Source organism: Flavobacterium chryseum, assembly GCF_004362015.1.
Taxonomy (GTDB): Bacteria; Bacteroidota; Bacteroidia; order Flavobacteriales; family Flavobacteriaceae; genus Flavobacterium.
Genome location: NZ_SNWW01000002.1, coordinates 461,372 through 576,714, shown reverse-complemented (window position 1 = coordinate 576,714; position 115,343 = coordinate 461,372). Strand labels below are relative to the sequence as shown.

General features: G+C 33.2%; 105 protein-coding genes (2 of these 105 running past the window's edge). 66 read left to right on the top strand and 39 right to left on the bottom strand.

Features of this window, described 5'->3' with window-relative positions; genetic code table 11:
* Both EV143_RS06250 and prmA read right to left on the bottom strand, forming a co-directional pair.
* On the bottom strand, window positions 1-264 hold the 5' portion of the coding sequence (locus EV143_RS06250) for an ATP-dependent Clp protease adaptor ClpS (RefSeq protein ID WP_095381901.1). Its footprint begins 12 nt before the window's first position; the window shows 264 of its 276 coding nt (coding positions 1-264); it begins with the start codon at window positions 262-264; its stop codon lies beyond the left edge, outside the window.
* A gap of 36 nt (window positions 265-300) precedes the next feature.
* A complete protein-coding gene (prmA, locus tag EV143_RS06245; RefSeq protein WP_133507108.1) occupies window positions 301-1,134 on the bottom strand; it encodes a 50S ribosomal protein L11 methyltransferase in 834 nt (277 codons plus the stop codon).
* A gap of 111 nt (window positions 1,135-1,245) precedes the next feature.
* Here prmA and EV143_RS06240 point away from each other — a divergent pair, with 111 nt between their 5' ends.
* Both EV143_RS06240 and EV143_RS06235 read left to right on the top strand, forming a co-directional pair.
* Window positions 1,246-2,382 (top strand): hypothetical protein, encoded by a 1,137-nt coding sequence (locus tag EV143_RS06240; protein WP_133507107.1) that lies wholly within the window; start codon window positions 1,246-1,248, stop codon window positions 2,380-2,382.
* Entirely contained in the window at window positions 2,342-4,678 is a 2,337-nt protein-coding gene (locus tag EV143_RS06235) for a hypothetical protein (protein WP_133507106.1), read from the top strand. The genes EV143_RS06240 and EV143_RS06235 overlap by 41 nt, the downstream gene beginning before the upstream one ends.
* Before the next feature lie 108 nt (window positions 4,679-4,786).
* Here the strand turns inward: EV143_RS06235 and tpiA are convergent, their stop codons facing one another.
* The 6 genes from tpiA to EV143_RS06205 all read right to left on the bottom strand — a co-directional run bounded on the left by tpiA (window position 4,787) and on the right by EV143_RS06205 (window position 9,577).
* The gene (gene tpiA / locus EV143_RS06230) at window positions 4,787-5,539 is read right to left on the bottom strand and encodes a triose-phosphate isomerase (protein ID WP_133507105.1); all 753 of its coding nucleotides are present in this window, start codon (window positions 5,537-5,539) and stop codon (window positions 4,787-4,789) included.
* Between the two features lie 125 nt (window positions 5,540-5,664).
* Entirely contained in the window at window positions 5,665-6,159 is a 495-nt protein-coding gene (locus EV143_RS06225) for a TlpA family protein disulfide reductase (protein ID WP_133507104.1), read from the bottom strand.
* A gap of 382 nt (window positions 6,160-6,541) precedes the next feature.
* On the bottom strand, window positions 6,542-7,201 hold the full coding sequence (locus EV143_RS06220; RefSeq protein WP_133507103.1) for an alpha/beta hydrolase: 660 nt from the start codon (window positions 7,199-7,201) through the stop codon (window positions 6,542-6,544).
* Window positions 7,202-7,294: 93 nt separating this feature from the next.
* The gene (locus EV143_RS06215) at window positions 7,295-7,750 is read right to left on the bottom strand and encodes a DUF2750 domain-containing protein (protein ID WP_133507102.1); all 456 of its coding nucleotides are present in this window, start codon (window positions 7,748-7,750) and stop codon (window positions 7,295-7,297) included.
* Window positions 7,751-7,834: 84 nt separating this feature from the next.
* The gene (locus EV143_RS06210) at window positions 7,835-8,956 is read right to left on the bottom strand and encodes a BT_3928 family protein (RefSeq protein WP_133507101.1); all 1,122 of its coding nucleotides are present in this window, start codon (window positions 8,954-8,956) and stop codon (window positions 7,835-7,837) included.
* An 81-nt stretch (window positions 8,957-9,037) separates the two neighbouring features.
* Window positions 9,038-9,577, bottom strand: coding sequence for a DUF1599 domain-containing protein (locus EV143_RS06205; protein ID WP_133507100.1), 540 nt, complete (start codon window positions 9,575-9,577; stop codon window positions 9,038-9,040).
* Between the two features lie 154 nt (window positions 9,578-9,731).
* On the opposite strand from EV143_RS06205, the gene folP reads away from it, so the two are divergent.
* Window positions 9,732-10,556 (top strand): dihydropteroate synthase, encoded by an 825-nt coding sequence (gene folP / locus EV143_RS06200; RefSeq protein WP_133507099.1) that lies wholly within the window; start codon window positions 9,732-9,734, stop codon window positions 10,554-10,556.
* 143 nt (window positions 10,557-10,699) lie between these two features.
* Window positions 10,700-11,329, top strand: a complete 630-nt coding sequence (locus EV143_RS06195; RefSeq protein ID WP_133507098.1) for a hypothetical protein — start codon at window positions 10,700-10,702, stop codon at window positions 11,327-11,329.
* A 66-nt stretch (window positions 11,330-11,395) separates the two neighbouring features.
* On the opposite strand, the gene rlmH is transcribed toward EV143_RS06195, so the two are convergent.
* From rlmH to EV143_RS06160, 7 genes are all read right to left on the bottom strand, one after another.
* Complete coding sequence (gene rlmH, locus EV143_RS06190; protein ID WP_029269532.1) at window positions 11,396-11,869, bottom strand: 23S rRNA (pseudouridine(1915)-N(3))-methyltransferase RlmH; 474 nt, start codon at window positions 11,867-11,869, stop codon at window positions 11,396-11,398.
* 99 nt (window positions 11,870-11,968) lie between these two features.
* Window positions 11,969-12,271 carry an antibiotic biosynthesis monooxygenase family protein gene (locus EV143_RS06185; protein ID WP_133507097.1) on the bottom strand — a complete coding sequence of 101 codons (303 nt, stop codon included), beginning with the start codon at window positions 12,269-12,271 and terminating at the stop codon, window positions 11,969-11,971.
* A gap of 177 nt (window positions 12,272-12,448) precedes the next feature.
* Window positions 12,449-13,864 (bottom strand): amidohydrolase family protein, encoded by a 1,416-nt coding sequence (locus EV143_RS06180; RefSeq protein ID WP_133507096.1) that lies wholly within the window; start codon window positions 13,862-13,864, stop codon window positions 12,449-12,451.
* A gap of 233 nt (window positions 13,865-14,097) precedes the next feature.
* Window positions 14,098-14,382 (bottom strand): GNAT family N-acetyltransferase, encoded by a 285-nt coding sequence (locus EV143_RS06175; protein ID WP_133507095.1) that lies wholly within the window; start codon window positions 14,380-14,382, stop codon window positions 14,098-14,100.
* A 6-nt stretch (window positions 14,383-14,388) separates the two neighbouring features.
* Window positions 14,389-14,784 (bottom strand): OsmC family protein, encoded by a 396-nt coding sequence (locus tag EV143_RS06170; RefSeq protein WP_133507094.1) that lies wholly within the window; start codon window positions 14,782-14,784, stop codon window positions 14,389-14,391.
* A gap of 3 nt (window positions 14,785-14,787) precedes the next feature.
* The gene (locus EV143_RS06165) at window positions 14,788-15,669 is read right to left on the bottom strand and encodes a pirin family protein (protein ID WP_133507093.1); all 882 of its coding nucleotides are present in this window, start codon (window positions 15,667-15,669) and stop codon (window positions 14,788-14,790) included.
* Window positions 15,670-15,835: 166 nt separating this feature from the next.
* A complete protein-coding gene (locus EV143_RS06160; protein ID WP_133507092.1) occupies window positions 15,836-16,936 on the bottom strand; it encodes a DNA alkylation repair protein in 1,101 nt (366 codons plus the stop codon).
* A 192-nt stretch (window positions 16,937-17,128) separates the two neighbouring features.
* Here EV143_RS06160 and nadC point away from each other — a divergent pair, with 192 nt between their 5' ends.
* The 5 genes from nadC to priA all read left to right on the top strand — a co-directional run bounded on the left by nadC (window position 17,129) and on the right by priA (window position 22,668).
* On the top strand, window positions 17,129-17,986 hold the full coding sequence (gene nadC, locus EV143_RS06155; RefSeq protein ID WP_133507091.1) for a carboxylating nicotinate-nucleotide diphosphorylase: 858 nt from the start codon (window positions 17,129-17,131) through the stop codon (window positions 17,984-17,986).
* 92 nt (window positions 17,987-18,078) lie between these two features.
* Entirely contained in the window at window positions 18,079-18,999 is a 921-nt protein-coding gene (locus tag EV143_RS06150) for a YihY/virulence factor BrkB family protein (RefSeq protein WP_133507090.1), read from the top strand.
* Window positions 19,000-19,003: 4 nt separating this feature from the next.
* On the top strand, window positions 19,004-19,435 hold the full coding sequence (locus EV143_RS06145) for a DUF2147 domain-containing protein (RefSeq protein ID WP_133507089.1): 432 nt from the start codon (window positions 19,004-19,006) through the stop codon (window positions 19,433-19,435).
* Between the two features lie 18 nt (window positions 19,436-19,453).
* Window positions 19,454-20,194 carry a subclass B1 metallo-beta-lactamase gene (gene bla-B1-FLAV, locus EV143_RS06140; protein WP_133507088.1) on the top strand — a complete coding sequence of 247 codons (741 nt, stop codon included), beginning with the start codon at window positions 19,454-19,456 and terminating at the stop codon, window positions 20,192-20,194.
* 26 nt (window positions 20,195-20,220) lie between these two features.
* Window positions 20,221-22,668, top strand: coding sequence for a replication restart helicase PriA (gene priA, locus EV143_RS06135; RefSeq protein ID WP_133507087.1), 2,448 nt, complete (start codon window positions 20,221-20,223; stop codon window positions 22,666-22,668).
* Here priA and EV143_RS06130 read toward each other — a convergent pair whose 3' ends face one another.
* Window positions 22,669-23,367 (bottom strand): LytR/AlgR family response regulator transcription factor, encoded by a 699-nt coding sequence (locus tag EV143_RS06130; RefSeq protein ID WP_026729423.1) that lies wholly within the window; start codon window positions 23,365-23,367, stop codon window positions 22,669-22,671. It abuts the gene before it with no gap.
* 177 nt (window positions 23,368-23,544) lie between these two features.
* On the opposite strand from EV143_RS06130, the gene rpsF reads away from it, so the two are divergent.
* The 10 genes from rpsF (at window position 23,545) to EV143_RS06080 (ending at window position 44,828) form a co-directional block, all read left to right on the top strand.
* Window positions 23,545-23,886: a 30S ribosomal protein S6 gene (rpsF, locus tag EV143_RS06125; protein WP_133507086.1), complete on the top strand. Its 342-nt coding sequence runs from the start codon at window positions 23,545-23,547 to the stop codon at window positions 23,884-23,886.
* A 5-nt stretch (window positions 23,887-23,891) separates the two neighbouring features.
* Window positions 23,892-24,188 carry a 30S ribosomal protein S18 gene (rpsR, locus tag EV143_RS06120; protein ID WP_002987043.1) on the top strand — a complete coding sequence of 99 codons (297 nt, stop codon included), beginning with the start codon at window positions 23,892-23,894 and terminating at the stop codon, window positions 24,186-24,188.
* Between the two features lie 66 nt (window positions 24,189-24,254).
* Window positions 24,255-24,695, top strand: a complete 441-nt coding sequence (rplI, locus tag EV143_RS06115) for a 50S ribosomal protein L9 (RefSeq protein ID WP_133507085.1) — start codon at window positions 24,255-24,257, stop codon at window positions 24,693-24,695.
* A 99-nt stretch (window positions 24,696-24,794) separates the two neighbouring features.
* Window positions 24,795-27,977, top strand: coding sequence for a TonB-dependent receptor (locus tag EV143_RS06110; protein ID WP_133507084.1), 3,183 nt, complete (start codon window positions 24,795-24,797; stop codon window positions 27,975-27,977).
* A gap of 117 nt (window positions 27,978-28,094) precedes the next feature.
* Window positions 28,095-28,568, top strand: a complete 474-nt coding sequence (locus EV143_RS06105; RefSeq protein WP_133507083.1) for a DUF6495 family protein — start codon at window positions 28,095-28,097, stop codon at window positions 28,566-28,568.
* 1,198 nt (window positions 28,569-29,766) lie between these two features.
* Entirely contained in the window at window positions 29,767-38,970 is a 9,204-nt protein-coding gene (locus EV143_RS06100; protein WP_133507082.1) for an Ig-like domain-containing protein, read from the top strand.
* Between the two features lie 46 nt (window positions 38,971-39,016).
* Complete coding sequence (locus EV143_RS06095; RefSeq protein ID WP_133507081.1) at window positions 39,017-39,949, top strand: PorP/SprF family type IX secretion system membrane protein; 933 nt, start codon at window positions 39,017-39,019, stop codon at window positions 39,947-39,949.
* An 11-nt stretch (window positions 39,950-39,960) separates the two neighbouring features.
* Window positions 39,961-41,898 carry an OmpA family protein gene (locus tag EV143_RS06090; RefSeq protein WP_133507080.1) on the top strand — a complete coding sequence of 646 codons (1,938 nt, stop codon included), beginning with the start codon at window positions 39,961-39,963 and terminating at the stop codon, window positions 41,896-41,898.
* A 241-nt stretch (window positions 41,899-42,139) separates the two neighbouring features.
* On the top strand, window positions 42,140-44,146 hold the full coding sequence (gene ligA, locus EV143_RS06085) for an NAD-dependent DNA ligase LigA (RefSeq protein ID WP_133507079.1): 2,007 nt from the start codon (window positions 42,140-42,142) through the stop codon (window positions 44,144-44,146).
* Window positions 44,133-44,828, top strand: a complete 696-nt coding sequence (locus tag EV143_RS06080) for a hypothetical protein (protein WP_133507078.1) — start codon at window positions 44,133-44,135, stop codon at window positions 44,826-44,828. The genes ligA and EV143_RS06080 overlap by 14 nt, the downstream gene beginning before the upstream one ends.
* On the opposite strand, the gene EV143_RS06075 is transcribed toward EV143_RS06080, so the two are convergent.
* Together EV143_RS06075 and EV143_RS06070 are read right to left on the bottom strand one after the other, a co-directional pair.
* Entirely contained in the window at window positions 44,814-45,725 is a 912-nt protein-coding gene (locus tag EV143_RS06075) for a bifunctional metallophosphatase/5'-nucleotidase (RefSeq protein ID WP_133507077.1), read from the bottom strand. The two genes, EV143_RS06080 and EV143_RS06075, sit on opposite strands and share 15 nt — an antisense overlap.
* A 141-nt stretch (window positions 45,726-45,866) precedes the next feature.
* Complete coding sequence (locus tag EV143_RS06070; RefSeq protein ID WP_133507076.1) at window positions 45,867-46,646, bottom strand: 5'-nucleotidase C-terminal domain-containing protein; 780 nt, start codon at window positions 46,644-46,646, stop codon at window positions 45,867-45,869.
* A 46-nt stretch (window positions 46,647-46,692) separates the two neighbouring features.
* On the opposite strand from EV143_RS06070, the gene EV143_RS06065 reads away from it, so the two are divergent.
* The 16 genes from EV143_RS06065 to EV143_RS05990 all read left to right on the top strand — a co-directional run bounded on the left by EV143_RS06065 (window position 46,693) and on the right by EV143_RS05990 (window position 62,231).
* Entirely contained in the window at window positions 46,693-47,205 is a 513-nt protein-coding gene (locus EV143_RS06065; protein WP_133507075.1) for a DUF6913 domain-containing protein, read from the top strand.
* Window positions 47,206-47,219: 14 nt separating this feature from the next.
* Window positions 47,220-48,113 carry a 4-hydroxy-tetrahydrodipicolinate synthase gene (gene dapA / locus EV143_RS06060; RefSeq protein ID WP_133507074.1) on the top strand — a complete coding sequence of 298 codons (894 nt, stop codon included), beginning with the start codon at window positions 47,220-47,222 and terminating at the stop codon, window positions 48,111-48,113.
* 123 nt (window positions 48,114-48,236) lie between these two features.
* Window positions 48,237-49,031 (top strand): outer membrane protein assembly factor BamD, encoded by a 795-nt coding sequence (locus EV143_RS06055; RefSeq protein ID WP_133507073.1) that lies wholly within the window; start codon window positions 48,237-48,239, stop codon window positions 49,029-49,031.
* Between the two features lie 8 nt (window positions 49,032-49,039).
* Complete coding sequence (locus tag EV143_RS06050) at window positions 49,040-49,357, top strand: DNA-directed RNA polymerase subunit omega (protein ID WP_007807938.1); 318 nt, start codon at window positions 49,040-49,042, stop codon at window positions 49,355-49,357.
* Between the two features lie 17 nt (window positions 49,358-49,374).
* Window positions 49,375-50,583 (top strand): bifunctional phosphopantothenoylcysteine decarboxylase/phosphopantothenate--cysteine ligase CoaBC, encoded by a 1,209-nt coding sequence (gene coaBC, locus EV143_RS06045; RefSeq protein ID WP_133507072.1) that lies wholly within the window; start codon window positions 49,375-49,377, stop codon window positions 50,581-50,583.
* A 73-nt stretch (window positions 50,584-50,656) separates the two neighbouring features.
* A complete protein-coding gene (gene porD, locus EV143_RS06040) occupies window positions 50,657-51,544 on the top strand; it encodes a type IX secretion system protein PorD (protein ID WP_133507071.1) in 888 nt (295 codons plus the stop codon).
* Between the two features lie 56 nt (window positions 51,545-51,600).
* Window positions 51,601-53,253, top strand: a complete 1,653-nt coding sequence (recN, locus tag EV143_RS06035; RefSeq protein ID WP_133507070.1) for a DNA repair protein RecN — start codon at window positions 51,601-51,603, stop codon at window positions 53,251-53,253.
* 9 nt (window positions 53,254-53,262) lie between these two features.
* A complete protein-coding gene (locus EV143_RS06030) occupies window positions 53,263-53,784 on the top strand; it encodes a hypothetical protein (protein ID WP_133507069.1) in 522 nt (173 codons plus the stop codon).
* Window positions 53,785-53,804: 20 nt separating this feature from the next.
* Window positions 53,805-54,995: an enoyl-ACP reductase FabV gene (fabV, locus tag EV143_RS06025; RefSeq protein WP_133507068.1), complete on the top strand. Its 1,191-nt coding sequence runs from the start codon at window positions 53,805-53,807 to the stop codon at window positions 54,993-54,995.
* A gap of 126 nt (window positions 54,996-55,121) precedes the next feature.
* On the top strand, window positions 55,122-56,120 hold the full coding sequence (locus EV143_RS06020; protein WP_133507067.1) for a glycosyltransferase family 2 protein: 999 nt from the start codon (window positions 55,122-55,124) through the stop codon (window positions 56,118-56,120).
* Window position 56,121: 1 nt separating this feature from the next.
* Window positions 56,122-56,718 (top strand): dephospho-CoA kinase, encoded by a 597-nt coding sequence (gene coaE, locus EV143_RS06015; protein ID WP_133507066.1) that lies wholly within the window; start codon window positions 56,122-56,124, stop codon window positions 56,716-56,718.
* A gap of 59 nt (window positions 56,719-56,777) precedes the next feature.
* Window positions 56,778-58,364, top strand: coding sequence for a sensor histidine kinase (locus EV143_RS06010; protein WP_133507065.1), 1,587 nt, complete (start codon window positions 56,778-56,780; stop codon window positions 58,362-58,364).
* Window positions 58,365-58,367: 3 nt separating this feature from the next.
* Window positions 58,368-59,084, top strand: a complete 717-nt coding sequence (locus EV143_RS06005) for a response regulator transcription factor (RefSeq protein WP_133507064.1) — start codon at window positions 58,368-58,370, stop codon at window positions 59,082-59,084.
* A 537-nt stretch (window positions 59,085-59,621) separates the two neighbouring features.
* Window positions 59,622-61,013 carry an RtcB family protein gene (locus EV143_RS06000; RefSeq protein WP_133507063.1) on the top strand — a complete coding sequence of 464 codons (1,392 nt, stop codon included), beginning with the start codon at window positions 59,622-59,624 and terminating at the stop codon, window positions 61,011-61,013.
* An 11-nt stretch (window positions 61,014-61,024) separates the two neighbouring features.
* Window positions 61,025-61,714 (top strand): peptide chain release factor H, encoded by a 690-nt coding sequence (gene prfH / locus EV143_RS05995; RefSeq protein ID WP_133507062.1) that lies wholly within the window; start codon window positions 61,025-61,027, stop codon window positions 61,712-61,714.
* Window positions 61,701-62,231 carry a hypothetical protein gene (locus tag EV143_RS05990; protein ID WP_133507061.1) on the top strand — a complete coding sequence of 177 codons (531 nt, stop codon included), beginning with the start codon at window positions 61,701-61,703 and terminating at the stop codon, window positions 62,229-62,231. Before prfH ends, EV143_RS05990 begins: the two co-directional genes overlap by 14 nt.
* Before the next feature lie 44 nt (window positions 62,232-62,275).
* On the opposite strand, the gene EV143_RS05985 is transcribed toward EV143_RS05990, so the two are convergent.
* The 8 genes from EV143_RS05985 to EV143_RS05950 all read right to left on the bottom strand — a co-directional run bounded on the left by EV143_RS05985 (window position 62,276) and on the right by EV143_RS05950 (window position 69,436).
* Entirely contained in the window at window positions 62,276-63,022 is a 747-nt protein-coding gene (locus tag EV143_RS05985) for an acyl-[acyl-carrier-protein] thioesterase (protein WP_133507060.1), read from the bottom strand.
* Between the two features lie 69 nt (window positions 63,023-63,091).
* The gene (gene miaA / locus EV143_RS05980; protein ID WP_133507059.1) at window positions 63,092-64,012 is read right to left on the bottom strand and encodes a tRNA (adenosine(37)-N6)-dimethylallyltransferase MiaA; all 921 of its coding nucleotides are present in this window, start codon (window positions 64,010-64,012) and stop codon (window positions 63,092-63,094) included.
* 52 nt (window positions 64,013-64,064) lie between these two features.
* The gene (locus tag EV143_RS05975; protein WP_133507058.1) at window positions 64,065-64,904 is read right to left on the bottom strand and encodes an ion transporter; all 840 of its coding nucleotides are present in this window, start codon (window positions 64,902-64,904) and stop codon (window positions 64,065-64,067) included.
* Window positions 64,905-64,936: 32 nt separating this feature from the next.
* Window positions 64,937-66,298 carry an exonuclease domain-containing protein gene (locus EV143_RS05970; RefSeq protein WP_133507057.1) on the bottom strand — a complete coding sequence of 454 codons (1,362 nt, stop codon included), beginning with the start codon at window positions 66,296-66,298 and terminating at the stop codon, window positions 64,937-64,939.
* Window positions 66,299-66,399: 101 nt separating this feature from the next.
* The gene (locus EV143_RS05965) at window positions 66,400-66,747 is read right to left on the bottom strand and encodes a four helix bundle protein (protein ID WP_133507056.1); all 348 of its coding nucleotides are present in this window, start codon (window positions 66,745-66,747) and stop codon (window positions 66,400-66,402) included.
* A gap of 69 nt (window positions 66,748-66,816) precedes the next feature.
* Entirely contained in the window at window positions 66,817-67,473 is a 657-nt protein-coding gene (locus EV143_RS05960; RefSeq protein WP_133507055.1) for a YggS family pyridoxal phosphate-dependent enzyme, read from the bottom strand.
* A 12-nt stretch (window positions 67,474-67,485) separates the two neighbouring features.
* Window positions 67,486-68,379, bottom strand: coding sequence for a 3-hydroxyacyl-CoA dehydrogenase family protein (locus tag EV143_RS05955; protein WP_133507054.1), 894 nt, complete (start codon window positions 68,377-68,379; stop codon window positions 67,486-67,488).
* A 91-nt stretch (window positions 68,380-68,470) separates the two neighbouring features.
* Window positions 68,471-69,436, bottom strand: a complete 966-nt coding sequence (locus tag EV143_RS05950) for a Gfo/Idh/MocA family protein (protein ID WP_133507053.1) — start codon at window positions 69,434-69,436, stop codon at window positions 68,471-68,473.
* A gap of 143 nt (window positions 69,437-69,579) precedes the next feature.
* Between EV143_RS05950 and EV143_RS05945 the strand changes: the two genes are divergently transcribed.
* Complete coding sequence (locus tag EV143_RS05945; RefSeq protein WP_133507052.1) at window positions 69,580-70,221, top strand: protein-L-isoaspartate(D-aspartate) O-methyltransferase; 642 nt, start codon at window positions 69,580-69,582, stop codon at window positions 70,219-70,221.
* Window positions 70,222-70,248: 27 nt separating this feature from the next.
* Here EV143_RS05945 and EV143_RS05940 read toward each other — a convergent pair whose 3' ends face one another.
* From EV143_RS05940 to smpB, 3 genes are all read right to left on the bottom strand, one after another.
* Entirely contained in the window at window positions 70,249-71,298 is a 1,050-nt protein-coding gene (locus tag EV143_RS05940; protein ID WP_133507051.1) for a Fic family protein, read from the bottom strand.
* 82 nt (window positions 71,299-71,380) lie between these two features.
* The gene (locus tag EV143_RS05935) at window positions 71,381-72,019 is read right to left on the bottom strand and encodes a DUF4136 domain-containing protein (RefSeq protein WP_133507050.1); all 639 of its coding nucleotides are present in this window, start codon (window positions 72,017-72,019) and stop codon (window positions 71,381-71,383) included.
* 68 nt (window positions 72,020-72,087) lie between these two features.
* Window positions 72,088-72,543 (bottom strand): SsrA-binding protein SmpB, encoded by a 456-nt coding sequence (gene smpB, locus EV143_RS05930; protein WP_133507049.1) that lies wholly within the window; start codon window positions 72,541-72,543, stop codon window positions 72,088-72,090.
* 170 nt (window positions 72,544-72,713) lie between these two features.
* On the opposite strand from smpB, the gene EV143_RS05925 reads away from it, so the two are divergent.
* Window positions 72,714-72,941 carry a VF530 family protein gene (locus EV143_RS05925; protein ID WP_133507048.1) on the top strand — a complete coding sequence of 76 codons (228 nt, stop codon included), beginning with the start codon at window positions 72,714-72,716 and terminating at the stop codon, window positions 72,939-72,941.
* Here EV143_RS05925 and EV143_RS05920 read toward each other — a convergent pair whose 3' ends face one another.
* The 3 genes from EV143_RS05920 to EV143_RS05910 all read right to left on the bottom strand — a co-directional run bounded on the left by EV143_RS05920 (window position 72,942) and on the right by EV143_RS05910 (window position 75,044).
* Window positions 72,942-73,496 (bottom strand): DUF3575 domain-containing protein, encoded by a 555-nt coding sequence (locus EV143_RS05920; RefSeq protein ID WP_133507047.1) that lies wholly within the window; start codon window positions 73,494-73,496, stop codon window positions 72,942-72,944. It lies immediately after the preceding gene.
* A 137-nt stretch (window positions 73,497-73,633) separates the two neighbouring features.
* On the bottom strand, window positions 73,634-74,182 hold the full coding sequence (locus EV143_RS05915; RefSeq protein WP_133507046.1) for a GNAT family N-acetyltransferase: 549 nt from the start codon (window positions 74,180-74,182) through the stop codon (window positions 73,634-73,636).
* A gap of 10 nt (window positions 74,183-74,192) precedes the next feature.
* A complete protein-coding gene (locus tag EV143_RS05910; protein ID WP_133507045.1) occupies window positions 74,193-75,044 on the bottom strand; it encodes an aldose 1-epimerase family protein in 852 nt (283 codons plus the stop codon).
* 187 nt (window positions 75,045-75,231) lie between these two features.
* Between EV143_RS05910 and EV143_RS05905 the strand changes: the two genes are divergently transcribed.
* The 12 genes from EV143_RS05905 (at window position 75,232) to argH (ending at window position 89,558) form a co-directional block, all read left to right on the top strand.
* Entirely contained in the window at window positions 75,232-77,502 is a 2,271-nt protein-coding gene (locus EV143_RS05905; RefSeq protein ID WP_133507044.1) for a M1 family metallopeptidase, read from the top strand.
* 585 nt (window positions 77,503-78,087) lie between these two features.
* Window positions 78,088-78,726 carry a GNAT family N-acetyltransferase gene (locus tag EV143_RS05900; RefSeq protein ID WP_133507043.1) on the top strand — a complete coding sequence of 213 codons (639 nt, stop codon included), beginning with the start codon at window positions 78,088-78,090 and terminating at the stop codon, window positions 78,724-78,726.
* Between the two features lie 64 nt (window positions 78,727-78,790).
* Complete coding sequence (locus tag EV143_RS05895; protein WP_133507042.1) at window positions 78,791-79,984, top strand: argininosuccinate synthase; 1,194 nt, start codon at window positions 78,791-78,793, stop codon at window positions 79,982-79,984.
* Window positions 79,977-80,954: an N-acetyl-gamma-glutamyl-phosphate reductase gene (gene argC, locus EV143_RS05890; protein ID WP_133507041.1), complete on the top strand. Its 978-nt coding sequence runs from the start codon at window positions 79,977-79,979 to the stop codon at window positions 80,952-80,954. The genes EV143_RS05895 and argC overlap by 8 nt, the downstream gene beginning before the upstream one ends.
* A gap of 85 nt (window positions 80,955-81,039) precedes the next feature.
* Window positions 81,040-82,179 carry an aspartate aminotransferase family protein gene (locus EV143_RS05885; protein ID WP_133507040.1) on the top strand — a complete coding sequence of 380 codons (1,140 nt, stop codon included), beginning with the start codon at window positions 81,040-81,042 and terminating at the stop codon, window positions 82,177-82,179.
* 85 nt (window positions 82,180-82,264) lie between these two features.
* Window positions 82,265-83,458: a glutamate-5-semialdehyde dehydrogenase gene (locus EV143_RS05880; protein WP_133507039.1), complete on the top strand. Its 1,194-nt coding sequence runs from the start codon at window positions 82,265-82,267 to the stop codon at window positions 83,456-83,458.
* 152 nt (window positions 83,459-83,610) lie between these two features.
* A complete protein-coding gene (proB, locus tag EV143_RS05875) occupies window positions 83,611-84,372 on the top strand; it encodes a glutamate 5-kinase (RefSeq protein ID WP_133507038.1) in 762 nt (253 codons plus the stop codon).
* Window positions 84,373-84,481: 109 nt separating this feature from the next.
* Window positions 84,482-84,871, top strand: a complete 390-nt coding sequence (locus tag EV143_RS05870) for a GxxExxY protein (RefSeq protein ID WP_133507037.1) — start codon at window positions 84,482-84,484, stop codon at window positions 84,869-84,871.
* 84 nt (window positions 84,872-84,955) lie between these two features.
* Window positions 84,956-85,903, top strand: a complete 948-nt coding sequence (locus EV143_RS05865) for an N-acetylornithine carbamoyltransferase (RefSeq protein WP_133507036.1) — start codon at window positions 84,956-84,958, stop codon at window positions 85,901-85,903.
* A gap of 100 nt (window positions 85,904-86,003) precedes the next feature.
* Window positions 86,004-86,777 carry an acetylglutamate kinase gene (gene argB / locus EV143_RS05860; RefSeq protein WP_133507035.1) on the top strand — a complete coding sequence of 258 codons (774 nt, stop codon included), beginning with the start codon at window positions 86,004-86,006 and terminating at the stop codon, window positions 86,775-86,777.
* Between the two features lie 209 nt (window positions 86,778-86,986).
* Window positions 86,987-88,057 (top strand): M20 family metallo-hydrolase, encoded by a 1,071-nt coding sequence (locus EV143_RS05855; RefSeq protein ID WP_133507034.1) that lies wholly within the window; start codon window positions 86,987-86,989, stop codon window positions 88,055-88,057.
* Between the two features lie 220 nt (window positions 88,058-88,277).
* Complete coding sequence (gene argH, locus EV143_RS05850; protein ID WP_133507033.1) at window positions 88,278-89,558, top strand: argininosuccinate lyase; 1,281 nt, start codon at window positions 88,278-88,280, stop codon at window positions 89,556-89,558.
* Window positions 89,559-89,635: 77 nt separating this feature from the next.
* Here the strand turns inward: argH and EV143_RS05845 are convergent, their stop codons facing one another.
* Window positions 89,636-90,697: a pectate lyase family protein gene (locus EV143_RS05845; RefSeq protein WP_133507032.1), complete on the bottom strand. Its 1,062-nt coding sequence runs from the start codon at window positions 90,695-90,697 to the stop codon at window positions 89,636-89,638.
* A gap of 217 nt (window positions 90,698-90,914) precedes the next feature.
* On the opposite strand from EV143_RS05845, the gene EV143_RS05840 reads away from it, so the two are divergent.
* Window positions 90,915-91,916, top strand: coding sequence for a DUF2157 domain-containing protein (locus EV143_RS05840; RefSeq protein WP_133507031.1), 1,002 nt, complete (start codon window positions 90,915-90,917; stop codon window positions 91,914-91,916).
* A complete protein-coding gene (locus EV143_RS05835) occupies window positions 91,913-93,079 on the top strand; it encodes a hypothetical protein (RefSeq protein ID WP_133507030.1) in 1,167 nt (388 codons plus the stop codon). The genes EV143_RS05840 and EV143_RS05835 overlap by 4 nt, the downstream gene beginning before the upstream one ends.
* 65 nt (window positions 93,080-93,144) lie before the next feature.
* Here EV143_RS05835 and EV143_RS05830 read toward each other — a convergent pair whose 3' ends face one another.
* A complete protein-coding gene (locus EV143_RS05830) occupies window positions 93,145-93,687 on the bottom strand; it encodes an HD domain-containing protein (protein WP_133507029.1) in 543 nt (180 codons plus the stop codon).
* Window positions 93,688-93,704: 17 nt separating this feature from the next.
* The gene (ytxJ, locus tag EV143_RS05825; RefSeq protein WP_133507028.1) at window positions 93,705-94,097 is read right to left on the bottom strand and encodes a bacillithiol system redox-active protein YtxJ; all 393 of its coding nucleotides are present in this window, start codon (window positions 94,095-94,097) and stop codon (window positions 93,705-93,707) included.
* Window positions 94,098-94,304: 207 nt separating this feature from the next.
* Between ytxJ and clpB the strand changes: the two genes are divergently transcribed.
* The 4 genes from clpB to EV143_RS05810 all read left to right on the top strand — a co-directional run bounded on the left by clpB (window position 94,305) and on the right by EV143_RS05810 (window position 99,288).
* Entirely contained in the window at window positions 94,305-96,911 is a 2,607-nt protein-coding gene (clpB, locus tag EV143_RS05820; RefSeq protein WP_133507027.1) for an ATP-dependent chaperone ClpB, read from the top strand.
* A 173-nt stretch (window positions 96,912-97,084) separates the two neighbouring features.
* Window positions 97,085-97,207, top strand: coding sequence for a hypothetical protein (locus EV143_RS21885; protein ID WP_042564396.1), 123 nt, complete (start codon window positions 97,085-97,087; stop codon window positions 97,205-97,207).
* Between the two features lie 53 nt (window positions 97,208-97,260).
* Window positions 97,261-98,154, top strand: a complete 894-nt coding sequence (locus EV143_RS05815) for a DUF808 domain-containing protein (RefSeq protein WP_133507026.1) — start codon at window positions 97,261-97,263, stop codon at window positions 98,152-98,154.
* 246 nt (window positions 98,155-98,400) lie between these two features.
* Window positions 98,401-99,288: a carbon-nitrogen hydrolase gene (locus EV143_RS05810; protein ID WP_133507025.1), complete on the top strand. Its 888-nt coding sequence runs from the start codon at window positions 98,401-98,403 to the stop codon at window positions 99,286-99,288.
* A gap of 118 nt (window positions 99,289-99,406) precedes the next feature.
* On the opposite strand, the gene EV143_RS05805 is transcribed toward EV143_RS05810, so the two are convergent.
* Together EV143_RS05805 and EV143_RS05800 are read right to left on the bottom strand one after the other, a co-directional pair.
* Window positions 99,407-100,672 (bottom strand): OmpA family protein, encoded by a 1,266-nt coding sequence (locus EV143_RS05805; RefSeq protein WP_133507024.1) that lies wholly within the window; start codon window positions 100,670-100,672, stop codon window positions 99,407-99,409.
* Between the two features lie 220 nt (window positions 100,673-100,892).
* Window positions 100,893-102,416, bottom strand: a complete 1,524-nt coding sequence (locus EV143_RS05800) for a choice-of-anchor I family protein (RefSeq protein ID WP_133507023.1) — start codon at window positions 102,414-102,416, stop codon at window positions 100,893-100,895.
* A 174-nt stretch (window positions 102,417-102,590) separates the two neighbouring features.
* Here EV143_RS05800 and EV143_RS05795 point away from each other — a divergent pair, with 174 nt between their 5' ends.
* Entirely contained in the window at window positions 102,591-103,631 is a 1,041-nt protein-coding gene (locus EV143_RS05795; protein WP_133507022.1) for an agmatine deiminase family protein, read from the top strand.
* Between the two features lie 198 nt (window positions 103,632-103,829).
* Here EV143_RS05795 and fahA read toward each other — a convergent pair whose 3' ends face one another.
* The gene (gene fahA / locus EV143_RS05790; protein ID WP_133507021.1) at window positions 103,830-105,113 is read right to left on the bottom strand and encodes a fumarylacetoacetase; all 1,284 of its coding nucleotides are present in this window, start codon (window positions 105,111-105,113) and stop codon (window positions 103,830-103,832) included.
* 108 nt (window positions 105,114-105,221) lie between these two features.
* Here fahA and glyA point away from each other — a divergent pair, with 108 nt between their 5' ends.
* The 5 genes from glyA to EV143_RS05765 all read left to right on the top strand — a co-directional run bounded on the left by glyA (window position 105,222) and on the right by EV143_RS05765 (window position 109,792).
* On the top strand, window positions 105,222-106,496 hold the full coding sequence (gene glyA, locus EV143_RS05785; protein ID WP_133507020.1) for a serine hydroxymethyltransferase: 1,275 nt from the start codon (window positions 105,222-105,224) through the stop codon (window positions 106,494-106,496).
* A gap of 140 nt (window positions 106,497-106,636) precedes the next feature.
* Window positions 106,637-107,230: a tRNA-(ms[2]io[6]A)-hydroxylase gene (gene miaE, locus EV143_RS05780; protein ID WP_089481597.1), complete on the top strand. Its 594-nt coding sequence runs from the start codon at window positions 106,637-106,639 to the stop codon at window positions 107,228-107,230.
* Between the two features lie 319 nt (window positions 107,231-107,549).
* Complete coding sequence (locus EV143_RS05775) at window positions 107,550-108,590, top strand: GMP reductase (RefSeq protein ID WP_133507019.1); 1,041 nt, start codon at window positions 107,550-107,552, stop codon at window positions 108,588-108,590.
* A 16-nt stretch (window positions 108,591-108,606) separates the two neighbouring features.
* Window positions 108,607-109,104, top strand: coding sequence for a GNAT family N-acetyltransferase (locus tag EV143_RS05770; protein WP_133507018.1), 498 nt, complete (start codon window positions 108,607-108,609; stop codon window positions 109,102-109,104).
* A gap of 28 nt (window positions 109,105-109,132) precedes the next feature.
* The gene (locus tag EV143_RS05765; RefSeq protein ID WP_133507017.1) at window positions 109,133-109,792 is read left to right on the top strand and encodes a hypothetical protein; all 660 of its coding nucleotides are present in this window, start codon (window positions 109,133-109,135) and stop codon (window positions 109,790-109,792) included.
* A 190-nt stretch (window positions 109,793-109,982) separates the two neighbouring features.
* On the opposite strand, the gene EV143_RS05760 is transcribed toward EV143_RS05765, so the two are convergent.
* Window positions 109,983-110,561: a pentapeptide repeat-containing protein gene (locus EV143_RS05760; RefSeq protein ID WP_133507016.1), complete on the bottom strand. Its 579-nt coding sequence runs from the start codon at window positions 110,559-110,561 to the stop codon at window positions 109,983-109,985.
* Window positions 110,562-110,754: 193 nt separating this feature from the next.
* Between EV143_RS05760 and EV143_RS05755 the strand changes: the two genes are divergently transcribed.
* The 5 genes from EV143_RS05755 to EV143_RS05735 all read left to right on the top strand — a co-directional run.
* Window positions 110,755-112,023 (top strand): BamA/TamA family outer membrane protein, encoded by a 1,269-nt coding sequence (locus EV143_RS05755; RefSeq protein WP_133507015.1) that lies wholly within the window; start codon window positions 110,755-110,757, stop codon window positions 112,021-112,023.
* Window positions 112,024-112,176: 153 nt separating this feature from the next.
* Window positions 112,177-112,851, top strand: a complete 675-nt coding sequence (locus EV143_RS05750; RefSeq protein ID WP_133507014.1) for a response regulator transcription factor — start codon at window positions 112,177-112,179, stop codon at window positions 112,849-112,851.
* Window position 112,852: 1 nt separating this feature from the next.
* A complete protein-coding gene (locus EV143_RS05745; RefSeq protein WP_133507013.1) occupies window positions 112,853-114,256 on the top strand; it encodes a sensor histidine kinase in 1,404 nt (467 codons plus the stop codon).
* Window positions 114,257-114,333: 77 nt separating this feature from the next.
* Window positions 114,334-115,053, top strand: coding sequence for a universal stress protein (locus EV143_RS05740; protein ID WP_133507012.1), 720 nt, complete (start codon window positions 114,334-114,336; stop codon window positions 115,051-115,053).
* 39 nt (window positions 115,054-115,092) lie between these two features.
* Window positions 115,093-115,343, top strand: partial view of a bestrophin family protein gene (locus tag EV143_RS05735; protein WP_133507011.1) — the 5' end (the start) only. Its footprint extends 697 nt past the window's final position; only the first 251 of its 948 coding nucleotides appear in the window; it begins with the start codon at window positions 115,093-115,095; its stop codon lies off the right edge, out of view.

Sequence of the window (115,343 nt, the reverse complement as noted above, 5' to 3'; positions counted from 1 at the left end):
GGCGCTTAGTCCAGCTTCCAAAAGTTGTGTACATTGAGGTTTTAGTTTGTCCATCGGACCCGTTTTTACGGTGCATTTTCCGTTGTAATGTACAATTAAGGAACATTGTTCTGCTTGTTCAGGTGTGTGACTACAAACACGCATTAAAGTATCAATTACGTGATCAAAAGTGTTTACATCGTCGTTATAAACAATGATTTCGTTATTGAAACCTGTCGCTTCCTTTTCGCGAACTCTTTCTCTTACTTTTTCTTTAGTACTCATTTTTTCAAGTTTTTGTACTGTTGTAATTACTAGTATCTAATTTACGTATTTTAATGAAACCCAGTTGTTTCTTTGAAACTTTTTTACATAAGTCAACCCTTTTTCTGTGCATGAAGCATCAATAAAAGGAATATCTTCTTCATAAAAACCGCTAAAAAGTATAATTCCTTTTGGGTTTAAACAATCTACATAACTTTGCATATCATTCAGCAAAATATTACGGTTGATGTTTGCAATAATCAAATCATATTTTTTACCGGCCAATAGTGCTGCATCGCCTTCATAAACGGTAATATGTTTGCAATTATTGCGTTCAGCGTTTTCGATTGAATTTAAATAACACCAGTTATCAATATCAATGGCATCAATTGGCTGAGCGCCTTTCATTTCAGCTAAAATGGCTAAAATTGCTGTTCCGCAACCCATGTCAAGTGTTTTTAAACCTTCAACATCCATTTCTAATAAATGCTGAATCATCATGTGCGTTGTTTCGTGATGACCGGTTCCAAAACTCATTTTTGGTTCAATTATAATATCAAATTCGGCATCAGTTTTTTCATGAAAAGGAGCGCGAACGTGGCATTTTCCGTCAACATCAATCGCTTCAAAGTTCTTTTCCCATTCTTCGTTCCAGTTTACCTGATCGATTTCTTCAACCGTGTATTCAATTTTAAACTCTTCAGATTGTAAAATATAAATGTCATCCAGAATGTTTTCATCCCATAAATCTTTCTTCACAAAAGCCGAAATTCCGTTTTCTGTTTCTGTAAAAGTTTCAAACGCTTTTTCGCCCAATTCTGCAATTAAAATTTCTGAACCCGGTTCTTTGGGCTCAATGGTAAAATGATATCCTAAATATATATTCGACATAAATAATTTTTTTGCAAAGGTAACAATCGAAAGTAGAAGTTGTTTAAAAATAAATCATATTCTCACCAAGATTAGTGTTAATTTTGATTGAAATTTGAACGGTTTTAAAATATGAAGAATATCATTTTTATTTTGCTTTTTGTAGTGTTAACTTCAGGAAGCTGCGAGAACGAACACGAAGTTGTACGATCCTTTTGTTACTGGAAAACCGATTTAAATTTTGAGAAAGAAGATGATTCTTTAATTAAAAACCTGAATGTAAAACATTTGTACGTTCGCTTTTTTGATGTCGATTGGAATCCGTACGCCAAAGAACCTTTGCCCGTTGCGACCATTCATGATATAAGATTAAATAATAGCAACCCCGAAATTACGCCAAGTATTTTTATAACTAACGAAGTTGTTTTGCAAGCTAATGCCAGTCAATTAGATAGTCTGGCAGCCAGAATCGCAAAACGCGTTCAGATAATTGGCACCAGAATGAATGAAACTAAGGCTGATAAAATTGCCAATGAAATTGTATATCCAAAAGAGTATTATAAAAATGAAAACTTTAAGCGATTGAATTACGATTCGATAAAAGCAATTGAATTAGCTAAATTGAAAGTAGACTTTAAAGAAATTCTAATAGATTGCGATTGGACAGAAAAGTCTAAAAAGAATTATTTCTATTTATTAAAGCAAATCAAACAACAATTTCCAACAGCAAAAATCTCCGCCACAATACGACTTTGGCAATATAAATATGCTGAAAAAGCGGGAACTCCGCCTGTTGATAAGGGCTTATTAATGTGTTATAATCTGAACAAACCAGACGATTTAAAAACCAAAAATTCTATAGGAACCAGCGAAGATTTGGCAGAATACATTACTCACGATACATACAAATTAAAACTTGACATTGCTTTGCCGTTGTACAGCTGGGCGGTTGTTTTTAGAGGAAATCAGTTTAAGGGAATTTTATCTGATTATGACCAATTGAGAAGTGATACTATTAAATTGAAAAAATCATCTGATACTAAATACATTTTGCAAGACGATATTTTAGTGGGACAAACCTATTTGCGAAATGGAGATGAAATCAGAATCGAAAAAATTTCTGAAGATGAACTCGAGAAAATGATTTCAATCGTAAAAAGTAAAATTAAAATTGACAATCAAACCAAAGTGACATTTTTCTCTTTTGATAAAAAATACATCAACGATTATGGAACCCAAAATATATCCAACTATTATGAGAGTTTTTAGCAGTTTACTTTTAGTTTTAAGCTTTCAGGTTTCTTTTGCCTGTGGTTGGAGCGTTTCGCCGGAAACAAGTCGTTTAGCTTTGTTTAAAGCACAACGAAATGGTTTTTTTAAACTCACACCATTTTATTATTCTGCGGATTATTACTATTCGACCAATACCGTTTCTGATGTTGATCACGAATTGAATTGTTTGGAGTGGAAGAAAAAATTAGGAAATACAATTGATCCAAAAGATGTTCACGTTATTTTATACGAAACAGATTCTGAACAATTTGAAACGGCATTTGAAACTAAATCGTTAAAAAAAGTATTCGCAAAAAACACTTTTATTGAAGCGCTATCATTGTCAAAAAATAAAGCTTTTTTAAACTATATTTTATTTGCTAAAAAACTCGAATACAATAGTAATACTGATGTAAAATGGGAATCGTGGGACAAAGTTAGTTATAACAGCCAGGATCATAAACTGGCAGATTTAGAAGATTTTGAAAAGAAAATTAAATCAGCAAAAGATGCATTACTGAAACAGCGATATGCTTTTTTAATTTTGAGATATAGTTTTTACGCTCAGGATAAAGAAGAAGTAATTCGTTTGTACGATACTTATTTTGCCGAAAATAAAAATACCATTTTAGAACCTTGGGCTTTGTATTATAAAGCTTTATGCATTGATAATTTTCCGTTGCAAAACTATTTATTGAGCAAAGTTTTTGCCACTTGCGAAGAAAAATCATTTGCCGTTTTGCAGCATTACAATTGGAAATTAACCCAAGAAACCTTGGCTCTGGCGCAAAATGATGAAGAGCGAAGCGTAATTCTTGCCATTGAAAGTTTCCGAAATCCTGCGCCGGATTTAAAAACTATTGAAGCAGTTTATAAATTAAGTCCGAATAGCGTTAATTTGAGTTTCTTGATCGGAAGAGAAATCAACAAACTCGAAGATTGGATTTTTACCCCGCAATATACCAATAACGGAAGTCCGTCGGTTGTATTTGACGGCACGATTTGGTATGATGATTATGCAAAAGCAAGAGAAGAAAATCTTAATAAAGATATTTTGCATTTAAGAGCATTAGAATATTTTCTAATTTCTATTCGTGAGCAAACTTCGGGAGAGCAAAAAGACTATGTTACCGCCGCCATTGCACAGCTTTGTTTTATGGATGATCAGATTGACGAAGGAAAAAAATATACCAATATGATTTCTGCTAAAGCCAACGCATCCATACAAATGCAGAAAAATATTCAACTGGCTTTAGTTTCTTTAAAACAAGATAATTTGAAAGAGGAGCAAGTTCAAAATCAGCTTTTTAAATACTTTGATTCAGTCGAAAGTCTGGTTGAAACCGATAACGGATTATTCAAGAATTTATACAGTTTGTACCGAATTGCCAGTGCTGATTTTGCTAAAAAAGACGATCGTGTTACGGCAGGATTATTAATGATGAAATCGGATCAAAAAAACGGAGGTGAATATTCCGTTTACAATAATCCTTACTTCTACAGTTATATTGGTTATTTCGACAGCACTGCGACTGTTGAAGACATAGATCAATTGATCGCTTTACAACAAAAAGAAGACAAAACACCTTTTGAAAAATACATTTGTTCCGGAACAATCGCACCAAATGTAAATTATTATAAAGATTTGAAAGGAACTATTGCCTTTAGAAACAATAATTTAGAATTGGCTTATGAAACCTTTTCGAGTATGCCAAAAGATTTCTGGGACAAGAATTATGCTTTTGCAGACAATTTAAATGAAAATCCGTTTACGCCAAAAATTCTGCAAAAAGATAAAGAACGCAAATTCGATTATCGTTTTAATAAAGCAGAATTCATTGCAAAATTAATTCAGTTAAAAAAGCAAAATACAGCATCGGGCAATTTACAATTGGCACATGCCTATTTCAATGTTTCCTATTTAGGAAATTCCTGGATGATGGTTGCCTACGATTGGACATCTGGAGAATCGTATGTTGATTATGTGTACGGAGATAATTCTGAAAACGAAAAAACCTATCAAAAAGGGAATTATTACAGTTTGACAATGGCGAAAATGTATTATGAGAAAGCATTAAAAATGTCTATAAATAATAACGAAAAAGCCTTAGCCAGTTTAATGATTTTCGAATGTAATTATTACAATCATTATGCTAATATAGTTTCGGCGGAAGAAGAAGCAAAAAATCCGTTTAGAGCAGGGCAGGAGTTGGTTAATTTCTATTCGGTGTATAAAACAACACCAACATTTAACAAATACAATTGCCCGCTACTACAATCATTTATAAACTGATCTCTGTTATAGAAGTTAAAAGTAAAGAGTAAAGAGTAAAAAAATAAAAAAGCGTTCGCACCAGCAAACGCTTTTTTTATAGTAAAATCTAAAATCTAAAATCTAAAATTAGATAGCCGTTACAATAGCTAAAAAGTCATCAGCTTTTAAAGCAGCACCACCAATTAAACCACCGTCTACGTCTGGTTTAGAGAAGATTTCCTTAGCGTTATCAGGTTTTACAGAACCACCGTATAAAATAGAAACTTCGTCAGCGATATCAGCTCCAAAAGCCTTACGAACAACTTCTCTAATAAATTCGTGCATTTCCTGCGCTTGTTCCGGTGAAGCAGTTTCTCCCGTTCCAATTGCCCAAACTGGTTCGTATGCTAAAACAACATTCGACCATGATTCTTTTGTAATGTGGAATAATCCGTCACGTAATTGATTTTCAACAATATTGAAATGATTTCCTGATTGACGATCTTTTAATTCTTCTCCAAAACAGAAAATTACAGTCAATTCATGCTTCAAAGCAGTATCAACTTTGCTTGCGATTAAAGCATCTGTTTCATGAAAAATAGCTCTACGCTCAGAGTGACCAAGAATTACCGTGTTTACACCAATGCTAGTTAACATATCAGCAGAAATTTCTCCTGTAAAAGCGCCACCTTCAGCCTGGTGAACGTTTTGTGCAGCAACACCAATTGTTGTGTTTTTTACTTTAGCAACGGCTGCTTGTAAGTTTACAAATGTTGGAGCAACAATTACCTGAGCAGTAGTTTGTGCTGGTATTTTAGTAATTAATTCGCTTAATAATTCTTCAGTTTGCGCTGCGTTTTTATGCATTTTCCAGTTTCCTGCAACAATCTTTTTTCTCATTTTGGTAGTTTTTATTTATTCTTTGTAATTTGTTTTTTATTGAAATTTCAATTCAAGTTAAGCTAAAATTAAAATTTATTTTTAGTATTGACATTGAATTTTGAAATTGCCATTGCTATTAAAAATTATTTCAATCCTTGTAAAGTTTGATTGATTTTATCAAAGTCCGTTTCAATTGCACGGTAAAGAACAATTGTCCCTTTTTTATCAATAACTATATATCTCGGAATCCAGTCTAAATCTATTGCTTTTCCAAAAAGACCTTTCATACCATCATTCATCATGAAATGATCACCTTTTAATTCGTGTTTTTCAATTCCTGCTTTCCATTTATCAGCCGTTTTATCAGCCGAAAGAAATAAGTAAGAAGCTTCAGGATGATTCGCTTGTAATTCCTTTAATTTCGGCATTGCTTTTACGCAATCACCACACCACGAAGCCCAAACTTCGATAACCAAAGTTTTTCCTTTGTATTTTTTTAAAATATTTTTGAAAGAAGTTTGACCTCCATCAACTGTAAGTAATTTTTCAGACAAAGCCTCTTTAGAAAAACTAGTTTTCTGTGCTTGTGTACATGAAAAAGTAATAAATGCAATAACAACTAAAGCTATTTGTTTCATATTATAATAATAGTTTTTAAAATAGTATGAAATGCTTTTCTGGAAATGAATCTGCAAATTCAAATCAGGGCGATTTCATATATTAAGGTTCCCAACAAAGTTAAACAAACAAATCGAATGCCAAATGGAGATTAACAAAATTTGAAGACTCGTTTATTTTATCACAAAACTTGAAATTTCGGTTAAAAAACGAGTTGAGAAATCGTAATAGTAAGTGCCAAAAATCTCGATTTGCAGGAAATTTTAAAAAAATAATTTTGATAGCAGTTGAAAAAAGTGATCCTTTTTTTAAATAAGAAGATTTTTAGAAGCAAAAAAGCGTCAGATTCGCATAAAAAAAGCCATCAATTTTGAAGGCTTTTAAAATATATTCTTTAGAATTCTAATTCAATTCATAATTACCATTTGCCCATTTTTTACTTGGAACAATCCATTCATCTAAAGCTTTATATAAGAAGCCATGTTTAAGATTGGTATTTAATTCAATTTCTTTAAACTGATTTACTTTCAGTTTTGAAGTTTCTTTTCGTTTGATTGCAGAAACACCGTAAATATCTGATTTTTCATAAATGTTTAGAATATTTCCACAGAAATTAATTTCTGGACTTTCTTCGATATCTCTATCCATAAAACATCCAATAAAAACAAAATTCACATCAGGATTCGCTAAATAAGTCGAGACATATTGCGCAATATAGCCACCTTTAGAAGTTCCGATTACTGTTATTTTATTTGGAGAAATACCTTTTTTTAGTAAGCCTTTAATTTGTTTTACAACTTTCTTAGCATACGTTGCAGCATTAGTATTTTTACTTCTTATTTCACTAGAAACAATAAAATTATCTTTCCTGAAAGAAGCTAAAATTTCATTGTATTCGGCTTTTCCATATTCTGGATGAGCAATGCTTAAATCGTTTTCCTCAACAAATTTATTATGCAGGAAAAAGATATATTTTTGATCTTTGTTTGTTGTTTGAGCAAAACTCAATATGCTAAAAAGGATAAATAGAAAAGTAAATAATAATCTGAACAATTGTTTCATAATTAAAGTGTATTAGGTAGAGTTTGCTTAACAAATATACTCAAACCATTATTTTGGATTATTATTTTTCTTACGATAAAAGAAAGTCTCTTTTTATTCTAAAGATTCTTTAATTTGAGTCTCCAAATCTTGTAAATTTTCAAACTTTTGAAATTCCAATTCCTTGCTTGTCTTTTTTAATTCGTCAATCAATTCCAATATTAAGTCATATCCTTCAATTTCACGACCAAACATATTTTGATCGAAATTAGTTCCGACTAATAATTCATCGTTATCTATGCCAATGCACCAATTTTCAATAAATTCACTTAATTCTATTTCAGCAGTACAATAATTTTCCCATCCATTTTTTGCACAAACTCTCGCCCTAACTTCTTCTGACCAAAAGCATATTATTTCAACAGGTTCTCCATTTTCATCTTCAAGTTCATTAGAGCTTGAAGTTGCAAATCCAGCTTCATTTTTTAATCCGTAAACAATATTTGTTTCACAAACTTTTTTTATGAATTTTTCGTGATTTATTTTTATGTCAATGTGGTTTTTAAACATTTCAGAATGGGTTTGATTAGAAAATATAAAAAACGCCAATAGATCTCATAGAATATTGGCGTTCTTTATATTTTTTATTTTGTTTTAAAGATTATAAGCAGTGTCAGATAATTTCAAATCATCAACATCGTTATAATGTACTTTTTGAACTACTGTTCCTTTATGTAAAACAACAATACTCGGATTTGCTCTTTCGACAGTTTTCAATGCCGTTGCATCGCAAAAATAGAAATCGACATTTAAACCGTATTGTTTTTTAGCTTTTGCAATTTCATCAGCTCCAGACGCTGTCATTGCAATTACTTTATAACCTTTTGCTTTAGCTTCGACATTTACTTTTTCTAATTTTTTCATTCCTTCAGGATTAGACAAAGCCAAATCGTACGTAACAAAAATCAATAATTTTGGTTCTTTCAGCAATTCTTCTTTATAATCAGAATCGTCTTTTGTCATCGTAAAATCGTGAATTGGCGGCACATAACCTTCTGTAATTACTTTATCTTTTCGGTCAACAAAAGTGGCACCTTCCGGAATATTTCCTAAATCTTTTTCTGTAAATTCTTTATCAACTCCGTTAACTTTGTAGATAAAAATCATTTCTACTACAGATTTTGGCGCGCCTTCCGGAATTTCCATTCCTTTCTCAATATTGGTTCCCACTTTGTACGGACGGAAATCTTTAATCGGATTATGATTTAAAACCCAAACTGCCATAACAATACACAAAACCAAACTTGCGAAAGTGATAATGTTTGTAACAAGATTTGAAAATAAAGGTTTTACCAGTTTTTTATTGATGAATAAAATCAGGATAAAGAAAAGTAAAACGATATCTTTTGTAAAGGATTGCCAAGGCGTTAAGTGCAAAGCATCTCCAAAACAGCCACAATCTTTAACAACATCAAAATAAGCCGAGTAGAAGGTAAGGAACGTAAAGAAAACGATTAAAAGCAACAAAGCCCAAATCGTTAATTTTGATTTGTAACCTACTAATAGCATTACGCCCAAAACTACTTCAAGAATTACTAAAAAGATTGCTAATCCTAAAGCCAATGGCTCTAAAAATGGCATATTAAAAACCGGTTCACTGAAATATTCAGCCAATTTATAAGAGAAACCAACCGGGTCATTTAATTTAATTAATCCGGAAATGATAAATAATACACCGACAAATAATCGGGAAAATTGAGTAATTATATTTTTCATATTTTTTTGTTTTTTTGCCACGAATTTCACGAATAAGCACCAATTAAATTAGTGTAAATTTGTGAAATTCGTGGCTTACTTTTATTTAATAGGATTGAGAATCAAGGCAAAAACAGAATAATTAATCATATCCTGATAATTAGCGTCGATGCCTTCTGAAACTAAAGTCAGACCTTTGTTATCTTCAATTTGCTTAACACGCAAAAGTTTTTGCAAAATTAAATCGGTTAAAGAACTAACGCGCATATCGCGCCAAGCTTCGCCGTAATCATGATTTTTGGCTTCCATTAACTCTTTGGTTAATTTTATTTTAGCGTCATACAATTCGGTAGCTTTTTGTACGTCTAAATCAGGCTGATCCACAACGCCCAATTCTAACTGAATCAAAGCCATAATAGAATAATTGATAATTCCGATGAATTCTCCTTTTTCATCTTCATCAACTTTACGAATTTCGTTTTCCTGTAAACTTCTGATTCTTTGTGCTTTTATGAAAATCTGATCGGTTAGCGAAGGCAATCTTAAAATACGCCAGGCACTGCCATAATCTTTCATTTTATTGATAAATAAGGTTCTGCAAACCGTAATTACATTATCAAATTCTAAGGAAGTATTCTTCATTTATTGCTGTATATTTGCTTAAATTTCTTCAAAAATAGGGATAATATTAAAGAGTTTCAAGTTTCAGGTTTTCTTTGTTTCAAGTTTTTTCTAAACAAAGTGTTAATGCCAACAACCTGAAACTTGAAACCTGAAACAAAAAATAACAAAACAGATGTTGATTAACTGCAAAGGCGAGCTTATAGATTTGTCGATTCCCAAAGTAATGGGAATTTTGAATGTTACGCCAAATTCTTTCTTTGACGGTGGAAAATATAAAAATGAAGACGAAATCATTTCGCAGGTTGATAAAATGCTTTCAGAAGGTGCGACATTTATAGATATTGGAGCTTATTCTAGTAAGCCAAGTGCTGAATTTGTTTCGGAACAAGAAGAAATCGAAAGAATTATTCCGGTTATCGAATTGATTTCAAAGCATTTTCCAGACACTTTATTATCAATTGACACATTTAGAGCAGAAGTTGCAAAAGCAAGTATAGAAAGTGGCGCTGCGATTATAAATGACATTGCAGCAGGAGAATTAGACGATAAAATGTTTGATGTTATTGCACATTATAATGTTCCGTATATTATGATGCACATGCGAGGCAATCCGCAAACAATGCAAAGCCTGACACAATACGATGATATTGTAAAAGAAATACTTTTCTATTTTTCTGAAAAAGTAAAAAAAGCAAGAAGCCTCGGAATTAATGATTTAATATTAGATCCGGGTTTCGGATTCGCCAAAACAACCGATCAAAATTATGAAGTTTTACAAAAAATGGAACTTTTTAATTTGTTAGAATTGCCTGTTTTAACTGGTGTTTCAAGAAAATCTATGATTTATAAAGCGCTTAATAATACAGCACAAGAAGCTTTAAACGGAACAACGGTTCTGAATACCATTGCATTAACAAAAGGCGCAAAAATATTACGTGTTCACGATGTAAAAGAAGCGATGGAATGCGTTACTTTGTTTAAGAAAATGAGTTTATAGTGTAAATAAATCGTTTAGTTTGTCATTTCGACGGAGGAGAAATCACATCCAGAGAGCAACAACTGAATGGATTAAGCGCATGTGATTTCTCCTCCGTCGAAATGACACAAAAATGCTCTATTAAAAAAATAAAAGTTTAGTTTATGAAATACCTTAGTTTAATTATTGTTTGCCTTCTTTTTTCATGCGCAACCAAAGAAGATGTTTTTCTTCCAAAATCGAATATTTCTTTAGTAAAAGATGTTCAGGATCATTCACCAATTTACATCTTTTTTAAAACCGAAGGAAAAGATACAATTGCAGAAGTAAACAGAAAAAACAGCATAATTTCTACCAATTGGATTTTTAATATTGACAAACGTTTGCCTTTGAAATTAGTAATTCCTGAAATAATAAAACTTCAGGAAAAGAAACGCGGAGAGCAGGCACACAAAAACGAAAAAGCCGAAAACTATTATTCTTACGCAGATTCTGTTGGAAAGAACATGGCCTTTTTACCTTTCACGAAAGTGTATTATTCAATGTCAAAACCAGCAACAGGCGATTTGGTAATTGTTTTTAAAAAGGGAAGTAATATTGTTTTGGTAAATAATGAAGAAGTTAAAAAAGAGGAAGTGTTAGAGCATATTGGTAGAATAGCTTTTTTTGTAAAACCTAAAGTATATTTGTTATTCGATAAAAACATGAGTTATCAGGAATACATTGAAACTAAAATTGAATTCAGAAAACTAGATTCTTACAATGATGAAATTCCTAAGGAATTTATCTTCTAGAAAATTACAATTAAAGAATTACCAAATAAACAATTTCAACAATTAAACGGTAAAACGATTAACCGTCTATTGATGATGATAAGGTTCATTTCGTAGAATCGTAAACCCGCGATACAATTGTTCGATAAAAAACAAACGCACCATTTGATGTGAAAATGTCATTAGCGAAAGCGAAATTTTGCCTTGCGCTTTGCTATAAACCGTATCTGAAAATCCGTACGGTCCGCCAATTACAAAAACCAAAGTTTTGATTCCGGAATTCATTTTCTTTTGTAATTCTTCAGAAAAACCAACGCTTGAGAAGTTCTTTCCGTTTTCATCCAATAAAATCAACTGATCAGTTGGCGTTAATTTCGACAGAATCAATTCGCCTTCTTTTTCTTTTTGCTGGCTTTCAGATAAATTCTTTACGTTTTTGATATCGGGAATAATTTCCAAATCAAATTTGATGTAAAACGATAAACGTTTGGTATAATCGTCAATCAAAGTTTGAAGCGATTTATTATCTGTTTTGCCTATGGCGATAAGTTTGATGTTCATTAGATAAGCTTTTTTTTTGCCACGAATTGCACTAATTTTCACGAATTAAAAACTGAAAAAGATATTTGAAAATCTGTTAAATCTGTAAAAATCAGTGGGCTATTTTTTATTTTCAAAAACGGTTTTAAAATGTTCTACAACGGGAAACGGATCGTAATAGTGATGCAGAATCTTTTTCCATTCCAGATAAGCTTCTGAAGTTCTAAAACCTATTGTATGATCTTCAAGCGTGTTCCAATCTACTAATAAAAGATATTTGTTTTCGACTTCTAGGCATTTCTCTAAGCGATGACCTAAGTATCCGTTAATTGATGAAATGTATTGACTTGCTTTTGCAAAATCAGCTTCAAATTGATTTGCAAATTCTGGTTTTATAAAAAGATATACCGCTTCTAGAATCATATTAAATGAATTTTTTATCTGCCTGATCTGCTAAATCTGCGAGAGGTAATTTTTAACGCAGATTTTGCAGATTTAAGCAGATTTTATTTTTGATATTTTATAATAAAAAATCTGCGTTAATCAGCTTTAATCTTTTTAAATCTGCGTTAAAATATTTTACTCAGAAATTATCATAATTTAGTTTTTAGAAAATTTTGCTTCAAAAGTTTTAAATCGATTGTCTAAATCTTTCAATAACTGCCTTTTAACCGCTTCATCCTGAATAAAACTGTAATTAATACTGTTGTAAACATATTTCTTAATAATAGCATACGAGACATCAGGATATCTTTTAGCCAATAAAACATATTGCTCTGTCATATTGCTTCTTAAAATTCCGGCGTCGTCTGTACTAATTACGATTGGAACATTAAATTCTTTATAAAGTGTAAACGGATGTCTGTTTTCTTTTACTTTCAGGATGAATTCGTTACTGACTAAATTAATCTCAATTGGAATATTGTTTTTAGACATGTATTTCAACAAATCGTATGAGTTTGCTTCGTAAGCGATATCTACTCCGTGGCCAATTCTGTTTGCTCCGGCAATATAAATAGCATCGTTAATATGCCAGGTTAAATCTTCTGGCTGAACCAAGCCTAACGTTAATTCGCCGGCATGCAATGTGTATTTTACATCTGGAAATTTAGTATGACAGTATTTGAACATGACCATGTGCAACCAATAATCTTTCATGGAATTTTCGCCATGCTCCGGAGAAACGATATTAACGCCTGCAACCAGTTTGCTATCGTTTGCCGAAATAAAAGCAATTGTCAGGTTTTTGAATAAATCAACCGGATCCATAAAACGAAGCACGAAATTTTGATAGCGCATCGTAAAACGATCATCATCAATTTTTAAGTCTTTGTGAAGTTTTGATATAAAATTGGTATTGAAATCAGTCGCATATTTTTTAGCATCTTTTTGTTGAAGTGATTTATACAATTCATCTAAAAGTTTTAAAACTGCTTTTTCATCTTTTTGATTTGCTGCCTGACGCAATTTTGAGTTAAAATCGGTTAAATCAGAAACATTCATATCACAAGGAATCGTTGATAATTGGGTTTCGATATAGCTAACATTTTCAGCAATGGCACGTTTTTTTAATTCGAGCATTCCCTCTGCAAAATGGCCCTGGATTGTAGGTTCAAATTTCTGAAAAGAATCAAAAAACAAATCGTCAGAAGGTACAGAACCATTATAATCTTTAGCCGACCAGGTTTGCATTACTTGTTGCTCGTATTGTGCTAGTTTTCCATTGTTTTTAAGAGAAGAAAAAGCCTGCCAATTGCCATTTGAAGGTTTTGTTTTTGAAACAGCCATCGTTTCTAAATTCAAATAAAAATCTTCAGCAATCGCTCTTTCTAAAAGAGGTTCTGCATAAATTGATCCTGAAAAATGATGGTGTAAATCGCCGCCTTTTGGCATTTGTTGAAAAAAAGCTGTTAAGAGAGCTTCGTTATTTCTAATTTTTTCTAAATAATTTTCAGCCGTTTGAGAAAAGCCGATCTGTGCTATAAAAATAAAGAAAAATGTAATTATCCTCGTCATACTCTAAGTTTAAATTACATGCAAATATACAAGTTTTAGAGGAGATTTTAAAATTGATTTTTAGGTTGGTGAATTTTACCGCAAAGAACGCAAGGTTTTATTATGTGCTAAACTTAATATAACAACAAAGTTCGCAAAGCTTCGTCTGAAAAACTTTGCGAACTTCGCGTAATTATTTGTGTGCTTTGCGGTAAAAAAAGCTTAGAATCTTAGCAACTCAGAAACTTAGTAACTTACGAAAAAAGTACATCACGAATATCCTCATTCTTATCAAAAACACTTTTTGCAAAAGGACAAAGCGGAATAATTTTTAAATTGTTATTTCTGGCGTAATCAACGGTCGCCATAAGCAGTTTTTTACCAACTCCTTTTCCGTTAAATTCTTCGCTTACTTCAGTATGGTCGATGATGAATTTAGAATCTCCAGCCCAGGTATACGTCATTTTTCCTGCTTCTTGTCCGTCTTCGATTGCTTCAAAAGCACCTCTTCTTGTATCGTTTCTTTGTTGAATTTCCATTATAATTTATATTAGTGTGGTTTTAATTTCTATTGAATGTGTAAGTGTTTTATGAATTGGGCAACTATTGGCAATAGTTTCTAATCGTTGTCTTTGTGTTTCGTCAACCTCGCCAATTACTTCGATTTTTCGCGTAAAAACAGCTACATTTCGATCGGCATCTCTTTCAAAATCAATTTTGACATTAATTTCTGAAACTTCCCATTGTTTACGATTGATGTACATTCGCAACGTAATTACGGTGCACGAAGCCAATGATGCTGCCAAAAGCTCTGTTGGATTTAATCCTAAATTCTTGCCGCCAATTTCCTGAGGTTCATCTGAGATTAAAACATTTTCGCTCGCTGAAGTTATTTCCGTTCGATACAAACGAGTATCAATTTTTGCTGTTATAGTATCCATAAGTTATTTGATTCTTGGTTCTGGTAATGGCACAAATTCAGTTTCGCCCGGAACTTTCGGAAAAGTTTGTTCTGTCCAGTCTTTTTTGGCTTTTTCGATTATTTCTTTATCTGATGAAACAAAATTCCAAAAGATGAAATGTTCTTCAGGAAATGGCGTTCCTCCAAAAATGTAAACAGTAGAATTTTCGGCTAATTCAAACTCACATAAAGTACTGTCGTTTGTAATTAATATTTGTTTCGGATCATAAACTTGTTCACCACTTTTAATGCTTCCTTCTAAAATATACAATCCGCTTTCGCCAAATAGATGATTTCCAATATTGATTTTTTTAGCTTCGGTACTTTTAATTTCGATAAAATATAACGGACTATAAACAGGAACCGGTGATTTTTTTCCGAAAGCTTCTCCCGCGATTAATTTGTATGAAACGCCATCTTCTTCCCAGGCCGGAATATCATCAGCTTCAACGTGCGCAAAATTTGGATCCATTTGTTCCAATTCTTTTGGTAATGCTACCCAAATCTGCAATCCGTGCAGCATTTTATCAGAATTTCTTAAATATTCAGGTGTTCTTTCAGAATGTACGATTCCTTTTCCTGCTGTCATCCAGTTTACGGCTCCGGGTTTTATTTCTAATTCTGTTCCTAAACTATCGCGGTGCATAATGCTTCCTTCAAACAAAAAAGTCAAAGTCGAAAGTCCGATATGCGGATGTGGCGGAACATCCATATTTTGATATTGATTTAAATGTGCAGGTCCCATATGATCGATAAATACAAACGGACCAACGGCTCTTTTTTCACGGAAAGGCAATAAACGGCCTACCATAAAATTGCCAATGTTGGCAGCACGTTCTTCGATAATTAAACTGATATTTGACATGGTTTTTTTTAATTTGATTTGAAAACAAAATTACAGTTGTGATAGGAATCTGTAACTTAATTTAGATTAAGAAAATGTTTTATAAAAATAAGAAATAAATAGAACACGAATTGCACGAATTTTCACAAATCAATCTGTGCTAATTAGTGAAATTTGTGTTTAAATTTTAGTCAATCAATTCAAATTCCAAAGCTTCACTTTCAGTTCCATTAATGATAATCGACAATTGATGCATTCCGGTATGAAAAACGCGAGTTGTAATTAGTTTGAAAGATTGATTTCTATCAACTTTTATTAATTGATTGGGCTGATAAATTTTTTCGCTGATTTTAAAAACTTTTTTCGCCAAATGGCCTTTCGATTTTTTGTAATGAATGGCATATTCTAAACGGATTGTTTTAGCTTCTTCGTTTTTATTATTTAAATGAAATTGAAACTGCAAATAAGCTCCAATCTTTACAACAGGCGTTTTAATTTCAAAAGACGAAAGTTCGATGTTAGTACTTTCTAAACCATAATGACTCAGGATTTCAGGATGACCTTGTTTTAATAAAGTTCGGCAACCGTGTTTTATAATTGCATCAGTTTCTTTGGTGAAGCCTTTCCATTTATGGGCAATTTCCAATACAATTTGCGGGTTATCTTTTGCAATATCATTTAGATTATTAGCAACGCTTCTGCGGACATATTCTGAAGGATCATTTTTCAGGTTTTCTAAAATGGGAAGGATAGAAGCAGGGTCTTTTTTTAAAAACGGAATCGCCATTGCCCACGGTAATCTCGGTCGGCTTCCTTCGCTGGCCAATCTCCGTACGTGATGATTTTCGTGTAAGGACCATTTGACCATTTCATCGATCATTTTTTCTTTATATTTTAAAATAAAAGGACGAACCGCAAACTCGCAACTTATAAATTGAGTGATAGAAACAAAGGCTTTCGCCGAAGTTTTAAAATCGTCGATTCCGTACATTTCGATATAATCGGCAAAAAAAATGAAGGCGAGATTTCCTTCTGTAAATTTATTTTTCTTTAAATTTTCAATGATTTTATCAATTAAGACAACAGCTTCCGGAAAGTTTTCAGGCATAAATTGATGAAAGACAGTCGTTGTATGTTTCATTCTTTCCTTCCATTCTTTTTGATCAAAATCGCCTTCGTATATTGTATCAATGAATTTTTGTTTGTCGAATATTGGATATACTTCGGCGACAGCCTGACCAAATTTCTCGTAAAAAGTAACCGAATATATATCTTTAATTAATCCCATAATTTTGTTTGAATGAACCTCAAAGATATTTAATGTTCTTTAATTTTTTAAACCATTAAGAGATTAAGTTTAGTTGAGAATTTAATCTTAATTCTTTTACAATATTTACTATTTTTTAATTTTTAAAATCAAAATGAAACTTTCAAATCCACAAAATAAGTCCTACTTTAGCATCTTATAAAATTTAGAAAAATGATTAGCGAAGTACAATTTCAAACCGAATTACAATTATTAATCAGTAATGCAATTCGTGAAGATGTAGGCACGGGAGATTATAGTTCATTGGCGTGTATTCCGGAAACGGCGCACGGCCAGGCTAAGTTATTGGTAAAAGATCAGGGAATTATTGCGGGTGTTGCACTTGCGAAAATGATTTTTGAATATGTAGATCCGAAATTAAAAGTTAAAACGTACATTGAAGACGGAACACATGTAGAATATGGCGAAGTTGTTTTTGAAGTTTCCGGAAGTTCACAATCTATTTTAAAGGCAGAAAGAGTGGTTTTAAACACAATGCAACGTATGTCTGCAATTGCTACAAAAACAAATCAATACGTTAAGCTTTTAGAAGGAACGGGCGCTAAAATTTTAGATACACGTAAAACAACGCCCAATTTTAGAGCTGCCGAAAAGTGGGCTGTAAAAATAGGAGGAGGCGAAAATCACCGCTTTGCATTGTATGATATGGTGATGCTAAAAGACAATCACATTGATTTTGCAGGCGGAATTACGCTCGCTATAAAAAAGACGAAAGACTACTTAAAAGCGAATAATTTAGATTTAAAAATTATTGTTGAAGCTAGAAATTTGGATGAAATCCGTGAGATTTTACTAAGCGATGGTGTTCACAGAATTTTGATTGACAATTTTAATTATGAAGATACAAAAGCTGCAGTAGCTTTAATTGGCTCGAAATGCCAAACCGAATCTTCAGGAAATATCAACGAAAAAACGATTCGTGAATATGCTTTGTGTGGCGTTAATTATATTTCTTCGGGCGCTTTAACACACTCGATTTATAACATGGATTTGAGTCTAAAAGCGTTTTAAATCAATTGTAAATTATTAATTGTGAATTGTTAATGCTAAATATATTTAACACGCGAAAAATCTAAAATCTAAACTCTCAAATCTAAAATAATATGTCTCAAGAGATAGAAGATAGGATTGAAAGAATTCCGGTATTACGTTCTTTAGTGCGGCTTTTAAAGAAAATCAAATTTCCTTCTTTAGAAGGTTTTTCGTTATACGATTTGCTGGAACTGTATACTTTAGGAATTCTTGAAGGAGCATTTTCGTATCATGCAAGTGCTGTTTCTTTTAGCTTTTTTATGGCTTTATTTCCGTTTGCACTTTTTATATTGAACTTAATTCCTTTTATTCCAATTGAAGGTTTTCAGGCCGATTTTCTTCAGTTTGTGCAACAGGGAGTTCCTCCTAATACCTACGATGCGATAAACAAAATCATTAGTGATATTTTAAATAATAGTCACTCCGGGTTGTTGTCTTCAGGATTTTTGCTTTCCATTTTTTTGATGGCAAATGGTATTAACGGAATCTTAAGTGGCTTTGAATCTTCTAAACACGTTTTTGATAAACGTGGTTTTTTCAGTCAATATTTAATGGCCTTGGCGATTTCGCTTGTTATGACCATTATATTATTTGTAACAGTAGCGACAATTGTAGTTTTTGAGGTATTTATTCAAAAAACCATTATTCAGGATGTATTAAGCGATCGCATTCCGCTCATCAATTTAGGACGTTATTTGTTTGTTATTACAATGATTTTGGTAACTTCTTCAATACTATTACGTTACGGTACAAGACAATACAATAAAGTGCCTTTTATCAGCATCGGATCTGTTTTTACGACCATCTTAATTGTTATATCTTCGTTCTTTTTTGGGATTTGGGTTATAAAATTTTCAAAATACAACGAACTTTATGGTTCTATTGGCACATTATTAATTCTAATGTTTTATATTTGGATAAACTGTATGATTCTGCTTTTGGGGTTCGAATTGAACGCTACTGTCAGAAAACTAAAACAAAAAAACAAATAAAAATATGAAAAATTGGATGTTAAGCATTGGTTTCTTTATTCTAACAGTTGGTTCTATTCATAGCCAAAGTGTTGTTGGAAAATGGAAAACAATTGATGATGAAACGGGAGAAGCAAAATCAATAGTAGAGATTTACGAAAAATCAGGAAAAATTTACGGGAAGGTTGTAGATATACTTCGCGATAAGCATAAAAAAGATGTTTGTTCTAAATGCGAAGGTGCAGAAAAAAATAAACAAATTTTAGGAATGGTAATTATTAACGGTCTTAAAAAAGACGGTAATGAATATAGCGGAGGAACAATTTTAGATCCTACAACAGGTAAAAAATACAAATGTTATATTACATTAGATTCTGCTGATAAACTAAAACTTCGCGGTTATGTTGGAATTTCTATTATGGGAAGAACACAATATTGGGCAAGAGCAAAGAACTAATTTTTTGATAAAATAAACATGCGAAAATTAGCATCCATAATTTTATTCTTAGTACTATCAAATACTTTTGGACAATCTAAGAATTCCCCTTTACAAATAAGTCATCTTACAGGTGACTTTTATGTTTATAAAACCTTTCATGATTATAACGGAACTCAAATATCTGCCAACGCGATGTATCTCGTTACAGACAAAGGCGTTGTATTGTTTGATGCACCCTGGGATGAAACACAATTTCAACCCTTATTAGATACGATAAAAGCAAGGCATAATAAAGATGTAGTTATGTGTTTTGGAACGCATTCTCATGGTGACAGATCAGGAGGTTTCGGGTTTTATAAACAAAAAGGAATTAAAACGTATAGTATAAAACTAACCGATGAAATTCTGAAAAAAGAGAACAAAAACAGAGCTGAATTTGTGATTCCAAACGATACTACTTTTACGGTTGGACAACATAAATTTCAGGTTTATTATCCAGGAAAAGGACATGCAACGGATAATATTATTGTTTGGTTTGATAAAGAAAAAGTGCTTTACGGAGCTTGTTTTATAAAAAGCGCCAGTGCAACAGATTTAGGTTATCTGGCTGATTCTGATGTAAAAGAATGGAAAAAATCGATTAAAAAAGTACAAACCAAATTTAAAAATCCGGTATATATTATTCCGGGTCACGAAGATTGGACTAATACTCAATCTTTAAATCATACTTTGAAATTGGTTGAAGGTTATTTGAATAAACCTTCAGAAAAAAAGTAATTTTGTAAATCATATAAAATAATTACATGTTTTTTGTCGAAGTTGTCCTACCTCTTTCTTTAGCTAAAACCTTTACTTATCGTGTTTCTGAGGCCGAATTTCATTTCATTAAAAAAGGAATGCGGGTTGCAGTGCCTTTTGGTAAGAACAAGATATATACAGCACTTGTAATAGACGCGCACGAGAATGCTCCGACATTGTATGAAGCAAAAGAAATCCATCAAATTTTAGATGAAAAACCAATTGCTACCGAAATTCAGATTAAACACTGGCTTTGGGTAGCGAATTATTATATGTGTGGTATTGGCGACGTTTATCGTGGTGCTTTCCCGACCGGATTATTATTAGAAAGTGAAACTATCGTTTCGCATAAACCAGGCACAGTTGTAAATGATTCTGAGCTTTCAGACGATGAATTTTTAATTTATGAAGCGCTTCACCATCAAAGTTCGCTTAAAGTTGAGGAAATTGCTTCTATTTTAAACAAAAAAAATATTTTTCCGATTCTTCAAAAATTAATGGCAAAAGACATTATTGTTTTAGAAGAAGAAATAAAAGAAAGCTACAAACCAAAACTGGTTCGATATGTAAAATTACATTCAAAATACGAATCAGATCAAGGTTTGAATGAGTTACTCAATGCTTTGAAAAATGCTAATCAAAAAGAAATTGTTTTGGCTTATTTTCAAATTAATGCTTCAGAAAAGAAACCCGTAACAGTTAAGAAATTAGTTGAGGTTTCAAATTCTACTTCAGCTGTTGTGAAAGCTTTAGTTAAAAAAGAAATTTTTGAAGAGTATTATTTACAGCAAGATCGTGTTTCTTTTAATGGAGAAGCAACTGATAAACAATTGCAATTGAGTGAAGCTCAGGAAACTGCTTTTACATCCATTAAAAATAATTTTTCAGAGAAAGAAGTTTGTCTGCTTCACGGCGTTACATCTAGCGGAAAGACCGAAATTTATATTAAGTTAATTGAAGAGTATTTGCTTACAGGAAAACAAGTCTTGTATTTGTTGCCCGAAATTGCACTTACCACACAATTGGTATCAAGACTCCGACTTCATTTTGGAGATAAAGTAGCTGTTTTTCATTCAAAATACAGCAATAACGAAAGAGTTGAAGTTTGGAAACAAACACTCGAAAATGCTGATAAAGCTCAAATTGTAATAGGAGCAAGGTCGGCTTTGTTTTTACCTTTTGCTAATTTAGGTTTACTAATTGTAGATGAAGAACATGAGCAAACCTTTAAACAAACAGATCCGGCGCCCCGTTATCATGCCAGAGATGCTGCCATTGTTTTGGCTAATTTTCATAATGCAAAAGTACTTTTGGGATCTGCAACACCAAGTATTGAAACCTATTTTAATACGCAATCTGAAAAATACGGCTTAGTAACGATTACAGAACGTTATAATAATGTTCGAATGCCTGAAATTGTTTTGGTTGATTTAAAAGACAAACATTTCAGAAAAAGAATGACTGGACATTTTAGCGATCTTTTAATAGAAGAAATTGCAGAAGCGTTGTCTTTGGGCGAACAAGTGATTTTATTTCAAAACAGGCGAGGATATTCGCCTATTATTGAGTGTTTGACTTGCGGGCATGTTCCGCACTGTCAGCAATGCGATGTAAGTTTGACTTTTCACAAGCATAAAAACCAATTGCGTTGTCATTATTGTGGCTATTCCATAGCAAAACCAACGCACTGTCATAGTTGTTCGAGTATTGATCTGACTACAAAAGGATTTGGTACAGAACAAATTGAGCAGGAATTAGTTTCTCTTTTTCCGAAAGCCAAAACCGGCAGAATGGATCAGGATACGACGCGCGGAAAATTTGGTTTTGAAAAAATAATCGATTCCTTCAAAAATCGTGAAATAGATATATTGGTAGGAACGCAAATGCTGGCAAAAGGTTTAGATTTTGATAATGTTAGCCTTGTCGGAATTATGAATGCTGACAATATGCTGCATCATCCTGATTTTAGAGCTTTTGAACGCAGTTTTCAGATGATGACGCAAGTGGCCGGAAGAGCCGGAAGGTCTGAAAAACAGGGGAAAGTTATCATTCAAACTTACAATCCAAATCATAATACAATTCAGCAGGTTACAACCCATAATTATATAGGTATGTATAAAGAGCAATTGTATGACAGGCAAATTTATAAATATCCACCTTATTTCAGAATTATAAAGCTGACATTGAAACATCGAGATTTTGATAAACTGAAAGAAGGATCGATGTGGTTGTATCAGGTTTTGAGTCAAAATCTGAATATGCCGGTTTTAGGTCCGGAAGAACCTGCAATAAGCAGAATCAGAAATGAATACATCAGAACTATTTTAATTAAGATTCCGCAAAATCTGCCATTAGGAGGCACAAAAAAAACTATTCAGAAAATGTTGAATAGTTTTGAGGCGGTTGCTCAGTACAGAGCTATAAAAGTTATTGCTAACGTCGATTTTTATTAATTATGACGAAGTTGATAATGCTTTTACCAAATCTTCTTTTTTGTTTCGGCTTAAAGGAATTTTAGTAATTCCAATTTCTGCAAACTTGCTATTAAAACGCTCAACCTTATCTATATTAATAATATACGATTTGTGTACGCGAATAAATTTGTCTTTCGATAAATCATTCTCAAAAGATTTCATTGTCGAAAGTACAAGGTTACTGTCATCTTCAGTTACAACTCTTACATAATCTCCAAAAGCTTCAATCCATTTGATTTTAGCCGTGAATATTTTAAGTTTTTTAAGATTACTTTTGATGAAAATATGTTCGCCTTCCTCTTCTTTAACTTCTTTTTTAAGTAAGTGCATGTCGATTGCTCTTTTTACAGATGCATTAAATCGATCTACAGCAATAGGTTTTTGAAGATAATCGGTAGCATCATAATCAAATGCTTTTAGTGCATATTCAGCCTTAGAAGTGATAAATATAATTTGCGGTTTAGATTTTAAACCGTCAAGGAAATCAAAACCATTAATAACAGGCATTTCTATATCGAGAAATATTAAATCAATATTATTTAAAGAGATACAACTTTTAGCTTCAATTGCGTTTGAAAAGTCCCCTATAAGATGCAAACCAGGATGATTATTTACTAATTTAGCAATAATTGTCCTCTGAATAGAACTATCATCTACAACAACACAATTTAGTTTCATAAGATTTAAATTTAGAATAAATTCAGGATAGCAATAGTAAATATATTATTATTTTAGTAAAAAAACTAAAATTGGGCTTATTTTTTTACAGTATAACGAATAAACGTAAAAAAGTGTTGTTTATATAAATTAAATGGTTACTTTTGCACCCAATTTTAACAAATAAATATTATATTTATGAATCAATATGAAACTGTTTTCATTTTAAATCCCGTTTTATCTGAGGTTCAGGTAAAGGAAACAGTAACGAAATTTGAAGAATTTCTTACTAGTAGAGGAGCTGAAATGGTATCAAAAGAGGATTGGGGTCTGAAAAAAATGGCTTACGAAATCCAAAACAAAAAAAGTGGTTTTTATCACCTTTTTGAGTACAAAGTGGCTGGAGAAGTTCTAATCGCTTTTGAAACTGAATTTAGACGTGACGAAAGAGTTATGCGTTTCTTAACTGTAAGTTTAGATAAACATGCTATTTCTTGGGCTGAAAGAAGAAGAACTAAATTAAAATCTACTAAAGCTTAATTATTATGTCTACAATAGAGCAATCTGCAAAAGGAAAAAAAGACGGAGATATCAGATATCTAACGCCTTTAAACATTGAAACTAACAAAACAAAAAAATATTGTCGTTTCAAAAAATCAGGAATCAAATATATCGATTATAAAGATGCTGATTTCTTATTGAAATTCGTTAATGAGCAAGGAAAAATTCTTCCTCGTCGTTTAACCGGAACTTCATTAAAATACCAAAGAAAAGTTTCTGTAGCTGTAAAAAGAGCTCGTCACTTAGCTTTAATGCCATACGTGGCCGATTTATTAAAATAATATTAAACAATAGTTGTTGGTTTCCGGTCAGATGGAACCTAACTTCTCAATTATAAGGACAACAACATGGAGCTTATTTTAAAACAAGACGTACAGAACCTAGGATTTAAAGATGATGTAGTATCTGTAAAAGCTGGTTACGGTCGTAACTTTTTAATCCCTCAAGGTTTTGCTGCATTAGCAACTCCTTCTGCTAAAAAAGTTTTAGCTGAAAACCTAAAACAAAGAGCACACAAAGAAGCTAAAGTGGTTGCTGATGCAAAAGCATTAGCTGAAACTTTAAAAGCTCTTGAAATTAAACTTACTGCAAAAGCTGGTGGAGAGAAACTTTTTGGTTCTATCACTAACATCGACATTGCTGAAGCATTAGAGAAATCTGGTAATGGTATTGATAGAAAATTCATCACTAGCGGTATCGTTAAACGTACTGGTAAATATACAGCAAGTATTCGTTTACACAGAGATGTTATCGTTGAATTACCATACGAGATTATCGCTGAAAAATAACATTTTGTTAACTTCTTGTTAATAAAATATAAAAATCACTCTTTGGAGTGATTTTTTTTTGCCTAATTTTGAGGGAAATAACTCACTCAAACCAGGAAAATGAAAAAAATCTTTGCATTAATGTTATGTGTGTTTGGTCTCGCCGTAGTCACGGCACAAACTACGACTTCGAGTATTAAGGGTATCGTAAAAAGTTCGACAAACGAACTGTTACCCGGAGCTGGTATTTTGGCAGTTCATACTCCAACCGGAACTAAATATTCAGCTGTTTCCAATGAAGATGGAAGGTTTAATATTTTAAACATGAGAATTGGCGGTCCTTATAAAATTACAGTGACTTTTGTAGGGTTTCAAAATCAGGAATATAATGATGTATATCTTGATTTGGGAAAACCATTTAATCTGGATGTTCAATTGGCCGACGAGAGTCAGGCACTTGAAGAAGTTAAAATTACTGCTAAAGATAAAGTTTTTAAAAGTGGCAAAACAGGTGCTGAAACTACAATTGGTAGAAGAGAATTAACAGCATTGCCTACAATTTCAAGATCTGCAGAAGATTTTACACGTTTAGAGCCAACTGCAAGTGGTGGATCTTTTGGTGGAAGAAATGATCAGTATAATAATTACTCTCTGAATGGAGCTGTATTTAATAATCCGTTTGGATTGGATGCTGCAACTCCCGGAGGACAAACAGGTGCACAGCCTATCTCATTAGATGCGATCGAACAAATTCAGGTGGCAACTGCTCCTTATGATGTTACCTTATCTGGTTTTACCGGAGCTTCAGTAAATGCTGTTACAAAATCCGGAACCAACGAAATTCACGGAACAGCTTATGCGTTTTACAGAAATCAGGATTTGACGGGTGATAAAATTAAAGGAGAAAAAATCTTTGTACCCTCTTTAGAGCAGACTCAGGCTGGATTTAGTTTGGGAGCTCCAATTATAAAAGACAAATTATTTATTTTTGGAAATTTTGAAATTGATAAAAGAAGTGATCTTGGGTCTAATTTTGTTGCCAATAACAACGACGGCGTTACCGGAATTAATGAATCTAGAGTTTTAGAATCTGATTTAATTGCGGTTTCTAAAGCATTGTCTGATTTAGGATATAATACGGGTGCTTATCAGGGTTTTAAACACGAATCTAATTCAAGCAAGGGAATTATTAAATTAGATTGGAATATTAATGATAATCATAAGCTAGCTGTTATTTATAACTTTCTGGATGCTTCAAAAGATAAACCTGCTCACCCGACAGCATTAGGTTTTAGAGGACCAAATGCTTCTATTTTACAATTCCAAAATTCAGGATATCAAATTAATAATAAATTAAGTTCTTTTTTAGTAGAGTTGAATTCAAAATTTAGTGAATCGGTTTCAAACAAATTACAGGCTGGTTACACTCATTTTGATGATTACAGAGTTCCGTTTTCTACTCCGGCTCCCGTAATTAATATTCAGGATGGAGCTGGTTCTAACTACATTATTGCAGGACACGAGCCGTTTTCTATTAATAATACGTTAGATCAAAAAGTAATTCAAATTACTGATAATTTATCATATACTGTTGGTAAACATGCTTTTACTTTTGGAACTTCTTTTGAGAAATTCAAGTTTGCCAATTCATTTAACTTAACGGGTTATGATAAATTTCGCAATCCAGCAACAGATCCTGTTCCTTATTATGGTACTTTTAGTCCTTATGCAAGTGTGGCAGACTTTTTGGCGGATGCAGCTTTACCACCTGCTTCTAGTTCTTTGGCTCAAAATTTACAATATGCTCAGGATGTGAATGCTTCTAAAAGTCAATTTGCAGTCGGAAGTGATGGCGGATGGAAACTGGCAGAACTAAACGTAGGACAATTAGCTTTTTATGCTCAGGATGATATCAGCTTAAGCGACGATTTTAAATTGTCTCTAGGTTTAAGAATTGATAAACCTTTATATTTTAATACTGCAGATTTAATTCAAAAATATATTGATACAGACAATGGTGGAGCAGGAAGAAATAATGATATTAATTACTATAATCCTCAAACTGGTCAGGCGGATTTTAAATTAATCTCAACAGATTTACCAAGTGACAGAATTTTATGGTCACCTAGAGTTGGGTTTAACTGGGATGTAAAAGGCGATGCAACTTCGCAACTTCGTGGAGGATCTGGAATTTTTACAGGAAGAATTCCGTTTGTTTGGTTAGGAAATCAGGTGAGTGGTGCTGATGATGGTTACTTGCAGATTATGGATCCGGATTATAAATGGCCGCAAGTATGGAGAACAAGCTTAGGTTATGATCATCGATTTGAAAGTAATTATATTGTAACGCTTGATTTATCACTTAATAAAGATATTAATGCAGTGCATGTGCAAAACTGGGGATTAAAACCTCCAACAGGAACATTGGCAGGTGTAGATAACAGATTAATTTATACAGCAACAGACCATGGAGCAAACAATGCTTATGTAATGACAAATTCAGACAAGGGAAGTGCTTTTAATGCTTCTGTTAAGGTACAGAAAACATTTGAAAACGGATTATACGCCAGTGTGGCCTATAATTATTTAAAATCAAAAGATGTTAACTCTATTGAGGCTGAAATTACAGGAGATGCTTTTTCTTTTAATCCGGCACTAGGAAATGTAAATAATGATGTGCTTTCGAATTCTAAATATGGCGATAATCATCGTTTTATTGGAGTTGCTTCTAAAAAATGGAAATACGGAAAAGATAAATGGGCAACTACAGTTTCTACGTTTTTAGAATATGCTCAGGGAGGTCGTTTCAATTATACTTACGGAGGTGATATAAATGGAGATGGTTCTTCGGTAAATGATTTAATTTATATACCAACAACAACAGAAATAGGTCAAATGACTTTTAGCGCGCCTGGACAAGCTGAGGCTTTTGATAAATTCATTTCGCAGGATAAGTATATGAAGGACAGAAGAGGACAGTATGCAGAGCGATATGGAGCAATTTCTCCGTGGAGAGGCAGATGTGATCTAAAATTAATGCAGGATTATAATTTTAAATATTCTTCGACATCTGAGAAAACAAACACAATTCAGTTTAGTATCGATATTTTGAATTTCGGGAATTTATTAAATTCTGATTGGGGTGTTGTACAGGTTCCAACCAGCGTTCAGCCAATTGGAGTTACAGTTGCTGGAAATACACCAACGTATACTTTCAATAATACGCAGACTAAAACCTTTAGTTATGATGCTAGTTTAACGTCGAGATGGCAAGCTCAATTTGGTATCAGATACATTTTTTAGTAAAGTAAAAAAAGTTGTAAATTTGCCCTCGCATTTGCGAGGGCTTTTTTATGTATTATACTAAAGTTTTAAAAATTACCTAAACTCTTTACAGAGTGTTTAAATACAAATAAATAAATGAAATACGCAAGACTAACAAAAGAGCAATTTGATGAGTTACACGCAGAATTTGCTAACTTTTTGGCATCACAGGCAATTGATAAAGCAGAATGGGATACTATTAAAGTAAATAAACCGGAAGTTGCTGAGCAGGAACTGGATGTTTTTTCAGATTTAATATGGGAAGGAGTTTTATCAAGAGCAGAGTTTTTAGAGCATTTCTCTAAAAGCCACATTTTTTTGTTTCAGTGTTTTGAGAATCATGTACAATCTATAGTGTTGAAATCATTAGTTCCTGAAACTGATTTTTTGACTAAGGAAGGGTTGCAATGGTTGAGCGATAATATGTTTACAGAAACTATTGAAATGAAAGTGGGGAAGAAAGTTTTTACTGAAGACAGGAACACTTCTATCTTTGAATTGATTCAGCAAGGCGCTTTTTTAAGTGACGGACAACTGTTTACACAGATAAATACGATTATAGAATCGTAATTTTTCCAATTATAAAGTATTTAAAAGGTAAATGATTGATGTTAAATTGTTTACCTTTTTTAGGTTTTTTAACTTTTGTTTAAACTTTATTACTTTTATATCCCCGTATTTTTACGCTTTTTTTTCGAATACTGCAAGAAATCGATGTAGTTCAATATTTCTGTAGGTTTTACTTTTCAAATATTTTTTTATCCTTGAATTACAGGTGCTTATAAATATAAATAAGTAGTCTTTTTCTTTCTTTTTTAAATTTTTATAAAAAAAACTTAATTTTTTTGTAATTTTTATAATACTTCGATTTCTGTTGTTATGCCTTTATTTTTCTGATATTTTGACCATTCTTTGTTTTGTTAGAATTTATAAAATTTAAAAAAATAAGAATTTTATGCTTGTTTTGTATTTTGGTTTTTCTTAATTTTAATAAAAGAAAAGGTTAAACAAAATGTTTTATTCTCTTTTTGAAAAGACATATTATTTTACCTAATTAAACTAAATTAAAAGCAGAATTTTAAATAAACTTAATTCATCTACTTATGGAATTGAAAACTACTCTCCTTATCAAGTTTGCGTTAAGTCTTCTTATTATTTTAGCTTTATTTTTTACTCTTTGGGATAAATTAAAATTTGTCTTAAAATTCAATTTTAATTCGATAGCAAACTTGTTCTATAAATTTACACATTCAGGCAGCTTTTTATTTCCAAACCCCGGTTGGTGTTCTGGAAACGAAAAGCATTCTTATGTTTAATTTTTAAATAAATTGCTTTTTATTAAAAATTCATGATTCAATTTTTGGACGTTATTTTCAAATAGAAAAAATTATAAATTGCCTAATCAACTTTTTATAATATTGAATTATACTCTATATTAAATTCCCCCCTTACATTATTATCTAACATAAATTTTCTTTATGAAAATTATTAATGGTACAAATCACTCCGTTTGGAAGATTGATTCAGGTCAATATTTTCCAGAAGTTTCGACGCATCTTTTACTCAAAGGGGATAAAAAATGCTCTCAAGTATATTTTTATATACTTAATACAACATGATTTTTTATAAAATCTAATTTAAAGTCTTGGTAAAACAAGATTTAAAATTTCGTGTTAACTAATTGATTATTAATGTTTTTTATAATTGCCTAAGCATATGTGCTTATTGCAACAAGTGTTTTATTGTCCATTTTCTAATCTTCCAAATTATGAAAAAATTCTTTACTTTTTGTAATCTCCTCGCTCAGAGGAGATTATTAGGACTATTTTATTTATTGTTTTTATGTAGTAATGCATTTGCGCAAACTGTTTGCAGACCCGTTTCTCAAACTAATTCGCAAGGTGGATTGTTATGTATTGGCTTAAATGTAGATAGTCCTGCCAGCGCATATGATAATGACGCGGGCTTAACGACTTTTGCAACTCTGACAAATGCTGTTGGAGTTGGGTGTTTTGTTGAAGAAACACTAACCCTGAATCAGACGGCAAAAGCCGGAGATCAGGTTGTACTTTATATAGGTACAGGAAATGGTTTATTAGATGTAAGTTTACTATCTAATGCCACTATTCAAACTAAGCTTTCCGGAGCAAATGTAGGTCCAAGAGTAGCGATAAACAGCCCGCTTTTGAATCTGAATTTATTGTCCGGAAATACAGTTGCCGCCGTAAGCTATACCTTAACAGGAGATACCAATCAGGTACAAGTTCAGGTGGGCGGACTTTTAAGTCTTCTTGTAAATTTACGAATTTATGATGTTCGTTTACAATTTGCAAATCCAACAGTAACGGGAGGTTTAACACAAACTGTATGTGCGGGCAATGCCACTACACTTACAGCTACTCCTGCTGCAGGAACTACATTAGCGTGGTATAGTTCTGCCACATCTCCAACAGCCTTAATAACTGGAAACAGTTATACAACTCCTGTTTTAACTGCTAATACTACCTATTATATAGGAGTAACAAGAGCTGCAGGTTGTGAAAGTAACGAAAGAGTTCCGGTTGTACTTAACGTATCAAATCCTGTTGCTCCGGTAATTAATTCTTCGGGCACGACAATATGTTCAACAGGCGCAACACAACAAACTACGTTATCAGTAATTAACCCGATCCCGGGAACTACTTACAATTGGTATAATGTAAACACGGGCGGCGTAGCTTTAGCTTCCGGCACAACATATTCTCCAACTGTGCCTCTGGGAACGACAAGTTTTTACGTTGAGGCTGCAATAGGAAGTTGTTTGGCTCCGGCAAGAACTCAGGTGAATGTAATTTCGAATGCAGTTCCGGCCTTACCAACTGTTTTAACGCAAAGTGTAACAATACAATCCGGACAAAATGCAACATTAAGTGCTACAGCTCCGGCAGGAGTTATACTAAATTGGTATGATGTAGCTACAGGAGGTGCAGCATTAGCAACGAATACTTCTACATATACAACGTCAGTTTTAATGGCTACAAAAACATTTTATGTTGAGGCTCAAAGTGCTTCAGGAAATTGTGTGAGTGCAACAAGAGTTCCGGTAACGGTAACAGTTCAGCCTTCAGCTTTAGGAGGATGTTTACAAGCCAATAGCCAGCAAACAGTTCAAAATGGATTGTGTTTACTGTGCAGTAGCACCAATCCTAATTTTTCTGTTGACGGAAATGCTGCAACTGCAGCCAGACTTTCGGTACTTGTTGGTTTATTAAACGGATGGGTTCAACAAACACTGCAATTTAATAATCCTGGTAAAGCAGGTGATATTGTTGATGTAGAGTTGGAATTACCAGGCGGACTAGCTGATTTGTCTTTATTAGGTGCTGTTACTTTGGCAACTTATAATGGAGCAACGTATAATAATGACAGAATTCAAATTACCAATCCTTTAATTACACTTCAATTACTTACCGGAGATCGTTTTAGAGCCAGTGTAGTTGCAGGCGCTAATTTTGATCGTGTTGAGATTCGATTAGGAGGACTGGCAACAGTACTTACAAGTCTGGATATTTATCAGGCAAGTTATAGATATAAAGCACCAACAATTTCAGGTAACACAACAATTTGTAGCGGACAAACAGCTACTTTGCTTGCAAATCTTGCTGTTGGTGAAACTATTAATTGGTATAGTGCAGCTACAGGAGGTGCTTCTCTAGCAGCGACAGCTGCTTTTACAACACCAGTTTTAAATGCTGCAACAACTTATTATATAGAAATAGCCAGAAATGGTTGTGTAAATAGTGAGCGTTTTCCAGTTTTAATTTCAGTTGATAATCCTGTTGCGCCAACTATTGCAACTGCAGGGACAACAATTTGTAGCGGACAAACTACCACATTAAATGTACAGGCACCAGTTGCTGGAACAGATTATAGATGGTATGATGCAGCTTCTGGTGGAACTTTATTATTTACAGGAAATGCTTTTACAACACCAAATTTAACTGCTAATACCAATTATTTTGTAGAAGCAGGAATTGGAAGTTGTACTAACTCAGCCCGTACTCAGGTAACAGTTACAGTTAATCCTTTACCTTCTGCACCAATTCCGGCATCGTCTAACGTAATAATTCAATCAGGGCAAAGTGTAACTTTACAAGTTTCAAGTCCGGAATCAAACGTTACATTCGACTGGTATGATGTACCTACTAACGGAACAGCATTAGCTTCAGGCACAAATACATTTACAACACCTGTCCTTACTGCAAATAAAACCTATTATGTTGCGGCAAGAGGAACAGTATCAGGTTGTACAAGTAGTACAAGAGTTGCCATTAATGTCATAATAAGTAATTTTATCAGTACTTGTTTACAGGTAAATTCACAAGTAACGAGTAGAGGAGGATTAACAGGATGTCTATTGTGTACTTCTGCAAACGATGGGGCTTCTGCTGATGGAAATTCAGCAACCGCGGCAAATCTTTCTGTAGTTGCTGGTTTAGTAAATGATTATATGCAACAAATGCTAACATTTTCTACTCCGGGACAAGCAGGCGATATTATAGATGTTGAATTAGGAATTCCAGCCGGAATTATCAATGTGAGTGCTCTTTCTTATATTAGTTTAAGAAGTTATAATGGAGCAACAGCAAATAATGATCAGGTAAATGTGGGTTCATTAGTAAATGTTCAATTATTATCATCGACTCGCTTAAAAGCAAGTTTTGTAGCAGGCGGACCTTTTACAGCTGTAGAAGTTAGATTAGGAGGCGTGGCAACAGTTCTAACAAGTTTAGACATTTATGGAGCTTCATACAGATTTAAAGATGCTACGATTACAGGTGCTACAACTCCAATTTGTAGTGGTCAAATTGTTAATTTAGCAGCTACTTCGACAGTAGTAGGAGAGACATTTAAATGGTATGATTCAGCAAATGCAGGAACAGAGCTTTCTGCTGTATCAACTTACACTCCATCTCCAAATTTAACAGCTAGTACAACATTTTATGTAGAAGCAACACGTGGCGGAACTTGTATTAATAGCGTTCGTCAGCCTGTTACGGTTACGGTATCACCATTTGCAACAGCTGCAGATATTACAATTACAAGTCCTTTAGAAGCATCATGTGCCGGAGAAGTTGTATTATCTCCAACCTCTGCTTTGGCCGGAGCACAATTTATATATTATACCGATCAAAATAAGACTGTAGAAATTGTAAACGGAACAGTGGGGGCAATAACTTATTCTAAAGATCCGACAACAGGAGCATTAAGCATTACAGGACTTACTGCTGTCGGAGCACCTTACAACTATTATGTTTCTGTTACAAATGCAGCAACATGCGAAAATACGGCTACTACTTTAGCGCAGGTAACGGTTAATTATCCAACTGTTACAACCTTAGCAGTCACTTCGCCTTTAGTGGGTTGTGGAACTGTAAATTTAGGATCTGCGATTGTAGGTTTAGATACAACAGGAAATACAACCTATACTTTTTATGATTCATTAAATAATGTTCTACCTGCAAATGCTGCAGCAAACATAAATACAAGTGGTGTTTACTCCATTCAGGCTCAGGTTAATGGTATTACATGTCCATCTGTAAAACTACCGGTAACAGTTACGATTAATGCTTTACCAACTTTAACAGTAACACCATCAATATCAGTAAATGCTGGTTCTGATGTGCCATTAACTGCAATATCAGATGGAACATTAGCTTGGTTTGATCCACAAGGAAATGCTTTAACAGGCCCTCCATTTTCAACAGGCGTATTAAATACTCCGGGAGTTTATACTTATACAGTTATAGCAAGTAATGCTAATTGTTCAAGAACAGGAACAGTTTCTATTAATGTTATAGATCCAAATAGCTGTCAATTATTGGCTGAAAGAGTTTATGCAACTGCGCAAACTTCTGGTTCAATTATTACAGGAGCAGTTTCTAACGGAGCAAACGCTGTTGATGGAAATACTCAAACTTACTCTACCATTACAACAGGACTTGGACTTTTAGGAGTTGGAACTACATGGCAAAATTTAACCTGGCCAGCTAACATTGTAAAAGGAACTCCGGTGACTATTAAATTAGGTTCAGAATATAGTGGAGTAGCGGTTGGACAAAATCTAACAGTAATTGGGACTAAAAACGGAGTTGATATCGGGACTATGCAATCTGTTTCAGGAGCATTATTGAATTTATTATCAGGTGATAATTCTTTCGAATATACTTTTGTACCGGCAAATGGTTCCGGGCCACAAGATTATGATGGAATAAGAATTCAGTCAGCATCTTTATTGAGTGTTGCTCAAAACACAAGAGTTTATGATGCTTATTATACAAGACAAGTTCCAACCATAACTTGTACACCGGGAGATATTCAGGATGTTCATTATGGAGCGAGCGATTTAGGAGTAGGAGCAGTTACTGCTACAGTAGGTGTTAGTGATGCATTTAATGTTGCAGATAATGATATTACAACTTTTGCTACAATGTATAGAGCTGTTGGAGTTCTTGCTGCAGCAGACTTAACAGTTGCGTTTAAAACGCCATCTATTGCAAGTGATACTTTAAGAATAGTGGTTTCAAGACCAGGACCTCTTTTAGATTTAAATGCTCTTGCAGGATTTAGCATTCAGCGTTATTTAGGTAATGTAGCGGTTGGTGCGCCAATTCAAAATACAAGTTCATTATTAAGTTTAAGAGTTTTACCTGGAACTACTTTAGCTACTGTACTTTTATCTTCTTTACCAGAACCTTATGATAGAGTTAGAATTCGTTTTGGAGGAGTCTTAGGAGTTTTAGAAGGTTTGAGAGTTCATACTGTAGATCGTGTAGCGAATACTACAGTTATAGGAGGAGATCCTAATAACAAAGTTATAGTTTGTCCGGGTGCAGCAATTACTCTTCAGATACCTGCAGATGCCTGTTCAACTTACAGATGGTATGATTCGCCAACCGGAGGTACAGTTTTAGCCAATGGTGTTACTTATACAATTCCGGCTAATTTACCTGCAGGAATTTACAAATATTATGTACAACCGGTACGTTACACTTGCGAAGCATTAGCAAGAGGAGAAGTTACGGTTGAGGTAAAAGCTTCCAGCGCTGAACCTGCTTTAACAGCTATTACGTTAAATGGAGCTGCCACAACTTCAATTTGTTCTCCAACAGGAACCGTAACTTTAGCAACAAGCGTAAGTGGAACGCCAGTATTAACAAACCCAATTTTCTACTGGTATAGTTTTAACGGAACAACAAGTCAGTTAATTCCGGGAGAAACAACTTCTCAATTGGTTATAAATGGATTAACACCGGGAACATATACTTATTTTGTGGGAGTTAGTTCAGATGAGTTTTGTGAAACTGCAGCAGCAGACAGAAAACAAATAACATTTACAATATTGCCTCCATCAGTTGCAACTGATATTGTAGTTACTGATGTAGCAGTTTGTCACAATGTGCCTGCATCATTAACGCCAACGGCAAGTGCATTAACAAATCCGGTATTTACTTGGTATTTAGATGTAAATAAAACACAGCCAATAACAAGTGGAGCAGTTATAGGCGGAGTAACCTATACAATTAATGCTACAGGAGTTTTAACTGCAACAGGTTTAACTCGTGCTATGAGCCCGGCTACTTATTATGTTGCAGTTTCAAGTACTACTACTTGTGAGAATATTGCAGGAACGCTTCAAACAGCAAATATTATAGTAAATGATCCAAATACGCCAACAACATTAGATACTACACAAGATTTTTGTTTAGTGAATGCACCAACATTTGCTAATATCCAAGTGAATGAAGCTAATGTAATTTGGTATACAACAGCAACAGGCGGAACAGCAATTCCGGCAACAACTGCTTTAACAAGTGGAGTTTATTACGGAGCTGTTTTAGATCCGGTAACAAGTTGTGAAAGTTCAGTACGTTTACAAGTTACCATTAGTGTAACCGATCCTGGCACACCAACAACTACAGATACTACACAAGATTTCTGTTTAGTAAATGCACCAACAGTTGCCAACATTCAGGTAAACGAGCCAAATGTGGTTTGGTATAGCGCAGCAACAGGTGGAACAGCTATTGTACCAACAACGGCATTAGCAAACGGAATTTACTACGGAGCAATTGTAGATCCGGTTACAACTTGTGAAAGCGCTGTAAGATTAGCAGTTACAATTACAATTACTGATCCTGCTACGCCAACAACTACAGATACTACACAAGATTTCTGTTTAGTAAATGCGCCAACAGTGGCAAACATTCAGATAAACGAACCAAATGTGGTTTGGTATAGCGCAGCAACTGGTGGAACAGCACTTCCACCAACAACCGCCTTAGCAAATGGAATATATTACGGAGCTATTTTAGATCCAACAACAGGTTGTGAAAGTTCAATTCGTTTAGCAGTTACCATTACTGTAACTGATCCGGGAACCCCAACGACTACAGATACTACGCAAGACTTCTGTTTAATAAATGCTTCAACAGTTGCGAACATTCAGGTGAATGAGCCAAATGTAGTTTGGTACAGTACATTAACTGGAGGAATAGCGCTTGCGCCAACAACTGTACTTACAAGCGGAGTTTATTATGGAGCTATTTTGGATCCTGTAACAACTTGCGAAAGTGCGACAAGATTAGCGGTTACAATAACAGTAAACGATCCTGGCATACCAACAACTACAGATACTACACAAGATTTTTGTTTAGTAAATGCGCCAACGGTTGCCAACATTCAGGCAAACGAGCCAAATGTGGTTTGGTATAGCGCAGCAACAGGTGGAACAGCAATTGCACCAACAACGGCATTAGCAAACGGAATTTACTACGGAGCTATTGTAGATCCTGTTACAAATTGTGAAAGTGCTGTAAGATTAGTAGTTACAATTACAATTACTGATCCTGTAACGCCAACCACTACAGATACTACACAGGATTTCTGTTTAGTTAATGCGCCAACGGTTGCCAGCATTCAGGTAAACGAACCAAATGTAGTTTGGTATAGCGCAGTAACTGGCGGAACAGCAATTGCATCAACAACAGTATTAGCAAATGGAATATATTATGGAGCTATTTTAGATCCAACAACAGGTTGTGAAAGTTCAATTCGTTTAGCGGTTACTATTAGTGTAACTGATCCGGGAACCCCAACTACTACAGATACTACGCAAGATTTCTGTTTAATAAACGCTTCAACAGTTGCGAACATTCAGGTGAATGAACCAAATGTAGTTTGGTACAGCACATTAACTGGAGGAACAGCGCTTGCACCAACAACTGTACTAACAAGTGGAGTTTATTATGGAGCTATTCTGAATCCTGTAACAACTTGTGAAAGTGCAATAAGATTAGCAGTTACATTAACAGTAACAGATCCGGGCACGCCAACTACAACACATAATACTCAGGATTTCTGTATAACTAATGCGCCAACGGTTGCTAATATTCAGGTAAACGAGCCAAATGTAGTTTGGTATAGTACAGCAACAGGCGGAACAGCCATTGCACCAACAACTGCCTTAGCAAACGGAATTTATTACGGAGCAATTGTAGATCCGGTAACAGGCTGCCAAAGTCTAACAAGATTGATAGTAACAGTAACGATCAATAATCCTACTGCAACACCAACTACAAATGCAGCAACTCAAAACTTCTGTTCAATAAATGCACCAACGGTTGCTAATATTCAGGTAAATGAGGCTAATGTAGTGTGGTATGCTACACCAACAGGAGGAACAGCAATACCTGCAACAACAGCTTTAGCGACAGGTACGTATTACGGAGCTATTGCAAGCGCAATAGGTTGTGAAAATGCTTTAAGATTAGTAGTAACAGTAAATGTAAATACACCTGGTACAGTTACCACAACAAGCACAACACAAACATTCTGTTTATCAAAAGCACCAACAATTGCAGACATTCAGGTAAATCAGCCAAATGTGGTTTGGTACGCTACTGCAACAGGAGGAACTCCATTAGCAGCAAATACATTGCTTACTGCAGCTACATATTATGCTACTTTACTTAGTAACACGACAAACGGTTGTGACAACGCTACACGTTTAGCCATAACAGTTGGATTTGAAAATGATGCATTGTATCAAATTACTGCAAGTGACAATACACCATGTGTTTTCCAGGGAATTACTTATTCAATTGCAAATGGAAAATCAGATTATGTTTGGTCTGTTAGCACAACCGGAACTATAACTTCAGGAGGTGGTAGTACTGACGGAACAGTAACCGTTTCATGGGGAGATGTTGGTGCCGGAACAGTATCGGTAACGTATACCAATACATGCGATGAAACTACTACAAAAACATTAAATGTTACAGTAGCTACATGTTCAGATCTTACAATAACCAATACAGTTAGTAATCCAACTCCAAATTTTGGAGATGAAATTGTCTTTACAGTAACAGTAAATAACGTTGGAGAAGGAATAATTAATAACGTAATTGTTAGTGATTTAATTCCAAGTGGATACGAATTAGTATCAACATCTACATCAAGCGGAGTGTATGATCCTTTAACCGGACTTTGGACAATTCCAACCTTAAATCCGGGCGAAAGCGAAACACTTCAAATTAGAGTTATTGTAATGCCAAGCGGTGAATATACAAACGTAGCAACTATAGAAATTTCAACTCCTTTAGATGTTGATCCAACAAATAATACAGCTTCGGCTTTTGTTGAACCAATTTGTTTAACCGTTTATAACGAGTTTACTCCAAATAGCGACGGTGCAAATGATCTTTTCAGAATTGACTGTATCGAATCATATCCAAACAATGAACTAAAAGTTTATAACAGATATGGTGCATTAGTATACAGCAAAAAGAAATACGAAAATGATTGGGACGGAACAGCCAATGTATCAGGAGTTATAAATAGAGGAGATATGTTGCCTACTGGTACTTATTTTTATGTGATAGACATTGGAGACGGAACGGTTAAAAAAGGATGGTTATCTATAATGAGATAAGCACCATTATTAATCATCTAATTAATTAAACTAAATAAGTATCGTTATGAAACTATATATAAAATCATTAGAAACATATTTAATCATAATATGTTCTATTATAACATTCAGTGCGAGTGCACAACAAGATCCCGAGTATACACAATATATGTATAATACTATGGCGGTAAATCCGGCTTATGCCGGGTCTACCGGTAATTTAGAAGCAGCACTTTTGTATCGTTCACAATGGATTGGTATTGATGGCGCGCCTGAAACACAATCGTTCTCTATTCACGGACCACTTTTAAATGAGAATATCGGTTTAGGATTAAGTGTCGTAAATGACAAAATTGGTCCATCGAATGAGTTGTATGTTGACGGAAATTTTGCCTATTCAATACCTCTTGGATATGAAAAAAGACTGGCATTCGGACTTAAAGCCGGTATGCGCATGCTAAACGTGGATTGGTCTAAAGGTAGATACTACAATAACAACGATGTTTTATTAAACCAAAACATCGATAACCAAATGAAGTTAGCCGTTGGAGCAGGTATTTATTATTATACAGATAAGTGGTATTTAGGAGTTTCGATTCCTAGTTTTATAGAAAATCGCTATTATGATGATGTGCAGGAATCGATAGATTACGATCGTTTGCATTATTATTTAATGGGAGGATATGTTTTTGATTTGAGTCCGAATTTAAAATTCAAGCCTGCATTTTTAGTAAAAGCAGTAAGCGGAGCGCCAATTACTGCTGATGTATCGGCGAATTTTATGATTGCGGAAAAATTTGTAATTGGCGGAGCGTATAGAACAGATGATTCTGTAAGCTTACTAGCAGGTTTTCAAATTTCCAGAAGTTTTTACATCGGATATGCATTTGATTATACCGTGAGCGACCTGAATAAATACAACGACGGTTCACACGAAATCATATTGCGTTATCAGTTTAACAAAGGTGAAAGCAAAATTAAATCCCCTCGATTCTTCTAAAAAACAATCCTATGAAAAAATTATATATACTTAGTTTAGTATTGAGTTTTACGATTTGTTTTGCTCAAAAAACTAATTTAAAAAAGGCCGATGCATTGTTCAAAAACTATTCTTATGTAGATGCTTCAAAAGCTTACGAAGAAATTTTACAAAACATTAAAAATCCATCCGCCCAAACGTTAAAAAATGCCGCCGACTCGTATTACTTTATTTCAGATGGTCGAAATGCACTCAAATGGTATAAAAAATTATACGAAGTACAAGGCAATAATTTAACCGATATTTACTATCTGCGTTACATTCAGTCGCTAAAAGCAGTTATGGATTACGACGAAGCAGATAAAATGACCAAAGAATATCTCACCAAAAAAGGAGATCAGAAAGAGATAAACAGATATGTTGCCCAAAAGAATCAATTAGATAGTTTGTCTAAAGCAAAATCACTTTACACGATTAAAAATCTTGACATTAATACCAGTAAATCAGATTTTGGAGCTACTTTTTTTCTGGAGAAAATTGTTTTTACCTCTGCGAGGGATACGACAAAATTTAGCGAAAAACTGTATACCTGGAACAATCAGCCCTTTCTAAACCTTTATGTGGCCGAAAGAAATCCTGCCGATGGAAGCTTATTCAATGAAACTGTGTTTTTACCAAACGTAATGACAAAGTATCATGAAGCAACAGCCACTTTTGATGCCGGTGGAAAAACAATTTATTACTCTACCAATATCGTTAAAAAGAATAAATTGGTTGTAGACGAAACAAAAACCAATAATTTTAAAATTGTTAAAGGCGATATTATAGATAATAAGTTAGAAAATCCGCAAACTGTTTTCTTTAGCAGCGATGATTATTCGGTTGGACATCCTTCTTTAAGTGAAGACGGAAAATGGCTTTTCTTCGCATCAGATATGCCGGGTGGAGTTGGGGAAACAGATTTATATTATGTAAAAATTGCAGCCGACGGTACAATGAGTTCTCCTGTAAATCTGGGACCAAAAATCAATACACTAGGAAATGATCTTTTTCCATTTTTTCGAAACGGAAAACTTTATTTTTCTTCTGATGGGCATTACGGTTTAGGAGATTTAGATGTTTATGAAAGTACATTTTTGGCTGACGGAACCTTCTCAGAACCTAAAAATTTAGGAGAACCAATTAACAGCAACAAAGATGATTTTGCTTTTACAATCAATAGTGCAGATAATTTTGGTTACGTTTCTTCAAACAGAGCAGGCGGAAAAGGCGATGATGATATTTATTCTTTCATCAAAGGAAAACCGGTTTGTAATCAGAACATCTCAGGAATGGCTTTTGATAGAAAAACGAAATTAGCACTTACAGATGTTACGATCATGGCTTATAATTCATACAGTGAAATTTTGGGAGAAACCAAAACAAATTATGAAGGTAAATACGCCATTGTAGTTCCATGTGGAAAAGTAGTTAAAATGATCGCTGCAAAACCTAATTACAGCAGAGATGAAAAAACAGTTGAAACTACGAACCAAAACGAAGGAGAAATTAAAGATGTCAATTTCGAATTGAGTAATTATGACGATTTAGTTGTTAAAAAGAAAGGTATAGAAAAAGTAGATGTTAACCCAATTTATTTTGATTACGACAAATATGATATCACACCTTTAGCCATAGAAGAATTGACAAAAGTAGTTTTCATCATGCAGAAATTTCCCAACATCAGAATCAAAATTGAGTCTCATACAGATTCTCGCGGAAAAGATGCCTACAACCTGAAACTTTCAGATAACAGAGCCAAATCTACACGTGATTATATTATATCACAAAATATTGATGCCTCACGAATAGAAAGCGCAATTGGGTATGGTGAAAGCCGATTAATTAATAAATGCAAAAATGGAGTAAAATGCACAGAAGCAGAGCATGTTCTAAACAGACGTTCTGATTTTATAATAATTCAAAAATAAACATGACTAAATTAACCAACATCATTTGCAGTCGTAATATGAATGTTAAAACCATTTGGAAGTTGGTTTTTGTTTAATTCTTTTTAAGAATATGGACAAGAAGAAAATCAAGTTGCATCTTTTTGCAGCTTGATTTTTGATTTTTTAAAACTTTACGTTTTATTTACTTTTCATTAAAAATAATCTTAATTTTGAGGTACAGTTATTCTAAGTCACAATATCCGCACTATCTTACTATTTTATGAGTACTCAAGAAACAATTCAGGCCTTACGCGACGAACTTAATCAGCACAATTACAACTATTACGTACTTGATAATGCCACAATTTCAGACTATGATTTTGATCTTAAACTAAAAGAGCTTCAGGACTTAGAAGATAAAAATCCTGAATTTTTTGATGAACATTCTCCAACGCAAAGAGTAGGAGGAGCAATCACTAAAAATTTTAAAACCATTGCACATCAGTATCGCATGTATTCGCTCGATAATTCCTATTCAAAAGAGGATTTAGTCGATTGGGAGGCGCGCGTTCAAAGAGTATTAGGAAATGTAGCCTTGCAATATACCTGTGAATTAAAATATGACGGAGCCTCAATAAGTATAACTTACGAAAACGGAAAATTAGTAAAAGCCGTAACACGTGGAGATGGTTTTCAAGGTGATGAGGTTACCAATAACATAAAAACCATCAAATCAGTTCCATTACAATTAAAAGGAAATTATCCTGATAAATTTGATATTCGAGGCGAAATTATTTTGCCCTATAAAGGTTTCGAAAAAATGAATCAGGAATTAATCGAAATTGGTGAAACTCCTTATTCAAACCCAAGAAATACAGCATCCGGAAGTTTAAAATTACAAGACAGTGCTGAGGTTGCAAAACGACCATTAGAATGCTTATTGTATTTTGTAACAGGAAATAATTTGCCATTTTCTTCACAGTTCGAAGGATTAGAATCAGCAAAAAAATGGGGATTTAAAGTGCCAAGCGAAGCAAAACTGGTAAATAATTTACAAGAAGTTTTTGATTTTATTGATTATTGGGATGTTCATCGTCATCAATTACCTTATGAAACAGATGGAGTTGTTATAAAAGTTAACAACATTCAGCATCAGGAAGAATTAGGTTATACCGCAAAATCACCACGTTGGGCAATCGCATATAAATTTAAATCAGAACAAGTTTCGACTAAATTAAATTCGATAACCTATCAGGTTGGCCGTACCGGAGCCATCACGCCCGTTGCCAATTTAGCGCCCGTACAATTAGCAGGAACGATTGTAAAAAGAGCTTCTTTGCACAATGCAGATCAAATTGCAAAATTAGACATCAGAATAAATGATACCGTTTTTGTTGAAAAAGGAGGCGAAATTATTCCGAAAATTATAGCGGTAGATTTAGAAAAACGACAAGAAAATTCAGAAGTAACACATTATATTACACATTGTCCCGAATGCCAAACCGAATTGGTTAGAAACGCTGGCGAAGCCAATCATTATTGCCCTAATTTTTACGGATGTCCTCCACAAATTATAGGCAGAATTCAGCATTATATTTCAAGAAAAGCGATGGATATTGAAGGTCTTGGCGGCGAAACAGTGGCTTTGCTTTTCAATAACGGATTGGTTCATAATTACGCAGATCTTTATGAGTTAAAAGTTGATGATATTTTGCATCTCGAAAGAATGGCAAAAAAATCAGCAGAAAATTTGGTGAATGGCGTAGAGAAATCAAAAGAAATTCCGTTTCAAAGTGTTTTGTTTGCACTCGGAATTCGTTTTGTTGGAGAAACCGTTGCAAAAAAACTGGCCAAACATTATAAAAATATTGATGCACTAAGCAAGGCTTCATTAATGGATTTAATTCTCGTTGATGAAATAGGCGAAAGAATTGCAAGAAGTGTAATTGAATTTTTTGAAAACGAAGAAAACAGAATAATAATAGAGCGCCTAAAAAGTTATGGTGTTCAATTTGAAATTGTTGAAAACATAAACCCAAATGCTACAGAAAAGTTTATCGGAAAAACATTTGTAGTTTCAGGAGTATTTGCTCAATTTTCAAGAGACGAATTAAAGAAAACTATTGAAGATAACGGTGGAAAAGTAGGAAGCTCAATTTCTACGAAAACCGATTTTGTCGTTGCCGGTGATAATATGGGACCAGCTAAATTAGAAAAAGCAAGTAAATTGAATATCCCAATATTGTCTGAAGAAGATTTTATAACCAAATTGAATGAAAGCCAATAAACCGTCGTTAATTCTTTATTTTTTAGCGTTACTGTTTACCATTATTTTTGATTGTATACAGCACGAATTTCTGGCAGTTTATGCCAAGACCATCGTATTGCCTGCAATTTTCTTCTATTTCTTAGTCAGTAACGATTATAAAATGGGAAAAACAGAAGCTTTGGTTTTTCTGTTTTGTTTTACAGGGCAGGTTTTCGAATTAATGGATGTCGGAATTTCTGAAATTGGCGGCGTTTTAAGTTTCTTAATTGTCTACATGTTGCTGTTAAGAATCATAATTGTAGGTCACGAAAAAATAAAATTCCGAAAAAAAAATATCCTGCCAATATCAATAGTAGTTATTTTTATACTCTATCTATTGATTTCAGTATTAAGTCTGCAATCAGACAACATGAAAAAGTTTAATTTTATTTACACTTTTTACGGAATCGTTCTTAGTGTTTTAAGTTATTACGCCTTTGTAAGCTATATAACAAAAGGCACATACGTCTCATTTTTAATGAGTTTAATGGCCATAAGTTATATATTTTCAGATATCTTCTACGTCTTTAGCGCATACTTTTCCTATTCAATTGTACTAATTTTAATTCGGGATGTAACCCAAATTTTGGCCTATTATTTTATGGTAGCCTACTTTCTCGAAAAAGCAAAATCGTATAAAAAAGTATTATACGATAATTGATTTTCCTTCATTAGTATGTGCTTTATTTTTGTCAAAATAAAAATCTATTCTCCCTAAATTAATTCCGTAACAACCTACTTGATTTACCAAGACCTTTTCACCCGCTTTGTTGGTTACAATAGTTGGTTTATCTAAAAAAGTGTGAGTATGTCCGCCAATAATCAAATCGATATCCTGAGTCAATTCTGCTAATTTTAAATCGCAAATTTTAGAATCTTCACCGCCATATTTATAACCCAAATGCGAAAGGCAAATAACCAAATCACATTTCTCTTCCTTCTTCAATAATTTAGTCATATCCTGAGCAATCTCAACAGGATTGTTATAAACCGTTTCTTTATACATTTGTTTGTCTACCAAGCCATCAAGCTCAATTCCTAAACCAAAAACACCAACCTTAATTCCGTTTTTATTGAAAATTTTATACGGCTTTACAAGTCCGTTCATTACGGTGTTTTTAAAGTCGTAATTAGAATTTATAAATTCAAAAGTGGCGTGTGGCATTTGAGCGTGAAGCCCATCAAGACCATTATCAAAATCATGATTTCCAATTGTCGATGCATCATATTTCATCATGCTCATCAATTTAAACTCAAGTTCACCACCGTAATAATTAAAATAAGGAGTTCCCTGAAAAATATCTCCCGCATCAAGCAAAAGCACATTTGGATTTTCTTTACGGATAGTTTCAATAAGTGCTGCACGACGAGAGACCCCGCCTTTATTTGCATTACGAGGATCATCAGCAGGAAAAGGATCTATATGGCTGTGAACATCATTTGTATGTAAAATAGTTAAGTGCTTAATATCGTTAGTTTCAAAACTGCTTAACGACAAACCTAAACTTAATAAAGCAGTACTTGCAGCAGTTTTTTCGATAAATTCTCTTCTTTTCATTTTATATATTTTTCAGGAACGATTGTAGTTAGGTAAAGTTTTTTGCCTCTAATTTCACAAATTTGCACTAATTTTTCATTTACTCTGTTATTAAAGAATTTGTGAAAATTTGTGTAATTCGTGGCAGACTTTTTAATTTTTTTATTCTTCAGTAATTCGAATATCTCTAGGAACCGGAATCGTATCTACTTCTTTAAAATAATCAATTAATACATTTCTAAGTTTATAGTTCAAATCAAATTTCTGAACACTTTTAGCGAAAAAACTCATGTTGTCACCGCCATTAGCCAGATAATCATTTGTAGCAACATAATAAACTTTATTAAGGTCTAAAGGTTTTCCCTGAATTAAAATGTTTTTTGCAACTTTATCTTTTCCTATTGTAAAAGTCATACCAGATAATGGCTGCGCTTTTTGTGTCTTAATAATATAAGAAGCTATTTCAAGAATTTGATCACCTTTTAAAGCCATCACAACCATACTATTTTCAAACGGCATAATTTCAAAAGCTGTTCTGCTGGTAACATTCCCCTTAGGTAAAATAGCTCTTATACCGCCATGATTCAATAAACATAAGTCGATACTTTTTTTCTCACGTGCCTTAAAAACCAGATTTCCTCTTTCTATGCAGGCATCAGCCATTAAATTACCAATTGTAGTTTGCCATTTTCCAGTACTTTTATCCAAAGTCTCAGGAGCATATGCTAAAACACTGTCTAAATCTTTATTAATGTGCTCTCGATACGGAGCAATAAATTTCTCTATTTCCGGGGTTTCCGAAGCTTTTTCTGTTATCGGAAGCTGTTTCCCTTCTATCTTCGTAAGGTTATAATTTTTGGGACTGCAGGAAATTATAAAAAAAAGTGTTAAGAATATAACAAAAAGTTTTAAAACCCCGTTATACTTTTTTAGTTTTACCATTTTAAATGCGACTTAAATAATTAATTTTGTAATTAGTAAAAGTACTATGTTTTTAAATTATACAAAGGAATTTTTTGTAAAAAAATCATTAAAAAATAACTTACATAATGTAAAAAGAGAAGTCTTTACTAGACATATACAAACAGTTGGTTTATTGGTAGATGAGAGTAATTTTAGGCATTCAAAGGACTTGATCAAAGAATTAGCCTTACACGGAATTGCTCCGGAAAACATAAAACTTGTTGCGTATAGAGATAAATTAGACAAGAAAAAAGAGTATTCAAGGCCTACTTTTGGTAAAACAAACATCAATTGGAAGGCGGAGATTACAACAGATTTTCTATCTGAATTTGTCGAGACAGAATTTGACCTTTTGATTAGTTATTACGAAATTGAAAAATCAATTTTGATGATGATAACCAGTAAATCAAAAGCGAAGTTTAAAATCGGGTTTACAGCTGTCGATAAAAGATTAAATCGATGGATGATAGATACCGATGTAGAAAATTATAAACTTTTCATTTCTGAATTGTTTAAGTATTTAAAAAGTTTAAAATAAACATAAATTATAATATGCAATCATTAATAGGAACAGGCGTTGCACTTGTAACTCCATTTAAAAAAGATTTCTCAGTAGACATTGAAGCATTACAGCGAATTGTAAATTTTTCTGTTGATGGAGGAGTTGAATATCTTGTAGTTATGGGAACAACAGCAGAAAATGCAACCCTGACACAAGCCGAAAAAGAACTGGTTATTAAAACCGTAATCGATACCAATAAAGGAAGATTACCTTTAGTACTTGGCGTTGGAGGAAATAATACAATGCAGGTTGTTGAGGAATTAAAAACAACAGATTTTTCAGCTTTTGAAGCAATCCTTTCTGTTTCGCCTTATTATAATAAACCAACACAAGAAGGTATATACCAGCATTTTAAAGCAGTTGCCGAGGCTTCTCCAATTCCTGTAATCTTGTATAATGTTCCGGGAAGAACTTCAAGCAATATGTTGCCATCAACTGTTATTCGTCTTGCAAAAGATTTTGATAATGTTGTAGCGATAAAAGAAGCAGCGGGAGATGTTGTACAAGCGATGCAATTGATAAAAAATGCACCAAAAGATTTTCTTGTAATTTCCGGAGATGATATGATTGCGCTACCGATAGTTTTGGCCGGCGGAGCAGGAGTGATCTCTGTAATTGCACAAGGTTTTCCGAAGGAATTTTCAGAAATGATTCGTTTAGGTCTGAATAAAAAAGTAAATGAAGCATTCAAAACCCAATACTTTTTATCAGATTGTATCGATATGATTTTCGAGCAGGGAAACCCTGCCGGAATCAAACAAGTTTTTCAAGCCCTTGGTATTGCTGATAATACTGTACGTTTGCCATTGGTTTCTGTAGATGATTCACTAGCGAAAAGGCTAAATGAATTTGTTAAAAGCAGCATAAGAGTAGAGCAGGATTAAGGGTATTTTAATATACCAAAAAATATTTTGTAGTAGCTAAATTAATAACTAAATTTGCCACCGGAACTTCGGTGTGATTTTGCTTTGGCATAATTGTCTAAGAAATCATAATAATTTAAGAAAATGAAAAAAATAGTATCTCTATTAATTGTTGTTGTCCTTTTTTGTTCTTGTAGTGATTACCAAAAAGCATTAAAAAATGAAGATGTTGCGGCAAAATTTGAAATCGCAACAAAAATGTACGAGGCAGGTAAGTACAATAAAGCGATTCGTCTTTTTGAACAATTAGCACCTACATATAGAGGTAAACCTCAGGCTGAAAAATTATTTTATATGTTTTCTCAGTCTTATTATAAAACAAAACAATATTACTTGGCAGGTTATCAGTTTGAAAGCTTTGTTTCAGGATATCCACGAAGCGAAAAAGTTCAGGAAGCTGCATATTTAGGAGCATTGAGTTATTCAAAATTATCTCCTGTTTATAGTTTAGATCAGACAGATACAGTAAAAGCTTTAGAGAAATTGCAGGCTTTTATAGATAATTATCCAAATTCAGAATACATACCGCAGGCAAACGCGACTGTACAGGTTTTGAACGGAAAACTGGAGAAAAAAGCATTCGAAAACGCAAAAGGATATAATACGATTTCAGATTATAAATCAGCATTGATTGCTTTTGATAATTTTATTGCAGATTTCCCGGGAACATCTTTTAAAGAAGATGCATTGTTCTATAAATATGACTCTGCATACAAATTGGCAATAAACAGCGTTCCATCAAAAATGCAAGATCGTTTAAATGTTGCCAAAGTAGCGTACAATAACTTATTAAAGTTTAAAAGCGATACAAAATATAAAAAAGAAGCAGACGAAATGAATGCTAGAGTTGAAACAGATTTACAAAAATTTACTAAATAAATAAAGTCATGGATTTAAAAAAGACGAATGCTCCTGTTAACACAATAACTTACAATAAAACGGTTATTGAAGAACCAACAGGAAATGTGTATGAGGCAATTACCATTATGGCTAAAAGAGCAAACCAAATTAATTCTGAAATTAAAAAAGAATTAACTGAAAAATTAGAAGAGTTTGCTACTTATAATGACAGTCTGGAAGAAGTTTTTGAAAATAAAGAACAAATTGAAGTTTCTAAATTTTACGAAAAATTACCAAAACCACACGCTTTAGCTGTTCAGGAATGGTTAGATGGTAAAACATACCACAGAGGTTCAAACAAATAATAAATAATATAGTATAAATGTCAGTTTTAAACGGGAAGAAAATTTTACTGGGAGTTTCTGGTGGAATTGCAGCCTATAAAACAGCCTCATTAGTACGACTCTTTATAAAAGCAGGTGCACATGTCCAAGTGATAATGACACCTGCTTCTAAGGATTTTGTAACTCCATTAACGTTATCTACGTTATCAAAAAATCCTGTACATTCCAGTTTCTTTAATCAGGATGATGAAGATGCAGTTTGGAACAATCATGTTGAATTAGCGCTTTGGGCTGATTTAATGATAATTGCTCCCGCAACTGCCAATACATTGTCTAAAATGACAACAGGAAATTGCGATAATCTTTTAATTGCTACTTATTTATCAGCTAAATGTCCCGTTTATTTTGCTCCGGCAATGGATTTGGATATGTACAAGCATCCTTCAACAATTTCAAGTTTTACTGCATTGCAACAATTTGGAAACGTAATGATTCCAGCTGAAAGCGGTGAACTCGCAAGCGGATTATCCGGAGAAGGCCGAATGGCAGAACCCGAAAATATCGTTGCTTTTCTTGAAGCTGATTTAGAAAGTAAACTGCCACTAAAAGGAAAAAAGATACTAATTACAGCTGGTCCAACATACGAAGCAATAGATCCTGTGCGTTTTATAGGAAATCATTCTTCAGGAAAAATGGGTTTTGATATCGCAAACGCAGCCGCAAATTTGGGTGCAAACGTTATTTTAGTTTCAGGACCAACGCATTATAAAGCAAAAAATACTACAATTAAAGTTATAAATGTAATTTCTGCACAAGATATGTATGATGCTTGTCATCTGCATTTTAAAGATGTTGATGTTGCAATTGCAGCGGCAGCCGTAGCCGATTATAAACCAAAAGTTGTAGCTTTACAAAAGATTAAAAAAGCTGCGGATGATTTTTCTATTGAACTCGAAAAGACAAAAGACATTTTAGCTTCATTAGGAACAATCAAAGAAAATCAATTTTTAATAGGATTTGCTTTAGAAACTGAAAATGAAATTGAAAATGCTAAGTTGAAAATTCAGAAAAAAAACTTAGATTTGATAGTTCTTAATTCATTGCAGGACGAAGGTGCCGGTTTTAAAAAAGAAACCAATAAAGTTACTTTTATTGATAAAAATTTTAAGATTGAACCAATGGAATTAAAAACAAAAGAATCTGTTGCCGTGGATATTTTGAACAAAGTGATTTCTCATTTTTCATAAACAGCAACAGTCTTAATCAAAAGTGAAATAAAAACAGCTCAATCGTATTTCGATAAAGCAAATAGAATCTGTTATGAATAATAAAATAGTTACTCTTTTAGTATTTTTAATTTTTGGCTTTACACAAGCGCAACAGCTAAATTGTATTGTAACTATAAATACAGAAAGACTTCCAAATCCTAATCAGCAGGTATTTAAAACACTTCAGACTTCATTGTCAGAGTTTGTTAATAAAACAGACTGGACAGGATCAGTTTTAAAACAAAATGAACGAATCAATTGTTCGATGTATATTACATTGTCATCAAATAGTTCAGATCAGTTTTCAGGTACAATCCAGGTACAATCTTCAAGATTAATTTATAATTCGACTTACTCATCTCCGGTTTTTAATTTTAACGATAAAGATTTAAATTTCAATTATACTGAATACGAACCTCTATTATTTAATCCCACAACATTTGAGTCAAATTTAGTATCGGTAGTTTCTTTTTACAGTTATATAATTTTAGGAATGGATGCAGATACGTTTCAAATGGGCGCGGGAAGTCCTTATTTTGAAACAGCTCAGAATATTGCCAATGTTGCTCAACAAGGAGGATCAAGAGGATGGAGCCAGTCTGACGGTGTTCAAAACCGTTATTTTTTAATAAATGATATGGTTTCACCAACTTATACTGATTTACGTCAAACCATGTTTTTGTACCATACAGGTTTAGATGGCATGAGCAATGATCTAAAAGTATCCAAAGAAAAAATAAAATCTTCAGTTGTACTTTTGGCCAAATTAAATTCGGTTAAGCCAAATGCTTTTTTAACCCGCGTATTTTTTGATGCAAAATCAGATGAAATTGTTTCAATATTTTCAGGCGGGCCAAGTATTCCGGTTACTGATTTAACGGATGTTTTAAATAGAGTTTCACCATTGAATTCTACCAAATGGTCTCAGATTAAATTTTAATTGATTTTTCCTGATTTTTACTTTCTTCATTAATTTTATATTTACATATTAATTCTATGATTACTTCACTGTCGATTAAAAACTATGCTCTGATAGAAAAATTATCAATAGATTTTTCAAGAGGTTTTTCTATAATTACAGGTGAAACTGGTGCTGGTAAATCTATTATATTAGGCGCTTTAGGATTGGTCTTAGGAAAAAGGGCCGATTTGACTTCATTAAAGAATAAAGAAGAAAAATGTGTAATTGAAGCCCACTTCGAAATTTCAAAATATAATCTGAAAGAGTTTTTTGAAGCAAATGATCTTGATTATGAAGATGAAACAATTATAAGACGTGAAATTTTGCCATCCGGAAAATCGCGCGCTTTTATTAACGATAGTCCCGTAAATCTTCAGGAATTGCAGGATTTAAGTTTGTTTTTGATTGACATTCACTCGCAACAGCAAACACAGGAATTATCAGATGAAAATGTTCAGTTTAAAATAATTGATGCGATTGCAAATAATTTTGATACAATTTCGACGTATCAAAAATTATTAAAAACGTATAAATCAGATAAATCAAAACTCAACGCTTTACTTAAAAAGCAAAGTGATTCAGGAAAAGAGCAGGAATACAATACATTTTTATTGAATGAATTGGTTTCGGCTAAATTGAAATCAGGAGAACAGGAAGAACTGGAAGCTGATTTTGAAAAGCTGAATAACGTTGAAGTCATAAAAGAATCAATAGATAAATCATTGGTAATTGCGAATGAAGAACAATTTGGAGTTTTTCATAATTTGAATGAAATTAAAATTTCATTGCAGAAAATAGCATTGTTTTCGCCAGAATATGAAACTTTATTCGAAAGAATTACAAGTGTAGCAATTGAATTTGATGATATTTCAAGAGAATTGCAAAACGCTTCAGAAAAATTATTAAACGATCCTGAAAAATTAGAATTAACCAATCAAAAATTGCAATTGATTTACAATTTGCAAAAGAAACATCAGGTAACTTCTGTAGATGAATTAATTCAGATTCAGGCAAATTTAGAAAATGCTGTTGTTGAATTGGGTAATATTGAAGAAGAAATTGCTTCATTATCAAAATTAATCGAAGAAAAAACTATAGAATTAGATGCTTTGTCGGCAACGATTCATCAAAATAGAGAAAATGCAATTCCGGTTTTATCAAACCAGCTAATTTCAATTTTAGAAACATTAGGAATGCCAAATGTTCGTTTCAATATGGAACTTTTACCATCTGAAACCTATTTTCAAAATGGAAAAGATGAATTGAAATTTTTATTTTCAGCCAATAAAGGAACTGATTTCGGATTGTTGAAAAAAGTAGCTTCGGGAGGAGAAATGTCTCGTATTATGTTGGCTGTAAAAGCAATTTTAGCACAATATTCAAAATTACCAACTTTAATTTTTGACGAGATTGACACGGGAGTTTCCGGAGAAATCGCTATTAGAATGGGGGAAATCATGAAAGAAATGAGTACTAAAATGCAAATATTTGCCATTACACATTTACCTCAGATAGCTGCAAAAGGCGATTCGCATTTTAAAGTTTTCAAATCAACGGTTGGAGAAGACACGCAATCAGAATTGAAGCTTTTATTTCCTAATGAAAGAATTACAGAAATAGCACAAATGTTATCAGGAGCTAATATTTCTGATTCGGCATTAAATCACGCAAAAGAATTATTAAATTAAGATACAGATATGGAAAGTTTAAGCTTCTACGAAAATCAATTTATCAAGGCAGATTCGTTAATATCTGAAGGAAATATTGCTGATGGTAAAGAAATGCTTGAGGAAATTTTATCTCAATATCCTGATTTTGGAAAAGCCCATAATCACTTAGGATGGATTTATTATAATAAGTTAAGTAATTATGATAAAGGAATTTATCATTATAAGCTGGCTATGAAATTTGAACCCAAATATCCTGCACCTTATTTAAACTACGCTTATTTATTAATTGATATTGGAAGATATGCTGAAGCAAAAGAGCATATTGATTTTACGTTTCAGACTTTAGAAAACGTTGATTACTCATCATTTAACAGCGAATTAGGCAGGATGGCAGAGTATGAAAACCAGTATACTGCCGCTTATAACTTTTATAAAGCAGCCAAGAAAAATGCGCTAAACCCAAATTTTATTGACAATATGAATGCCAACATGAAAAGGGTTAAGGATAAAATGTCTATTTTTGAAAAATTAAAACTGAAACTGAATTAAATACGATAAATAATTACAAGATGATTATAGAACCTAGAATGAGAGGATTTATTTGTTTGACAGCTCACCCAAAAGGAAGCGAACAAAACGTAAAAAATCAAATAGAATATATAAAATCAAAAGGTTCAATTCAAGGACCAAAAAAAGTACTGGTTATTGGTGCTTCTACAGGTTTTGGATTGGCTTCAAGAATTACAAGTGCTTTCGGATCTGATGCAGCTACAATTGGAGTGTTTTTTGAAAAACCGCCAGTTGAAGGAAAAACAGCTTCTCCGGGTTGGTATAATTCAGCAGCTTTTGAAACTGAAGCTCATAAAGCAGGTTTATATGCAAAAAGTATCAATGGAGATGCTTTTTCAAACGAAATAAAAAGACAAACTTTAGATTTAATAAAAGCTGATTTAGGTCAGGTTGATTTAATAATTTACAGTTTAGCATCGCCAGTTCGTCAACATCCGGTTACGGGAGTTTTGCATCGTTCTGTTCTAAAACCAATCGGACAAACTTTTACCAACAAAACAGTAGATTTTCACACAGGAAATGTTACAGAAGTTTCAATTGCTCCTGCAAACGAAGAAGATATTGAAAATACCGTTGCTGTTATGGGCGGTGAAGACTGGACTATGTGGATTGATGCTTTGAAAGCGGAGAATTTATTAGCTGACGGAGCTACAACAGTGGCTTATTCTTATATCGGGCCATCATTGACAGAAGCAGTTTACCGTAAAGGTACAATTGGCCGTGCAAAAGATCATTTAGAAGCAACAGCATTTTCTATTACAGATAGTTTAAAATCTATTGGAGGTAAAGCTTATGTTTCTGTAAATAAAGCTTTGGTAACACAAGCAAGTTCTGCAATTCCGGTTATTCCATTATATATTTCTCTTTTATATAAAATTATGAAAGAAGAAGGAATTCACGAAGGTTGTATCGAGCAAATTCAACGTTTGTTTCAGGATAGATTATATTCTGGTTCAGAAGTTCCAACAGACGATAAAGGAAGAATCAGAATCGACGATTGGGAAATGCGTGAAGATGTTCAGGCAAAAGTGGCAAAACTTTGGTTAGAGGCAACTACAGAAACGTTACCGGCAATTGGAGATTTAGCAGGATATAAAAACGATTTCTTAAATTTATTCGGATTTGGATTTGCAGGGGTTGATTACAATGCTGAAGCAAATGAAGTTGTAGAAATTGAAAGTATAAAATAATTTACAAATTATTACGATATATTAAAAAACCATTCGTCACTACGAATGGTTTTTTTATGAATATAACATACCTTTGTTAAAATTTTGAGATTTAAAACAATTGCTACTTAATACGCATATTCCACTATGATTTTTTCTTTAATTATACCCGTGTATAATCGCCCGGACGAAGTTGATGAACTTTTAGAAAGCTTATCAAAATCTGATTATAATGAAGCTTTTGAAATTGTTCTAATAGAAGATGGTTCATCAATTCCTTGCAAAGACGTTGTAATGAACTATCAGGGAAAACTGAATATTGCCTATTATTTTAAGGAAAATTCAGGGCCTGGAGATTCAAGAAATTTTGGAATGCAAAGGGCGAGAGGTGATTACTTTATCATTTTTGACTCTGATTGTATTATTCCACCCAATTATTTGACAGAAGTCCGCAAAGAATTAAACGCAAAGTATGTCGATTGTTTTGGTGGTCCGGATAGAGCGTTGGCCAGTTTTTCGAATATTCAGAAAGCAATTAATTTTGCAATGACTTCGTTTCTTACTACGGGAGGAATTCGTGGAGGATCTGAAAAAATCAATAAGTTTCAGCCGCGTAGTTTTAATATGGGAATTTCTAAAAAAGCCTTTGAAGCATCTAAAGGTTTTGGTAACATACATCCTGGTGAAGATCCCGATTTATCTATTCGTTTATGGAATCTTGGGTTTGAAACAAGACTGTTTCCAGAAGCTTTTGTATATCATAAACGTAGAATCGACTGGGAAAAATTCTCTGTTCAGGTAAATAAATTTGGGAAAGCAAGACCAATATTAAACAGTTGGTATCCAGAACACAATAAGCTTACTTTTTTCTTTCCAACGGTATTTATGTTAGGTTTATTATTAGCTTTTTTACTATTAATATTCAATATTGATATATTATTACAATTATATTTCGTATATTTCGTTATAATTTTTCTTACAGCAAGTATTCAAAATAAAAGTATTAAAATTGGCTATTTGTCTGTAATTGCAGTTTGGAAACAATTTTATGGTTACGGAACGGGATTTTTAGAATCATTTATTAAAATTATCCTTTTAAAGAAAAAACCACAAGAAGCTTTTCCTCGTATGTTTTTTAAAGTATAATATGACAAAAGTTATTGGCCTAACTGGTGGAATTGGAAGCGGAAAAACGACCATTGCCAAATTTTTTAGCGAATTGGGAGTTCCTGTTTATATTGCTGATGATGGTGCTAAAAAAGTAATGCAGTCTGAAAGTATTATTGAAGAAATAAAAAAAGTATTTGGTGAAAGTCTTTTTGAAAATAATATTTTAAACAGAGCCAAACTTGCAGAAATTGTTTTTAATGATAAAGATAAATTAGCTCAATTAAACGCGATAGTTCATCCCGCTGTAAAAAATGATTTTGAGGTATGGTTATTGCAACATAAAAATTACGAATGCATAATATATGAAGTTGCCATTTTATTTGAAAGTGGCAGATATAAAGAATGTGATTTTATAATAACAGTTACTGCCCCGGAAGAAACTAGAATTGAAAGAGTCTTAAAGCGCGACAATACCACACGTGATCAGGTTTTAAGCAGAATGCAAATGCAATGGAGCGACGAAAAACGAATTTCCAGAAGCAATTTTGTTATTAATAACGATAATCTTAAAAATGCCAGAAAAGAAGTTGTTAAAATTCTTAAAATATTGAATATTAAACAAAATCAGTCTTAAATGTTAATATTTGGTTAATGTATTATTTAGTATATTGTTAAAATATTAATTTTGTTTCGATGAATAAATTATTTTTTAGAATACTTGTTTTGTTGATGAGCTTGTCTTTAATCGGGATAATTCTTGTCCAGGTATTTTGGTTCAACTCTTCGTTCAAAAATAATGACGAACAATTTAAATACCACGTTACTCAGGTAATCGGAAATGTTGCTGATAAACTTGAACAGCAGGAAGAATACAGTTTTTACGATAAATACAACCGTATAAAAGACAGTACAGGTAAAATTCCTAAAAAAGAAGATCTACTAGAGGTTCTTTACGTTCAAAGAAACACAAAAACAAATAAAACGATTGTTTATTCTAATACACTTACTTCTGAAGATTACGATATAAGCGGATCGCTTTTTAATAAAAAATTCAGCAGCGAGAGATTTAAAAATTTCAGTTCAAAACGAGTAACAGAAGTTTACAATAACAATAATAATATCGATAACAGTACTTTAGGACAAAGTATTATACCGGATTTAAGGATAGAAAAATCAGGAAGTTTAGATATTTTAAATAAAGTTCAGCAACAGATACAGTATAAAGATATCGCTTCTCTGACTCCTATTGAAGGAAGAATCACAAAAGATAAGTTATATAAATTATTGCGTAAAGAGCTGGAAGAATATGGTGTAAAAACCAAGTTTGAATTTGGAGTTCTTAATAGTGGTTTGGCAACAAAGATAAAATCTGATGGATTTCATTATGATAAAGATGCGAGTTACCATATACCAATATATACTGATAATGAAGGAAATAGTAAATATGAGTTGTTCATTACCTTTCCCCATAAAAAGAAATTTTTGTTATCAGAATTGCTAAGTATAACCATATTATCAATCATTTTTACACTGATTATTATTATAGCATATACAAGTGCATTGAACCAATTATTACGTCAAAAACATATTTCTGAAATCAAAACAGATTTTATAAATAACATGACGCATGAGTTTAAAACACCAATTGCTACGATAAATTTAGCACTCGATGCGATAAAAAATCCTAAGATTATTGAGGATAAAGAGAAAGTTTTTCGCTATCTTCAAATGATCAGAGATGAGAATAAAAGAATGCACGCTCAGGTTGAAAATGTACTGCGCATTTCTAAATTAGAAAAAAGGGAACTTGATATTACAAAAGAGCCAACTGCCATTCATGATATTATTGATGATGCAATTGAGCATGTAAATTTAATTTTAGAAGACAGACAAGGAACAGTTGTAAAGCACTATAATGCTGCCAGAACAACATCTTTGATAAATGAAGTACATTTTACCAATGTTTTGGTTAATATTTTAGAGAATGCAATAAAATATTCGCCAGATGTGCCTGAAATTGAAATTTTTACAGAGAATGTCAAAGACATGATTCTGATAAAAGTTAAAGATAATGGCCTTGGTATGAGTAAAATAGCTCAAAAAAGAGTTTTTGAAAAATTTTACAGAGAACATACAGGAGATTTACATAACGTAAAAGGTCACGGTTTAGGCCTTGCGTATGTAAAAAGGATAGTTGAGGATCATAATGGTCAAGTATATGTTGAAAGCGAAAAAGGAAAAGGTAGCACCTTTATAATAAAAATACCATTAATAAATTAAAATATGGAAAATAATAACAAAAGAATACTTTTAGTAGAAGATGACCTTAATTTCGGGGCAGTTCTTAAAGATTATCTAATGTTAAATGACTTTGAAGTTACTTTAGCTAAAAACGGTATGGAAGGTTTCGAGAAATTCAAAAAGGATGTATATGATTTATGTATTCTTGATGTAATGATGCCTTATAAGGATGGATATACTTTAGCAAAAGAGATAAGAGAAAAAAATAGCGAAGTGCCAATTATTTTCTTGACTGCAAAATCAATGAAAGAAGATGTGCTAAAGGGATACAAAGCGGGTGCTGATGATTATTTGAATAAACCTTTTGATTCAGAAGTTTTATTGATGAAAATCAAAGCAATCATTCAAAGAAAATCTGCAGATACAAAAGCAGAACAAGTTCAGTTTGAGTTTAATATTGGAAAATTCCATTTAAATTCTAAACTTAGATTTTTGACTTTCGAAAATGACGAACCAATAAAATTATCTCCAAAAGAGAATGAATTACTTAAAATGTTGATTCTTCACGAAAATGATTTAATGCCAAGAGAATTAGCATTAACAAAAATCTGGAGAGATGATAACTACTTTACTTCAAGAAGTATGGACGTTTACATTGCAAAATTAAGAAAATATCTAAAATCTGACGAAGATGTTGAAATTTTAAACATTCACGGTGAAGGTTTCAGATTAGTTGTTAAAAGCAAAGTAGCAGAATAATACAGAATACAAACTAGTTCATCCAAAAAAATCAAAGCTCTGAGAAATCAGTGCTTTTTTTTTGCCTTTTTTTAAAATATTAATTTATTTATATAGCATTGATTTTAAGTCATGTAACTCCGTTTTAAATATAAAAATAAAACAGTGGATATTTTTTTACACGAATTTTCCCGATAATAATTTGGAAATTCAAAAAACTATTCTGAATATTTGCAGACGAAAAAATAATAATAACCCTTTAATAACGAAGAAAAATGTTTGTATTAACATCATCATCTCAAAGCTTCAGACCAAACGAATTGGGTGCAGCGCTTCTTCGTGGCTTATTTCAATCTTAGAAATTCATTTTTAGATCTATAAAAAGCCCGAAGACATTTAGTTTCGGGCTTTTTTTATTCTAGACACTTCAAATTTTCCCGAATAATCGATTTATTATTTATCCAAATTGGATAAAAGATTCCGCACGCTTATACTTTTTCAGAGCCTTTCAGTTTTGGAAAGCATCGGTTTGCAAAAACAACAATAATTAAACAATTTATGGGAAATAAATTATCCGGAAAAGACCTGATTAAATTGGGCTTTCCAAAAAATAATTCAATAAACATCGCCTTAGGACAAATAAACAGATATAGAAAAAAAGAGAAAAAAGAATCTATTCTAACAGAAGCCAAACAAGTTTTGCTTTATCCTGAAAAGTTCGAAGGAGACGGAACTTGGGGAAAAGTTGCCGAAGGTTTAATAAAGCCAGTTCAGGTAAGAATGCATCAGCTTAAAACAACGAGAGTTCCGTTTACCATTTTTGGAGAAAATGAAATCGATGAACAAGCTAAGTTTCAGTTGTATGATTCTTTAAAATTGCCAATTTCAGTTGCTGGAGCTTTAATGCCGGATGCACATTCAGGATACGGATTGCCAATTGGTGGAGTTTTAGCAACAGATAATGCGGTTATTCCGTACGGAGTTGGAGTTGATATTGGCTGCAGAATGAGTCTTTCAATTTTCGATTTACCGGCTTCTTATTTCAAAGGAAAAGAGCATCAGTTACAGGCAATTTTAAAAGACAATACCAAATTTGGAATGAATGAAACTCATGCCTCAAAAGCAGATCATGAAGTTTTTTACAAAAGTGAATTTCAGGATATTCCGCTCTTAAAGAATCTGTTGCCTAAAGCATACAAGCAATTAGGCAGTTCTGGCGGAGGAAATCATTTTGTTGAATTCGGAATTGCAAAGATTGATAATCCTGAGAATGAATGGAAGTTGGGAGTAGGCGAATATTTTGCGGTTTTATCACATAGTGGTTCTCGCGGTTTAGGAGCAAACATTGCAAAACATTATACATATCTGGCAACAAAACAATGTCCGTTACCGAGAAATGTTCAGCACTTAGCATGGTTAGATCTTAATACCCATGACGGTCAGGAATATTGGCTAGCGATGAATTTAGCAGGAGAATATGCAAAAGCCTGTCATGATGATATTCATAGAAGAATTGCCAAAGCAATAGGAAAAAGAGTTGTGGTAACGATTGAAAATCATCACAATTTTGCCTGGAAAGAAATGGTAAACGGAAAAGAATGCATCGTGCACAGAAAAGGTGCAACTCCTGCAGCTGAAGGTCAACTGGGTATAATTCCCGGTTCTATGACAGCTCCAGGATATATTGTGAAAGGTAAGGGAAATACAGCTAGTTTAAACTCAGCTTCGCATGGGGCGGGACGTTTATTTTCAAGATCAAAATGTAAAAGTACTTTCACGCAAAGTGATATTAAAAAAGTATTGAAAGCAAATGATGTAACCTTAATTGGTGGAAATATCGACGAAGCACCAATGGCTTACAAAGACATTACAAAGGTGATGGGAAATCAAACAGAGTTGGTAGAAGTTCTTGGAACTTTCACACCAAAGATTGTTAGAATGGACCGATAAAAGAAATTAAAATGGAAAAAATAATTCAGATAACAGCGGGTCGCGGACCTGCAGAATGCACTTGGGTTGTCGCCCAAGTGCTTAAAAAAGTTTTGGAAGAAGCACAGGATCAGCAGTTAGAAGTGATTTTACTTCAAAGAGAAGTAGGAGACGAAAACGGAACTATTGAAACAGCAACTATCTCTGTTAAAGGAAAAAATGCAGAGAGTTTTGTGAATTCCTGGCTAGGAACCATTCAATGGATTGGTCAAAGTCAGTTTCGAAAAATGCACAAACGCAAAAACTGGTTCATTGGTATTTTTGAAATTGAGCCACAAAAACACACATCAATTTTAGAAAATGATATTCAATATCAGGCCATGCGAAGTTCAGGCGCAGGCGGTCAACATGTTAATAAAGTTAGTTCTGCGATTAGAGCAACTCATATACCGACAGGAATTGCAGTTGTTTCGATGGACAGCCGTTCGCAACACCAAAACAAAAAACTGGCAACAGAAAGATTATTAAAAAAATTAGAAGACGAAAAATTAATTCAGCTTAAAAATCACGTTGGAAAACAATGGGAAAATCAGCTTAATATTGAGCGGGGAAATCCAGTTAGAGTTTTTACCGGAAGTGATTTCAAAAAAAATAAAGTTGAGAAAAATTACAAAGGAACTCGTCAGAAATTAAAAAACTATTTACGAAATGAAAACAATTGATAAATACCTTTTTCAGGCTTTGGATAATTATCCATATTGGCTTGAAGGTACTATTGAATCTCTCGATTATGCTTTTTCTTATAATGATAAAAACACGATGGTTTTGTGTTTGTACGGCAGAATTCAGACAGAACAATTATGGAATTATGAAGAAGCTAAGTCCTATTTTCAACAAGCTTTGGCTATAAATATTCATGCGCTGGAAGTATATCCGTATTATTTACAGACTTTAATTTTGAATGAGGATTATGAAGAAGCGCAAAAACTAATTGATTTTGCCCTAACGATAAAAGGAATTAATAAATCTGAAATTTATGTAAAGAAAGCGATACTTTTTGAAGCACAACAGGAGTTTAAAAATGCATTAAAGGAAATTAAAAATGCTAAACTTTTCACTTTACAAGCTGCTTTTGATTCTGACATTACTGAGGTAGAGAAAAGAATTCAAAGTAAAATTGATTTACTGAAAAAGAAAGTCAAGAAATCCAAGAAAGATTCAAAAAAGAAAACAAAATAATTTTGATTAAAACTAAAAACGATGCAGAGTTGCATCGTTTTTTTTTATTTCCAGTGCAACTCTAATGCAAAACATGTTTTTTCTCCTTTAGTAATACTGAATGTTGCAGTTGTATGATCATCATCTTCACTTTCGTGAATTACCACATTATCTTGTAAGGAAAGCTCTTTCATGAAATTCATTTCGAAGCTTTTAACTTCTTGTTTCAGGATTCTTTTTGGATCAACATGATCCAAACACCATTCCAGATATTTAACGTTATTAACGTGATTTACAATATCTAAATCTGATAGATAAACAGTTTTTTCGAAAACAGCTTCTTTTTCGTGGTTGATGTTAATCTTTGAAAAACCTTCGATCGTAGCACGATTTTCGGGGAACAATTCAAAATGTTCGTATGGCAAAGCCAAAGCTTCCGGACGGCGTGCCTGCGTATTAAAAACGGCCCAATACGTTTCGCAACCTACTATTTTTTTGCCATTTACATACATTTCAAGTGCACGAACAGATCGTGAATTCTCTAAACTATTAATCCATGTTTTTACGGTTACAATATCTTGCCATTTTGGTAACGCGATAATTTCAACACGCATTCTGCTTAAAACCCAGGCTTGGTGAAATTCCTGCATGTCAAAAAAACTAATGCCTCCAATTTCAGAATGTGCTGCAGCGGTTAGTTGTAAAATATTACATAAATCGGTATATTTTAGATAACCATTTGGTGTGCATTGTGTGAAATTGATTTCCCATTCTTTACTTAAAACAGACGTGAAATTTGGAGATATAGGCATTTTTTAATTTTAGATTTTAGATTGTTGATTTTAGATTTTTTCCGAGAATAAAATATAGAAATAGATACCTTACTTTAGAAGATTTTCGATGTAATTTATAATTTTTTTTCTGTCTGTTGCATAATCAAACCATTTAGTGTTTTCATTTCTTTTGAACCAGGTAAGCTGCCTTTTAGAAAATCTTCTTGTATTTTTTTTAATTTCTTCTATAGCAAAAGCTAACGAGAATTCTTCATCAAAATGACTAAATAATTCTCTATAACCGACTGTTTGAAGTGCATTTAACGCCTTATTTGGATATAATTTTTTTGCTTCTTCTAACAAACCTTCGCTCATCATAATAGCAACACGTTGGTTGATACGGTCGTAAATAATTTGTCTATCTGCTTCAAGACCAATTAAAATAGGAGTGAAGTTTCTATTGTTTTTTTTCTGATTTAGGAAAGTGGAATAAGGTTTTTGAGTTCCGATGCACACTTCTACAAAACGCATCATTCGTTGCGGGTTTTGAAGTGTCTGCGGATTTTCTATCATTATTTTTTGAAAATAATCAGGATCTAAACGTTGCAATTGTTCCTGAAGATATTCAATTCCAAGCTTTTCATAATTTGAATTTACTGCTGATCGTATTTCGGGATCAATTTCAGGAAATTCATCAAAACCCTTTAAAACAGCGTCAACATATAAACCGGAACCACCAATTAAAATAGCAAAATCATTATTTTTATATAATTCCTCTAATTTAGAAAGCGCTTCTTTTTCGTAATCGCCAACGGTGTAATTTTCGAAAATAGATTTATTTTGAATGAAATGATGTGTTGCAGCTTGTAATTCTTCCTGATTTGGAACCGCAGTACCAATTGTCATTTCTTTAAAAAACTGACGGCTGTCGCAAGATAGTATTTCGCATTTAAAATGTTGTGCCAATGCAATACTTAAGGCGGTTTTGCCTATTGCTGTTGGTCCGACAATGGTGATTAAGTATTTCATGTTTTTCGCCCGAATGGGATTGGAAATCTACAACTCGAAATTGCTTTTTAAATTAATTATTAGGTAGTTCTGTTCCGCATTGAAAACAATATCTTGCATTATCAAAATGAAGTTGGGCATTACACTTTTGACATTGTTTTTTTCCAGTTGCGTTATTGTTTTTAAGGTTGTTTTTTGCGAACTCAGCAGTTACAATTCCGGTAGGAACCGCAATTATTCCATAACCCAGAATCATGACCAGAGAAGCTACGAATTGCCCAAGCGGTTTTTGTGGCGAAATATCTCCGTAACCTACTGTTGTTAAGGTTACAATGGTCCAATAAATGCTCATTGGAATACTCGAAAATCCTGATTCCCGACCTTCGATCAAATACATTATGGAGCCAATTATTACGGTGCTTATCAGTACAAAATAAATAAAAACAAGAATCTTTTCTTTACTCGCTTCGATCGCTTCGCGCAATTGAAACGATTGATGTGATATTTGAGGAATATGTAAAATCTTGAATAATCGGAAGAAACGTAATGATCTTACAATAGAAAGTATGCTTGCTCCCGGAAAAAATATTGATAAATACATTGGTAAAACAGCAAGTAAATCAATGATGCCGTAAAAGCTAAAAATGTATTTAACCGGTTTTTGAATTGAAATTATCCGTAAGATATATTCGATAGTAAAAAAAATGGTGATAATCCATTCGCAAATAATAAGCTGATCGTGGTATTTTTGATTGATTCCCTGAACGGTTTCCATCATAATTAAAATAACGCTCAATAGAATTAACCCCAATAAAACCAAATCGAACATTCGGCCCAATATAGTATTTGTACCGTAAAGAACGATTTTTATTCTCTCTCTAAAAATATCGTATTTCGATTTCATTTTTCTCATAGCAATAAAGATAATGAAAGTTTAGTTGGTGTTTAAAAATGAAGAATTTTAAGCGATTTGCTTTTTCGAATGTGATTTTGAATAATATTCTTTACATCGCGGTTGTTCTGCATTGGAATTAAAATATTTTTCAGAATATCAATATTTGTAATCTGGTAATTCAAATCATAATAAGCATAGCCTTTATAAACGCCATTTTCGATCAGGATTGCACTTCTTTCATTGACATTTCTTCCCCTGTCCATCAAAATCATACTTTTGTTATCGAAACTATTGTCAGCCACAAATTCCTGTACTCTGGCGTTATATACTTCTTTAGTTATTTCGCCAATACAAGCACCATCGCACTCTTTAATTTTATATTGAAAGCACTCTTTTTTAGATTGATAAAGTCCGGTTAATTTTTGACACAAATGGTATTTTGAAGTAAATTTAAAAAGCGCATTTTTACCTTCTTGTAAACTAGAGTATGAAAGAATTTCTTTTTTACGCCCGTCTGCTTTTTCAAGCTTTAAGTTTAAATATCCATTAGCATCCTTTTCACCATATACGGCAAACGGAAAATTAGTTTTTCGTTGTGAACGATTGTATTTCGGTCTGTTGATTTTTATTTCTTCGCTTTCTTTTAGTAACGCTATTAATTCACTACCTGTTTCATCATAAGTTATGGTAAAAACTTCGGCCTGAATTTTTTTACTTTTAGTTGTAATTCCGGTAAAATGCTGATTGACTCTTTTCTTTATATTTTGGCTTTTGCCGATGTAAATTAAATTCCCACTTTCGTTATGAATGTAATATATACCGGTTTTAGATGGCATTTGTGCTACTAAATCGAGTAATTTTGGAGCAATTCCTTTTTCGACTTCAAGCTTTATAAAATCTTTCACGATTGTTTTTTCTAAGTCTTTTTCGAGAAGCATTTTGAACAACTTTGTCGTTGCCATAGCATCTCCACTGGCACGATGTCTGTCAGCCATTGGGATTCCGAGTGCACGAACTAATTTTCCTAAACTGTAGGATGGCTGTTCTGGAATAAGTTTTTTGGCAAGTTCTACGGTACAAAGTGTTCTGGCTTCAAAATCATAACCCAAACGTCTGAATTCTGTACGTAAAATTCTGTAATCGAAAGAAGCATTATGTGCTACAATAATACAATCTGAAGTAATTTCTATAATGCGTTTGGCAACTTCAAAAAATTTAGGTGCAGAATGCAGCATAGCATTATTAATCCCTGTTAATTTTACCACAAAGGGCTGAATCGGAATTTCAGGATTAACGAGGCTAATGAATTGGTCAACTACTTCGTGACCGTCAAATTTATAAATGGCGATTTCGGTAATTCCTTCTTCATTAAACTGGCCTCCAGTTGTTTCTATGTCTAGTATTGCGTACATTTTCAATCTCAATTTCAAAAATCAATAGCAATGTCAATTTCAAAAATCAATTTCAATTTCTGAAAATTGTTATTTTAATTGACATCGCCATCGTAATTGAATTATTTTTTATTTATTATCATTTTTGATGAAATTGCAATAAGTTGTTCTACTTCTATTAGCAGCTTATTTCTTTTATCGCCATCACCTTCTTTTATATAATCTAAAATTTTTAAAGAGTTTCTAGATTCTTTTAACTCTTTGACAACTAATGAGACTTTAAAGATAAAATCTTTATCAGTGATTGTACCTTGGGCTTCTCCAAAATTTAAGGAAGCGCTTCCTGATGATCTGATTAATTGATTTTTATAATATTCATTTTCAAATAATCGCTCTAATTGTCTTGTAAAGAAAATACATTCTCCAGCGAAGCGAACTAATCGATCTTCAAAATTGAATATTTTCTCCATTTAAATTATTGATTTTAAAATTGCAATTATAATTGATATTGATTTTTGCAATTGATATTGATTTTTGAATTATCGACCTCCAAAAATGCTGCTTCCAATGCGAACCATTGTGCTGCCACATTCTATCGCAAGTTGGTAATCTCCTGACATTCCCATCGATATCGTAGAGAAAGATTCTAATTTGTTTTTCTTTTTTATCGAATCGAAAATAGACTTTAAATGTGCAAATTCTTTTTGGATCTGGTTTTGGTTTTCTGTAAAAGTTGCCATTCCCATTAAACCTAAGATACGAATGTTTTTGAATTCTTTCAGTTCTGATGAAGATAATAATTCATTTAATTCATTTTCATCCAAACCAAATTTAGTTTCTTCCTCAGCAATATAAATTTGAAGCAGGCAATCTATAATTCTGTTATTTTTTAAAGCTTGCTTGTTAATTTCCTGCAATAATTTCAAACTATCAACTCCATGAATCAAACTCACAAATGGTGCCATAAATTTGACTTTATTCGACTGAACGTGACCAATCATATGCCATTGAATGTCCTTTGGCATTTCTTCCCACTTATCAGCCATTTCCTGAATTTTGTTTTCCCCAAAAACACGCTGGCCGGCTTCGTAGGCTTGCATTAAGTCTGAAACAGGTTTGGTTTTAGAAACTGCAACTAATGTTACGTTTTCAGGTAAAGTTGCTTTAATAGTATTTAAATTCGATTGAATCGACATGGTATTTCTTTTTTATGAAAGAATAAACTGCTTAGAGATTTTCTCTGCCTTTTTGCTTTCGCTATAATCATAAAAACCTTCTCCGGATTTCACTCCTAATTTACCGGCTCTAACCATATTTACTAATAACGGGCAAGGAGCATATTTTGGATTTTTGAAACCTTCGTACATTACATTCAAAATTGCAAGACAAACATCAAGTCCAATAAAATCAGCTAGTTGAAGCGGTCCCATCGGATGTCCCATTCCTAACTTCATTACCGTATCAATTTCATAAACACCTGCAACTTTATTATATAACGTTTCGATAGCTTCGTTTAGCATGGGCATCAAAATTCTGTTTGCCACGAAACCCGGATAATCATTGACTTCAACAGGAGTTTTTCCTAATTTCTCAGATAGATCCATGATGATTTTAGTAACTTCATCGCTCGTATTGTATCCGCGAATGATTTCGACTAATTTCATAATAGGCACCGGATTCATAAAATGCATTCCGATAACACGTTCAGGATGTGATACAACGGCTCCAATTTGTGTAATAGATATTGAAGAAGTATTGGTTGCTAAAATCGTATTATGAGAACAAGCTTCATTTAATTGTTTAAAAATATTCAGTTTTAGCTCGACATTTTCTGTGGCAGCTTCAACTACTAAATCAACACCAACAACACCATCTTTTATATCAGTATACGTAATAATATTGGTAATAGTTTTGGCAACATCTTCCTGAGTAATAGTTCCTTTAGACAGCATTCTGTCTAAGTTAGCGACAATAGTTGCCATTCCTTTATCTAATGATTTCTCAGAAACATCAATCAGTTTTACAGTAAAACCACTTTGTGCAAAAGTATGAGCAATTCCGTTACCCATTGTTCCTGCACCAATTACAGCTATCGTTTTCATTTAATTTTGGTATTTTAATTTTAAAAGTTAAGGTTTAAAGTAGCTTTTTTGCCAACTTTAAACCTTAAAAATAATGAGTTATATTTTTGTATTATTTATCGAAGCAATCAATAATTTGATACGCTACTCTTAAAGCATCTGTAGCTTGTTCAAGCGTTACAACTGGTGTTGTATCTGTATTTATGGCGTGTGCAAATGATTCTAATTCGTCAAGAATTGCATTATTTTGTTCTACGTCGGGATTTGTAAAATAGATTTGTTTTTTTACACCTTCGGCATTTTGCAGAATCATATCAAAATCTCCCGGAACTTCCGGTGCATCTTTCATACGGACAACTTCACATCTTTTCTCCAGAAAGTCAACTGATATGTAAGCATCTTTTTGGAAGAAACGTGTTTTGCGCATATTTTTCATCGAAATTCTGCTTGCTGTTAAATTAGCAACACAACCATTTTCGAATTCGATTCTTGCATTGGCAATATCCGGAGTATCACTAATAACAGATACACCACTTGCATTAATGTTTTTTACTTTCGAATTTACAACACTCAAAATGGCATCAATATCATGAATCATTAAATCCAGAACCACAGGAACATCAGTACCACGCGGATTAAACTCTGCCAAACGATGTGTTTCTATAAACATCGGATTTTCGATCATGTTTTTTGTAGCAATAAAAGCGGGATTAAAACGCTCTACATGACCAACCTGACCTTTTACGTTGTATTCTTTGGCTAATGCGATAATTTCTTCAGCTTCCTGAACAGTATTAGCAATTGGTTTTTCTATAAAGATATGTTTGCCAGATTTGATTGCTACTTTAGCACATTTATAGTGTGAAAGTGTTGGCGTTACAATATCGATTACATCCACAGCGTGAATTAATTTTGCAATAGTGCTGAAGTTTTTATAGCCAAATTCTTTTGAAATTCTTTCGGCATTTTCCTGATTTTCGTCGTAAAATCCAACTAATTCGTATTTGTCAGATTGTTGTAATAAGCGTAAATGTATTTTACCAAGATGACCAGCACCTAAAACTCCTACTTTTAACATGAGAATGTATTTTAAACAAAAATATAATTTATTTGTTGAAAGTAAAAGTGAATGCAATAAAGATTTAGCGATTTAATAATTAAAAATCAATATTAGATTTCTTTTTTTGTTTCTTATTTTTGCCCAAATAAAACTAGCTCATTTTGAAAGATACTGCCAAACATCAAGGACTTCGTAATCAATTAGTAAGCACTTTAGAACAAAAAGGAATTACTGATAAGGCAGTTTTGGAGGCAATTAAAAAAATTCCAAGACATCTTTTTTTAAATTCAAGTTTTGAAGATTATGCTTATCAGGACAAGGCGTTTCCGATTGGTGCGGGGCAAACTATTTCTCAGCCTTACACCGTTGCTTTTCAATCGCAGTTATTAGAAGTTAAAAAAGAACATAAAGTTCTTGAAATTGGTACCGGTTCAGGTTATCAAACTGCCGTTTTGTGTATGCTGGGCGCTAAAGTTTATAGTATTGAAAGACAAAACGAATTGTTTAAACAAACGTCAAATTTGTTTCCTAAACTGAATATCCGACCAAAACATTTGTCTTTTGGAGATGGTTATAAAGGGTTACCAAGTTATGCACCGTTTGACAGTATAATTGTTACTGCGGGCGCGCCGTTTATTCCGCAGCCCTTAATGGCACAGTTAAAAATAGGAGGAAGGCTCGTTATTCCGCTAGGAGAAGAGGTTCAGATTATGACTTTATTAATTCGTAAAAACGAAACGCAATTCGAAAAACATGAGTTTGGAGAGTTTCGATTTGTTCCTTTATTAGAACATAAAAATTAAATTGAAAGCCCATTTAATTGGGCTTTTTTATTGCGTAAGAATACCAATGTATTTTTCCAAACTTTCTTTCTCAGCCTGAGCAATAAAAAGCAAAAAAGCTTCTTTATCTTTTTTAGTTTGAGCAGTTTCTAATGCTTGATAATATTGCATTCGACTCTCATAATCGACTTTTATATTTGCAATAATATATCCTTTTTGCATTAGAATTAAATTCATGACCAATCGTGAAGTTCTTCCGTTTCCATCAATAAAAGGATAAATTGTCAATAATCTTTCGTGCATTTCTGCGGCTAAAATTACAGGATGTAATTTATTTTTATTGATTTCGTACCAGATAAAATATTCTTCCATTTCTTGAGTTACCATCAAAGGTTGTGGCGGCATATGACTGCTTCCTTGAATCATAACCTGAACTTTTCGATAACGACCAGCATTTTCGGGAATAATTCCTCTCAAAATTAAATTATGAATAGATAAAAGATCCCGTTCATTAAAAGAATTGTTTTTACTGATCAAATCTTTAATAAAGCCAATAGCTTCCTGATGGTTTATCGCTTCCAGATGTTCTCTCATGCTTTTTCCGGAAATAGTCAAACCTTCATTAATGACCATGTCGGTTTCGCGAAGTGTCATTGTATTTCCTTCAATTCTATTGCTTTCAAAAGTATATTCAAGTTCGAGTGCCTGTTTAATTTTGTAACTGTCAAATTGCTTATAAGAATCTAATTTATCTTTTAGAGAATCAATTTCTTTTAGAATTTTTTCTAAAGATGCTGATAATTTTAAATTTGATTTAGCTTTACTATATTTGATTTCATCTTCTGCTACTTTTAATGCTTTCAAGGCAAACTCATCATCGCCAATTTCATAAAGAATTTTTTCTTTAAGCCAGGCAATCATCAAAGTTTCGTAATCTATTTCTAAAAGTTGAGACAGCTTTGTGATTTGTTCTCGGGTTGGTTTTCTTGTTCCTGATTCAAACTTACTTATTAATGCTTGATCAATGCCCAGTATTTGTGCAACTTCGCGTGTCTTTAAACCTTTTTGTTCCCGTGCATTTTTTAAAAGTGATTTCATGATGAAAATTCAAGTCTTGACAATTGCAGTCATTTTAATTTTTATAAAAAAAGCAACATTTAAAAATATTGCTTTTGTAAATTTATTTTTTAGGCAAAGAACCGTCTTTTCTCATTTCTGCCACAACTGCCTGCATAATAGCATCTACAGTTTGGCCAACATCTGTAACGTAATCTGATTTCGTAGTTCCTGTCCAGATTAGCTTATTATCTTTTAGTGAAAAGATATTAGTTTCAACCATATAAGAGGTAGTTTCCTGATAATATCCTGGATCGTAGAAAGTTGGCGAATACATTCCGTACCAGTTCCCAAATCCGTAACCATACATTCCGGTGTACATTCCGTCAAATCCGCCGTAATACATTCCGGTATAAGTTCCGGGAACATAATTAGTCTCTTTTTCAGTGCTTACCAATCTCATTGTAATAACTCCATCAAAATTCTCATCTTGTAGAATTTTTAATTTTTGTTCCTTCGTTAAGTTCGAAGTAGTTTCGTTTAGATATTGGTAAGATGTTCTAAAAATAGTATTGCTGGCTGCAATTCTATTTTCGGTTATTCTTCTCGATGCCTCATCTTTTACCAAGGCAACAACCAAAACTTTTTTAAATTCTTCTTGAGCTACCGTAATTTTGGGATCTCTCCAACTACTCACAATAGAAGTATTACTTCCACAACTCCAAAACACAAGAATCACCAGCAAAATTAAATACTTTTTCATACCGTAAAATTAGATTACTGTAGTAAAAATAGGTATAAAATTTTAAAAAAATAAGAATTTCGAATAAATTAGTTGTAAGCCTTTTTTATTCGGTCTAAATCGCGTTTTGTATCCTGCTCTTTAAGAGATTCACGTTTGTCGTAGTTTTTCTTTCCTTTACAAAGACCAATTTGCAATTTTGCAAGGCCTTTTTCATTTGTAAATAATTTTAGCGGAACAATAGTTAAACCTTTAGCCTGAATACTTTTATGAAGGCTTTTTAATTCTTTTTTATTTAATAGCAACTTTCTTTCGCTTCTGGATTTATGATTGAACTGATTTCCAAACGTATATTCTTCGATATAGGTATTTATAGCAAAAAGTTCAAGGTTACTAAATTCACAAAAACTCTCAGTGATATTAGCTTTCCCTAATCGTATAGATTTAATTTCGGTTCCGGACAAAACAATTCCGGCAGTATAGGTATCGATTATCTCATAATCAAATCGAGCTCTCTTATTAAGTATATTGACTGTTTTTAACATAAGTACAAATGTAAACAAAATTGAAAAACTTTCCAGTTTTTGAATATTTAAAGATTTTCAGATTCTATAATTAGCTTTAAGTAGTTATCTAATCGATTTAGATTTCAATTTACTAATTTTGTAAAAACAAAAACCATACTGGAGTATGGTTTTTTAATATTATTTATAAAATGCAAAATCAATCTAAAGATCCTTTACACGGAATTACGCTTCAGGCAATATTAGAAAAATTAGTTGCTCATTATGGTTTTGATACTTTATCAGAATTAATTCCGGTAAAATGTTTTAAAGCAAATCCAAGTATAAAATCAAGTCTTACTTTTTTAAGAAAAACCGATTGGGCTCGCAAAAAGGTTGAAGAGTTATATGTAAAATCTCTTCCTAAACTGACCAATTAATTACAGTTTATACGAAAGCATCACGCCGCCACGGTACGGAAGCCATTCGCCGCTTCTATTCCAATTTGTAGCTTTTTCATATCTTCCTGGAGTTCCATCATTATAATATCCATGATAAAATCCTTGATGCCAACCGCCACCCGCAAAAATATCTAATAAAAATTTATCATTTATTTTAATATTATAACCTACCGTAACTCCTAATCTGTAACCAAAACCGTGTTCATATTTATTAGAATCAAAATAATTCCATTTTTGAAGCTCATAAACGTCAGGACCGGCATGAGCACCTACATAAAAACCATTGTATTTTTCTTTAAAATGATAACGTATTTCAGGAGTTAAAGTGTAAAATTTCATTGGATGATGCCCGTTGAAAGATTCCCAGAAAGAAGCCATAACATCAACACTAAAAGTAGTTTTTTCTCCAATGCTTGTTTCAATTCCAATATTTGGAACTGCTATTATTGCAGTAGCTGCGTTGAATTTTATATAGGTTTGACTTTGTATTTGGATAGAAAATAAAAGTATAAATACAATGAATAATTTTTTCATAAAGTAGATTTTCATGGCAACAAAATAAGTTGTATTTTACTTATTTCGGATGCAAATATAACGCAAAATGAAAGCTACTATTGTAAAAAAAAGGAAGTTTTTAGAAGACTTCCTTTCATTAAAAACCATAAAAAGCTTTATTTGTCTAACAATGAGTAAATTACTTTATCTAGAAAACGTCCCTCGTAAAAATCAGATTCTTTAAAATGCGCTTCTTTTACAAAACCACATTTTTGCAACACTTTTTCTGATGCAAAATTTTCGGGAGCAATTACCGCTTCTATCGAATGCAGTTTTAAATCATCAAAACCATAACGAATAAGTTTATTAACAGCTTCAGGCATAATTCCTTTTCCGTGAAATTCCGGCAATAACATATAGCCAATTTCTGCACGATAATTTTCAGGCTGCATTCTGTAATAACCAATAATACCTAATAGTTTCGGATTATCTTTTAATGTAATTCCCCAATTAATGCCTACGTTTGTTACGATTTTATCTTCGATCATAGCGATATGTTCCAAAGCTTCCTCAGCAGTTTTTGCCAAAGGTCTCGGAATATATTTCATGGTTTCAGGATTCGAACGCAATTCAAAAATTTCGTTTACATCCTCATTAGTAATTCTCTTTAATAGTAAACGTTCTGTTTCTATAATTGGGAATGGTGTAAAATTAAATTCTAGCATTTTCTAAATCTTATAATATTTGTATACTGAATTTTGAATTGAATTCCTGATGGGCATCCAAAATTAAAATCCCTTCTTTTTCGAATAAATTTCCTGAATTATTGGCGGTATCAGAATAACCCAGCCACGGCTCAATACATATAAATGGAGCTTTTACTTTTGTCCAGATTCCCAAACTCGGAAAATCTTCAAAGTCGACTTTAATATAAGGTTTGGAATCTTCAAGAATAGTAAGCGAATTCGACTCTAAAGTTTTAAAAATCAACGCATCATTTTTGAACAATTTATAATCTAGAGGAACCAAATTATTGGTAGTTTCAAGAACTTTAGTTTTATCAGATATTAAATCATTTTCTAAAAGATAGTATTTTAGCGTTTCTTCTTTTTCGAATTCAAAAGCATAATTTTCAAACTTTTCAGGCAATGCAATCGCCGGGTGCGCTCCAATTGAAAAAGGCATTTTAGTATCACTTTTGTTAATTACTTTATATTGAATGTCTAAAGTGGTTTCTTCAATTGTGTAAATAAGCTGCAATTCAAATTCAAAAGGATATTTCTTCAGCGTTTCTTCATTAGATTGTAACGAAAAAACGGCACTATTTTCTGTTTTTTCAATCAGTTCAAATTCCATATCACGAGCAAAACCATGTCTTGGCAACTCATATTCTTTTTCACCAATTTTATAAGTGTTGTTTTTTAAAGTTCCAACAATCGGGAAAAGAACCGGCGAGTGTTTGCCCCAGAAATCAGGATTGCCTTCCCAGATATATTCTTTGTTTTGATTGTCCTTTAATGAAAATAATTCAGCTCCTGCGTGTTTTATAGAAGCTTTAAGTCTTGAATTTGTTATAGTTGTGTTCAAAATAATAGTAATTGAAAAGAATTAGTTTTTTATCCTGATGTAAATATATTTTATAAATTTTATTTTTTTAGGAAAATAGCTTAAAATATTTTTTGATAAAATTTTGCCAAAACGCAATATAACCTTTGATTTTTCTCTGTAAATAGCTTTTTTTTTCATTAATTTGCTACATAAACAGCTAAAAAATATGAAAAAACAATCCTCAAAAGCCTTATTGACCATGGCTTTGTTTGTAGGGATTTCTTCTGTTTGGGCGCAACAAATGCCAGCTACAACAGCAGTAAATCCAGTTAATAATTATAATTATCATGATGCATTTGCACCCCATTTTTATACAAAGAACGGAACGCCAACGCGATCAGCAAGCGGTCAGCCGGGAGTTGAGTACTGGCAAAACAGAGCCGATTATCAGATATCGGCAAAATTAAACGGAACTACAAATGAAATTATTGGTACAGATGAAATTACGTATACCAATAATAGTCCTGACAAATTAGGATTTGTCTGGTTGAATTTAGACCAAAATTTATTTAAAGAAGATTCAAGAGGAAACGCTGTTGTACCTTTAACCGGAAGTCGTAATGGTGCTCAAGGTCAGGTATTTGATGGTGGAAATAAAATAAAATCAGTAAAAGTTATTTCTGGCGGAAAGAAAAAAGTTGAAGCTGACGCAAAATTCATAGTTACAGATACCAGAATGCAAATTTTTCTTCCAGAAGAATTGGCTTCAAAAGGCGGATCTGTAAAAATCAAAATTGAATTCTCATTTATTGCTCCGTTTGAAGGATCAGACAGAATGGGAGTTTTAGAAACTAAAAACGGTAAAATATTTACCATTGCACAGTGGTATCCGCGTATGTGTGTGTATGACGACGTAAGAGGTTGGAATACTGCACCTTATTTAGGAGCTTCTGAGTTTTATTTAGAATATGGTGATTTTGATGTAAAACTTACAGTTCCTGCAAATCATTACGTAGTAGGTTCAGGTGAATTATTAAATGGTGCAGAAGTTTTGCCTGCTGAGCAATTTAAACGTTACAAAGAGGCTTCTCAAAGCGATAAAACGGTTATAATTCGTTCTGCCGAAGAAGTTGCTGCAACTGCAAATACAAATGCAACTGCCGAAAAAACCTGGCATTATCAAATCAAAAATGCCCGTGATTTTTCTTGGGCATCATCTCCGGCCTTTATTTTAGACGGAGCAAAAATAAACCTGCCAAGCGGTAAAAAATCATTAGCATTATCTGCTTATCCTGTAGAAAGTGCCGGTAACGATGCTTACGGACGTTCGACAGAATATGTAAAATCGTCTATTGAACATTATTCAAAAAGATGGTTTGAATATCCTTATCCGGCAGCTACAAACGTTGCAGGAAATGAGGGAGGAATGGAATACCCGGGAATTGTTTTTTGTGGATGGAAATCTAAAGGAGACGATTTATGGGGTGTAACAGATCACGAATTCGGACATATTTGGTTTCCTATGATCGTAGGTTCAAATGAGCGTTTATTTGCCTGGATGGATGAAGGTTTTAATACTTTCATTAATTCTATTAGTTCTTTTGATTTTAATAATGGAGAATACAAGCAAAAACCTGCTGACTTACATGAAGATGCAGAATATTTTACAAGCCCGAAATTAGAGACTATTATGAGTTCTCCTGATAATATGAAGGAAGGTAATATTGGTGTTTTATGTTATGCAAAACCAAGTTCAGGATTAATAATTTTAAGAGAGCAGGTTTTAGGAGAAGAACGTTTTGATAAAGCGTTACGTACTTATGTAGAGCGTTGGGCTTTCAAACATCCAACTCCGGATGATTTCTTTAGAACTATTGAAAATGTTGCAGGAGAAGATTTAAGCTGGTTCTGGAGAAGCTGGTTTGTAAACAACTGGAGATTTGACCAGGGAATTAATTCTATCAAATATGTTAAAAACGATCCTGCAAAAGGAGTTGTGATTACAGTAGAAAATTTCGATAAAATGCCAATGCCAATTGTTTTGGATGTAAAAACAAAAAGCGGAAAAGTAACCAGAGTTAAATTGCCAGTTGAAATATGGCAGCGTAACAACGATTGGTCTTTCAAACACAATTCTACCGAAGAAATCGAAAGCATAACTTTAGATCCTGATCATGCTTTTCCTGATTATAACGAAAGTAATAATGTATGGACAGCGGGAAAGGGAAAAGTTGAAAAAGACATCATTTTAGATGGATATTTAGGGAATTTTTCGACTGATAAAGCACCCTTAAAAGTTGAATTTACAGAGAAAAATAGTGTTCTTAACGCAGAAATTTCAAATTATCCAAAATTTGCTGTTGAACCAGTAGAAGGAGAAAAAGATACGTTTCAATCAAACAGAGCTGGATTAAAATTCAAATTTAATGAAGCTAAAAATGGTTTTGATATGATTGTTTTAGGAAATGGAAAAGTAATTCCGTTTAAAAGAAACTAAAAACGAAATAATAATATTTTCAAACCCGATAATTATGTATAGCTATCGGGTTTTTCTTTTAGTTTAGTTTCAAGTTTCAGGTTTCAAGTTTAAAATGCTCAATCTTTCAAAGTTTCAAACTTAAAAAACTCAGAAACTAAAAACCTTAGCACCTTAGCACCTCAGAACCTTAGCTCCTCAAAAAAAACAACATTACATTAAAAAAATGTTAGATTTTTATTTTTTTGTATTGTAAATAGAAAAATAGTGTACTTTTGCAACCGATGAATAAAATAAGTTTACATATAACTTCTTTGTCACGGACAAACTCTCCTGTAACTTCTCCCGAAGTACGGATACTATCTCTATAGTATTCACAGAGTTTTTCGCCGCGTATTTATTTATATTCATTTTTCATTTTGAAATCACAAAATTTGTCCATTGGACAAACCTATCCTAAAAGTATATATTTTTTTGTAAATTTTCTTAATCAAACTTTTGATTTTGAGAATGTTACTTCTATTTTATCTATTTTTAATGGATTGATTTCCGGAATTCAAACTAAACAATACGTTTTATTTTTTAACTCTAACTTCAACTATTGAAATGAAAATCTCTATTGTTGTTACTCAGGAAGAACACTTCAAATTCGCACAGGAAATTTGCGATACGATAGAATCATCTGCCTTATTAAGAGGTACAGGGATTGCTAAAAGAACTCCTGAATACATTCAGAAAAAAATGTCGAATGGTGATGCGATGATTGCTCTGGCAGACGGAAAATTTGCAGGTTTTTGTTATATCGAAAGTTGGCAGCACGGCAAGTTCGTGGCACACTCCGGTTTAATTGTACATCCGGACTACAGAAGTTTAGGTTTAGCAAAAAAAATCAAATCAAAAGTTTTTGATTATTCGCTGCAAAGATATCCGGATGCCAAAATTTTTGGTATTACAACTGGTCTGGCTGTAATGAAAATCAATTCTGATTTGGGCTACAAGCCGGTTCCATTTTCAGAACTTACAACAGATCCGAGTTTTTGGTCGGGGTGTAAAACCTGTACTAATTATGAAATTCTAAAAAGCAAAGAAAACAAAATGTGCCTTTGCACCGGAATGTTGTATGACCCAAAAGAAAAACAAAAAGATCCGCCAAGACATCCTTTTAATGAAGCTGTTTTAAGCAGATTGAAAAAAATAAAACAAGCTTTATTCTTAAATAAAATCTTGTCTGTTTTTTTAACCTAAAATTGAATTAAAAAAGAAATCTCAAACTTGCTAAATACGAAAGTATTAGCCTAAATTATAAAAAATGAAAAAAGTTGTATTAGCTTATAGTGGAGGATTAGATACCTCGTATTGTTTGAAATATTTAAAAAATGAAAAAGGATACGAAGTTCACACCGTACTTGTAGATACAGGAGGATTTGATGCAGAAGAATTATCAGCTATAGAAAAAAGAGCTTACGAATTAGGAAGCGCACAACACGCGAACCTAACCATCGTAGATAAATATTACGATAAAGCAATAAAATATTTGATTTTTGGAAACGTGTTAAAAAACAATACATATCCGCTATCAGTAAGTGCAGAGCGTGTTTTTCAGGCAATTGAAGCCATAAAATATGCTAAAAAAGTAGGAGCAAGCGCCATCGCACACGGAAGTACAGGTGCCGGAAATGATCAAATTCGTTTTGACTTGATTTTTCAAACCATCGCTCCGGAAATCGAAATCATTACGCCAATTAGAGATTTAAAATTGTCAAGACAAGAAGAAGTTGATTATTTGGCTCAAAACGGCGTTCATTATTCTTGGGAAAAAGCACAATATTCGATCAATAAAGGACTTTGGGGAACAAGCGTTGGAGGAAAAGAAACCTTAACTTCAAGCCAGCCTTTGCCAAGTGATGCTTATCCTTCGCAATTGCAAAAAGAAGGCGAAGAAAAAGTAAGATTACATTTTGAGCAAGGAGAATTAGTTGGAATAAATGGTCAATTAGATAAACCATCAAATAATATTGTCGCGCTGGAAAAACTGGCAAATGCTTATGCAATTGGTAGAGATATTCACGTAGGTGATACTATTATTGGAATTAAGGGAAGAGTTGGTTTTGAGGCTGCTGCACCGTTAATTATTATCAAAGCACATCATTTGTTAGAGAAACATACCCTAGGAAAATGGCAGCAATACTGGAAGGAACAATTAGGAAACTGGTACGGAATGTTATTTCACGAAGGTCAGTTTTTAGATCCGGTTATGAGAAACATAGAAACCTTTTTGCAAGACACTCAAAAAACAGTAAATGGTGTTGTTACCGTTTCGCTAAAACCATATCATTTTTCGCTTGACGGAATTGAATCTGATAACGATTTGATGAACACAGGTTTCGGTCAATACGGAGAAATGAACAACGCCTGGACATCTGACGATGCAAAAGGATTTATTAAGATTTTAGGAAATGCCCAAAATATATTTTCATCTGTAAATCATTTAGATCATGATTAATGTCGGAATAATTGGTGGTTCAGGTTATACAGCTGGAGAACTCATCAGAATTTTAATGTATCACCCAAAAGTAAACATTGATTTTGTTTACAGTACAACAAATGCCGGAAAACCACTTTCTGTGGCGCACCATGATTTGATGGGAGATATTGAAATGAATTTCACAGATGTAATTAATCCTGATGTAAATGTTGTTTTCTTGTGTTTGGGTCATGGAAAATCAATTTCATTTTTACAGGAAAATCAATTTGCGAGTCACACTAAAATTATTGATTTAGGAAATGATTTCAGATTGAATGCAGCTGCACATTTCGAAGGAAAAGACTTTATATACGGCTTGCCGGAATTAAACAAAACGGAAATTAAAAAAGCAAATTACATTGCAAATCCGGGTTGTTTTGCCACGGCTATTCAATTGGCTTTGTTGCCTTTAGCTAAAAATAATCTGTTGAATAATGACATTCATATTAATGCCACAACTGGAAGTACAGGCGCAGGAGTAGGACTTTCAGAAACCTCACATTTCAGTTGGAGAAATAACAATATGTCGCATTACAAAGCTTTTGAACATCAGCATTTGGGAGAAATTGGAGAAAGTTTGGTTCAATTGCAGGATGATTTTGAAAGTGAGTTGCTTTTTATTCCAAACAGAGGAGATTTTCCAAGAGGAATTTTTGCAACCTTATACACACTTTCGGATGATAGTTTAGAACAACTAGTGGCAAAATATGAAGAGTTCTATAAAGATGAGCCTTTCGTAACGGTCACAACTACAAATATCAATATGAAACAAGTCGTTCAAACGAATAAATGTATTATCAGTTTATTGAAAAAAGGAAACCGGGTTTTAATAACATCAATTATCGACAACTTAACCAAAGGTGCATCAGGACAAGCGATTCAAAACATGAATTTAATGTTCGGATTAGAAGAAACCACCGGTTTACATTTGAAACCAAGCGGATTTTAATTTATTTGATAGTTGTTGGCTTATAGTTGATGGGAACATCATGATAAAACCGACAACCATCAACAATCAACCAAAAACTAAAAAGATGAACTTATTCAACGTTTACCCATTATATGACATAACTCCAGTAAAAGCAGTCGATTGTACCATTACAGACGACAAAGGAGTAGAATATTTAGATTTATACAGCGGACATGGTGTGATCTCGATTGGACACACACAACCGGATTACGTAGCAAAGCTTAAAAATCAGTTAGACCATTTAGGATTTTATTCGAATGCGATTCAGAATCCTTTGCAGGTTGAATTGGCTCAAAAATTAGGAAAGCTTTCTGGTTTAGAAGATTACGAATTGTTTTTATGCAGTTCTGGTGCCGAAGCCAATGAAAATGCTTTGAAATTAGCCTCTTTCCACAACGGAAAATCAAGAGTTGTTGCTTTTGATAATTCTTTCCACGGAAGAACTTCTGCAGCCGTTGCCGTTACAGACAATAAAAAAATTGTTGCGCCAATAAATGCACAACAAGAAGTTACTTTTTTACCGTTAAACCAAATCGAATTAGTTGAAGCTGAATTGGCTAAAGGAGATGTTACAGCAGTAATTATCGAAGGAATTCAAGGAGTTGGAGGTTTAGACCAAGGAACAACAGAATTTTTTCAGGCTTTAGAAAAAGCATGTAAAAAACACGATGTTGTTTTGATTTTAGATGAAGTACAATCGGGTTACGGAAGAAGCGGGAAATTTTTCGCATTCCAACATCACGGAATCAACCCTGATATTATTTCAGTAGCGAAAGGAATGGGGAATGGATTTCCGGTTGGAGCCATTTTAATCTCTCCAAAATTTGAAGCAAGTTTCGGATTATTAGGAACTACTTTCGGCGGAAGCCATTTATCTTGTGCAGCAGGAATTGCCGTATTAGATGTAATGGAAAAGCTTGATTTGCAGAAAAATGTAAACGAAGTTTACGCTTATTTCTTAGAAAAAATCAAAGAAGTTGAAGGTATCAAACAAGTAAAAGGAAAAGGTTTAATGCTTGGTGTTGAATTCGATTTTGATGTTGCAGCTTTAAGAAAAAAGCTAATTATCGAAAAACACATTTTTACAGGAAGTGCCAATAACAAAAATCTGCTTAGAATTTTGCCACCATTAACTGTGAAAAAAGGGGATATTGATACTTTCATTGTAGCTTTAAAAGAGAGTTTGGAAGAACTAAAAAACTAAGTTTACCATATATTGTTAATTCGTTTAATCGATTAACTAGTTAAACGATTAAACGAATTATCGATTAACCAATTAAACCAAAAAAATGAATCCATTATCAATTGAAAAACGCAATCTGGTTTTGCGCTCCATGGCAAAGCTGGTCGAGCAGGAGCGGAGTCAAATCATCTTAACTAATAAAGAAGATCTTGACGCTTACGACGGTTCCGATTTAGCGATGGAAGAGCGACTAAAAGTTGATGATAAAAAAGTTGATGAAATGATTTTATCACTAAACCAGTTGGCTTCTCAAGATGATCCGGTTGGAGTAGAGCGTTTTCATTTTGTTCATGATAATGGAATCAAAGTAATTAATAAAACAGCAGCTTTCGGAACGATTTTAATTATTTACGAATCTCGTCCCGACGTTACAATCGAAGCCGGCGGAATTGCTTTTAAATCCGGAAATAAAATTTTATTAAAAGGAGGAAAAGAGTCTTTAAAGTCAAATTTGAAAATTGTGAGTTTGTGGCATAAAGCTTTAGAAGAAAATGAAGTTTCAAAAGATTGGGTTGAATATCTAAATTATAATCGAACAGAAACACAGGCTTTTTTAGAAAAACCAACTCAAAAAGTCGATTTAATTGTTCCTAGAGGCGGAGAAAAATTAATTGAGTTTGTGAAATCGCATGCGACTTGCCCGGTAATTGTGAGCGGGCGCGGAAACAATTTTGTTTACGTTCACGAAAATGCAGATACAGATTTGGCCTTGAAAATAATTTTAAACGCTAAAACCTCTAAAATTTCAGCTTGCAATGCTGTTGATAAAGTTTTAATTGATTCCAAATTGCCCAATTTTGAAGCTTTTACAGCATTGTTAATCGAAGCCTTAATTGAATCAAAAGTGGAAGTCATAGGCGACAAATCTTTAGAAAATTTCGAAAATACAGAAACACTTCAAAACGAAGATATTTGGTATGAAGAATTTTTAGATTATAAAATTGTTATCGGAACAATTGATTCTGAGGAAAATGCGATCAAAAAAATCAATAAATATTGTGGAGGACATTCTGCAGTAATTATTACAAAAGACGACAAAGCCGCACAAGAATTTATGGATGCCGTTGATACCGCAGCCGTTTACCAAAACGCTTCAACACGTTTTACAGACGGAGGACAATTTGGTCTAGGCGGAGAATTAGCGATAAGCACAGATAAATTGCATCAAAGAGGTCCAATTGGTTTGCAACATTTGGTTACCAATAAATGGTACGTTTACGGAGAAGGGCAGATTAGATAATTTTAGATTTTAGATTGTTGGAATTTGGAATTTATATAAAAATTTAGCTTTGCGAACTTAGCGTTTGTAAACACAAACAACAAAAATAACCTTGCGCCCTTGCGGTAAAAGAAAATTAGTGTCTTTGTGCCTTCGTGGCAAAAACAGAAAACATGGCAAAAAAAAGGATTTTATTAAAAATAGGAAGTAATACTTTAACCAAAGAAACCAATCACATTTCTCGGGGAAAGATTGAAGACCTCGGTATGCAGATTGCGGCCTTAAACAAAGATTACGAATTCGTAATTGTAAGCTCCGGAGCAATCGCCGCCGCCAAGCAATTTGTAAATCTCGAAAGTAAAGGAAAAGAAATTGCATTAAAACAAGCTTTAGCATCGATAGGTCAGCCCCATTTAATGCGGATTTTTCATGAAAATTTCAGCGATTTAGGTTTATTGACGTCGCAATGTTTATTGTCTTATTCTGATTTCGAAAAAGAACAGTCTAAAGTAAATATTGTTAATACTATAAATGTTTTGGTTGAGAACAATTACATTCCGATTATCAATGAAAATGATACCGTGGCAACGGATGAAATCAGGTTTGGAGACAATGACAAATTAGCGGCTTTAACGGCAGTGCTGCTAAATGTTGATATTCTGATAATTGCCACTAATACGAACGGAATTTATACGAAAGATTCTATTCATGGTGAAATTCCAGAAACGATTAAATTAGTAAATGATTTAAAAACGCTTGAAAAAGAAATCGGCGAATCAAAATCATCACACGGAACAGGAGGAATGCAATCCAAAATTGAAGCAGCAGGAATCGCAAAAGCAGCTAATATAGAAACCTGGATTGTCAATGGATTAAATGATAATTTTATTTTAAAGGCATTAAAGGGCGAAATTCCTTTTACCAGGATTGTGTGATATTGAACGCGGATGAAAACGGATTCGCTATTGCGAAGACGCGGATTGAAACGGATTTTATATTTGAGTTTAATTTTATTGTAGTATATTTTATTCAAATATTAAAATTATGAAATTATTGCATCAAGAGCTGACCGATATTATCATCAAAACTTTTTACGAAGTTTATAATGAATTAGGACACGGGTTTTTAGAAAGAGTTTATCAAAATTCCTTGTATTTAGAATTGAAAAATAAAGGTTTGTATATTGAAGCTCAGAGGAAAATTAAAGTTTACTATAAAGGTATTGAAGTTGGAGAATATTATGCAGATTTAATAGTTGAAGATTTAATTATTCTAGAACTCAAAGCAGCTAATTGCATTGTGGTCGAGTTTGAAAATCAAATTTTGAATTATTTAAAAGGAACAAATTGTGAAGTAGGTTTACTTTTAAATTTTGGAACAAAACCAGAATTTAGACGAAAAGTATTTGAGAATAGTAGAAAATTAAGAATATAAAAATCCGCGTTAATCTGCGTCTTCGCGATAGCGAATCAGTAAAATCCGCGTCTAATTTGGATAACAATTAAAAAACAAAAAACAATGAATTATATTTCAATAAAAGATATCGACTCATTATCAAAATGGGTAAAAAGCGCGATTAAAATCAAAAAAAATCCGCTTAAAAATCAAAAGTTAGGTAAAAATAAAACCTTGGGAATGTTATTTTTCAATCCGAGTTTAAGAACACGTTTGAGTACTCAAAAAGCTGCTTTAAACTTAGGAATGAATGTTATGGTAATGAATTTTACCAACGAAGGCTGGACATTAGAGTTCGAAGACGGAGCCGTAATGAATTCTGGTGCTTCAGAGCATATTAAAGAAGCCGCAGAAGTAGTTTCTCAATATTGTGATATTATCGCTATACGTGCTTTTGCAGGTTTAGTTGATAAAGAAAAAGATTATGCTGAAACCGTTATTTCAGGATTTCTGAAATATGCTACGGTGCCAATCGTAAATATGGAAAGTGCTGTTCGTCACCCGATGCAGTCTTTGGCAGATGCTATTACAATGGAAGAGCACAAAACGAAACACAAACCAAAAGTGGTTCTTTCGTGGGCGCCGCATCCAAAAGCTTTACCACAAGCTGTTGCAAATTCATTTGTAGAAATGATGCAAATGCAGAAAGATATGGATTTTGTAATTACGCATCCGGAAGGTTATGAATTAAGCCCGGAAATTACTCAAGATTGTAAAATCGAATACGATCAAAATAAAGCTTTCGAAAATGCCGATTTCGTTTACGTAAAAAACTGGAGCAACTTCAACGATTACGGAAAAGTAACCAACAGCGACCCAAATTGGACAGTTACTGCCGAAAAAATGGCCTTAACTAATAACGGAAAATTCATGCATTGTCTTCCTGTTCGTCGTAACGTAATCGTAAGCGACGAAGTTTTAGATGGAGAAAATTCAATCGTAATCGAACAGGCGAATAATAGAACGTATTCGGCACAATTAGTTTTACAAAAGATTCTTAAGAAGTTATAAATAAAGGTACAAAGGCACAAAGTTGCAGAGGTACAAAGGTTTAAAAACCTTAGAAGAGACCTTTGAACCTTTGTCCCTCTGAACCTCTGAACCTCAAAAAATGGAAGTTAAAGTAATAAAAATTGGTGGAAACATCATCGACAACCCAACCGAATTAGAACAAATCTTAACCGATTTTTCTAAAATCGAAGGTTATAAAGTTTTGGTTCACGGCGGTGGAAAATCGGCTACAAAAATGGCACAAAGTATTGGTTTGGTTCCGCAAATGATTGACGGACGCCGAATCACTGATGCTCCAATGCTTGATGTTGTGGTCATGATTTACGCAGGACAAATCAATAAACATATTGTAGCGCAGTTGCAGGCAAAAGACAATAATGCAATTGGCTTTTCGGGAGCTGATGGAAATTTGATTCAGTCAACAAAACGAAATCACCCAACAATCGATTACGGATTTGTAGGCGATGTAAAACAAGTCAATACTTCTTTATTGAAAACGTTACTCGAAGCCGGAATTGTACCTGTTTTCTGTGCCATTACACACGACAAAAACGGTCAATTATTAAACACAAATGCTGATACAATTGCTAGTGAATTATCAATAGCATTGTCTGAATTTTTCGATGTTACGCTTACGTATTGTTTTGAAAAACAAGGAGTTTTGCAAGATTCAGAAGATGATTCATCTGTAATAACAGAAATAAACGAAGAACTATACAATAATCTAAAAGCAGAAAAAGTAATCCATTCCGGAATGATTCCTAAACTGGATAATTGTTTTAATAGTTTATCAAGAGGTGTACAAAAAATCAAAATTGGGCATCATAAAATGCTTCAAAATCCTGATGTTCTGCATACGACAATTACGTTATAAAAGAGGTTGCCACGAATTACACGAATTTTCGCGAATTAAAAATCAACGAAAATAAAAAATTAGTAAAAATTCGTGTAATTCGTGGCAAAAAAATACGACTGCATAAGTTATTTAAATATTAATTTAAGAAATTTGCGCAAATTAAAATCGTCACAGATTTAATTAAAAACTTTGTGACTTCGTGCCTTAGCGGCAAAGAAACCATAACTATGAAAAATATTGCAACGCTTACCCAGGAAGCAATTAGTTTATTAAAAAACCTTATTGAAACGCCTTCATTTTCAAGCGAAGAAGATCAAACGGCACTTTTAATAGAAAATTGGTTCAACCAAAACGAGATTCCTTTTAAAAGAGAAAACAATAATGTGTGGGCTTTCAATAAATATTTCGACGAAAATAAACCAACACTTTTACTGAATTCGCATCACGATACGGTAAGACCTAATCAGGCTTACACAAACGATCCGTTCGAAGCGATTGAAAAAGACGGTAAATTATTCGGTTTAGGAAGCAATGATGCCGGCGGTTGTTTAGTTTCATTATTAGCGACTTTCGTTCATTTTTACGAAAATCAAAATTTGCCATATAATATTGTAATCGTGGCTTCCGCCGAAGAAGAAAGCAGCGGGAAAAACGGTTTAAACAGCGTTTTAAAGCATTTACCAGAATTAGATTGCGCGATTGTTGGCGAACCAACTTTAATGCAATTGGCTGTAGCCGAAAAAGGTTTGTTGGTTTTGGATGTAAAAGTGAAAGGAACTGCAAGTCACGCCGCACATCAAAACGATGATAATTCATTATACAAATCAATTCCGGTAATGGAATGGTTTAAAAACTATAAATTCGACAAAATCTCAGATGTTTTAGGTCCCGTAAAAATGACTGTAACACAAATCAGCGCAGGAAAACAGCATAATGTTGTACCGTCAGAATGTGATTTGGTAGTTGATATTCGAGTAACAGACCGATATTCTAACACCGAAATTCTAGAAGTTGTAAAAGCAAACGTAAATGCCGAAGTAACGCCAAGATCAATGCATTTAAACGCTTCATCTATTCCAGTTTCACATGGTTTAGTACAAGCTGGAATCGCTTTAGGAAGAACAACTTACGGATCGCCAACACTTTCAGATCAATCTGTTTTGAGCTGTCAGTCTTTAAAATTAGGACCAGGAGAAACGTTACGTTCACATTCAGCAGACGAATTTATTTTTATCAACGAAATAGAAGAAGGAGTCGATTTGTATATCAAAATACTAACGGATTTCTTTAAATTATAATATTTTTTAGTAGCTAATCCCGCTATCCGTTTCAATCTTTTGTGCCGAACCCCGGCACAAAAGGATTTCCACTACTATCGGGGCTAGAAATACCGCAATATAAACAACAACATTAGAATAAATTAGAAATAAACACAAAGAAAGAAATCTAGATTCTAAGAAGTCTAAAAATCTAAGCAGTCTAACAATCTAATCATCTAAGAAGTCTAAAAATCTACCTATGAAACTTTGGGAAAAAGGAATACCAACAGACAAACAAATCGAACATTTCACAGTAGGAAACGATCGTGAACTTGATTTGGTTCTGGCGAAATATGATGCTTTAGGTTCAATCGCTCACGCTAAAATGCTTGGGCAAATTGGGTTATTAACTCAGGAAGAAACGACTTCTTTGGTCGATGCATTAAACGAAATCATTGCTGATGTTGCCAAAGGAAACTTTGAAATCGAAGACAGTTTTGAAGATGTTCATTCTAAAATCGAATATCTTTTAACCGTAAAACTAGGCGATGCCGGAAAAAAAATTCACACTGCGCGTTCCCGTAACGATCAGGTTTTGGTCGATGTTCATTTGTATTTAAAAGACGAATTAAAAGCAATCAAAGAACAGGTGAAAACTTTGTTTGATTTATTAATGGAATCGGCAGAGAAACATCAAAACGTTTTATTGCCGGGTTATACGCACTTACAAATCGCAATGCCATCGTCATTCGGAATGTGGTTTTCTGCTTACGCCGAAAGTTTAATTGATGATGTTACGATGCTAAATGCAGCTTCAAAAATTGTCGATCAGAATCCGTTAGGATCTGCAGCAGGATACGGAAGTTCATTTCCAATCAACAGAACTTTTACAACGCAGGAATTAGGTTTTGAAACATTGAAATTCAATGCTGTCGCCGCTCAAATGAGTCGTGGAAAAGCAGAAAAAACAGTCGCTTTTGCGATGAGCAGTGTTGCAGCAACATTATCAAAATTTGCAATGGATGTCTGTTTGTATATGAGTCAGAACTTTGATTTTATAAGCCTTCCGGGGCATCTTACAACAGGTTCGAGCATTATGCCTCACAAAAAGAATCCCGATGTATTTGAATTGATTAGAGGAAAATGCAATAAAATTCAGGCGCTTCCTTACGAAATAACTTTAATTACCAATAATTTACCAAGCGGTTATCACAGAGATTTACAGCTTTTAAAAGAAGGATTGTTTCCTGCAATTCAAACTTTAAAATCATGTTTAGATATTGCAATTTTCTCGGTAAAAGATATTACGGTAAAAGACAATATTTTAAAAGATAAAAAATACGATTACTTGTTTACAGTAGATACTTTAAATGAAATGGTGGTTGCCGGAATGCCATTTAGAGATGCTTACAAAGCTGTTGCAGAACAATTAGAAGCGGGAACATATCAATCTCCAAAAGAAACCAAACACACGCACGAAGGCAGTATCAATAATTTATGCTTGAATGCGATTAAAGATAAAATGAAGGCAGCTTATTAAAACAGGATTGCTACTAAATAAAAAACCGATTTGTATATCTAATACAAATCGGTTTTTTTTATGTAAATTATATTCGATTAACTTTTCTTTGCAAAGCTTGAAGCTATTACGCCTGTCGAACTAACCTGAAGTGTAGCTCCCGCGCCATACGATTTATTGGTTACATATTCTTCTACTTTTTCCAAAGGAATTGAAGTATAGTTATAAGTAGGTTTACTTACTGTTGTTCCAAAATCCATTGAACCTTTACGACAATGATCGAATGCAATTCCAACTGTTCCTCCATCTGTACTTATATATTCTTTAAATACTTTTTCGACTTTTGCAAAATCAGTACCTTCAACGTAGCAGGTTGAGTTTTTAGCTCCTCCGCCTAAACCAATAGCGACAGAACCAGATTCTGAAGTATTATAATAACAATTCAGGATATGAATTTCTGCATTTCTCGCACGTGGCATTCTTTGTTTACAGCCGTCTGCCCAATAACAATTTTTAAAAGTGATGCTATAATGCCCATCCGCAGGAAAATCATTTTTGCCGGAACCAATTAGATTGCTAAAACTATGATCGTCAGCTGCGCCTGAACCTCCTGATTTTGGAGCTTTTAGATAAGTAAATTTGCACCATGAAACCGTAACATTATCTGCTTTTCCTTTATTGTCAAAATTTCCGTCCTGTCCATCCTGAAATTCACAATGATCTACCCAAAGATTCGTACAATCTGCTGTTAAGTTATCCTGACCGTCAATATCGTAGGATCCTGGTCCAACAAAAACTAAATTTCTAATAATTACATTATTAGAACCAGTTTTTAAATACAATATTCCCGCGCCGGGATTCGATTGGTTTTCGTTTACAAGTTTTGCGCCCGGTAATCCGATAATAGATTTGTTTGTAACCACTTGTTGTATAGGTTTACCACTAGGAATTGTAATTGTTCCTGAAACCAAAATTACTTCAGGATTATTGCTTTTAATTTTTGCCAGTAAATCATCATAAGAGGTTACTGTAACCGGTGTTGCATTTCCTCCTCCAGTTGTTTGAGCTCCAAATCCTTCGGGAGATGCCATGTAGTAATTTTGTGCAGACAGATTAAATAAACTCCAGAGTAAAAAGAGTAAAGTGAGTTGTTTTTTCATTTTAAGTTTGTTAGGTGGTTTTGGTAAAGTAATCAATTAATGTAATCGATTACACGAATGTAATTAATAATATTTTACAATCAATAATTTTAATAAAATATTATAAATAACTACTGAAATCAACAACCGCCGAGGCTTTTTTATAGGTTTCTTTTTACTTAAAGTTTATCCATAACAAAAAAAGACTATTTTTGATTTGCACGTTATAATATAAAGTATGAATAAATTTGATGACCAGTCCACAAAATCATTATTAGATAAAAATTTGATTACCGAAAATCAATATCAGGAAATTGCTGCTTATCGCAATCTGAATATTTTTTCACTAAATGCCGAATTGAAATTTTTCCTTTACCTGTCTGTTTTACTCTTTACTTCCGGAGTTGGGGTTCTAATTTATAAAAATATAGACAGCATTGGTCATATTGCTTTACTTTCAATTCTGTTTATAATTATTTGTGTCTGTTTTTATTACTGTTTTAAAAATTCAAAAGGATTTCAAAAAACAGAAACTGCTTTCGAGCATCCCGTTTTAGAATATTTGGTTTTAGCAGCCAATATTCTAACATGTATTTTTATAGGATATTTGCAATTTCAATATAAACCTTTCGGAACTCATTACGGATTAGCCACATTAATTCCAACAATTGTCAGTTTCTTTTGTGCTTATTATTTTGATAATAAGAGTGTTTTAACGATTGCAATTACGGGTTTAGCAGCTTATGTGGGTCTTTCGGTTACGCCACAGGATTTATTAAATAATACTAATTTCTATGAAGATCAAACGTTAAGCTATTCTGCAATAATATTGGGTGTCTTGCTTATTTTATGGACGATTTATAGTTCGCGAATTCAATTAAAAACACATTTTACTATTATCTATTTAACTTTTGCATTGCATATTATAAGCATTGCATCAATTAGCAGTTTAATAGATTATTTTGAAGATATAATCTGGTTGTTTTTCGTAATTGTTTTGGCTGCCTCTTGTTACTATTTCTATAAAATAAGCCATGAACTTAAAGCGATTTCATTGTATGTTTTTATGATTTTATATGCCTTTATCGGAATCAACATCGTGCTGTTTAGAATTTTTTATAATATTGATTTTTCTGATTTATGGACGTTATTTATTTTGCTTTTACCTGCCTATTTTATTGGCTCAATTGTAGTGTTTATTAAACTAATTAAAAAATTCAATAAAGAAATAGCCGAATGATAGTACACGATAAAAATTTATTAAACAATGTCGCTTTAGTTGAAGAAGCAGACACTTTAAAATCAGGAGGTTTCATCAGCAAGGAACAAAAGGATTTAATTAAAAAAGAATTGCCGGTTTTTAAAAGTCAAAGCAATCTTCTCGTTCGATTAGGATTCTTTTTGCTAGGATCGTTTTTATATTCATCGATGTGTAGTGCAATTTCTTTAGTAGCACTTAGCGGTGAAGAGTTTTATTTTAAAATTTGCTTTTATATTTTTGCTGTAATAGGTTTTGTTGGGTCAGAAATGCTGGCTAATCGAAAATATTACGGGCACGGTTTAGACGATGCTTTTATTCTCGGAGGCATTATGAATGTTGGTGTTGCAATAGCAATAACTACAGATGGATATGAATTAGTAATTGCCGTTTTTGTCGCCATTGCTTCATTTGTAATGTATCGAAGATATTTGCACTTGCTCTCATTGCTAGTTTTTTGTTTGGCGGCTTCAGCTGTTTTATTTTATGGTTTGTTCGAATTTGGCGCTATCGGAAAAACGATTTTACCTTTTATAGCGATGTTATTTGCTGCTGGTTTTTATTTTTTTACCAAAAAATCAATTGATAATCTTACTCAGGTTTATTATTACAAAGGTCTTTTGTTAGCAAATAGTTTTTGTTTAGTTCTCTTTTATCTTTCGTGCAATTATTTAGTGGTCAGAGAACTTTCTGTATTGCTTTTAGATAATGAAATTTTTCCCGGAACTGATATTCCGTTTGCTGTTTTCTTTTACGCCTTCACTTTTATTGTACCAGTTTTATATTTGGTTCAGGCTTTAAGAACAAAAGACAGAATCATGCTTTGGATCAGTTTTTTAGCAATTGGTTTCTCCATATTTACAATTCGATTTTATTATTCGGTTTTACCAATTGAAACTGCTTTAACTCTGGGAGGATTGGTATTGTTTACAATTGCCTATTTTTCAATAAGAAAATTAAAAGAACAAGAAAGTGGTTTGACTTTTAAACCAGACAGAATCAAAAATTCAGATGCTTTTTTAAATGCCGAAGCCTTAATAGTAGCCTCAACTTTTGGAATGAAACCGGGAGTAAAACCGGAAAATTCTCCAATGGAATTTGGAGGTGGAGGTTTTAGTGGTGGCGGATCTGAAGGTAATTTTTAAATATATAAAAAAAACGCTGAAAGTTTAATTTCAGCGTTTTTTATTGTTATCTATTAGGAGATTTCTTAATCAAGATATTGCTCGTATTCATCTATTTTTGAACGTAAACGATTTTCTAAATATTCATTTCCGCCTTTTAATTTTTCAAGGATAATTTTAGCTTCTTCTCTGTATTCTGTTCTTTTAAGATTATCCCAGCTTTTTGGAGGTTTTTGAAGATTTGTGATTCTGTCAGCTAATTTTACAGCCCAAATTTCTTTTTCCTGTTTCGAAATTCTGTTGATACTATCCAGCATTTTTTCCTCCTTTGGTAAATTGTCATTTTTAGTCAGAGCAGAAACTCCTTCGGCAACTTCAATTCCAAATTCAAGTTTTAATTCTTCAAAAGTTGTATTAGTATCTTCCAGCGTATCATGTAATAAGGCAACCTGAGTAGCAAAATTCAAGTCAAATTCTTCTGTATTATATGATGCTATTAAAATTTCCATCGCAACATTACTTAAATGAATGACATACGGAAAATTAGAATCTTTAATAGTCTGGTTAATTTCTAAATGTTTTAAAGTTGCAAAAATTATTGTTTTTTGATAAATCGTCTGAACATCCATTTAATCATTTTTAGAAATTACTGCACTTTAGTTTTCAGCGCTTCAGCATCAATATCGCTGTGCGAAACATCGTAAACTGCTTTTCCGTTTTTGATCAAGATAAGCTGCGGAGATTCGTGATAAACATTAAACTTATTTGCTATTTCATTTGAGATATCGCGATGCGCAATCAAATCTAAAAAATAGGCATCAACTGTATCATTTAGGTCATATTCACGTTCAAATTGCTTTAGAGCCATTTTACTAATGCTGCATCTTGTGCTATGTTTGAATATTACGACAGGCTTTTCGTTCGATATTGCTTCGATTTCCTGCAATTGTAATATATCAGTTAATTCGATCCAGTTTACATTGCTTTTTGGAGAATCTGTATTCTCTGAACTTCCGAAGATTGAATTTAAAAAACTCATATTTGACTTGTTTTATGACTTTTTGACGTTAATAATGAACTTAAAAGCTAAGAAAAACGCCATTTTGTCTGTAATTTTAATATGGAATATAATTTGAATATTCCAGCAAAGTTATATCATTTAAAATTAAAAAAGTAATGCAATAAATCTAATTTTGATGGTATCGATTATCAAATTGAAAAAAAGAAAACCTAAATCATACAAAAAATGAACATAAATAAATTTACAACAAAATCTCAGGAAGCCATTCAGCTATCACAGCAATTGGCGCAACGATACGGACAACAGCAAATAGAAAACGAACACATTTTTAAAGCCATTTTTGAGGTTGATGAAAATGTAGCACCTTTTATTTTGAAGAAACTAAACGTAAATGTGCCGTTGTTTTTACAAATATTAGATTCTACAATTCAGAGTTTTCCAAAAGTTTCCGGAGGCGATATTGTACTTTCAAGAGATGCGAATAAAGCATTGAATGAGGCTGAAATAATCGCTCAAAAAATGAACGACGAATATGTTTCGATCGAACATTTAATATTGGCTATTTTCGATTCAAAAAGCAAAGTTGCTCAAATCTTAAAAGATCAGGGCGTTACCGGAAAAGCATTAAAAGCAACAATCGAAGAACTTCGAAGAGGCGAAAGAGTAACTTCCGCTTCTGCAGAAGAAAATTATAATTCACTAAATAAATACGCTAAAAACTTAAACGAATTAGCGCGTACCGGAAAACTGGATCCCGTTATTGGGCGTGACGAAGAAATTCGTCGTGTATTGCAAATCCTTACCCGTAGAACAAAAAATAACCCAATGTTAGTGGGTGAACCCGGAGTTGGTAAAACCGCTATTGCCGAAGGTTTAGCGCACAGAATTGTTGATGGAGATGTTCCGGAAAACCTAAAAGATAAAATCGTTTTCTCACTAGATATGGGAGCGCTAATTGCTGGTGCAAAATACAAAGGTGAATTTGAAGAGCGTTTAAAATCGGTTGTAAAAGAAGTTACGGCTGCCGAAGGTGATATCGTTTTATTTATCGATGAAATTCACACGCTTGTAGGCGCGGGTGGAGGAGAAGGCGCAATGGATGCGGCGAATATCTTGAAACCGGCTTTGGCTCGTGGAGAATTAAGAGCAATTGGTGCAACAACATTAGACGAATATCAAAAATATTTTGAAAAAGACAAAGCATTAGAACGCCGTTTTCAAAAGGTTTTAATTGATGAACCGGATACTGAAAGTGCGATTTCAATTTTACGTGGAATTAAGGAAAAATACGAAACGCATCATAAAGTTCAAATTAAAGACGAAGCGATTATTGCGGCTGTAGAACTTTCGCAACGTTATATTACGAATCGTTTTTTGCCGGACAAAGCCATTGATTTGATGGATGAAGCGGCTTCTAAACTGCGTATGGAAATCAATTCTAAACCAGAAGAACTGGATGTTTTAGATCGTAAAATCATGCAGTTGGAAATCGAAATTGAAGCCATTAAACGTGAAAAAGAAGAAAGCAAGCTAAAAATCCTCCGAATGGATTTGGCAAATCTGAAAGAAGAACGCAACGAAATCTACACCAAATGGAAATCTGAAAAAGATGTTGTAGACGGAGTTCAGGCGGTAAAATTAGAAATTGAAGATTTTAAACACGAAGCAGAACGTGCAGAACGTGAAGGCGATTACGGAAAAGTAGCCGAAATTCGTTACGGAAAAATCAAAGAAGCACAAGAACGCCTTGATGTTTTATTGAAACAATTGCAGGAATATCAGTCTGGTAATTCGTTAATTAAAGAAGAAGTAACCCGCGAAGATATTGCCGAAGTTGTAGCAAAATGGACAGGAATTCCGGTTATGAAAATGCTTCAGACAGAAAGAGAAAAACTGTTGCATCTTGAAGATGAATTACACAGAAGAGTTGTGGGGCAGGAAGAAGCAATTGAAGCCGTAAGTGATGCCGTAAGAAGAAGCAGAGCCGGTTTGCAAGACATGAAAAAACCAGTTGGAACCTTTTTATTTTTAGGAACAACCGGAGTTGGTAAAACTGAGTTAGCAAAAGCTTTGGCAGAATATTTATTCGACGACGAAAATGCCATGACCAGAATCGATATGAGTGAATATCAGGAACGTCATAGTGTGAGCCGTTTAGTAGGTGCGCCTCCGGGATATGTAGGTTATGACGAAGGTGGACAATTGACTGAAGCCGTTCGTAGAAAACCATATTCTGTAATTTTGTTAGATGAAATTGAAAAAGCGCATCCTGATACATTCAATATTTTATTGCAGGTTTTAGATGAAGGCCGATTAACAGATAATAAAGGTCGTTTGGCCGATTTCAAAAACACAATTATCATCATGACATCCAATATGGGAAGTCAGATTATTCAGGAGAAATTCGAGAATCTAAAAGGTGGCGTTGAAGCGGCAACAGAAGCGGCAAAAGTTGAAGTTTTAGGATTATTGAAACAAACCGTTCGTCCGGAATTTATAAACCGTATCGACGAAATTGTAATGTTCACACCTTTAACAATCGATAATATTTCGAGAATTGTAAGCTTGCAGCTTAAAAGTGTTACCAAAATGCTGGCGTTACAAGGCATTACAATGGATGCGACTCCAGAAGGAATTAAATATCTTTCAGACAAAGGTTTCGATTCGCAGTTTGGTGCAAGACCGGTAAAACGTGTTATTCAGAGAGAAGTTTTGAATCAGCTATCAAAAGAAATTTTAGCTGGAAAAATTACTACTGACAGCATTATTTTGATAGATGCTTTTGATGGAAAATTGGTTTTTAGAAATCAAACTCAAAATCAAACTGTATAATAATTTTTAGATTTAATAAAAGTGAAAACACCAGTCGAGAGGCTGGTGTTTTTTTGTCTAATTAAATTCAATCCGTAAATAATGAAACTTTTTTTAAAAGTATTATAAAAATAAATCTTTCCTAAATTCTCATCTTTACGTTTAAATTTAATTAACTTAAAAACTAAAGTACTATGAACAATTTATTTAGAGGATTATTGGCAGGTTACGGCGCAAAGAAATTAGGAGGCGGATGCTTCGGGACAATTTTTGTTTTTATAATTATCTGGGTGCTTTTAGGCCAATGTAGCCATTAATTTGAATGAATTAATAAATAAAAAAGTATTAAATTCGCAGAAAATAAAATAAAATGGCTTCAGGTTTTTTCGTACTATTAGATGATATCGCAGCAATAATGGATGATGTTGCAGTAATGAGTAAAATTGCAGCAAAAAAAACTGCAGGTATTCTGGGCGATGACCTGGCCGTTAATGCCGAAAAAGCTTCAGGATTTGCTTCATCACGAGAACTTCCGGTATTGTGGGCAATTAGTAAAGGTTCACTACTTAACAAAATTATCATTTTGCCAATCGCATTTTTATTAAGTGCATTTTTACCTGTTGCTATTATTGTAATCCTTGTACTTGGAGGACTTTTTTTAGCTTATGAAGGAGCCGAAAAAATCTACGAATTTATATTTCCACATGGGCATGAAGAATCAGAAGGAATAACCGATGAAACTTTTACGGAAGAACAAATTTTGGAAGCTGAAAAAGGCAAAATTAAATCAGCAATTATAACTGATTTTATATTATCAGTAGAAATCGTAATTATCGCTTTAGGTACTGTAATTGAGGAACCCTTAATGCAGCAAATCGTTGTAACTTCTATAATTGCATTAATTGCAACTATTGGCGTTTACGGAATTGTTGCTCTTATTGTTCGAATGGATGAAGCAGGTTATAAGCTTATCAAATTGAGCAAAAAAGAAAAAAGTATATCAAAATTTATTGGTAATGTATTGGTAAAAGCCCTTCCGCTGGTTATTAAAAGTTTAACCGTAATTGGTACAATTGCTTTATTACTTGTTGCTGGTGGTATTTTCGTGCATTATATTCCATTTTTCCATCATTTATCACCTAAGATTAATATCCCTGTAATTATAAAAGAATTTGTAGTAGGTTTAGTACTAGGATTAGTAGTTTTGGGAATAGTAAATCTTTTTAAAAAGTTATTCGGTAAAAAAGAAAAAGCAACAGCATAATAATTCACACTCATATAAAATAAAAAACACTGGTCAAATGGCCAGTGTTTTTTTTTTAAGCAGGGATTTATTTTTTTCATAAAACCATCAGTCCCGCTATTTACTATATCTTTACCCGGCTAAACAAGCCAGAAAAAGGATATCGTTACTATCGGGGCTAGATATGAACTTTTACTTTTTATAAGACCTTAACCCACTTTGTCATTCCTCTAAAATTTACTATTTTTGCACTCTAAATTTTATGTCATGCCGAAAAGAAAATATAAAATAGCCGTTGTTCAGTTAAATCTTAACGATGTTGCCGAAAATAATCTTAAAAAATGTATCAGTTGGGTAAAAGATGCTGCCAATAAAGGAGCAGAAGTTATTTTATTACCAGAATTATATAGCAGCCATTATTTTTGCCAAAGCGAAGATGTAGACAATTTTGCATTAGCAGAACCACTTTACAGCACTTCGTTTATTGCTTTTAGCGAACTGGCAAAAGAATTAGAAGTTGTTATAATCGTTCCGTTTTTCGAAAAAAGAATGGCTGGAATTTACCACAATAGTGCATACATTATTGATACTGACGGTACAGAAGCAGGTTTGTATCGTAAAATGCACATTCCGGATGATCCTCATTTCTATGAAAAATTTTATTTTACTCCTGGCGATCTAGGTTTTCAGGCAATTGAAACTAAAAAAGGAAAAATTGGAACCCTTATTTGCTGGGATCAATGGTATCCGGAAGCAGCACGTATTACAGCATTAAAAGGTGCTGAAGTGTTGTTTTATCCAACAGCAATTGGTTGGCATCCAAAAGAAAAAGAGCAATACGGAGAAAACCAATACGGTGCCTGGATGAATGTTATGAAAGGTCACGCTGTTGCAAACGGAGTTTTTGTTGCTGCTGCAAACAGAATTGGTTTAGAAAAATACATTGAAGGAACTGAAGGAATCCAATTTTGGGGAGCTTCGTTCATCGCTGGCCCACAAGGGGAAATTTTAGCTCAGGCTTCTCACGATCAGGAAGAAATTTTAATAGCAGAAGTAGATTTAGATCTTCAGGAAAATGTTCGCCAAAACTGGCCATTTTTCAGAGACAGAAGAATTGATGCTTTTGGCGATATTACAAAAAGAGCAATTGATTAATTTTAATTAAATATATAAAAGGAAAAAGGACAAAATATAATTTTGTCCTTTTTTTTTATCCCAAAAAAAAGGCTGTTTCAAATATTTGAAACAGCCTTTTTCTAATATATGTATATAATTATTTTACCTTAAAAGTAACTCTTCTCACGATTTGACGAGCTTCTTTAGAATTTTTATTCACAGAAGTATCTTCACCGTTAGCAATTACATTCAGTCTTGAAGCATCAATTCCAGCGTTTATAGCTACGTTTTTCACAGCTTCAGCTCTTTTTCTGGATAATTCACTGTTGTAATCTGAGCTTCCGATTTCATCTGAATATCCAATGATATCTGCAGATTTACCAGGATTGTTTTTCAAATATTTCACTAAGAAATCAACACCTGATAAAGAAGCGTTTGTTGGTTTAGAAGAGTTAAAATCGAAATAAACATTTACATATCCTCCGTTAATTAATTCTTCAACTGTATTGTTTGTTGCTGTTTCTCCGCCTTTTTGAACGTAAGTTTTCTCTAAATAACTTTCCAATTCATCCGGAACACCATTTTGATTGTTATCAATAGATTGTCCTTTTGTATTTACAGCAACTCCTGAAACAGTGTTTGGCTCTAAATCGTATAAATCAGCAACACCATCTTTATCAGTATCTATAAGACCAGTTTCGATAGTTGTAACTCTGTCTTCTAATTTATTTAATCTTTCATTTTCTTCAGAATACCAGTCAGCATGTTTTTCATTTTTACCTAAGTAGAAAGTCAAACCAACAGAAGCATTTAATAATACACCGTCAAATGAACCGCTAGTTGTTGGTCCCATACCGTCAAAATTCCAGTTTTGTCTTCCGTTTACAATCCCTGTTAAATCTCCTGTTAGGGCAACTCTGTTACTTAACCTAATTTGTCCAGTTAAACCAACAATACCATGTCCTACATAATCTTCTCCATCAAAACCTGAATCAGATGTTAATTGTGAAACTCCAAAACCACCGTGTGCCAAAAGACCAAAAGTGTTTGTCCATGTTTCAAAATTTAAAGCTCTTCCAACATTAATAACTCCTTGTAAACTTGTTCTTATCAATCTGCTTTCAAATTCTGGCGTGTCATCGCGTTCCTGAAACTGATCATATCCAACATCCAGTTTCAAACCAAATTTTGGATTAAACATATATCTTACTCCCAAATCAGCATGAAATGGATTAAGTGTTGCAGTAGAGTAACCATCAGTCATCGTTCTGGTTGGTTTGTTTACCCCACCATTCAATTCGATAGACCATTTGTTATATGCAGGTTTGTCAACAGTAGGTTGAACAGACGTTGTTGCCATGTTTTGTGCATTCGCAGCAAAAGCGAGTAATAAAAGTGATACGGAAGCTAATTTCTTTTTCATGTTATCTAAGTGTTTAATTTAATATTTTAAGTTTTTTTAAACTTAGAGCAAACTTAGAGCAATGATTTTCCTTTATGTTCCATACATAAGCGCGGGTTTTATATAATTTCCATCTTTTAATTAGAAAAAACCGCATTTTGTTAAATAAAACCTAATTTTTAACTAAAAAAGGGAACAAAATTGATTTGTTCCCTTTTTTTTAATCGAATAGATGCTGAATTTATTTCAAATCCGGCTGAAAGATTTTTATAGTTCCATCACCTTCGCTGCTTACGATTACCAGACTTCTTTTTGTTGGACTTTTAGAAGCCGGAATAAATAATACACCTTCTGGAGCGTCACCTGTTTTTACCGTTTGTAAGTATTGAGGTGATGCTGGATTTGTTACATCATAAGTCATAAAAGCATCAGATCTTTCTAAACCTACAAATAATATATTCTGATTTCCCATTTTGGCAACCACTACAGCTTCTGGTTCAGAACCTTTGTCGTCGCTTCGTTTATCATCATAAGTCCCTAATTCCTGTGTTTTTTTGTCTGCATCATTTTTACTGTCAAAAACAATTTTTCCAGTGTTACCATTCCATATAGAAAAAGAACGTGCTCCAAAACTAACCATTTCGTCTAAATCTCCATCGCCGTCAGTATCTCCCATATCAGCAATAAGGTTTAATCTTCCTAAATTAGGTTCTAATTTTAAAGTTGCAGCATCAGGAAAAACTGTTGCGTCTAACTTCATATCCTTCATTCTTTTAATATCTGTGTAAGCTGTATATTCTCTTGCATCTCCTTCATTTGCTGTAACAAAATACGGAACATTGTTTGCAGAAAAATGGCTTATAGCATCCGGCATAAACATTCCTTTTACTTTCCAAGGATTAAAAGCTACCTTATCATCTTTATCACTTACATCAATTGCATTGTCAGCAGTATTAAAATCTTTAAAGCCTAAAGGATAAATTGCTGTTATAGTTTTAGAAGTTAAATCTACTTTTGCAACTCCATTATTTTCCTGTAATGTAACCCAAGCCGTTTTAGAATCATCAGAAATAGTTACATATTCCGGTTCAATATCCTGAGCAAAACTGCTGGCAAATTTTGAAATTCTAAATCCGTCTTTTTTCAGTGCATCAGCCTGATTGCTAAAAGAACTAAAGTCTAAAGTCGTAACCGCATAATTGTTAGTTACTTCAATAATAGAAATTGTTCCATTTGGATCTTGCAAATAATCTGTACTTGGTTCACCTTCGTTTGCGGTCATAATATATTTTCCGTCAGCAGAAAAAGTAATCATGTCCGGCAATGCACCAACTGTAACTTGTTTAATTAGGCTATAATCAGAGGTGTTAAAAATAACAACCTTTCCGTTTCCTTGTTTGTTAACTGTTGATTCTAAAGCAACAGCCAATTTTCCGTCATAAACAGAAACACTGTTTGAAGCACCTTCATAAGGCGTTAAATCAATTTTACCAACCTTAGTAGGTTTTGTCGGGTCAGAAATATCAATTACATCAATTTGGTTTGTTCCGCTATTGTTTACTGTAAAAAGTCTTTTGGTTTTTTCATCATAAGCTGAAATTTCTGCTGCTGCTTCTCCGCCAATAGTTATAGAACCAATTTCCTTAAAAGTGGCAGGATTTTCATTTACAACAACTTCTGGTTCTTCGTTGTTAGAATTTTCATCATTATTACAACTTGCAAAAATTGTAATTAATGCTAATAATGAAAGACTTAATTTTTTCATGTTATTTTAGTTTTTAGTTTCGCCAAAAGTAATTCCCGGATGTAGAGTGTATATTAAGGTTGTATTATTTAATCTTTAACTTAAATTTTTTAAATGCATACGATTTTAATTCTGCTATTTTAAAATCCTTCCGAATGCTTATCTTTGTACTCTTTTAAATTTTAGAACCTTTATATGTCAACAAATAATAGAAGATTTCCAGCAGAATGGGAAAAACAACAAGGAATTGTATTATGTTTTCCGCATAATGGTAACGACTGGCCGGGAAAATATGAGGCTGTTCAGTGGGCATTTGTAGAATTTATAAAAAAAGTAGCCACTTTTGAAACTGTTTTTTTGGTCGTAGCCGATGAAAAACTAAAAGGAAAAGTAGCTGAAATGTTAGAAAGTGCACGTGTAAATGTTGCAAATATATCTTTCATTATTCATAAAACAAACCGAAGCTGGATGCGCGATTCAGGACCAATTATTGTAAAAAATGGTTCAAAAAGAGAAGCACTAAATTTTAATTTTAATGGATGGGCCAAATACAAAAACTATCAGTTAGATAAATTTGTTCCCGGCAAAATTGCTGATTTTATTGATGTTCCGTTAACACAAGTAATGTATAAAGGAAAACCGGTAATTGTTGAAGGCGGTGCCATTGATGTAAACGGAAAAGGAACCTTATTAACTTCTGAAGAATGTTTGATGCACCCGACAATTCAGGTTCGAAATAAAAATTTTACCAAAGAAGATTACGAAGCTGTTTTTAAAGAATATCTTGGAGTTACCAACGTAATTTGGCTTGGAGACGGAATTGAAGGTGATGATACACACGGCCATATCGACGATTTATGCCGATTTGTAAATGAAGATACAATCGTAACAATTGTTGAAACCGACAAAAACGATTCAAATTACAAACCACTACAAGACAATTTAAAGCGTTTGCAAAATGCAAAACTTGAGGACGGGAAATCGCCAACAATTGTTGCATTGCCAATGCCAAAACGTGTCGATTTTGAAGATTTAAGATTACCGGCAAGTTATGCTAATTTCTTAATTCTGAATAAATGTGTACTTGTACCAACTTTTAATGATAGTAACGACAGAGTAGCTTTAAATATACTTTCAGAATGTTTTCCTGACAGAGAAGTAATCGGAATTAGTTGTATCGATTTTATCTGGGGATTCGGAACTTTGCATTGTTTGAGCCAGCAGATTCCGGCTTAGTTTGTCTAAAAAATAATCTCGCAAAGTCGCGAAGTCGCAAAGGTTTATTTTTAAGTTTTTGCTTTTAAACTTTGCGGCTTCGCGACTTTGCGAGATTCAAACATAAAATTTTTTATTTAAAAATAAAGCATAAAAAAAACCTTGGCAACAACCAAGGTTTTTTGTTTTTTATATCTATTGAGATAATTTATCTGATCTTCATGGTCTGATAAAAGGAGGTAATAATTGGCTGCTAACCTCTCCGAAGCCAAGTCTTACTTCAGCATTTTCGCAGAAACCTCTAATAATTACCGTATCATTATCTTCGATAAATTTACGCTCACTTCCGTCTTTTAACTTCAAAGGATTTTGTCCACCCCAAGTTAGTTCCAACATAGAACCAAAACTATCAGGAGTTGGACCAGAAATTGTTCCTGAACCCATCATATCACCAGAATTTACACGACATCCGTTTGAAGTATGATGTGCTAATTGCTGGCTCATTGACCAATATAAATATTTGAAATTTGATTTTGAAACTACAGTTTGTTCTGCATCTTCAGGTTTTATTGAAACTTCTAAATGAATATCAAAAGCTTTTTTTCCTTTAGTCTGTAAGTAAGGAAGCGGCGACGGGTCTTGTTTTGGTCCTTTAGTTCTAAAAGGCTCCAAAGCATCCATAGTCACAATCCACGGAGAAATTGATGTAGCGAAATTTTTTGCTAAAAAGGGTCCAAGAGGGACATATTCCCATTTTTGCATATCACGCGCACTCCAATCATTCAATAAAACCATTCCGAAAATATAATCTTCGGCTTCGTATGTTGGGATATTTTCTCCCATTATATTTACGTCGGTTGTAATGAAAGCAGTTTCCAATTCAAAATCTACTAAACGAGACGGACCAAAAACAGGATATTTTTCTCCTGCAGGCAAAGTTTGTCCCATTGGTCTGTGAACCGGAATTCCGGACGGAACAATAGTAGAACTTCTTCCGTGGTAACCAACCGGAATGTGTAACCAGTTAGGTAATAAAGCGTTTTCAGGATCGCGGAACATTTTTCCAACGTTCGTTGCATGCTCTTTACTAGAATAAAAATCAGTATAATCACCAATTAAAACCGGTAATTGCATTTCGATATCATCGATATTAAAAATAACAATATCGCGATCTTTTGTTGAATCCCGAAGCTGTGAGTTGGTTTCGTCGAAAATATCAGCGATACGATTTCGAACTAAACGCCATGTTTTTTTTCCATCAGAAATAAAATCATTAAGCGTATCCTGCATGAACATATCATCAGTTAAATCTATTCCTTCAAAATAGTTCAATTGTTGTAAAGCGCCTAAATCTATAGCGTAATCGCCAATTCTTGTTCCTACGGTAACGACATTTTCTTTAGTAAGAAATACACCGAAAGGAATATTTTGAATAGGGAAGTCACTATTTTCTGGTACTTCTAACCATGATTTTCTTTTGGTATCGTTGGCGGTTATTGGCATGTGAATGTTAATTATTTGTTGAAAAATTGTATGTCAAATATATCATAATCTAACAGTATGACAAACGTTTTTTTGTATTTTTGCAGGAAATTAACGAAAAACGAAAAAATGCAACGCGACGAACAAATTTTTGACCTTATACTAGAGGAACAAGACAGACAAATTCATGGATTAGAACTTATCGCTTCTGAGAATTTTGTAAGTGATGAAGTAATGGAAGCAGCTGGTTCTGTTTTAACTAATAAATATGCCGAAGGATATCCTGGCAAAAGATACTACGGCGGTTGCGAAGTAGTTGACGTTATTGAGCAAATTGCAATAGACAGAGCTAAAGAATTATTTGGTGCTGAATATGCAAACGTGCAACCTCACTCAGGTTCTCAGGCTAATACAGCAGTTTACCATGCATGTTTAAATCCTGGTGATACTATTTTAGGTTTCGATTTATCTCACGGTGGTCACTTAACTCACGGTTCTCCTGTAAACTTTTCAGGTCGTTTATACAAACCGGTTTTTTACGGTGTAGATGCTGAAACTGGTCGTTTAGATTATGACAAAATTCAGGAAATTGCAACTAGAGAACAACCAAAATTAATCATCGCAGGAGCTTCGGCTTATTCTCGTGATATGGATTTTGAGCGTTTCAGAGTAATTGCTGATAGCGTTGGAGCAATTTTATTTGCTGATATTTCTCATCCTGCAGGTCTTATTGCAAAAGGATTAATGAATGACCCAATTCCACATTGTCATATTGTTTCTACAACAACTCACAAAACTTTACGTGGACCACGTGGAGGTTTGATCTTGATGGGGAAAGATTTTGAAAATCCACAAGGATTAAAAACTCCAAAAGGAGAAATCAGAATGATGTCATCATTGTTAGATTTAGCAGTTTTCCCTGGAAATCAAGGTGGACCTTTAATGCACATTATCGCTGCAAAAGCAGTTGCTTTTGGTGAAGCGCTTAAAGATGAGTTCTTTACTTATGCGATGCAATTGCAAAAAAATGCAAACGCTATGGCAGATGCTTTTGTAAAAAGAGGATACAAGATTATTTCTGGAGGAACTGATAACCACATGATGCTTATTGACTTAAGAAATAAAAATATTTCTGGTAAAGAAGCTGAAAACGCATTGGTAAAAGCAGAAATCACAGTAAATAAAAATATGGTTCCATTTGATGATAAATCACCATTTGTAACTTCAGGAATTCGTGTAGGAACAGCTGCAATAACAACTCGTGGTTTGGTTGAAGAAGATATGGAAACTATCGTAGCGTTAATCGACAGAGTATTGGCAGATCATACAAACGAAGCTGTTATTGAAGAAGTAGCAAACGAAGTAAACGAAATGATGAGCGAAAGACCAATTTTCGTTTACTAATATATTAGTCATAAAGTCTTAAAGTCGAAGGTCGAAAGTCTTGAAATAGAATGTAAATTTCTGTTTTAATTTTGATCTTCGACTTTTGTTTTTTTTTGACTTTACAACTTTTTGACTTTCAAACTTTAAGACTTAAAAAAATGGGCGTACTAAGATTACAATTACCAACTGACCCAAGATGGGTAAATATTGTTGAGAAAAATATTGAAGAAATCTTAACAGATCATGCTTGGTGCGAGCAAAAAGCAGCAACAAACGCGATAACCATAATAACCAATAATTCTGAACATCAGGATTTGGTGAAAGATTTATTGGCTTTAGCCAAAGAAGAAATTGATCATTTTGAACAAGTTCATAATATCATCATCAAAAGAGGATTAAAATTAGGACGCGAACGCAAAGACGATTACGTAAACGAGCTTTATTTATATATGAAGAAAAGCGGCGACGGAAGCCGTGTATCAGGTTTGGTAGAAAGATTATTATTCTCAGCCATGATCGAAGCCAGAAGCTGCGAACGTTTTAAAGTATTATCTGAAAACATTCAGGACGAAGAATTAGCCATTTTTTACAGAGACTTAATGGAAAGTGAAGCCGGACATTATACTACATTCATTACTTACGCAAGAAAATACGGAGTAGGAATCGACGTTGAAAAACGCTGGAGAGAATGGCTGGCCTTCGAAGAATCTATCATTACCAATTACGGAAAAGGCGAAACGATTCACGGATAGTTTATTAAAAATTCCAATTAAAAAATTCCAAATTCCAAACTTGCTGGATAAATCTTTTTTTTCAATTTTTTATTTGTTTTCAAGTTGCATGTTTGCAACCTTGAGCGAATTCGAAACGAGCTCCAATTAGAAATTTTTGTGAATCTTTATAAAGTCTTTGCGAAGCTCTGTGAAAAAAAAAATAAAAAATCCGTTTTAAATCCGCGTTTTCGCGATAGCGAATCCGTATAATCCGCGTTCAAATAAATGCAAAGTTTTTTATAATCTAAAATCAGAAATCTAAAATCGCTATCTTTGAAAGTAACCAAAATGTAAAGACATGAGAATAGAAACTGATCTGAAATTAGGATTTAAAGATGTAATGATTCGACCAAAAAGATCAACGCTGAAAAGCAGATCTGAAGTTTCACTAGATCGGAATTTTAAATTTTTGCACTCCACCACAAATTGGACAGGAATTCCAATAATGGCGGCAAATATGGATACAGTTGGGACTTTTGAAATGGCTCAGGTTTTGGCCAAAGAAAAACTTTTTATAGCCATTCACAAACATTATACTTTAGAAGACTGGAATAGTTTTTTGAAAAATGTTACACCGGATTTCTACGATTATATTGCCATAAGCACCGGAACTGGAAAAGAAGATTTTGAAAAAATAGGTCAAATTATAACGTCTAATCCTTTACTGAAATTCATTTGTATTGATGTTGCAAACGGATATTCGGAACATTTTGTTCAGTTTTTAAAACAAACCCGAAAACAATATCCGGATAAAGTTATTATTGCCGGAAATGTAGTTACGGGCGAAATGGTCGAAGAATTATTATTGGCCGGCGCAGATATTGTAAAAGTCGGAATTGGTCCTGGTTCTGTTTGTACAACACGTGTTAAAACCGGTGTTGGTTATCCACAACTTTCTGCAATTATAGAATGTGCCGATGCTGCTCACGGTTTAGGCGGACATATTATTAGCGATGGCGGCTGCAGTACTCCGGGCGATGTTGCCAAAGCATTTGGCGCAGGTTCAGATTTTGTAATGTTGGGCGGAATGTTAGCCGGACATACAGAAAGCGGAGGAGAATTAATCGAAATTGACGGGCAAAAATTCAAACAATTTTACGGAATGAGTTCGACAACGGCAATGGACAAACACGTTGGCGGCGTTGCAGAATACAGAGCAAGCGAAGGCAAAACCGTTCAGGTTGCTTTTAAAGGAAATGTGATCAATACCGTTTTAGATATTTTGGGTGGTTTGCGTAGCACTTGCACGTATGTTGGTGCTTCAAGGCTAAAAGAACTTACCAAACGCACGACTTTTATAAGAGTTAGCGAACAGGAAAATCAAATTTTTACAAAATAAAAGTATTTTAAAATTTATGATTACAATTTCAGAAGCAACAATAAACGATCTTAAAATAATTCAGGAAATTGCACATAAAACCTGGCCACTTACCTATGGCGAAATTTTATCAAAAGAGCAATTAGATTTTATGCTGAACATGATTTATTCTGATGAAGCATTAACAAAACAATTTCAGAAAAAAGAACAATTATTTTATTTGATTTCCGATTCAGAATCTACTTTAGGTTTTATCGGAATTGAACATCATTATAAAAATGGAGCCGTTACAAGAATTCATAAAATATATCTTTTACCGGAAACTCAAGGGAAAGGCATCGGAAAAATAGTTATTGAAGAAATCGAAAAACTGGCTGTAGCAAATAATTCAACGGCATTATCATTAAACGTAAACCGATTTAATAATGCATTACGTTTCTATCAGAAATTAGGTTTTGAAGTTATCGATGAAGTCGATATCGAAATTGGGAACGGCTTTTTAATGGAAGATTATGTTATGGAGAAGAGATTATAATTAATTTTTGAATATAAATTATCAGCAAATGAATTTTATTAAAAACCTTTTAGGTAAAACAAAAATTTACGAATTTGTATTTGATCAGGACGGGAAACATCAACTTGGAGGTGATATACCAACAGAATTTATAGTACCAGATAACGAATTTAAATCAAATTTCCAGTATTTAGGTTTTATAAATAATGATGACGAAATTTTCAATTGGCTTCCATTTAAACTAAACTTAATATGTCCAATATATTTAGATTTTGATTTAGTATTTCTTGATTATGAAAAACCAAATGAACCAAAATTAATTTATCCAAAAAATACTGCCGAAATAGGAAGTGCATATACAATTTTAGACATAAATTCGAAAGTGATTTACGAAGCTCAAAGATTTTCTTTAGAAGAATTTGACGGCGTTACAGAAGATAATGAATTTGATATTAAAGGAATTGCAGGAAAGCCATATTGGGATCAAAAACATAATATTCCGATTTGTCCTAAAACAAATAATAAAATGAAATTTGTTTGCCAATTAAGTAGTTGGAATGATGTGCCAACAAAATATACAAATGTTGTAGCTAAAAGCGAGTATGAACAAAAGTTATTCTCGAAAATGAATTTTTGGTGTGACGGTAATTTGTATGTTTTTATAGAACCTAAAGCAAAAACGGTCTGCTATTTTATACAAAATACATAACATTATATTAAAAAAATGACCTAAAACTCAAATGAAAGTAATAGGTCAATATAATAAAATTTTAAAAAGAGAGATGATTATTTCTTCCAATTATATTCCTCAATCTGTTTGATTATCGTTTCTCCAGACTTGATAACATTATTAAAATTTTAGGTTTAAAATAAGAAAGTAAATCCTGAAAAACTTCTAATTAACTCACAATAATATCATGCTTAAACAATAAGCCTTTTACTTCTTTCAAAGCAAAAACAGCTTTCTTAAGTTTAGTTTTTGATGGATCAATAGTATAATTATAACTCGTTTTAAAATCAGCTTTATTGGCAATTGCTTTATCAAATTCGGATCTATATAAATCGCAATTTTCAAAAAGAACACTTGTAAGATCAGTTGCCATAAAATCTACCGCAACCAAACTGCAATTGGTAAAGGTTGTTCCTTTTATTTTTAAAGTATAAAATTTCGAAAAATCGAGAATGCAATCGTAAAAATGAACTTCAAAAATGAGTTTGTCGCACATCGCAAAATTTACTTCTTTAATCTCACAACGATTAAAAGTCGCGGTTCTAAAAGCTACATAATTGACTTTGGCTTCGCTAAAAATGCAATCATTAAAAACACAGTCAATAAAAGTTACCGCTAAAAAAGTGCAGGCTGAAAAATTACAATTATTAAAAATACAACATTCGAAATCCTTAAAATTAAGATCGTCTCTACCATAAATTTTGGTATCGTATTCTTTATCAAGGAAATATTCAGATTCTTTTTTCAATGCTGTTTTGAAGATTATTTAAGACTGAAAAGATAATAATTAAGCCAGATAATTGATGTCTTTTTATTCACTTATTTTTAAAGATGTAGGAATGTCGATGTGTTTTTTATAAGAATATTTATGTAAATTATTGATAATAAGGATTATATTTACAATAGAGAAAATTGTGGTTTCATAAAAATTAAAACTTGCAATGATAAAACTTTTAAAAAATAATTACTTTCAGAATAGATTTAAAATCTTTGGATTGTTGTTTTTTATACCGTTCGCTTTAATAGCACAAAAAGATTCAATAACTACAGAACTTTGTCCGCCAAAAACATTATTTGAAATATTCAAAAAAAAAGATTCTATCTACGTTGTTAAACCCATTAAAAACAGTTTTTTTCTCGTCATTCCAGTGATTGGTTCTCAGCCTGCGACAGGATTTGTTTTTGGCGCCGTTGCCCAATATACTTTTAAAGGAAAAGAAAAAGCAGCAAAGTATTCGATTGCAAATCTCGGAATAACCTATACCACTAAAAAACAATGGTTGGTGAATGTCAAGAATAATATTTTGCTAAAAAATAATAAAGTATTTCTAAGCGGCGATTACCGATTGTATATCTTCTCGCAGCCTAATTATGGTTTAGGAACTAATATTATTCCCAATCGAAGAGAAAATGACAATTTTAGTATCGATTCTATTGCACAGCCAATGGATTATAATTATTTCAAATTTCACCAGACGGTTTCTTTTGAAGTTAGGAACAATTTTTATGTTGGCGGCGGAGTTAATATTGACTGGTATTCAAGCATTAAAGACAATGAACTCGATGTGGCAAACGGAAATTTGACCTATCATTATAATTACAGTCAAAAATACGGGTTTAATGATTTAGAATATTTCTTAACCGGAGTGAGCCTTAATTTAATTTACGATTCAAGAGATAATCAGGTCAATACCAATCGCGGTTGGTTTGCCAATATCAATTACCGTTTTAATCCCGTTATCTTTAAAAATCAAGGATATAGCAATGTTCTTTACACAGAATATCGAAATTTTATTCCGGTCTCTCAAAAAAACGACAGATATATTCTGGGAATTTGGGCTTACGGCCAATTCGTAACAAACGGAAAAGTTCCGTACTTAAACTTGCCCGCGATTGGCTGGGATCAGCGGAGCAGGAGTGGAGAAGGTTACACACAAGGATTATTTCGGGGAACAAATTTAATTTATCTTTCTACAGAACTCAGGTTTCCAATTACTTGCAATCAAATGTTAAGCGGCACCGTTTTTACCAATTTTGTCACCGCAAGCAATCCTGAAACGAACACAAAACTTTTTGAATACGTACAACCTGCAATAGGTGTTGGTTTGCGTATTTTAATAGACAAGGCCACAAGAACAAACTTAATCGTCGATTATGCCTGGGGAAACAGGTCTAAAGCCTTCTATTTAAACGCCGGCGAAACGTTTTAAAACAAGACTTCGGCAATAGTTTTAAGGTAAAAAAATATAAAATTCAATTTTCTTACTTTAAATTGTTTTCTTCATAATAAATTCATAATTCTAAATTATTGTAATTCGTTTTTAAAAGGCAATCCCTATTTTTGTTAATAATACCATTTTCCAATGAAGTTACTTATAGTCGAAGACGAACCCAATCTGTTATCTATTTTACGGAAAGGATTCGCTGAAAATAACAATGAAGTAAGTGTTGCTCTTGATGGCAAAACGGCTTTAGAAATGATTGAGAATTATAGTTTTGATGTCGTAATTTTAGATGTAATGCTGCCGGATATTAACGGAATCGAAATTTGCAGAAGATTGCGCGCCAACAAAAATTTTGTTCCCGTTTTACTTTTAACAGCTCTCGGAACTTCAGAAAATATAGTAACAGGTTTAAATGCCGGCGCAGATGATTATGTGGTAAAACCGTTTAAATTTGGCGAACTCGATGCCAGAGTAAATGCTTTGAACAGAAGAGCCAATCAGGAAACGGAGAAAGTAGATACAATAGTTATCAGCGATTTAGAAATTAATGGAAAAGCCAAAACAGTAAAAAGAGAAGGAGAATCGATTGTTTTGACTGCCAAAGAATTTAAATTATTGTATTATTTAGCCAAAAATACAGGCAGAATTGTTTCCAGAGATCAGATTTTAGATAATGTTTGGGACATTAATTTTGATATGAACACCAATGTTGTGGATGTTTACATCAATTATTTAAGAAAAAAAATAGACAAACCTTTTACAACCAAACTTATTCATACCATGAAAGGTTTAGGTTATGTTATACAGCCATAAAATGGATATCAGAAAGAAAATTACTTTTACATATGTTGCCCTTTCTACCTTTAGTACGCTGTTATTGTGTATTATAGTTTTTGTATTATTTCGTGAAAATAACAGATATCACTTTTTAAAACGGTTAGAAGACCGGGCAAAAATTGTTTCTTCGATACATTTTCAGGACGATCGCGAAAAGATAAAATATTACAGTAATCTTAAAAAAAACGGCCTCGAAGAACTTATTGAAGAAGAAGAATATGTTCTTAAAATAAACAGTGCCAATAGTTTTGATTACAATACAAAGTTAAATTTACCAAATTCATTTTATTCTAATATTCTGGCAACAGGAAAAGATTATTATGAAATTGACAGCAAGTATTATTTAGGTCAGGTTTTTACAGAAAACAATCAAAAATACATTGTAATTGTTGGCGCTCGTGACCGAAGAGGAAAAACGACATCAATTTATATTCTTAAAATATTAGTTTTTGGCGGAATTGGTTTTATATTTTTGGCCTTCTTTTTAGGACGATTTCTGGCTAAACGTGTCATAAATCCCGTTGCAAGAATTACAAAAGAAGTGAATAGAATCAGTGCCTCAAACCTTCATAACCGATTGCCGGAAGTGAAGAACTCGGATGAAATCTCAGATCTGACTGCAACTTTCAATGATATGTTAGACCGACTTGAAACTTCTTTTGAAATACAGGCTAATTTTATTAATAATGCTTCTCACGAATTAAAAACACCTATTACGACCATAATTGCGGAGTCTGAAATTATGCTTTTAAAAGAAAGAGCAGTTCCGGAATATATAGAATCTTTGCAAAATATTTACGGTCAGGCTTCAAGATTAGGAAATTTAACCGAAAGTTTATTAAAGCTAACCCAAACCGGTTACGACGGAAAAAAACAAGTGCTGGATATTGCCAGAATCGATGAATTATTAATTGAAGTAAAATCTGATTTAGATAAAATTTATCCGGATAATCGCGTGAGCATCAAACTTAATTTCGCTCCACGAGATTCTAATCTGCTTTTAATTCCGTGCAATAAACCGCTTTTAGAATTAGCGCTTAATAATATTATTACAAACGGCGTAAAATACTCTGATAACAACGAAGTTTTCGTAACGCTTTCGGCAAATAGCGAGTGGATTAAAATTTCCATAAACGATATCGGAATCGGAATTCCGCCAGAAGATATTCCGCATTTATACGAACCTTTTTTTAGAGGAAAAATTGCTGCCAAATATATAGGTTACGGTTTAGGGCTTCCTTTAGCTTCTAAAATTATCAGAATGCACGACGGTGAAATCCAGGTACAATCAGAGCAAAACAAAGGAACCATTGTAACCATTGTTTTTAGAAAAGACAATACCAAAAAAGCCAACATTAGAAAATCTAATGTTGAATCTTAGGAAATTCTAATTTTAGATTAAGACCCTTCTAATTTACGGGATGTTATTTTGTATGTATAAACTAAACAATTATACTTATGAAAAATTTCCTTATACCTACCACATTAGAAGAAGATACAATTAATGCTGTAAAATCAGCTGTAAATCAGGCAAAAAACAACAATTGCGAGATTATCTTAATGATGGTTTCTGAAACTCCGGATGCTTTTTCTTCTGTACAGTTTTTACGTGAAATGAGAACTTCGCTAACCTCAAGCCAGGAAGAAGTACTTGAAACTTGCCGATATATTATAGAACATACAGCCAATTGCAAAATAAAAGTGCACAATCAATACGGAATTTCGGCACCTATTTTTAAAGGAATTATTGATGCATTTGATGTAAAATTAGTTGTTCTTACAAATTCATACAAACAAGAAACAAAGCGAATTCACCAGCATTTAGTAAAATTAGCCGGAAACCAAAAATGCCCTATTTTACATTTAGGTTCAGAAGTTGTGAAAGACGATTTCAATAAAGCACTATACATCGAAAATGCCAAAGCAAATATGCATGTAAAAGATGTGCAGCAGTTTTTAAGCCAAAATTTCTCTTATGAAATTGTAAGCCAAACCGCCAATTTTGATGACAATTACGAACAATTTGCCCCTTATTTATCTGAAGCAATTTCGAAATACGACATCGATTTGTTGGTAGAAACACGTAAAGGCGAAAAAATAAATTTCAAAAAAACTAAAAAGGAAAATAGCAGCGATAAACTAGGACTTCCTGTTTTATCACTTTACGAAATGGCGTAAAACGCAACTAAAAAATAAGTTTAATTTAAAACCGAAAATATGTTATTAAAGAAAAGAATTCCAATGAAGTACGTTCTCGGGAAAATTAAAGTAGAATTAGGACTTGTGTTAGCTTACACAATTTTGTTTGAAATTTTCCACAATTATTTTATAAACCTTCCTGTAGATATTCCAATTGCAATACCAACAATGATTGGTACTATTATCTCTTTATTATTAGCTTTTAAGTCGAATCAGGCTTACGACAGATGGTGGGAAGCACGAATTGTCTGGGGTGCGATTGTAAACGA

Bases quoted from the DNA above. Each gene is read 5' to 3' on its own strand.
- prmA (WP_133507108.1), bottom strand. From the start codon at position 1,134: ATGTCGAATATATATTTAGGATATCATTTTACCATTGAGCCCAAAGAA.
- EV143_RS06240 (WP_133507107.1), top strand. From the start codon at position 1,246: ATGAAGAATATCATTTTTATTTTGCTTTTTGTAGTGTTAACTTCAGGA.
- EV143_RS06235 (WP_133507106.1), top strand. From the start codon at position 2,342: ATGGAACCCAAAATATATCCAACTATTATGAGAGTTTTTAGCAGTTTA.
- tpiA (WP_133507105.1), bottom strand. From the start codon at position 5,539: ATGAGAAAAAAGATTGTTGCAGGAAACTGGAAAATGCATAAAAACGCA.
- EV143_RS06225 (WP_133507104.1), bottom strand. From the start codon at position 6,159: ATGAAACAAATAGCTTTAGTTGTTATTGCATTTATTACTTTTTCATGT.
- EV143_RS06220 (WP_133507103.1), bottom strand. From the start codon at position 7,201: ATGAAACAATTGTTCAGATTATTATTTACTTTTCTATTTATCCTTTTT.
- EV143_RS06215 (WP_133507102.1), bottom strand. From the start codon at position 7,750: ATGTTTAAAAACCACATTGACATAAAAATAAATCACGAAAAATTCATA.
- EV143_RS06210 (WP_133507101.1), bottom strand. From the start codon at position 8,956: ATGAAAAATATAATTACTCAATTTTCCCGATTATTTGTCGGTGTATTA.
- EV143_RS06205 (WP_133507100.1), bottom strand. From the start codon at position 9,577: ATGAAGAATACTTCCTTAGAATTTGATAATGTAATTACGGTTTGCAGA.
- folP (WP_133507099.1), top strand. From the start codon at position 9,732: ATGTTGATTAACTGCAAAGGCGAGCTTATAGATTTGTCGATTCCCAAA.
- EV143_RS06195 (WP_133507098.1), top strand. From the start codon at position 10,700: ATGAAATACCTTAGTTTAATTATTGTTTGCCTTCTTTTTTCATGCGCA.
- rlmH (WP_029269532.1), bottom strand. From the start codon at position 11,869: ATGAACATCAAACTTATCGCCATAGGCAAAACAGATAATAAATCGCTT.
- EV143_RS06185 (WP_133507097.1), bottom strand. From the start codon at position 12,271: ATGATTCTAGAAGCGGTATATCTTTTTATAAAACCAGAATTTGCAAAT.
- EV143_RS06180 (WP_133507096.1), bottom strand. From the start codon at position 13,864: ATGACGAGGATAATTACATTTTTCTTTATTTTTATAGCACAGATCGGC.
- EV143_RS06175 (WP_133507095.1), bottom strand. From the start codon at position 14,382: ATGGAAATTCAACAAAGAAACGATACAAGAAGAGGTGCTTTTGAAGCA.
- EV143_RS06170 (WP_133507094.1), bottom strand. From the start codon at position 14,784: ATGGATACTATAACAGCAAAAATTGATACTCGTTTGTATCGAACGGAA.
- EV143_RS06165 (WP_133507093.1), bottom strand. From the start codon at position 15,669: ATGTCAAATATCAGTTTAATTATCGAAGAACGTGCTGCCAACATTGGC.
- EV143_RS06160 (WP_133507092.1), bottom strand. From the start codon at position 16,936: ATGGGATTAATTAAAGATATATATTCGGTTACTTTTTACGAGAAATTT.
- nadC (WP_133507091.1), top strand. From the start codon at position 17,129: ATGATTAGCGAAGTACAATTTCAAACCGAATTACAATTATTAATCAGT.
- EV143_RS06150 (WP_133507090.1), top strand. From the start codon at position 18,079: ATGTCTCAAGAGATAGAAGATAGGATTGAAAGAATTCCGGTATTACGT.
- EV143_RS06145 (WP_133507089.1), top strand. From the start codon at position 19,004: ATGAAAAATTGGATGTTAAGCATTGGTTTCTTTATTCTAACAGTTGGT.
- bla-B1-FLAV (WP_133507088.1), top strand. From the start codon at position 19,454: ATGCGAAAATTAGCATCCATAATTTTATTCTTAGTACTATCAAATACT.
- priA (WP_133507087.1), top strand. From the start codon at position 20,221: ATGTTTTTTGTCGAAGTTGTCCTACCTCTTTCTTTAGCTAAAACCTTT.
- EV143_RS06130 (WP_026729423.1), bottom strand. From the start codon at position 23,367: ATGAAACTAAATTGTGTTGTTGTAGATGATAGTTCTATTCAGAGGACA.
- rpsF (WP_133507086.1), top strand. From the start codon at position 23,545: ATGAATCAATATGAAACTGTTTTCATTTTAAATCCCGTTTTATCTGAG.
- rpsR (WP_002987043.1), top strand. From the start codon at position 23,892: ATGTCTACAATAGAGCAATCTGCAAAAGGAAAAAAAGACGGAGATATC.
- rplI (WP_133507085.1), top strand. From the start codon at position 24,255: ATGGAGCTTATTTTAAAACAAGACGTACAGAACCTAGGATTTAAAGAT.
- EV143_RS06110 (WP_133507084.1), top strand. From the start codon at position 24,795: ATGAAAAAAATCTTTGCATTAATGTTATGTGTGTTTGGTCTCGCCGTA.
- EV143_RS06105 (WP_133507083.1), top strand. From the start codon at position 28,095: ATGAAATACGCAAGACTAACAAAAGAGCAATTTGATGAGTTACACGCA.
- EV143_RS06100 (WP_133507082.1), top strand. From the start codon at position 29,767: ATGAAAAAATTCTTTACTTTTTGTAATCTCCTCGCTCAGAGGAGATTA.
- EV143_RS06095 (WP_133507081.1), top strand. From the start codon at position 39,017: ATGAAACTATATATAAAATCATTAGAAACATATTTAATCATAATATGT.
- EV143_RS06090 (WP_133507080.1), top strand. From the start codon at position 39,961: ATGAAAAAATTATATATACTTAGTTTAGTATTGAGTTTTACGATTTGT.
- ligA (WP_133507079.1), top strand. From the start codon at position 42,140: ATGAGTACTCAAGAAACAATTCAGGCCTTACGCGACGAACTTAATCAG.
- EV143_RS06080 (WP_133507078.1), top strand. From the start codon at position 44,133: ATGAAAGCCAATAAACCGTCGTTAATTCTTTATTTTTTAGCGTTACTG.
- EV143_RS06075 (WP_133507077.1), bottom strand. From the start codon at position 45,725: ATGAAAAGAAGAGAATTTATCGAAAAAACTGCTGCAAGTACTGCTTTA.
- EV143_RS06070 (WP_133507076.1), bottom strand. From the start codon at position 46,646: ATGGTAAAACTAAAAAAGTATAACGGGGTTTTAAAACTTTTTGTTATA.
- EV143_RS06065 (WP_133507075.1), top strand. From the start codon at position 46,693: ATGTTTTTAAATTATACAAAGGAATTTTTTGTAAAAAAATCATTAAAA.
- dapA (WP_133507074.1), top strand. From the start codon at position 47,220: ATGCAATCATTAATAGGAACAGGCGTTGCACTTGTAACTCCATTTAAA.
- EV143_RS06055 (WP_133507073.1), top strand. From the start codon at position 48,237: ATGAAAAAAATAGTATCTCTATTAATTGTTGTTGTCCTTTTTTGTTCT.
- EV143_RS06050 (WP_007807938.1), top strand. From the start codon at position 49,040: ATGGATTTAAAAAAGACGAATGCTCCTGTTAACACAATAACTTACAAT.
- coaBC (WP_133507072.1), top strand. From the start codon at position 49,375: ATGTCAGTTTTAAACGGGAAGAAAATTTTACTGGGAGTTTCTGGTGGA.
- porD (WP_133507071.1), top strand. From the start codon at position 50,657: ATGAATAATAAAATAGTTACTCTTTTAGTATTTTTAATTTTTGGCTTT.
- recN (WP_133507070.1), top strand. From the start codon at position 51,601: ATGATTACTTCACTGTCGATTAAAAACTATGCTCTGATAGAAAAATTA.
- EV143_RS06030 (WP_133507069.1), top strand. From the start codon at position 53,263: ATGGAAAGTTTAAGCTTCTACGAAAATCAATTTATCAAGGCAGATTCG.
- fabV (WP_133507068.1), top strand. From the start codon at position 53,805: ATGATTATAGAACCTAGAATGAGAGGATTTATTTGTTTGACAGCTCAC.
- EV143_RS06020 (WP_133507067.1), top strand. From the start codon at position 55,122: ATGATTTTTTCTTTAATTATACCCGTGTATAATCGCCCGGACGAAGTT.
- coaE (WP_133507066.1), top strand. From the start codon at position 56,122: ATGACAAAAGTTATTGGCCTAACTGGTGGAATTGGAAGCGGAAAAACG.
- EV143_RS06010 (WP_133507065.1), top strand. From the start codon at position 56,778: ATGAATAAATTATTTTTTAGAATACTTGTTTTGTTGATGAGCTTGTCT.
- EV143_RS06005 (WP_133507064.1), top strand. From the start codon at position 58,368: ATGGAAAATAATAACAAAAGAATACTTTTAGTAGAAGATGACCTTAAT.
- EV143_RS06000 (WP_133507063.1), top strand. From the start codon at position 59,622: ATGGGAAATAAATTATCCGGAAAAGACCTGATTAAATTGGGCTTTCCA.
- prfH (WP_133507062.1), top strand. From the start codon at position 61,025: ATGGAAAAAATAATTCAGATAACAGCGGGTCGCGGACCTGCAGAATGC.
- EV143_RS05990 (WP_133507061.1), top strand. From the start codon at position 61,701: ATGAAAACAATTGATAAATACCTTTTTCAGGCTTTGGATAATTATCCA.
- EV143_RS05985 (WP_133507060.1), bottom strand. From the start codon at position 63,022: ATGCCTATATCTCCAAATTTCACGTCTGTTTTAAGTAAAGAATGGGAA.
- miaA (WP_133507059.1), bottom strand. From the start codon at position 64,012: ATGAAATACTTAATCACCATTGTCGGACCAACAGCAATAGGCAAAACC.
- EV143_RS05975 (WP_133507058.1), bottom strand. From the start codon at position 64,904: ATGAGAAAAATGAAATCGAAATACGATATTTTTAGAGAGAGAATAAAA.
- EV143_RS05970 (WP_133507057.1), bottom strand. From the start codon at position 66,298: ATGTACGCAATACTAGACATAGAAACAACTGGAGGCCAGTTTAATGAA.
- EV143_RS05965 (WP_133507056.1), bottom strand. From the start codon at position 66,747: ATGGAGAAAATATTCAATTTTGAAGATCGATTAGTTCGCTTCGCTGGA.
- EV143_RS05960 (WP_133507055.1), bottom strand. From the start codon at position 67,473: ATGTCGATTCAATCGAATTTAAATACTATTAAAGCAACTTTACCTGAA.
- EV143_RS05955 (WP_133507054.1), bottom strand. From the start codon at position 68,379: ATGAAAACGATAGCTGTAATTGGTGCAGGAACAATGGGTAACGGAATT.
- EV143_RS05950 (WP_133507053.1), bottom strand. From the start codon at position 69,436: ATGTTAAAAGTAGGAGTTTTAGGTGCTGGTCATCTTGGTAAAATACAT.
- EV143_RS05940 (WP_133507051.1), bottom strand. From the start codon at position 71,298: ATGAAATCACTTTTAAAAAATGCACGGGAACAAAAAGGTTTAAAGACA.
- EV143_RS05935 (WP_133507050.1), bottom strand. From the start codon at position 72,019: ATGAAAAAGTATTTAATTTTGCTGGTGATTCTTGTGTTTTGGAGTTGT.
- smpB (WP_133507049.1), bottom strand. From the start codon at position 72,543: ATGTTAAAAACAGTCAATATACTTAATAAGAGAGCTCGATTTGATTAT.
- EV143_RS05925 (WP_133507048.1), top strand. From the start codon at position 72,714: ATGCAAAATCAATCTAAAGATCCTTTACACGGAATTACGCTTCAGGCA.
- EV143_RS05920 (WP_133507047.1), bottom strand. From the start codon at position 73,496: ATGAAAAAATTATTCATTGTATTTATACTTTTATTTTCTATCCAAATA.
- EV143_RS05915 (WP_133507046.1), bottom strand. From the start codon at position 74,182: ATGCTAGAATTTAATTTTACACCATTCCCAATTATAGAAACAGAACGT.
- EV143_RS05905 (WP_133507044.1), top strand. From the start codon at position 75,232: ATGAAAAAACAATCCTCAAAAGCCTTATTGACCATGGCTTTGTTTGTA.
- EV143_RS05900 (WP_133507043.1), top strand. From the start codon at position 78,088: ATGAAAATCTCTATTGTTGTTACTCAGGAAGAACACTTCAAATTCGCA.
- EV143_RS05895 (WP_133507042.1), top strand. From the start codon at position 78,791: ATGAAAAAAGTTGTATTAGCTTATAGTGGAGGATTAGATACCTCGTAT.
- argC (WP_133507041.1), top strand. From the start codon at position 79,977: ATGATTAATGTCGGAATAATTGGTGGTTCAGGTTATACAGCTGGAGAA.
- EV143_RS05885 (WP_133507040.1), top strand. From the start codon at position 81,040: ATGAACTTATTCAACGTTTACCCATTATATGACATAACTCCAGTAAAA.
- EV143_RS05880 (WP_133507039.1), top strand. From the start codon at position 82,265: ATGAATCCATTATCAATTGAAAAACGCAATCTGGTTTTGCGCTCCATG.
- proB (WP_133507038.1), top strand. From the start codon at position 83,611: ATGGCAAAAAAAAGGATTTTATTAAAAATAGGAAGTAATACTTTAACC.
- EV143_RS05870 (WP_133507037.1), top strand. From the start codon at position 84,482: ATGAAATTATTGCATCAAGAGCTGACCGATATTATCATCAAAACTTTT.
- EV143_RS05865 (WP_133507036.1), top strand. From the start codon at position 84,956: ATGAATTATATTTCAATAAAAGATATCGACTCATTATCAAAATGGGTA.
- argB (WP_133507035.1), top strand. From the start codon at position 86,004: ATGGAAGTTAAAGTAATAAAAATTGGTGGAAACATCATCGACAACCCA.
- EV143_RS05855 (WP_133507034.1), top strand. From the start codon at position 86,987: ATGAAAAATATTGCAACGCTTACCCAGGAAGCAATTAGTTTATTAAAA.
- argH (WP_133507033.1), top strand. From the start codon at position 88,278: ATGAAACTTTGGGAAAAAGGAATACCAACAGACAAACAAATCGAACAT.
- EV143_RS05845 (WP_133507032.1), bottom strand. From the start codon at position 90,697: ATGAAAAAACAACTCACTTTACTCTTTTTACTCTGGAGTTTATTTAAT.
- EV143_RS05840 (WP_133507031.1), top strand. From the start codon at position 90,915: ATGAATAAATTTGATGACCAGTCCACAAAATCATTATTAGATAAAAAT.
- EV143_RS05835 (WP_133507030.1), top strand. From the start codon at position 91,913: ATGATAGTACACGATAAAAATTTATTAAACAATGTCGCTTTAGTTGAA.
- EV143_RS05830 (WP_133507029.1), bottom strand. From the start codon at position 93,687: ATGGATGTTCAGACGATTTATCAAAAAACAATAATTTTTGCAACTTTA.
- ytxJ (WP_133507028.1), bottom strand. From the start codon at position 94,097: ATGAGTTTTTTAAATTCAATCTTCGGAAGTTCAGAGAATACAGATTCT.
- clpB (WP_133507027.1), top strand. From the start codon at position 94,305: ATGAACATAAATAAATTTACAACAAAATCTCAGGAAGCCATTCAGCTA.
- EV143_RS21885 (WP_042564396.1), top strand. From the start codon at position 97,085: ATGAACAATTTATTTAGAGGATTATTGGCAGGTTACGGCGCAAAGAAA.
- EV143_RS05815 (WP_133507026.1), top strand. From the start codon at position 97,261: ATGGCTTCAGGTTTTTTCGTACTATTAGATGATATCGCAGCAATAATG.
- EV143_RS05810 (WP_133507025.1), top strand. From the start codon at position 98,401: ATGCCGAAAAGAAAATATAAAATAGCCGTTGTTCAGTTAAATCTTAAC.
- EV143_RS05805 (WP_133507024.1), bottom strand. From the start codon at position 100,672: ATGAAAAAGAAATTAGCTTCCGTATCACTTTTATTACTCGCTTTTGCT.
- EV143_RS05800 (WP_133507023.1), bottom strand. From the start codon at position 102,416: ATGAAAAAATTAAGTCTTTCATTATTAGCATTAATTACAATTTTTGCA.
- EV143_RS05795 (WP_133507022.1), top strand. From the start codon at position 102,591: ATGTCAACAAATAATAGAAGATTTCCAGCAGAATGGGAAAAACAACAA.
- fahA (WP_133507021.1), bottom strand. From the start codon at position 105,113: ATGCCAATAACCGCCAACGATACCAAAAGAAAATCATGGTTAGAAGTA.
- glyA (WP_133507020.1), top strand. From the start codon at position 105,222: ATGCAACGCGACGAACAAATTTTTGACCTTATACTAGAGGAACAAGAC.
- miaE (WP_089481597.1), top strand. From the start codon at position 106,637: ATGGGCGTACTAAGATTACAATTACCAACTGACCCAAGATGGGTAAAT.
- EV143_RS05775 (WP_133507019.1), top strand. From the start codon at position 107,550: ATGAGAATAGAAACTGATCTGAAATTAGGATTTAAAGATGTAATGATT.
- EV143_RS05770 (WP_133507018.1), top strand. From the start codon at position 108,607: ATGATTACAATTTCAGAAGCAACAATAAACGATCTTAAAATAATTCAG.
- EV143_RS05765 (WP_133507017.1), top strand. From the start codon at position 109,133: ATGAATTTTATTAAAAACCTTTTAGGTAAAACAAAAATTTACGAATTT.
- EV143_RS05755 (WP_133507015.1), top strand. From the start codon at position 110,755: ATGATAAAACTTTTAAAAAATAATTACTTTCAGAATAGATTTAAAATC.
- EV143_RS05750 (WP_133507014.1), top strand. From the start codon at position 112,177: ATGAAGTTACTTATAGTCGAAGACGAACCCAATCTGTTATCTATTTTA.
- EV143_RS05745 (WP_133507013.1), top strand. From the start codon at position 112,853: ATGGATATCAGAAAGAAAATTACTTTTACATATGTTGCCCTTTCTACC.
- EV143_RS05740 (WP_133507012.1), top strand. From the start codon at position 114,334: ATGAAAAATTTCCTTATACCTACCACATTAGAAGAAGATACAATTAAT.